Here is a 107,429-nt window from a genome sequence, read left to right as displayed (position 1 = left end):
GTAACCGGCGCGAGGGTTCAAATCCCTCCTTCTCCGCCATAAATTTTAGGCCCCTTGGTCAAGTGGTTAAGACACCTCCCTTTCACGGAGGTAACACGGGTTCGAATCCCGTAGGGGTCATATATAAAAAGAGCTGCAGACATAGTGTCGCAGCTCTTTTTATTTTTGTTTTGGCTCTGTTAAATTCCATTGTAGATATTATACAAATTAAAAGCTGGATGATGTCTTCATGTGGTTTCTAATAATGCTTCGGATAGGGTCATCGAAGTTCCTAATTGTTACCGCTATCTTGATTTTTTGCTGTTGAAGGTAACGAATAGAAGCTAATCGTTACTAAAATTGTCTGAAAAAAAGAGCGAAAACGGTAACGAATAGAAGCTAATCGTGACTGAAACCAGTAGATAAGAGCGAAAACGGTAGCGAATAGAAGCTAATCGTGACTGAAACCAGTAGAAAAGAGCGAAAACGGTAACGAATAGAAGCTAATCGTGACCGAAACCAGTAGAAAAGAGCGAAAACGGTAACGAATAGAAGCTAATCGTGACTGAAACCGTAGATAAAAGCGAAAGCGGTAACAATTAGAAGCTATTAGCCTCTAATTGTTACCGCTTTCTTACTATCAAGTCCAAATCTCCGGGCTTACATCAAACTAATCAATCATACTTCTCTTCCCTCGGTGCAAGTTTATTCCCTGGATTATTGAGATCAAACTCAGAGGAAACCCCAGTTGAAGGCCCGCGAAACATATCTCCAGTAGCTAGTATTTTCCCATCTGCTGCTTCAAATAAAGGAACTTTAGTATCTTCACCAGCTTGTCTCAATAGAAATTCTTCTTCTTTATTAGCCATTTCCAATTCCACCCTTCATTTCTTTCTGACTTATATTGTTTTATTTTGTCTATAAACCTTTGTATTTATGTCGAAGAAGAGAGAATCCACTCTTTTTTACTCATAATTTCAATAATGAACGCATCTTTTGTCTGAAAGTATTACTAGGAATTTCTGACAAAAACAAGAATAATACATGGAAGATGAATATATTTTTTCACTAAGGATGGGGAAGTAGAATGGTCGTGAGCACTTTGTATCCCACGGACTTTCAAATGCACTTGTTTCATGAAGGGACCTTTTATCATAGCTACCAATTATTTGGTGCACACGTTTTTAGTGAGAATGGTCGTGGTGTAACAAGATTTTGCGTATGGGCACCGTCTGCCCGAATTGTCAGACTTGTCGGTGATTTTAATAATTGGAATGGAACAGATTATACCTTTCATAGAGTTAATAAAGAAGGAATTTGGATGTTAATACTTCCTGAAAATTTAGAGGGGAGCCTATATAAGTACGAAATAGTAACCAATGATGGCATGAGCCTTCTAAAATCAGACCCTTATGCCTTTTATTCGGAATTAAGACCTAATACTGCTTCAAGGGTTTATCGCCTTGATAGCTATCAATGGAGCGATTTTAAATGGCAGGTGAAAAAAGAAAAGAAGTTAAGCTTTTCTGAACCTGTCATTATCTATGAACTTCATTTTGGTTCCTGGAAGAAACATGCTAATGGTGAATTTCTTACCTATTTAGAAATGGCGGATGAGTTAATTCCGTACATTTTAGACCACGGTTTCACTCATGTTGAATTATTACCACTTGTCGAGCATCCGCTCGACGATTCGTGGGGGTATCAAGGAACAGGTTATTTTTCTCCTACAAGTCGATATGGTGCACCCCATGAATTGAAGTACTTTATTGATCAATGCCATCAAAATGGTATTGGCGTGATTTTAGACTGGGTACCTGGCCATTTTTGCAAGGATGCTCACGGATTATATCAGTTTGATGGCAGTCATCTTTATAGCTATGAACATCCCAATGATCGTGAAAATGATATATGGGGAACTGCTAATTTTGATTTAGGTAAACCAGAGGTTCAAAGCTTTTTAATTTCAAATGCATTGTATTGGATGGAAAACTTTCATATTGATGGCTTTCGGCTAGATGCCGTTGCCAATATTATTTTTTGGCCTAATTCTAACGAAGAAAAACCTAATTTATTTGGCCTAGATTTTTTAAAAAAGCTAAATAAGGTGTTAATCGATAATGACCCTACAGTCATCATCATTGCTGAGGATTCAACAGATTGGCCACAGGTGACTACTCCAGTAGACTATGACGGCTTAGGATTTCAATATAAGTGGAATATGGGTTGGATGAATGACATTTTGGAATATATGGAAACACCGTCTCAAAATAGGAATGAAGTTCATCAGAAGATTACATTTTCATTGCTATATGCTTTCTCAGAAAATTTTGTCTTGCCTTTTTCTCATGATGAAGTCGTACATGGTAAAAAGTCGCTTCTCAATAAAATGCCAGGTGATTATTGGCAAAAATTTGCTCAGTTACGATTGCTTTTAGGATTTATGATGGCTCATCCTGGGAAAAAACTTCTGTTTATGGGCTTTGAATTTGGTCAATTTGTTGAGTGGAAGGATAAGGAGCAACTGGATTGGCCATTATTTGATTTTGAAATGCATGAAAAGGTAAATGTATACGTCAAAGAGTTAATTAAGGTATATAAACGATCTAAGCCGCTTTATGAGCTAGACCATTTGCAAACGGGATTTGAATGGATTGACGTAAATAATAGTGATCAATCTATTTTTTCCTTTTTAAGAATAGGGTGCGATGCGGATGATTTTTTGTTGATTGTTTGTAATTTCACTGAAAAAAAGTATTCAAATTATAAAGTAGGAGTACCAAATGAATGTAAATATCGAGAGGTTTTTAATAGCGATCAAGAGCAGTTTGGTGGTAGTGGCCATACCAATAAGAAGATATTAAAGGTTGAAAAAAGGGTGTTTCATGGTAAACCATACACCATTGAAATAAATATTCCGCCTTTTGGGATATCCATTTTACGACCTGTTAAATCACGAAAGGAGAGAAAAGGTAGTGGTAAAGAAAAAGTGCGTAGCCATGCTTCTAGCAGGGGGGAAAGGTAGTAGACTGAATTCCCTCACGAAAACAGTTGCAAAACCAGCAGTTCCATTCGGTGGTAAGTACCGAATTATTGATTTTACCTTAAGTAATTGTACCAATTCTGGTATTGACACAGTTGGGGTCTTAACGCAGTATCAGCCATTACTTTTAAACTCCTATATAGGAATCGGTAGTGCATGGGATTTAGATCGTATGGATGGAGGGGTAACCGTTCTTCCGCCATACAGTGAGTCATCGGATGTGAAATGGTACACAGGTACTGCTAGTGCTATCTATCAAAATATGAATTATCTTCAGCAATATGAACCTGAGCATGTGTTAATTTTATCAGGGGATCACATTTATAAAATGAATTATGAACTAATGTTGGAATACCACATTGAAAAAGGCGCAGATGTTTCGATATCCGTTATTGAGGTTCCTTGGGATGAGGCTAGTCGATTTGGCATAATGAATACGGATAGTGAATATAGAATTACTGAATTTGAAGAAAAGCCAGAGGATCCTAAAAATAATCTTGCTTCAATGGGAATTTATATATTCAGTTGGAATGTTTTAAAAGAGTATTTGATAAGAGACGACAAAAATCCAAATTCCAGCCATGATTTTGGAAAAGATGTTATTCCCCTTTTATTAAAAGAAAAGAAGAATTTGTTTGCCTATCCATTTAAAGGCTACTGGAAGGATGTTGGAACTGTTAAAAGTCTTTGGGAAGCCAATATGGACTTATTAGATGAAAATTGTGAATTGAACTTATTTGATAATACTTGGAGAATCTATTCCGTTAATCCTAATCAACCTCCACAATATCTAGCACCAAGTGCAGAAGTATTTGATTCCCTCATAAATGAGGGATGTACAATTGAAGGAGAGATTGAGAGATCGGTATTGTTTCAAGGGGTAAAAGTAGAAAAAGGAGCAGTTGTTCGTGAGTCTGTCATTATGCCTGATGCGGTCATTGGTAAAAATGCTTATATAGAAAAGGCTATCGTACCAGAAGAGGTTCATATACCGGAGGGTGCTGTTATTTGCGGAGACCCTTCCAGCAATGAAATTTTATTAGTGACGGAAGAATTAATCAATGAGCTATTAACAAATAAGCTTTGATTTAGCTAATAAACGATTCAATAAATAGAATGATAGAAAAAAGGGTGGGGAATACAAATATGAATAAACAATTGCTGGGAGTTATAGATGCAACAACATTTCATGAGGGATTAGAGGATCTAACAATTCACCGCTCCCTAGCTGCCGTTCCTTTTGCAGGGAGATATCGATTAATCGATTTTATTTTGTCTAGTATGGTGAATTCGGGAATTCGAAGTGTCGCTATTTTTCCTAAATTCCAATATCGTTCCTTGATGGATCATTTAGGTTCTGGGAAGAATTGGGATTTGAATCGAAAAAGGGATGGTTTGTTCTTTTTCCCTTCCTCCGATATTAATGGAAATAACGATGGCTTTGGGTGTTTTCAGCATTTTGCTGAAAATATGGATTTTTTCGATAGAAGCTTACAGAAATATTCGCTTATTACCAATTGTTACACTGTATTTAATATGGATTACAAAATGGTTTTGAAAACACATATCGAATCTGGCTGTGATATTACTGAGATTTCAAAACATGGTCAATCATTAGGAATGTTTATTTTAAAAACATCACTTTTAGTTGAGTTAATCAAAAATCGTGAGGAAACTGGATACACAACTATGAAAGATGTTGTATTGGATATCAATCATAATTTGAAAATTTGTCGATATGAGTATAACGGCTATGCAGTTATGATAAATTCGATTGAAAAATATTATTCTACTAATTTAAATATGTTGGAACCGAATGTTTGGAAGCAAGTATTTTTAAAAGATAATCCTATTTATACAAAAGTAAAAGATGAACCTCCAACCCGATATTTAAAGGGCTCCTCAGTTCAAAACGCAATGATTGCAAATGGTTGCCAAATCGAAGGTGTAGTTGAAAATAGCATCATTGCTCGAGGTGTGAAAATAGGTAAGGGTACTACGGTGAAGAACTGTATAATTCTTCAAAAATCACAAATTGGCGAAAATTGTGTGTTAGATTCTGTTATTTTAGATAAAGATGTAAAGATAGAAGATGATACGGTTATTACGGGGTCTATAACTAAACCAAATGTCATTCGTAAAGGCACGGTACAAGGAGCGTTGATTAAATCGTGAAGGTGTTATTTACTGTTTCGGAATGTGTCCCATTTATTAAATCTGGAGGGTTAGCCGATGTGGCGGGTTCTTTACCAAAGGAACTATTTAGCCTAGGTACAGATGTAAGAGTCATGCTGCCTAAATACGGAAAAATTTCGGCCACTTACCGAAATAAGATGAAGAAAATAAAAGAGTTTTCAGTAAAGATTGGCTGGAGGAATCAATATTGTGGTATAGAAGAATTGGTTCTAAATGGAATCACCTTCTATTTTATTGATAACGAGTATTATTTTAATCGTGATGGTCTTTATGGTTATTATGATGATGGAGAGCGATTCTCCTTTTTTAATAAAGCCGTTTTGGAAAGCTTGGTTCATTTAGATTTCTTTCCAGATGTAATTCATTGTCATGATTGGCATACAGCGATGATACCTTTCCTTTTAAGAGTTAATTATGATCAGAAGGAAGGGTATGAATTCATAAGAACTGTATTTACCATTCATAATTTACAATTTCAAGGAATATTCCCTAAGGAAATAATGACAGACCTATTAGGGCTAAATGAGCGTTTTTATCATCCTGATCAGTTAGAGTTTTTTGGTAATATCAATTTTATGAAAGCAGGTATTTTGGCCGCTGATAAAATTACAACCGTTAGTCCTACTTATCGCTCTGAAATCCAAACAGCATACTTCGGTGAAAAGCTGGATGGCCTTTTAAAAATGAGAGATGAGGACCTGATAGGCATTTTAAATGGGATTGATGAAGAGTTTTACAACCCTGTAAAGGATCCTCATTTAAAGTATCCGTTTGGAATGAATAACTTAAAAAATAAAGTGAAAAGCAAACAGGAAATTCAAGGCTATTTCGGTTTATCTATAAAAGAGGATACTCCTCTAATGGTCATGATAACTAGGTTAACGGCCCAAAAAGGTCTTGATTTGGTAAAATGTGTATTACATGAAGTATTACAAGAAGATATTCAAATGATTGTGCTAGGAACAGGAGATTGGGAATTCGAGCAATTTTTCCAACGAATGGGTTCCGAATTTCCTGATAAACTCAAGGTTCATATAGGATTTGACGAAGGATTAGCCCATAGACTTTATGCAGGGGCGGATTTATTTTTAATGCCTTCCTTGTTTGAACCATGTGGATTAGGCCAGCTCATCGCAATGAAATATGGGGCAATTCCTATCGTTCGGGAAACGGGAGGCTTAAATGATACTGTTCATGCCTATAACGAACAAAACGGTATAGGGAATGGATTTTCATTTCAAAATTTTAATGCGCATGACATGCTCTTTACGATAAGGAGAGCTATGCACTTCTACCAGCATAGGAAAGTATGGGAGCATATTGTTCATGCTGCAATGTCTAAAGATTATAGCTGGGCACAATCGGCATTTAAATATAATCAACTTTATGCGGAGCTCATTACGAGGAGTGAGAGTCATGTTTTCTAGCAATGAGCAATTTAAGCAAGAATTTATTGACCGCGTAGAGAGAATGTCAGGAAAATCTTTTGCAGATAGCTCAGAGAGGGACCAGTATCAAGCTCTGGGCAATATGGTTCGAGAGTTTGCTAGTCAGAATTGGATATCAACGAATGAACAATATCGTTATAGTGGGACAAAACAGGTGTACTATTTATCGATTGAATTCCTATTAGGACGATTGTTAAAACATAATTTACTTAATTTAGGTATTGAGAAAATTGTCGAGGAAAGCTTCACAGAGCTTGGAATTTCTTTAGATGCTATTGAGGAGCTTGAGGCGGATGCAGCCTTAGGGAATGGCGGACTAGGTCGATTGGCCGCTTGTTTTCTTGATTCATTAGCTTCTCTTGGATTACCCGGCCATGGATGTGGGATCAGGTATAAACATGGTCTATTCGAACAAAAAATTGTTAACGGATATCAAGTGGAACTACCGGAGCATTGGTTACGAAATGGCCATGTTTGGGAGGTTCGTAAATTAGACCATGCAGTTGAAATTCCATTTTGGGGACATATTGAAAGCACGATGGAAAATGGCAGATTGGTGTTTCATCATGTAAATGCAGAACGAATTACTGCGGTTCCTTATGATATGCCAGTGGTAGGGTATAAAAATAAAACAGTAAACACTCTTAGATTATGGAATGCCGAGCCTTCCGCTTATCCTATCCATAAAGATATTTTGAAATATAAGCGTGAAACTGAGTCTGTTTCAGAATTTTTGTATCCAGACGATACTCATGATGAAGGCAAAATTTTACGATTAAAACAACAATATTTTTTAGTATCTGCAAGCATTCGCTCCATTGTCCGCTCCTATCGTAAGCAGCACATAAGTCTTCAACATTTTCACGAGCACGTTAGTATTCATATCAATGATACCCACCCTGTATTAGCTATTCCTGAATTACTGCGGTTCCTCATCGACGAAGAGGGGTATGGATGGGACGAAGCTTGGGAGATAACAACAAAAACGATTTCCTATACAAATCATACAACGTTATCAGAAGCTCTAGAACGATGGCCAATTCGAATCTTTCAGCCATTGTTACCAAGAATATACTTAATCGTTGAGGAAATTAACAGACGTTTTTGCAATGAACTCTGGGAACGTTATCCTGGTGATTGGAAACGAATTGAAAATATGGCCATCATTGCAAATGAGGAAGTAAAAATGGCTCATCTCGCTTTAGTGGGATCACACAGTGTTAACGGTGTTGCCCAAATTCATACAGAAATTTTGAAGCAGAGGGAGATGCCATTATTTTATGAAGTTTTTCCAAATAAGTTTAATAATAAAACAAATGGAATTACTCATCGGCGTTGGTTGTTGAAATCGAATCCACAGCTTGCAAGTCTAATTTCTGAGGCTATTAGTGATGAATGGATTGCTAAGCCAGAAAAGCTGGAGCTGCTTATGGAATACCAGGATGATTCCTTGTTTTTAGAGCAGTTGTCCAAGGTGAAAGAGAGAAATAAACATAAACTAGTGGAAACGATCACTGCAAAAACAGGTATAGCTTTAGACCCAACTTCTATATTTGATATTCAAGTAAAAAGACTGCACGCTTATAAAAGGCAGCTACTAAATGTGTTACACATCATGCACTTATATAATCGAATAAAGGAAGATTCGAGCTTTAGTATTACTCCACGTACATTTATTTTTGGTGCAAAGGCTTCTCCAGGCTATTACTTTGCGAAAAAAGTAATTAAATTAATTAATACCGTCGCTAAAAAGGTAAATGAGGATAGTGAGGTATCTAAGTATATTAGAGTTATTTTCCTAGAGAACTATCGAGTATCCTTGGCAGAAGAGATTTTCCCAGCAGCAGATGTGAGTGAACAGATCTCCACTGCCAGTAAGGAAGCATCAGGCACTGGAAACATGAAATTTATGATGAATGGTGCAATTACGCTTGGAACGATGGATGGAGCGAATGTGGAGATTTTTGAAAGGGTCGGTAATGAAAATATCTTTACCTTCGGATTGAGTGCCGATGATGTATTACGCCTACAAAAACAAGGCGGTTACAGAGCGATGGAATATTACCAGCATGACAGACGAATTCGTAAAGTGCTAGATCAGCTTGTGAATGGGTTCTTTTCGGAAGAGCAGAATGAATTTGAAGCCATTTTTGACTCTTTGGTCGCTCATAATGATCAATATTTCGTTTTAAGAGATTTTTCATCGTATGTAGATGTTCAAAGTAAAGTAAACGAAGCCTACAGGAATCAAAATGAATGGTGGAAAAAAAGCCTAGTAAATATCGCCAAATCTGGACACTTCTCAAGCGATCGAACTATCCAGCAATATGCAAACGAAATTTGGCGTATACGTTCCAACTCAAACGTCTTATAACAATTAGAGCATAAACAAACTAAAAGCACCGGAGAACAAACTCCGGTGCTTTTATGCTTTAAAGTGGAGCGGGACTGTCCCCGAATCCTTTACAGTGTTAAAGAATGTAGCCTAAGAATAACCCGATAGATAGTAATAATCCAAATATGGTGTTGGTTTGGGCTGTTGCTTTCATGGCTGGCATCATTTCAATTGGCATCTTTTTACCAATAAATCCTTTGGTTGCGTTAATAGGCTTAGGTAAGCTGATTAAAATGATTGCTAACCAAGGTGAAACCAGTTGCAGAGCCATTAAAATAAATACCCAAATGTAGGAAACAATAAACATGCCTGCTAATAAAGTAACAGCATTTTTTCTACCAATTAAGATTGCTAATGTTTTTCTGCCGTTTTCTTTATCACCATCTAAATCACGAATATTATTGGAAAGCATGATGGCACCAACTAGGATGAAGCTAGGAATAGAAACTAAAATACTATAGCCATCCACTGCCCCTGTTTGGATATAATAAGAAATAAGAATGATCAGCATGCCCATGAAAAATCCTGATACAAGTTCACCAAATGGTGTATATGCGATTGGAACCGGTCCGCCAGTATATAAATAACCAACTGCCATACAAACCAATCCAACAGCAGCTAGCCACCAGCTAGTGAGCATACAAATATAAATTCCTAATAATAAAGCAATACCATAAAAACTGAGCGCTAACTGCATTACAGTTTTCGGTTTAACACCATCTCTTACAATAGTGCCTCCAATTCCAACCGAATTCTCATTATCAAGTCCACGTTTGAAATCATAATATTCATTAAACATATTCGTTGCTGCTTGAATAAGTAAGCTTGCGACTAGCATTGCTACAAACAGTCCAATATGAATGGTATGATTTTGATTGGCTAATACAGTTCCTAATAAGACTGGAGCAAAGGCAGCTGTCAAAGTATGGGGACGAGTAAGCTGCCACCATTTGCGAAATCCTTGATTCGAATGAACAATGGTAGAAGAGTTATTTGAGTTTAATTGTGGTTGCATAATCTTCTCTCCCTTTTTTAAAAATCTATATATAAAAAAAATCATTTTGATAAACAATACAATCACTAGTTTAGAAAAAGTTCATTAAAGTGTCAATGCTTTATTATATGTAATACTGGAAGGGCATTCCAAGCCATACATAAACATATATATAAGGAAAAAACAAGGTATGATGTAATCACTAATATTGACATCTTATAAGAATGAGTAGTATCTTAAAGTAAACTTAACAGGTATGGATTGCAGTCTTTTCGACTGTGTTGGAGGGATTCAATTGGTTACCATCCAAGAAACAGAGCTAAAAGATGGAATTCGATCAGCTATTGATCGATCCAAAAATTTCAATAGACCGATTTTAGTAAGCGAAGTCCACAAAATTGATATTATTAATCCTCTTTCTTTTTTTTATGCAGGAAGAAAGTTATTTCGGGGGGAACGGTTTTATTGGAAAGACCCATCCGATAAGACGATAATTATTGGACTTGGAAAAATGATGCAAATTCAGTCGGATCAGTCAACTGACCGCTTTTTTCATGTTGAGAGAGAGTGGGAGCAATTCCTTGAAGATGCGATTATTCCAGATAATCATAACATTCATGGAGTAGGTCCAACTATTTTTGGCGGCTTCTCATTTGACCCATTAAAGCCAAGAACGAAGCTGTGGTCTAAATTCTCCCATTCCTTATTCCACCTTCCAAAATATATGTTATCCATAATGGAGGGGCAAGCTTATTTAACAACAAATATTGTCTGTACGAAAAATGATGATGAATCCTTGGCTGATAAAATTATGAATGAACGAACTGAGCTATTAACTCAAGTCGTGAAGCCAACGTTTGAAAAATGGAATTTACCATTTAAAATAGAAGAAATAAATCCAGAACCTTGGAAACATTCGGTTGAAAAATTAGTAAAAGACCTTCAAGAAGGTTCTTTAAAGAAAGTCGTATTAGCACGCGAGCTACGACTTATTTTCAATCAATCAATTAAAGTAGAACAAGTGCTTCATCATTTGCTTAATGAGCAGAAGGAAAGCTTTGTTTTCGCTTTTGAATCAAACGGGGATTGCTTTATTGGTGCTTCACCTGAAAGATTAGTAAAAAAAGACGGTGAAAAGTTGTTTTCGACCTGTCTTGCAGGGTCAATTGCCAGAGGAGCATCTAAGGAAGAGGATCAACATCTTGGAGCACAACTCCTTACAGATCAAAAGAATTTAAATGAACATCAGTTTGTTGTCGACATGATAAAATCTGAAATGGATGCATTTTGTAGTGAAATCAATATTCCTAAAGAACCAAAGCTTATGAAAATGCGGTATATTCAGCATCTATATACCCCTGTTTCGGGAATAAGTAAAGCGGATACATCATTGTTAAAAGTGGTGGAACATTTACATCCCACTCCTGCTTTAGGTGGAATGCCTAAAAACGAAGCTATTGAAAAAATAAGAGAAGTTGAAGAGCTAGATCGCGGGTTTTACGCTGCTCCTATAGGCTGGTTAGATAAATTTGGAAGTGGTGAATTCGCTGTTGCGATTCGCTCAGGTCTAATACAAGGAAATGAAGCCTCATTATTTGCGGGATGTGGCATTGTCGAAAACTCAGATGCTGAAAGTGAGTTTTTAGAAACAAGAATAAAATTCCGACCGATGTTAAACGCTCTTGGAGGAAACATAAATGAATAATCAAGAAGCATTAACAGCTTATACTGCCGCTTTTGTTAATGAACTTGTGTTGACAGGTGTTTGTGATGTAGTCGTTAGCCCAGGTTCACGTTCCACTCCGATGGCAATGATGATGGCAGAACATCCAAATATGAAAGTTCATATCCTAGTTGATGAGCGCTCTGCCGGATTCTTTGCATTAGGAATGGCTAAGTCGATAAAAAGACCGGTTGCGCTTCTTTGCACCTCAGGTACAGCAGGAGCCAATTATTATCCTGCTGTCATCGAGGCAAGTTACTCACGAATACCACTAATCGTCTTAACTGCAGATCGACCTCATGAACTGAGGGAGGTAGGTGCACCACAAGCGATAGACCAGCTGCATTTATATGGTCATCATGTGAAGGCTTTTTATGAAATGCCTATACCGGAAAAAGAAAAATCAGTCATTAGACATGCCCGAATGACATGTGCACGTGCAGTAAGTACTGCATGTACTCATCCTTTAGGACCAGTGCATTTGAATTTTCCATTCCGTGAGCCGCTCATTCCTCAACTAGACAATGAGGACTTATTCAAGAATGAAGAACGAAACGAAAAATATGTTCAAATTGAAACAGGTAACTGGACATTAAACCATTCACAATTCGAAGCCTTGGCAACTAAATTAGTTGAAAATCGTAACGGAATTATCATTTGTGGCCTTATGGATGAAGAAGGTTTTGAAGAAGGGATAATAGATTTAGCAGCTAAGTTGAATTTTCCGATTCTCGCAGACCCACTTTCCCAATTAAGAAGTGGGGAGCACGATGGTCAGTTAATTGTCGATTGTTATGATAATTTTCTACGAAATGAATATGCAAGGAATTACTTGAAACCTGAGATTGTCCTACGTTTTGGTGCTATGCCAGTTTCAAAAGCTCTATCTAACTTCCTAAAAGAGAACCATAATGCTATCCATATCGTTGTGGATGGTGGTAGCGGCTGGCGTGATCCATCCGCTTTAGCAACTGAAATGGTTTTCTGTGATGAACGATTATTTTGCGAATCTGTGTCAAATCTTGTTCCTGATGAACTTGTAAATAGTAACTGCTCAAAATGGACCGCTATTAACGAAATAGCAAAAGAGCGTATGTTAGCAGTGAAAGATCTTAAAGATATGGATGAAGGAAAACTTTTTTCCCTATTAGCTGATATTATCCCTTCAAATTCCACACTTTTTGTTGGAAATAGCATGCCTATCCGGGACCTAGACTCATTTTTCTATTTTAATAACAAATCAATAAAAGTAATGGCCAATCGAGGGGCAAATGGGATTGACGGAATCGTTTCCTCCGCTTTAGGAGCTGCAGTTTATTCGAAACCCTTGTATTTAATTCTCGGTGATTTAACTTTTTATCATGATTTAAATGGACTACTAGCCTCAAAAATATTAAATATCGATATTACCATTATCATTATTAACAATAATGGTGGAGGAATTTTTTCCTTCTTACCTCAAGTAAACCATCCTAAGAATTTTGAATTGCTGTTTGGAACTCCGTTAGATATCGATTTTCAGCATGTTGTGAAAATGTATGGTGGTACATATGCAAAAACCGAAAATTGGGACGAGTTTCATTCTTATTGGTCACACATCAAAAGGGAAAAAGGGTTAAAGGTAATTGAGGTTCCGACAAATCGAGAAAAAAATGTTATAGAACATCGGAATTTGTGGAATTCTGTTTCCCGGGAAATCGAAAATTATATTGCAGGTCAAGAGTAATGAAGATAGAGGTAGATGAAGTTACTTACCATATAGAGGTTTGTGGAGAAGGTTTTCCGCTTATTATGTTGCATGGTTTTACTGGAAGTGGAGCAAGCTGGAAGCCATTTTGTTCTATTTTAGGAGAAAAGTCAAAGTTAATTATGACTGATCTTCCAGGGCATGGAACGACCAAAACGGATTCGCTTGATGGGGCTAAATACTATTTTATACCCGTAGTTGATCAAATTATTGAGATAATCGATAAGCTTGGATTTGATAAAGTTGATATTCTAGGTTATTCAATGGGTGGTAGACTGGCCATAGCATTATCCATTCTGTACCCTAATCGAGTACGTAAATTAATATTAGAAAGTGCGTCACCAGGATTAAATACAGAACAGGAACAAAAAGATAGACTTGTATCTGATGCTAAAATCTGTGCTTTAATAACTGAACAAGGATTAGAAAATTTTGTTGATTTTTGGGAGAATATTCCTTTATTTGAATCTCAAAAAACTTTATCACCAGAAAAAAGAGCAAGCCTAAGAAAACAACGTTTATCGAATGACCCTACATCGTTAGCAAATGCTTTATGGGGCATGTCAACAGGAATGCAACCTTCATGTTGGGAAGCTCTAGATAGAATAACGGCAGACGTCCTTATGCTTGTCGGTGAGCTTGACCATAAATTTTGCCAAATAGCAGAAGAAATGCAAAAACTTATGAAAAATGGGCAAATTTATAAAGTAGAACAATGTGGACATGCAATTCATGTGGAACAACCAGAAAAATTTGGTACAATAGTAAGTGAGTTTTTGCTTAATACATAATTTGAGGAGGAATCCGTTATGGCAGTAGAATGGATTGCCGGACACCAGTACGAAGATATCATATATGAAACATATCATGGTATCGCTAAAATTACGATTAATCGACCACATGTACACAATGCCTTCCGTCCGAAAACAGTGATGGAATTAATTGATGCATTTGCTTATGCACGTGATGATGAAAGTGTTGGAGTAATTGTCCTTACTGGGGCAGGAGAAAAAGCATTTTGCTCAGGTGGAGATCAATCCGTTAGAGGACATGGAGGATATGTAGGTGAGGATAAAATCCCTCGTTTAAATGTTCTAGATCTTCAACGCTTAATTCGTGTTATTCCTAAGCCAGTAATAGCAATGGTAAAAGGCTATGCAATTGGTGGAGGCCATGTTCTTCATGTGGTTTGTGATTTAACCATCGCTGCAGATAATGCTGTATTTGGACAAACAGGCCCTAATGTTGGTAGCTTTGATGCTGGTTATGGTTCTGGCTATTTAGCTAGAATTATTGGACATAAAAAGGCAAGAGAAATTTGGTTCTTATGTCGTCAATATAATGCACAAGAGGCACTTGATATGGGACTAGTTAACACTGTTGTTCCACTTGACCAGGTCGAGGATGAGACGCTTAAATGGTGTGGAGAAATTCTTGAAAAGAGTCCAACTGCTCTTCGTTTCTTAAAAGCAGCGATGAATGCTGATACAGACGGCTTAGCTGGTTTACAGCAATTAGCTGGAGATGCAACACTTTTATATTACACAACTGATGAAGCTAAAGAAGGTAGAGATGCCTTTAAGGAAAAACGCAAGCCTGATTTTGGACAATTCCCACGTTTCCCTTGATTTTCACTCGTTAGCTAAATCATTTTTGGTCAGTATTGAAACAGCTTGATGGTAACCCATCAGGCTGTTTTCTTATCGTTTTTTAGGAGGATTAGAATAGATGACGGCCATGGAGACAATTCCAAATTTACTTGCACAAAGAGCTTATCTTACTCCCAATCGAGTTGCCTTTATTTTTGAAGATCAAGAAGTGACCTTTTTAGAACTTTATGAACAAGCGCAAATAGTTGCCGAACAGTTAACAACACTAGGGGTAAAGAAAGAGGATCATGTTGGAGTACTATTAAGAAATCATATTGATATGGTTTTTATCCTTTTTGGTATCCAATTACTTGGAAGTATCGCTGTCTTCTTAAATAATCGGCTTACAACCTCTGAAATTGAATGGCAAATAAAAGATTCAAATACAATCTTACTAGTGACAGAGGAGAAATATGAGCCAATATTTTCAGGGTTAACAGGTCCAATAATGCTTAAACATGAGCTATTTAAACAAAAACGAACTGCTATCATCGTACCGGAAGAGATTAGTCTAAATAGCATCTGTTCCATCATGTATACTTCTGGAACAACAGGAACCCCAAAAGGCGTTCTTCAAACGTATGGTAACCATTGGTGGAGCGCAACGGGTGCAGCACTTAATTTAGGGATTTATGATACTGATAGATGGATATGTGCAGTGCCTCTATTTCACATTAGCGGTTTTTCTATTCTTATGAGGTCAATCATATACGGGATGACAGTCATTTTGCACGAGGGTTTTGATGAAGAAAAGGTACTAAAAGAAATTATTCATAATCGTGCTTCCATCATTTCAGTCGTTAGCACCATGTTAATAAGATTATTAGATAAAATGAATGCACCTTTACCTAGTACATTCCGCTGTGCGCTTGCTGGAGGTGGGCCATTATCTAAACACTTACTTGAGGAGTGCGTCAAAAAAAATGTGCCTGTTTACCAAACCTATGGAATGACTGAAACGGCTTCACAAGTAGTCACTTTATCGCCTGAAGATAGTTTAGCAAAGCTAGGTTCTGCTGGAAAACCATTATTTCCAGTGCAACTTAAAATAAAAAACGGCCAAGATACAGAAGCTAAACCTCTAGAGTCTGGCGAAATCTTTATTAAAGGTCCAAATGTCACAATCGGTTATTTAAATCGCCCATCTGTAACAAATGAAAAAATTCAAAGCGGCTGGCTCTCAACAGGGGATATCGGTTATTTAGATAAGGATGGTTTTTTATTTGTTCAAGACCGAAGGAGTGATTTAATCATTTCAGGTGGTGAAAATATTTATCCTGCTGAAATAGAAGGAATCTTACAGTCTCATGAACAGGTGTTAGAAGCGGGAGTTATCGGTATTGAAGATCTTGAATGGGGACAAGTTCCAGTAGCTATAGTAGTGAAAAAAGCGGGAACTTCTTTAACTAGGGAACAATTAATAGACTTTAGTCTAGGTAAATTAGCAAAATATAAGGTACCAAAAAAGATTGTATTTATAGATGAGCTTCCAAGAAATGCAGCCAAAAAGTTAGTCCGCCATAAGCTAAAGAGTTGGTGGAAAGAAACACAGACTTTAGGATGACTATATAAAAAATAAACACCCTAATCGTGAGGGTGTTTATTTTTTCTCATTTAATGCAATCTTAAGGGATTCGATATTTTTGTTCATCAAACTAAAATACGTTTCTTTATCCTGAACATTTTTTTCTGTTAATGTCGCTAAATTGTGTAAGGATAATGCCTTTGCTCCTAATTCACCTTGAATAATTTCTCCAAGCTTTGAACTCACATTTTGTTCAAACAAGATGTATTTAAGATCTTTTTCTTTCGCAAGCTTTACAATTTTTTCTAAGTCCTTTTGAGAAGGTTCAGATGCGGAAGATATACCAGATATACTTAATTGCTTTAATCCGTATCGTTTTTCCCAATAACCAAAGGCTGCATGAGAAACGATTACTTCTTTATGGTTAGCACCTTCTATTGTTGATTGAAAAGCTGTATGAAGTGTTTCAAGCTCACTAACAAGCTGTTGTAAGTTATTCTCAAGCAATTCTTTTTCAGCCGGTAATTTTGTAACTAATTCATCTTTAATAGCAATGGCAAGTTCTTTTGCATAAATGGGATCTAGCCAAACATGAGGATCGATGTCGCCATGTTCATGGTGATGCCCCTCCTCATCATGTTCTTCTTCAGATTCATGAGAGCTTTCTGGAAGGATTAGTTTATCACCAACTGAAATAAAGTCTACATCTTCATTTTTAAGTGTTGTTTTTGTTTTTTCAACAAATCCTTCTAATCCTAATCCGATATAGAAAAACATTTCCGCATCTGCTATATTCATCATATCCCTTTGTGAAGGTTCAAATGTATGTTCATCTGCCCCAGGCGGATAAATGGATTCTACTGACACTAAATTACCAGCAATTCTTTCCGTGAAATATTGAAGGGGATAAACGGTAGTATAAACAGTAATCGTACCATCTTCGTTAGTAGATTCCTTAGTAGATTCCTTTTTTTCTGAACATCCTACAAGAATAGAGCCTAATAATAAGAATAAAATAGGGAGTATAAATGCTTTTTTCAAAGGTGAAAACCTCCTTTATGTTAAATCGTATTTATTCCGATTTATGTAACAAAAAAATATTATTTAAATTTGTACATTACTGTATTTTTTAATAAAATAAGAGTAATACGGAATCATTCCGATTTCCTCTAGTATCATACATAAATTTATTTAACTTGGCAAGAGGAAAATATTCCATTTTGTATAAAGGAGAAAAAGTATGCAAACACAAACTTTATTGAGTGAAATATTAGCTTACAATGAATCGTTCGTTAAAGAGAAAAAGTATGAGGAATTCGAGACAACAAAGTTTCCAAATAAAAGAATGGTCATTCTTACTTGTATGGATACTCGTTTACTAGAACTTTTACCAAAAGCGATAAATGTTTCGAACGGTGATGTAAAAACAATTAAAAATGCAGGAGCTCTAATCATGCACCCATTTGGGAGTATTATGCGCAGTATATTAGTGGCCGTATACGAATTACAAGCACAAGAGGTGTTAATTATTGGTCACTATGATTGTGGGATGAGTGGGATGAAGGCTGATTCAATCATCGAAAAAATGAAACATAAAGGGATTTCAGAAGAAACATTGCAGACACTTTCTTATTCAGGTATAAATGTTTCTGATTGGTTACATGGATTTACATCTGTAAATGAAAGTGTTGAGCATAGTGTTGATGTTGTTAAGAAACATCCTTTAATGCCAAAAGATATCCCTGTTCATGGCTTAGTCATTGATCCAAAAACAGGGAAGTTAGATTTAGTTGTAAATGGGTATGAAAAATAGCGCATAAAATAAGAAAGCGCCTAGTAAATCTATACTAAGGCGCTTTCTTAAGTTTTCCTGGTAATTCTTCAGGTACAGGGTCTATCCCACCTGGATGTAATGGATGACATTTACCGATTCTTTTTATTGTTAACCAACCACCCTTAATGGGACCAAACCGCTTAATTGCCTCTAATCCGTAATGAGAGCAGGTCGGATAAAAGCGGCAAGTAGGTGGTTTTAACGGTGAAACGACGGTTTGATAAAAACGAATGATAGCAATAAAGACTTTTTGCAGCATTGAATTCACCATCCTATTTAAAACACAATACCATAATTATGATTCCTCGTCTAAAAAAGAATAGAAAAAAGAAAATCTTTGTAAGTTGATGAATTTACTCGGGATTTAATGTATAATAGATTTGTAGTATTTTTAGTTCATAGAGGAGTGAAATTGATGCCTTCAGTAGAAAGCTTTGAATTAGATCATAATGCTGTTAAAGCGCCTTATGTTAGACATTGTGGAGTTCATAATGTAGGTAGCGATGGTGTGGTAAATAAATTTGATATACGTTTTTGTCAACCAAATAAACAAGCAATGAAGCCAGATGTCATTCATACGTTAGAGCATTTATTAGCTTTTACACTTCGAACTCATTCTGAGAAGTATGACCATTTTGATATTATTGATATTTCACCTATGGGTTGTCAAACAGGCTATTATTTAGTAGTGAGTGGCAATCCATCTGTCGAAGAAATCATTGATTTATTACATGATACGATGACAGATGCTATCGAAACGGTTGAAATTCCAGCTGCAAACGAAACGCAATGTGGTCAAGCAAAATTACATGACCTTGATGGCGCTAAGCGTTTAATGCGTTTTTGGTTAGATCAAAGTAAAGAAGATTTAAAGCAAGTTTTTGCATAAGGCTCTTTTCGTAAACTTTGATTGTATTATTTCTAAAATAACAATAAAAATAATGGAATAGCACATAAATATTTAAAACAATGACGAAAAGATGCCCCGAAGCCTTAATAAATACGGGTTTAAACTTAGTTCGAAAAGCAACAATCTTTGCGAAAACAGCCTTGCATAAAAGAAAAGGACTCACTTTTAAGACATCTAGTCTTGTGAGTCCTTTTTGTTTCTATCAGTTTCTTTAACTGAAGTAGTTTCTTCAGGTGCTTCTGGATCAATCGTATGATTATACGTATAGGCCCTTGAAGTAGTGACAACCGCAAGTAATAAAACGACTAACACGATAATGACGGAAATAATCATAATAGTTGTGAACATCATTTTCCCCCCTCTTATTTCATTTTAACATAAATAGTAACAATTTTGGTTCAAAAAAAGCCTCCCCTAATTAGAGTAGGGAAGGCTATTTTGTATATGTAATGAAGTCTTAATGAATGTTTCTTTGAGGGTAAATTGGTGCTCGTCTCTGCCCATATTCCTGTTGGGCAAATTTCCCCTTTAAACTTTCAATCAGATAAACGCCCATTAAATTATATAACTCTTGTTTATCCATTTCTTTAATAATATGCAATAAATCTTCATACTCCATTTCTTCTAAAAAGGCGAAAGCCAACATATCAATATCTTCTTCGTCACCTGTAAGTTTATCTCGATAAAGCTCAAATAGTTCATCAACTAGTTTCATTTTTCACCCTCCTTAATTAAAATCCTCTTATATATGGAATACCCTTAAAAATGAAAATTATTCCTTTTGTACTTTGAGAGAAATTCCTTTGCATAATTTAAACTTGCATAAATTATATACTAATGTGGGAAACGAATAATAGTATTTAATTAAAATTTGTAGCAGAAAAGTCTCGACTTAAAATGTCGAAAAATGACTGTACCACTTATAAAAATAAATAAAAAGGAAGATGCCGATAATGGGTAAAAAAAAGACATACTATGTTGCAGTTGGAACAGGTGAGATTTCCCAAAGTGCAACAAGCTCCTCGTGGAACTATAAAATTGAAGCGAACGACGATGAAATTATTAAACTTCGAGAGTATTTTGACCAAAATTATTCAACTGAGTGGCAAAACTTTTTCCGAGCCCACATTCCTTTTGTTGAATACCATCATGACCGTGAGAACGATGCTTACGATCGCACAATGAAAGAAGTATATTCCATGATTCATGAATTAGGAGATGAAGAGGCTAGGAGTCATATTGAAAGTATGGGGATTCTGAACTAACACCTGAACCTATGGGTTATTCACTCATAGGTTTTTCATTCTTTTTCCATGAAAGCACGGTTCGGTATATAATTAAGTAAAATGATACAAGGGGACAAAGGAATGAGAGAGTTTTTGGATGTAAATGGACATAAGGTGCAATTAATTTTTGAGCCAAGCACTTTTTCAGAGAAAGTGGACCATGTTTTGTTATTTGTAATTATGGAGAAAACTGGCTCTTAACAAACCATAAAACAAGAGGCTGGGAATTTCCAGGTGGAAAGGCCGAAAAGGGAGAATCCCTTGAAGATGCAGCACATCGTGAGGTATGGGAAGAAACCGGTGCGTCCATAGAAAAACTTACTCCTATAGGTTCCTATAAGGTTACAGATTCTTCCGGTTTCTTTATTAAAAAGGTATTTTTGGGTATAATAAATGGATTGGAAAAAAAGGCGAATTACCTCGAAACGGATGGTCCAGTGTTGATTAAGAAGGAAGAATTGTTAAAAGAAAGATTTGACTGCCAGTATAGTTTTATTATGCAAGATCAGATGATAGAACTTTTTCTAGGAAATATTATTGAAAAAGATAAAGGGTGCTTATCATTCTGAAAACACCCTTTACTTGTCTTTTATCAATTTTCGTTCAACAAAATCAACAAATTGATACATAATCGTAGCGAATACCGCAATAACCAATAAGGACAGTAGAACTAATGTAAAGTTAAATACTTGAAAGCCATAAATAATCATATATCCTAAGCCTTTTGAGGCGACAAGAAATTCTCCGACAATGACCCCAACCCATGAAAGACCAACGTTTACTTTTAAAGTTGAGATAATTGTAGGAAAGGACGCAGGGAGAACAGCTTCCTTAAAGCTTTGGGCACGTGTGGCACCAAAGGTTTGAAGCACCTTTAAATAATTTGGGTCCACTTCTTTAAAAGCCGTATAGACAACAATGGTGGTAATAATGATTGAAATAATGGCCCCCATTGCAATGATAGAAGAAAAGCCTGGGCCTAACGCCACAATGAGAATAGGACCTAAAGCTACCTTAGGCATGGAGTTTAAGATAACTAAATAAGGATCTAACACTCTAGATACAAATGGTGACCACCAGAGTATCGCAGCTAATAACGTTCCTAAAAAGGTACCAAGGATAAAACCAAATACCGTTTCGGTTAAGGTAATTCCAATATTGGCAATCAGTGTACCATCTTGGATTTTGTCTATTAAGAGACCCCATATTTTAGTTGGTGAACTGAACAAAAGGGGATCAATCCAATTTCTTTGGCTAGCTATTTCCCATGTTGAAAAAAAGAGAAGAAAGATTAATAACTGGTAAAATCGTACCCACTTTTTTTCCCTTTTTAACGAATCAATATATTTCTGATGGAGAAGCTGAGTGTTATTCTCTGAATTCAAGTGACTCCAGCTCCTTCCAAATGGATTGAAAGACTTTCGTGTATTGCTCATGACCCCGTGCTTGAAACGGTGTTAAATTCCTTAACTCCTCTGGAATTATAAATGTTTTATGAACTCGACCTGGATTAGCAGCAAATAAATAAATCTTATCACTCATGGCAATAGCCTCACCAATATCGTGGGTAACGAGTATTGCTGTTTTTCCAAATGCTTTAAGGGTAGTAGAAACTAAATCTTCTAGCTTTAGTTTCGTTTGATAATCTAATGCAGAAAATGGTTCATCTAACATAAGAATTTTAGGTTCGGTCGCTAACGTTCGAACTAAAGCTACACGCTGTCTCATCCCTCCAGATAGCTGTTTTGGAGAGAGCTTTTCGACAGGTCCGAGGCCCATTTTTTGTAAAAGTTCAAGAGTGTATTTACGTGTATCGTCATTTAAACGATTTGATAATTTAAGTCCTAAAAATATATTTTCTTCTATTGTTTTCCAAGGAAAAAGATAATCCTGCTGCAGCATATAGCCAATTTTGTGACTAGATTGCTTCACCGGTTTTTTCTCAAGAAAGATAGTACCAGATGTAGGTGCTATTAACCCAGCAATGATGGAGAGAAGAGTAGTTTTTCCACAGCCACTAGGGCCAAGGAAAGAGATAAATTCTCCTTCCTCAATTTGAATCGAAACATCGGAGAGGGCCGTATTAGCCGATGTTTTGGTGAAATACGTGTGATGAATGTTTGTTATTTCTAAAAAACTCATAGTCCGGCCTCCCTTGAAAAAATTTTTTCGTTATTATTTCATAACACCTTCTGCGATTTTTGTATTAACAAGCGTTGAGTGGTCGATTTGAGATGGTAGTTCGCCAGCTTCATCCATGATATTTTGTAGATTATTCCATTCTTCTTCATCAAGAATTGGATCTGTTGCAAAAGAACCTTGACTCTTATAACGTTCTACCACAGTAGCAATTAATTCTACATCTGTATCAGGAAACTGTGGCTTAATTGCTTTTGCAATATCTTGAGCGGAATTTTCTTCAACCCATTGTTGAGCTTTATAGATTGCTTTAGTAAACTTTTCAACCATCTCACTGTTGTCTTTCATCGTGCTTTGTTTTGTCATAAAAGTAGTATATGGGACATGCCCAGACTCCTTACCGAATGATGCAACGATATACCCTTTACCTTCTTGTTCAAAAACACTTGCAGTTGGTTCAAATAATTGAACATAATCACCGGTTCCTGAGGAAAAAGCTGGAGCAATATTAGCAAAATCCACATTTTGAATTAACTCTAAATCTTGGTGTGGATCAATGCCGTGTTTTTTCAAAACGAATTCACCAACCATTTGGGGCATTCCGCCTTTACGTTGACCGAGGAAGGTGCTACCCTTTAGTTGGTCCCAAGAAAAATTATCCACTTTCTCACGTGAGACAAGGAAAGTGCCATCAGTTTGTGTGAGCTGAGCAAAATTGATCGCAGGGTCATTCGCTTCTTGGGCATAGACATAGATGGAGGTTTCCGAGCCAACTAGTGCAATATCGACGCCACCTGAAATTAAGGCTGTCATCGTTTTATCTCCACCTGGTACAGTGGTTACTTCAACATCAAGACCTTCATCTTCAAAAAATCCTTTTTCGAGGGCAACGTATTGTGGGGTATAAAAGATCGAATGTGTTACTTCCGCTACTTTAACCTTTAGTACTTTGTCCTTACTACTACAAGCTGCCATTGAGAACATTAAAATTAAAATGAAAAATACTGAAAAACTGCCTTTGAGCCATCTCTTCTTCATCCTGGTGCCTCCCTTTACATTAAAAATTGGGCGATTTTTTAATCTAAGTTATCGTATGAGTAATCAAAAAATGTGTGAATGCCTAGATATAAATTTTACAAAAGGATGTGTTTGAACTTCATGGTTAATCAACAGGAGGGAAGAATAGTTCATATACAAAGATTTCCTTCCCCAAATCCCAATGTCGAGCTTTCAATAATTACTTATCTTTCAGAAGGATTAAAGGTGAAAGGTTTATTAGCGGAACCAATAACAGGTGAGGTACTGGACGGGTTTCTTTATTTACGTGGGGGAATTAAGAATGTAGGGAAGGTACGTCCATCTAGAATTGCTCAATTTGCCGCAGAAGGCTTTATCGTCTTTGCTCCATTTTATCGAGGAAATCAAGGAGGAGAAGGGAACGAAGATTTTGGAGGTGATGACAGAGCCGATGCATTTGCTGCCTATTTACTTTTAATTTCACATCCTAGGGTAAAAAAAGTACATATATTTGGTTTCTCTCGTGGAGGAGTAATGGCATTGTTAACAGCTATTCAGTTTCCAGATGCTGCCTCCCTAGTAACCTGGGGCGGAGTTTCTGACATGTTCTTAACCTATGAAGAGCGGCTAGATATGAGAAAAATGATGAAACGCGTAATTGGTGGTACCCCAACTAAATATCCGGAAAGATATGAATGGCGTACACCATTAGGGCAAATTGAAAAATTGTTTTCACCAGTTCTCATCATTCATGGAGTTAAAGATACGAATGTTTCAGTAGAACATGCCTATGCTTTGGAGACATCATTAAAGGCTCATAATAAGCTTGTAGAAAGTTGGTATTTTGAAGAAGTGAATCATTACTTTCCTCCAGCTATCAACCGAAAAGTCGTGTCAGATTTATGTAAATGGATGAAAAGACAAATTGATTAATGATATTATAGTGGTAAGTAAACACAAGATTAAGGAGCGATGAAAATGGGGATGCCATTAGAATTAAATACACTCGTTGTAACGAAGGGACGCGAGGTACGAATTGAAGATAATTGGTTCGAGTTAACAAAAGACGATTATCGTTTATATCCAATTGATATTCCATTAGACGTCCGTAAAACATTAGAAAGCGATTCAAGCGGGACCTGTGTCATCAAAAAAGTCGAGTGGGAAAATAAACAAACCAAAATTACATATCAGCTTGTTTCTTTGAATTCTACTAATTAAGCGGGTGCCTTGTGGGTGCTCGTTTTTTTAGTTTAGTTCTTGGAGCCCGGTAACTAGGAAATAGAGGTGTAGCGGTCGCTGAGAAGGGTTCTAGGAGCTCGGAAACCAATAGAAAGAGGTGTAGCGGTCGCCAAGAAAGGATCTTGGAGCCCGTGCACCCAAAAAAGGATGTGTACCAGTCGCTAAGAAAGGATCTTGGAGCCCGTGCACCCAAAAAAGGATGTGTACCGGTCGCCAAGAAAGGATCTTGGAGCCCGGGAACTCCAAAAAGGGTGTGTACCGGTCGCCAAGAAAGGATCTTGGAGCCCAGGAACCCAAAAAAAGGTGTGTACCGGTCGCCAAGAAAGGATCTTGGAGCCCGTGCACCCAAAAAAAGGTGTGTACCAGTCGCCAAGAAAGGATCTTGGAGCCTACAAACCCAAAAAAAGAGTTGTTTTGGTCACCAAGAAAGGTTCATGGTGACCAAAAACAACAGAATTTACTTAATATAGTAAGAATGCATTCCATGGCTCATCTGTCTAAAATTTTTCATTAGCACCCTCCGTATCGTTTTCTTAGAACCAATAACCCCACACCATTCCTGAACAACATTGGTTGTAATTTTTTGATCCTTAAATAGAATCGTAATTTCTTCCACGATGCGTAAGATCGCAGCTTCTACATCTTCATGGCAGTAACATTTATTACACACTATCTTATTTCCCAGTAACTCCACATCAAAGGAGTGGCAGCTATAACAAAAAGTTCCTTTTTTTAGTTGATCATAATTATAAAACGGTATCCTCGAGTAAGGGTTGTCTTTTAGATGCAAGGACATCAACTTTTCTGCAATTTTTAATTGTTCCCTTTCCAAAAAAGGTGGCTCCTCATTTAATCTTTTGAAAAAGCGATTGAGCTGTGTTGGATATATGATTGGTAAGTTCATAGAGGCTTGATACAAATGAAAGTCTGGATTGACAAAGATGAGATAAGGTTTAATGGATGCGGAAATTCCTAGCTCTTGGAGTAGTTGTCTTAATAAAGATTCGTTTTTATCTAATTGATCTAAAGGATTTTTTATTTCTTTTCCCGCTAATGTATACCACCGTTCATTTTCGATATAAAAATCTCCTTCGAAATTTTTTACCTCGATAAGATAAATTGACCTTTCAGAAAATAACAATGAATCAATTTGAAATATAGTATTGTTAATTTCAAGCAGTAAATCATTTAGTATAATCCAACCATTCGAGAGGCTTTCAAGCCAAACATCAAACTTTTGCTCTCCAATATATCCCTTCACTAAGTTAAAATATCGATTTACTTCCTTCGAAGACAACCTCATTCTTAAATATAAATATCGCATTATTCTTAATTCTAACGGTTCTGACCGATGTTTTAAAAACATTCCTCCACTCCACCTCCACCAAAGATACTTATCTAAAAATAATTTTATCTGTAAAAAAGAATGTAGTGTTAAATAAACATTGTCAGATTAATGACAAAACAAAAAAGACCACTCTGAAACGTAAAGAGTGGTCTTTCATTTAAAATTAAGCAGTCGGTCCGCCTTTTTCTTCGATATCAACAGGAACATTTGTGAATTTCTTGAAATTCTCACGGAATTTTGTCGCGAGTTCTTTTGCTTTTAATTCATAAGCAGCCTGATCTGCCCAAGTTTTATTTGGTTGAAGCACTTCATCAGGAACTCCCGCAACATGTAGAGGAATCTCTAAGCCGAAAATCGGATCGGTCACTGATTCCACATTCATTAATTCACCTTCTAAGGCGGCTTGCACCATTGCACGTGTATAGGCTAATTTCATACGGCTACCAACGCCATATTCGCCACCTGTCCAGCCTGTGTTCACAAGGAAAACTTGAGAATTGTGCTCATCAATCTTTTTACCTAGCATTTCCGCATAAACTGTTGCTGGAAGTGGAAGGAATGGAGAACCGAAGCATGTTGAGAAAGTCGCTTCTGGTGATGTAATACCACGCTCTGTTCCTGCCAGTTTAGATGTGAATCCGCTTAAGAAGTGATACATCGCTTGTTCCTTTGTTAATTTAGAGATTGGAGGTAACACTCCAAACGCGTCAGCTGTTAAAAAGACAACTGTGTTCGGATGACCAGCAACACTTGGGTCAACAATATTTGATATTGATTGTAAAGGATACGCTGCACGTGTATTTTCAGTCAGAGAGTTGTCGTCATAGTCAGCTACTCTTGATTCATGGTTTAACACGACATTCTCAAGAACTGCTCCAAAAGAAATGGCATCGTAAATTTGTGGTTCCTTTTCACGAGTAAGATTAATACATTTCGCGTAGCAACCGCCCTCGATATTAAAGACACCGTTTGGTGACCAGCCATGTTCATCATCACCAATTAAGCGACGGTTTGCATCAGCTGAAAGCGTCGTTTTACCAGTTCCAGATAAACCGAAGAATAACGCAACGTCACCTTCACGGCCGACGTTAGCTGAACAGTGCATAGAGAAGATATTCTGCTCTGGAAGCAAATAGTTCATAATAGAGAAAATAGATTTTTTCATTTCACCAGCATATTCAGTACCACCAATTAGAACAACACGCTTTTCAAAAGAAATGATGATAAAGGTTTCTGATTTCGTTCCATCCACAGCAGGGTTTGCTTTGAAATTCGGTGCAGAAATCACTGTAAATTGCGATTGGTGATCCAGTAATTCTTCATCATTAGGGCGAATAAATAATTGATGGGCAAACAGATTATGCCAAGCGAATTCATTAATAACTTGAATCGGTAGGCGATATTTTTTATCCGCACCAGCAAAGCCTTTAAAAACAAATACTTCTTCTTGAACTTTTAAGTATTCTAACACCTTGGTATATAAATTGGAGAAGATTTCCTCTGATATAGGCTGATTTGAAACCCAATCAATTTTGCTTTTCACTGAATCTTCTTCTACAATATATTTATCTTTAGGCGATCGTCCTGTATACTTACCAGTAGTCGCTCGAACAGCACCAGTGGATGTAAGTGAGCCTTCTTCTCTTGTAAGAACCTTCTCCACTAATTGTGGAACTGATAATTGAACTTGAACATTTTCACCTTTTAATAATGCATTTAATTCATTAGGTATACTTGTAGAATTCATTAATAATTACCTTCCTTTACTGATTTGTAAATAATTTACGAATAAATTCTTAATTAGTAGATAATTCTCGATAATTAGTATAACACATTTGCTTAATTAGTCTATACTATTCAGAAAGATTAGATAAAGTTTTTAAGAAAAAAATTTCAAAAAAACATTGACAGTGTTCAATAATTTAAGGTAATATTCTACTTTGAACGGATACTCTCTTATCCCGAGCTGGTGGAGGGACAGGCCCTATGAAACCCAGCAACCTGCCAATTATTATAATAGATCAAACTTGGTCTGTTCATTGGAAAAGGTGCTAAACCTGCGCAAGGTATAGACCTTGAACGATAAGAGTGAAAGGCGCGGATTAAACAACCAACAACCTTTGCTCAAGAATTCTTGGGAAGGTTTTTTTATTTGTTTGGAAAGTTGCCTTTTAATTAATCACAGCCGAGTTTCAGTTTGAATATCATTTCATAAAAACTCGTTGTTTTATTCATACTATTAGGGAATGAGTACCGTATCATTAAAGGTTCATATATAGGAGGAATTCGGATGTCAACAAAACGTCGCTTGTTTACTTCTGAATCAGTAACTGAAGGTCATCCAGATAAAATTTGTGACCAAATTTCTGATTCAATTTTAGATGCTATTTTAGCAAAAGATGCTAATGCTCGTGTCGCTGCAGAAACATCTGTTACGACAGGTTTAGTATTAGTTGCTGGAGAAATCACTACTTCTACATACGTCGATATTCCAAAAATCGTTCGTCAAACGATTAAAGATATCGGTTATGATCGTGCAAAGTATGGCTTTGACTCTGAAACTTGTGCTGTTTTAACCGCTATCCAAGAGCAATCTGCTGATATCGCAATGGGTGTTGACCAAGCATTAGAAGCACGTGAAGGCTTAATGTCTGAAGAAGAGCTTGATGCAATTGGTGCAGGAGACCAAGGATTAATGTTTGGTTTTGCATGTAATGAAACAAAAGAGCTAATGCCTCTTCCGATTTCATTAGCACATAATTTAGCACGTCGTTTAACTTATGTACGTAAAGAAGATATCCTTCCTTACTTGCGTCCAGACGGTAAAACTCAAGTAACAGTTGAATATGATGAAAACGATAAGCCAGTTCGTATCGACACCATTGTTATCTCAACTCAACACCATCCAGAAATTACTTTAGAGCAAATTCAACGTAATCTTAAAGAACATGTTATCAATCCAGTAGTTCCAACAGAACTTATCGATGAAAACACTAAATACTTCATTAACCCAACTGGTCGTTTCGTTATCGGTGGACCACAAGGGGATGCAGGGCTTACTGGCCGTAAAATTATCGTTGATACGTATGGCGGCTACGCACGTCACGGCGGAGGTGCATTCTCTGGTAAGGATCCTACAAAAGTTGACCGTTCAGCTGCTTATGCTGCACGTTACGTAGCTAAAAACATCGTTGCAGCTGGTTTAGCTGATAGAGTTGAAGTTCAACTTGCTTATGCAATTGGGGTAGCACATCCAGTATCCATCTCAGTTGATACGTTCGGAACATCTTCTGTTTCTGAAGACGTTTTAGTAGATTTGGTACGTGCAAACTTCGACCTTCGTCCAGCTGGAATTATTAAAATGTTAGACCTACGTCGTCCTATCTACAAGCAAACTGCTGCTTACGGACATTTTGGCCGTACAGATGTTGATCTTCCTTGGGAAAGAACAGACAAAGCAGAAACACTTAAAGCGCAAGCTGGTAAATAATAAAAACGAGAGTTACATTTTTTGTAACTCTCGTTTTTATTTTGTCGTCAATAATATTACAAATGAGTTAAATCATTAAAAACAGGGAATAAATGTGATAGTATAAAAAGTGTTGTTTTTTTTATAATACTATCAAGATTATACTAGACAAAGTGAGAAACGGAGTAGGTGACATACATAATGTGTGGATTTATAGGTTGCATACACGATCAGGCACAAGAGTATCGTGATGTTGATAAAGAATTGTTTAAGAATATGAATGATGTTATTACCCATCGTGGACCAGATGATGATGGTTATTTTTATGATGATTTTATTCAATTTGGTTTTCGCCGCTTAAGTATTATTGATATTGAAAGTGGACATCAGCCATTAACATATGAGAATGAACGCTATTGGATCATATTTAATGGTGAAATTTATAATTATTTGGAGCTAAGACAAGAGTTGCTTGACGCAGGTCTTACGTTTGCTACTCATTCCGATACCGAGGTAATTATCGCCTTGTATAGCCACTATAAAGAAAAGGCCGTTGAAAAGCTTCGTGGAATGTTTGCTTTTTTAATATACGATAAAGAGGAACAATCCTTATACGGAGCTCGTGACCCTTTTGGTATCAAGCCATTATTTTATTATTATGATGGTCAGCGTACGTATTTTGGCTCTGAAAAGAAGAGTATTTTGTTAGCTTTGGAAAAACAAGAGCTAAATAGGGTGGCCTTACAGCATTATTTGACGTATCAATTCGTTCCAGAGCCATATTCGATGACAGAAGGCATTCAAAAGCTTGAGCCGGGTCATTATTTCACCAAAAAAGTGAATGCTCAAATGGAAATTAAGCAATACTGGCGCGCTTCCTTCCATCCTGTTCAAAAATCAGAATCTGATTTCATAACTGAAATTAAAGATGTTCTTTTTGATAGTGTAAAAATGCATATGCGTTCAGACGTTCCTGTTGGCTCGTTTTTATCAGGTGGAATTGATTCTTCAATTATCGCATCGATTGCGAAGGAGTTTCATCCTGGTATTAAGACGTTTTCTGTTGGTTTCGAGCACAATGGATTTAGTGAAATTGATGTGGCGAAGGAAACAGCAGAAAAGTTGGGTGTTGAAAATATTAGTTATGTGATTACACCAGAGGAATATATGAATGAGATTCCAAAAATAATGTGGCATATGGATGATCCGCTTGCAGACCCTGCTTGTGTGCCGCTTTATTTTGTTGCTCGAGAAGCGAGAAAGCATGTGACAGTTGTACTTTCTGGTGAAGGGGCAGACGAATTATTCGGAGGCTATAATATTTATCGTGAACCTCAATCATTAGAGGTATTTAATAAAATTCCTCGTGTAGGTAAAGCCTTGCTGAAAGGGATTGCCAATTGCTTACCTGAAGGTACTAAGGGGAAAAGCTTTATTGAGCGTGGTGTAACTCCGATGGAGCAACGTTATATCGGAAATGCGAAAATGTTTACCGAAGAAGAAAAGCGTTATATTTTAAAGGGTTATAATGAAAATCTTGATTACACTGACATTACTAAGTCTTTATATGAAGAAAGTAAAGGCTATGACCCGGTAGATCGGATGCAGTTCATCGATATTCATACATGGATGCGTGGAGACATTCTTTTAAAAGCGGACAAAATGACGATGGCTCATTCTTTAGAGCTTCGTGTGCCATTCTTAGACAAGGCTGTGTTTGACATTGCATCTAAAATCCCAACAAGTCTTAAGACTGCAAATGGGACAACGAAGTACATTTTAAGAAAAGCGGCTGAGGGGATTGTCCCTGCTCATGTTTTAAATCGAAAAAAACTAGGCTTCCCTGTACCTATTCGTCATTGGCTGAAAGCTGAAATGAACGATTGGGCGAAAAAAATAATCCGCGAAAGCAACACGGATCATTTAATCAATAAAGCCTATTTACTAAAACTACTAGAAGACCATTGTCAAAATAAAGCGGATAATAGTCGTAAAATCTGGACAGTCTTGATGTTTATGGTTTGGCATCAAATATATGTAGAAAAAGTGTATGATTTTGAGTCAGCTACGATGGGAACATTGCAACCAATGTAATCTAATATAAAAATGGCACCCAAGTATATACTATGGGTGCTTTTTAAATGAGTTTTCAAACGTTTATAATATAAGATAGGTTCATCCTTGCTGAAGTGATTTATAGTATTGAGCCTTTTCAGCATATTCCCTTGAAATACGTTGCATATCAATGATATCTTCATCTGTTAGTTGGCGTATTACTTTTGCAGGTCGTCCAAAGGCAAGTGAGTTTGGTGGAATTTTTTTACCTTGAGGCACAAGACTCCCAGCACCAATGAATGCACCTTCACCAATCTCAGCTCCATCGAGAATAATGGAACCCATTCCGATCAAGGCTCGAGTACGAATAATGGCACTATGTAGAATAACTTGATGTCCAACAGACACCTCATCCTCAATAATAAGCGGATTGTTAGGACTTTGATGCAACACACAATTATCTTGAATATTTACTTTGTTGCCAATAATCGTAGGAGCTACATCTCCACGAATAGACGTATTGAACCAAATACCTGATTCTTCTCCGATTGTGACATCTCCAGTAATGGTAACATAATCGGCAATAAAGGCTGATGGGGCTATTTTTGGGTATTTTCCATTGTAAGGGTAGATCATAGTAAGCTCTCCTTAAATTTATTGTCATCCATTATTGTATCGAAAATGATATAGATAAATAAAGATGTTTTCGCATATAATGTTACCTTTCGAAATAATGTTAGCTACGATTGAAATTTTACTTCGGGGCATCTTTTCGTAACCACTCATGCAATGAAACGGTTTAGGGGTATCAGTGTGGCTCTTTGATAATATGTCTCCTAACAAAATAATTTACGAAAAGAGCCATTAATAAAGGATTAATTTAATCCTAGGATAAGCAGCATCAAGAATAAACTGTATAAAGGGGGAAGAGTTATGTGGAAATGGGAAACAGAGGGAGAGGCTAAAGCTGTTATTGTTATCGTTCACGGTGCTTCAGAGCATCATGGCAGGTATGGCTGGTTAATTGAAATGTGGCGCTCATCAGGGTATCATGTCATTATGGGAGACCTTCCAGGACAAGGTTTGACGACAAGATCAAATAGAGGGCATATTGACTCATTTAGTCAATATATTAATGAAGTAAAAGATTGGATTCAAGCAGCGTATCAATTTGAATTGCCTGTGTTTCTCATTGGACATAGTATGGGTGGGCTTATTACGATACGTTTACTTCAAGAAGAGCGACTTAATCTTGCTGGAGTCATATTATCCTCACCATGTGTTGGATTAACTCATACACCTTCAAAGTTTCTAGATATTCTGTCTCATGGTATAAATATCATTTTTCCTAGCTTAAGAATGGATTCTGGCTTATCAGTTGAAATGGCAACAAGGAATTTAGCAGTTAGAGAAATTGACTTAAATGATACATTATATGTGACAAAGATGTCCGTTCGTTGGTATCGCGAACTAGTTGCTGCCATGAAAATAGCATTTGGTCAAATTTCAAAAATCCAAGACGTTCCGATGCTAGTAATGCAAGCTGGTGATGATAAAATAGTGAATAAACAGTCGGTAAAAGAATGGTTTAATCTTGCTCCTTTAACAGAAAAACGATTTAAAGAATGGCCAGATTGTTATCATGAAATTTTTAATGAACCTGAAAGAGAAACAGTATTCGAGTATTCTAAAGATTTCATAGACGGACAATTAAGAGCACTAGGCTATTTTGTGTAGAAAGGGTTTGACAAATTGAAGATTCCGACTTCCCCTGTTAGCTTAATGTGGCAGGTTTATGTGAGAATTTTGCCTGCAGTTCATGAAGAGTTGGCATATTGGAAAAAACGAGCCAGTGAAATTCCGAATGTAGAATTAAGAAAACAGGCACTAGCTAGTATCAATCATAAAACGTTCCATTGTGAAGGTGGATCCATACTCGCACTTTTAGCCAAACATGATTATAAAAAGTCGATTCGATTTATAGTAGCTTATCAAACGATAAGCGATTATTTAGATAATCTTTGCGATCGCAGTACTTCACTTGACCCAGAGGATTTTTCGGCACTTCATGAATCAATGCGTGATGCACTTTCTCCTATTAATAATCGAGGAAACTATTACCGTAAACGTAATGATCAAGATGACGGGGGCTACTTGTCTGATTTAGTAACCACTTGCCAAACCGTACTAGGTCAGATTCCTGCCTACAAAGAGATACAATCAGATCTACAAATTTTGTGTAACTACTATAGCAATCTTCAAGTTCATAAGCATGTAGTCGTTCATGAAAGGGTAGATAGGTTGCAAAATTGGTTTAATCAATATGAATCTAGTCTCCCATCCATGAAATGGTATGAGTTTTCTGCCTGTTCAGGTTCGACCCTAGGGATTTTTTGCTTAGTTTCTTATTGCATGAGGGATGATTTTAAAAAGGAAGATGCAATTAAGCTTTATAATGGCTATTTTCCCTATATTCAAGGTTTACATATCCTTTTAGATTATTTTATTGATCAAGAAGAGGACAGGCTTGGTGGCGATTTGAATTTTTGCTTTTATTACGAAAGTCACGAAGAGTTATTCCAGCGATTAACCCATTTTTTATCAGAAGCAGATCGATATACTGAAGGTCTACCAAATCGAAAATTTCATCAATTAATAAACCGAGGGCTAATTGGAATTTATTTATCAGATGAAAAAGTAAAGCAGCAACCGCAAGTGAAAAAATTAGCGCGAGAACTTATCAAAAAGGGTGGACCAATTAGTTCGTTTTTCTATTGGAATGGACGAGCTTATCGCCGGTTTCAAAAAAGAATTAATAAAACAACACCATCCATCGTTCAAAATAAAGAAGCCTGACAACTATTGATGTCAGGCTAATTTTTTTCTATCGCTATTATAAACGGCGGATGATTTTTTTGATTTAGAAATTGATAAAGTAAAACACGAGCTTGTTTTTGATCGATATTTTGAACATAGGTCATTAATTCATCCCGCTCAACTGCTCCCTCAGGATGGCCGTGATAAATGACTAGGACAATGACTCCTTGAGGTGAAAGGATTTTCAGTAACTGATCTATTGCAGAAATGGTTGTTCCAGGCATGGTTACAATCGATTTATCACTTCCTGGCAAATAGCCAAGGTTAAAGATTGCCGCTTTTACATGACCGTGATGGATACTTGGAATTAATTCAAGTAGATGTTCATGTCCTTTATGAAATAATGTTGTTCGCTTCTCAAGACCGTGTTCAAGAAGAAGTGATTGACTGTTCTTGATGGCTTGCTCTTGAACATCAAATCCATATACTTTACCTGATTCCCCGACAAGTCTAGCTAGAAACAGGGTGTCATGACCGTTCCCAAGCGTGGCATCCACAACAAAGTCCCCATCACATACTGACTTTTCCATCAATGTTTTTGCAAATTGTAGCACTCGTTCAAGTTTCATACTTATACCTTCACCTTATTTTGAAAATATTTACCTTGCCAGCTATCTCTACGCTTTAGCTCAGCATCAATTGCATTTAAAACTTCCCACTTATTAACACTCCACATTGGCCCAATCATTAAATCAATCGGTCCATCACCTGTAATACGATGAACAATCATTTCAGGTGGTAAAATTTCTAATTGGTCACAAACTAAGCTAACGTAGTTGTCAAAGCTTAAAAATTCAAGTAAACCCTTTTCATATTGTTTAACCATTGGAGTGCCTTTTAATAAATGCAATAAATGAATTTTAATTCCTTGAACATCTAGCTTAGCCACTTCTTCAGCTGTTTTTATCATCATTTCAGGTGTTTCAAGCGGGAGACCGTTAATAATATGGGAACAAATTCGAATACCATGCTGCCTTAATTTATTGACACCGTCCACATAGCATTGAAAATCATGAGCGCGGTTAATTAATAATGCCGTTCGTTCATGCACGGTTTGTAAGCCTAATTCTACCCATAAATATGTTCTTTCGTTTAATTCAGCTAAATACTCAATAACATCATCTGGAAGGCAGTCAGGTCTTGTGGCAATAGAGAGACCAACAACACCTTCTTGTTTTAAGACGGCCTCGAATTTTTCACGCAACACTTCAACAGGTGCATGCGTATTCGTAAATGCTTGGAAATAGGCCATGTATTTACCGTCTTTCCATTTATAATGCATTTTCTCTTTAATTTCACTAAATTGACTATCTAAATCATCGATACGATTCCCAGCAAAATCACCAGAGCCAGAAACACTACAGAATGTACAGCCTCCATGGGCAACTGTACCATCACGATTGGGGCAGTCAAATCCCCCATCTAAGGCAACTTTAAAAACCTTATGTCCAAAAGTATTGCGTAAATGATAATTCCAAGTATGGTACCTTTTATTATCTGATGCGTATGAAAAAGGGTGCGTCTGATTCAAATCAGTGCCCTCCTAACTTAGAGTAATATCATATTTTAGCATGAAACAGCTGCTTGTCCAATTGCATTTTATCACACTGGAAACAACTTACTTTAAAGATAAGTGATAGGAAAGACAGAGATGAACAAAATAGATATGAGGCATTTTGCTTCAATGAGACCTTACAATCAATTGATATTATAAGGGAGGGTTATCCATGGCAACCCGTCAATCTGTTGATGATTTAATGCAAAAATGTGAAGATGTCATTCGAAGTGCACAGGAGCAGTATCTTGAGGCTAGTCATCAAGAGCATTATAATGATGACCAATATACAACTGCCCTTCAAAGTTTAGAAGAAGCATTTAATGATTTAGCTGTTATGGCAAACAGTGCAAATTCGCAGCAAAGAGAGCAACTGCACCGCATGCGTCTTCAGCTACAACAAGCGCAAAATAATATGATTTTACTAAGACATTAATAGGGAGGAAAACACTTTGAAAAAACGATCAAAGAAAAATAATCCCGAACAAAAGACACGTGACGGTCAAAACAACCAAGACCTTGAGCTTGGAACAGATTTCGATCCAGTAAAAAAAGCAAAACTAGCCTATGAACAATCTGGCGGACAGCCAGTAAAATCTAAAATGCACCAGGAACAAAATCAAGTAGGAAAAACAAGACATTAATAGCAGGAAGAATGGGTGGTGCTTTACACTACCCATTCTTTTTGTTTTCCAATTCGTTCACAAAGTAGTAAAGAAGTAATTTTTTATTGTGATTTCAGTCACAGAATGCCCTCCTAAAAAAATGGTTTAAATAAAGTATAGAAATTTGGTGCGTCAATTAGCATCATTTTTTTTACATCTAATTTGTGAAGGTGTTCACAAAAAATTCACAAACAAAAAAACTTACTAGGGGAGAAAAGTAATGAAAAGGATTTTAATCATTTCAATAATATTATGGTTCGTGATACCTCTAGATTCTTTTACTGCAAATTCAGAATCTCCCTTAAAATTTGAAGAACTTTCGATTCAGGTTATGCCGGAGTACTCCTATCATCCAAAGGATACAAAGAAAAATCACCCACCATTACTTATTGGTTATCAAGGTACCTTTCTAAACACATCTAATGAAGCACAACAAGGGATGATGAAAATTCCAATCCCAACAGGCTTAAAAGATATTCAGATTGGATTTGTTGCGGATTATTCGAGTGATCTTTCAGAAATGTATGAAATCGAATATGAGTTAGATCAAGATAAAGGAATAATTTCTTGGAAAACAACAAACGACATCCTACCAGGTGATTTTTATAAATTTGTGATTGAATTTTATAGCAATGAAATCCAGGAGCACTCTAATACGAAAAGTTTTGACTATACGTTTAAGAGCTTCGCTAATATTGGTTTAGTTAACATCACATTTCTAGAGCCATTAAAAACAGAAAGTACAGTAATCAAACCCGCCCCTGAAACCCATCAGGAAAATCCTTACGGTATGAACATGTTCATGTATCAAATCCCAGGTATGAAAGCAGGAGAAGAACAATCATATCAACTTTCATATAAGCGGTCATTGTCAAATACAACGGTAGAATTAATGAATCAAATTGATCCAAATAAAGCAGAAAAATCAGCAGAGCCGAAAAAAGTAGAATCGACTGAGCTGTACATGGTTATTGGTGGTGTAAGTGTTTTCTGTTTGCTTTCAGCTTTCATCATAATCGTTTTTTTTAAAAATAGGATTCCTAAAAAGCCAATAAAAAAAGGAAAGGTCCAACCAACCCAGCAGGATGAAAATCTGATACTAAGAAACAAGCTCATTCAAGGTGAGATTTCAAAAGAAGCCTATGAACAGCAAGTTAGAAAAATGAATTAATTATTTAGCCCCACGAAATTAGAGCTAATTGCTTTAATGATAAATGGTTAAAGTCAATTAAATGAGGAGGTGAAATCATGCTGAAAAAACTTATGCGAATCGATAAAAAAATACTTATTTTTGGAGCTTTGTTTGCTGGGATTGTTTTATCGGTTTTAACCGCTAAAACGATGGCATACACAGATTCAGCGGGATTTTGTAAAAATTGTCATATTATGACACCTGTTTACGAGTCATTCGTGGATTCTACACATACAAAACTATCCTGTAATGACTGTCACTTACCACATGAGAGTGTGGCGAAAAAGTTAGTGTTCAAAGGGAAAGCTGGAATGGGACATGTATACTATAATACGCTTGGTTCTTCTAAAATACCAAATGTCTTCCATGCCACAGAAAATTCTAAAGAAGTGATCAATGGCAACTGTATATCTTGTCATGAAAAGACACTCGAAAATGTCTCCCATGAAGCGAAGGATAGTTGTTCATCCTGCCATCGCCAAGTGCCACACGGGAAAGGCTTCAAAGATGAAAATTATAAAAAGCCACCTGTTACAGGAGATCTACTAGAAAATAAAGGAGGATATTAAAATGACCAGGCTAAAAATGAGTGCCTACTTGTTGATGCTGGCGTTAGTGTTGATTATCTCTGGTTGTAGTACAGGAGATAAGGCCGCAACAGCCGATGCAACAAAGACGACCGGCCTCTCAAAAGATGAAATTAGCAATGAAGCGTTTAAGGATTTATTTCCGCTTCAATACAATAGCTACCAAAAAAACAAACAGGATACAGAAGACACTAAATATAGTGGTTCAGTAAAACGTAGTAAGTATGATGCAGATAAGGAGCCGTACTTACCCATCCTGTTTAATGGATACGGATTTGCAACAGAGTACAATGAAGATCGTGGTCATATCTATGCAAATGAGGATATAAGATCAGTAAAACGAATTAACGATAAATCTATTGGTTCATGTTTAACTTGTAAATCGACTGCAGTTCCGCAGATGATAGCTGAAATGGGAGATGGATATTGGGGTGGAAACTTCAATACAGATATTTGGCCAAAAGCGGAAAGCATGGGGCATTCTCCAATCGGTTGCTCAGATTGCCATGACCCTGAAACAATGGATTTACGCATTACAAGACCTAGCTTTACAAAAGCAATGGAAGCTAAAGGCGTTGATATGTCTAATCCAACAAGAAATGAAATGCGTAGCTATGTTTGCGCCCAATGTCATGTTGAATACCATTTTGCTGCTTCAAACAGTGAAGTAACATTCCCATGGAATAATGGCTTCAAACCGGAAGAAATTTATGAATACTATGAAAAGACTGCTAAAGAAAAAGGATTTGAAAAAGACTTTGTTCATAATGTTTCAGGAACACCAATAATTAAAGCGCAGCATCCAGATTTTGAAACACATATGGAAGGTCCGCATGGAAAAGCGGGTGTTAGTTGTGCAGATTGCCATATGCCATATGAAAGATCCGACGATAAGAAAAAAATCAGCTCTCACTGGTGGAAATCACCACTTAAATCAATGGACACTTCTTGTGGACAATGTCATAGAGACCGTGAACTTGACAAACTAAAAGAACGCGTAATTGATATTCAAGATACTCATATGGAAGCTTTACACAAAGCAGAGGATATTTCGATTGAAGCTCACTATTACGTAAATAAGATGATTGTATCGAAGATTAGCGAAGTGAAAATTAAAAAGGCGCAAGAACATGTTCGCAAGGGCCAATGGTTCTGGGACTTCGTAGCGGCTGAAAGCGCTGCAGGATTCCACAATCCACAAGGTGCAATGAGTTCCTTAAAGACATCTGTTGAAGAGTCAAACGCGGCTATCCGTTTAGCAACAGAAGAACTAGTGAAAAAAGGCATTAACCTTGATGAATTAAAGGGTGAGATAGAAAAAGCGAAGAAGGCTGTTTATGAAGAAAAAGACAACTTCAAAAAGAAAGAGCATGCGATAAACAGCTACTTCCCAGCCCAACAGCCTCCTCCAAAAAAATAAAGAAACCTTTAGAAAACACTGTGCAATTGCGACTTGCACAGTGTTTTTCCTATTTTGGCAAAAAAATAACAAATCGTCAATCAAAAAACTAAATAAACAATTAAATTGCGCCATATTGCGAAAAGGAATAAAATTTAGATTGAGTTTTAAATAGTATTATTAAAAGGAGCGTTTTTCATGCCTCGTGCCTTATGGCTTTTAATCATTGGGATGGCAGTGAATGTTACCGGAAATTCGTTTTTATGGCCATTAAATGCCATTTATATTCATGACCATTTAGGTAAGTCATTAACTGTTGCTGGTTTTGTTTTAATGTTAAATTCCGGTGCAAGTGTCATCGGAAATTTATTTGGTGGAAGCTTATTTGATAAGATTGGCGGTTATAGGTCAATCTTGTTAGGAATCGTTATTACTTTGCTTTCACTAGTTGGCCTGACCATCTGGCATGGTTGGCCACAATATGTGATTTTCCTTACTATCAGTGGCTTCGGGTCAGGAATCGTTTTTCCATCGATGTACGCCATGGCTGGATCAGTTTGGAAAGAAGGCGGTCGCAAAGCATTTAACGCAATATATGTTGCACAAAATGCAGGTGTTGCGGCTGGCGCTGCTCTCGGTGGTTATGTTGCCTCTTATTCCTTTGAGTTGATTTTTCTTGGAAATACGCTATTATATTTAGTCTTCTTCTTAATCGCCTTATTTGGTTACAAAGGGATTACTCCAATAATTAGAAAAACCACAAGCGTTATAAAAGGAGCTCAATCAGCAAAAAATCAATCTAGACTTATTGCATTACTTATTCTTTGTGTGGGGTACTTATTATGTTGGGTTGCCTATGTACAATGGCAGACAACGATTGCTGCTTATACGCAGGAAATTAACATTTCGATTGAACAATATAGTATTCTCTGGACCATTAATGGGGCAATTATTGTTTTAGGACAGCCAATCATGAACCAATTAATCAAAGGAGTCAAATCGATAAAGACCCAAATCATTATTGGTACAATCATTTTCATCCTATCATTTGCCGTTGCAGCAAGTGCTGAAAAGTTCATCTGGTTTATCGCGTCCATGACCATCTTAACAATAGGAGAAATGCTCATCTGGCCAGCTGTCCCAACGATAGCAGATCAATTAGCTCCTCCTGGTAGGGAAGGCTTTTATCAAGGCATTGTTAATAGTACCGCAACAGGTGGGAGAATGATTGGACCTGTGCTTGGTGGTTTACTTGTTGATATATACGGAATGTCTATGCTATTTACCGTCCTAACTGCATTATTAGTCATAACAATCTTTACAACCATCATATATGATCGAAAGATAAAAACAACAAAAGAGTTTTCAACAAGCATTTCATAGTACATTTGATAAATTTTTTTATTGCTTACAAATGTTGTATGAAACAACTTTTCTACGGACATAATAATCAAGCAAGTTAATATTGCAATTTTGTTTATAAACATGCTAGGAGGCAACAAAAAATGGAACAAGGTAAAGTAAAATGGTTTAACGCAGAAAAAGGTTTTGGATTCATCGAGCGCGATGGTGGAGAGGACGTATTCGTTCATTTCTCAGCCATTCAAGGCGAAGGGTTCAAATCACTTGATGAAGGTCAAGAAGTGACTTTCGACATCGAAAATGGCCAACGTGGCCCTCAAGCAACAAACGTACGTAAGGCATAATAGACGATACGATAAACAGACTCAAAAAAATGGGTCTGTTTTTATTTTTTTCCTAAAGAAACTATCTTTTTAAAAAGCTAAAATATAAATATAATAATATTTGGAGGATTATTATATTAGGGAGATATTAACAATGAAAATTAAACTTGAAATATTGCAAAACAAAGATGCTGAGCCATTATTTCAGTTTGAAACTGAAAATAGAGCATTTTTTGAAACGATGGTACCAAGTCGAGGGGACAACTATTATCTATTTGAGCAGTTTCTTGAAATCATGGAGGAACTACTTTGTGAGCAATCAGATAGAAAATCGCTCTTTTATTTAATTAAGGACGAATCTTCAAAAATTATTGGACGAATAAATTTAGTAGATTTAGACTGGAACAACAAGGCAGGGGAAATTGGTTATCGAATAGGTGAACCTTTTTTAAAGATGGGATTAGCAACAAAAGCCTTAAAACTTATGTTAGAAGAAGCAGAAAAAATGAATATTCGTACAATATATGCCAAAACGACCCATAACAATATAGGTTCTCAAAAGGTGTTAGAAAATAATGGCTTCTTAAGGGAAATGAAGACAGAGGACACTGAATTCGTACACTATATTAGCAGAATATAATAAAGATATTTTTTATCATAAACGGTATCCATTAGGAGATTCGTGAATATACTGGATATTAAACTTTTTAACAACAAAGTTCCTTGCATTAACAATGAAAATCGTCTACAATATGGTAAAAATAATCATAATAACATTGATGAGGAATAGTAGTGGTGCTTCTAGCTTGTTTTAGAGAGTTGACGGTAGGTGCAAGTCAATCAAGCACATCATGAACTCACCTTCTGAGTTGCAAGTGTGAAATCAAAGTAATACTTGCCGTTTGCCGCGTTAAGGATGAATGAAGCGAGTGCGTTTGCACTAATGTGGGTGGTACCGCGGGAAGATACATATATCCTCTCGTCCCTTTTTATAGGGATGAGAGGTTTTTTATTTGGGAAAAATTAAGTAGCAAAGAAAGAGTAGGAGGAACAAATATGAGTTTCGATCATCAACAAGTTGAAAAGAAATGGCAACAGTATTGGGAAGAAAATAAAACATTTAAAACAAGTGAAGATAAGGGCAAGCGTAAATTCTACGCATTAGATATGTTTCCGTACCCATCTGGTGCAGGCTTACACGTAGGTCACCCTGAGGGATATACTGCAACTGATATCCTTTCTCGAATGAAAAGAATGCAAGGTTATAATGTCCTACATCCAATAGGATGGGACGCTTTTGGACTTCCTGCAGAGCAATACGCCATTGATACAGGTAATGACCCAGCAGAATTTACTGCGTTAAATATTGCAACATTTAAGCGTCAAATTAAAGCTTTAGGTTTCTCCTATGATTGGGATCGAGAAATCAATACAACGGATCCAGGCTATTATAAGTGGACACAATGGATATTCCTTCAGCTTTATAAAAAGGGTTTAGCTTACATTGATGAAGTAGCTGTAAACTGGTGTCCTGCTTTAGGTACAGTATTAGCGAACGAAGAAGTAATCGATGGTAAAAGTGAACGCGGTGGCCACCCCGTTGAGCGTCGTCCAATGAAGCAATGGATGTTAAAAATTACAGCCTATGCAGAGCGTCTAATTGAAGACCTTGAAGATTTGGATTGGCCAGAAAGTTTGAAAGACATGCAACGTAATTGGATTGGACGTTCTGAAGGGGCGGAAGTAACTTTTAATATCGAAAGTCATGATGAAAGCTTTACAGTATTCACAACTCGTCCTGATACTTTATTTGGGGCCACTTATGCAGTGCTAGCTCCTGAACATCCGTTTGTTAAAAAAATTACTACAGAAGCTCAACAAGAGGCTGTTGCAGCCTACCTTGATCAGATTAAAACCAAAAGTGACCTTGAAAGAACTGACTTAGCAAAAGATAAGACAGGTGTTTTCACAGGAGCTTATGCGATAAATCCTACTAACGGTGAAAAAATGCCAATCTGGATTGCCGATTATGTATTAATGAGCTACGGTACAGGCGCAATTATGGCTGTTCCAGCACATGATGAGCGCGATTACGAGTTTGCTAAGAAATTTGAATTAGCTATTAAAGCCGTTGTTGCTGGTGGGGATATTGAAAAAGAAGCCTACACAGGTGATGGAGAACATATTAATTCTGAATTCTTAAATGGTTTAAATAAAGAAGATGCCATTTCTCAAATGATTTCATGGTTAGAGGAAAAAGAGATTGGCACGAAAAAGATTACGTACCGTCTTCGTGATTGGTTATTTAGTCGTCAACGTTACTGGGGTGAGCCAATTCCAATTATCCATTGGGAAGATGGCACAATGACTGCTGTTCCTGATGAGGAGCTACCTTTAGTACTACCAATAACAAAAGAAATTAAGCCATCTGGAACTGGTGAATCACCATTAGCAAATATTTCAGATTGGTTAAATGTCGTGGATCCAGTTACAGGTAAAAAGGGTCGCCGTGAAACGAATACTATGCCACAGTGGGCAGGTAGTTCTTGGTATTATATCCGGTATATTGACCCGCAAAATACCGAAGTGATTGCGGATCCTGAAAAATTAAAAGAATGGCTTCCAGTTGATATTTATATCGGTGGAGCAGAGCATGCGGTTCTTCACTTACTATATGCTCGTTTCTGGCATAAAGTTTTATATGATATCGGGATTGTCTCTACAAAAGAGCCATTCCAAAAGCTTTTCAACCAAGGGATGATCCTAGGTGAAGGTAATGAAAAAATGAGTAAATCAAAAGGGAATGTTGTAAATCCTGATGATATCGTAGAGAGCCATGGAGCAGATACACTTCGTCTTTACGAAATGTTTATGGGACCACTTGAGGCTTCCATTGCTTGGTCAACTACTGGATTAGACGGATCAAGACGATTCTTAGATCGTATTTGGCGTTTATTTGTAGAGGAAAATGGACAATTAAATCCCAAAATTCAAGATGGTGAAGAAGCTTCAAATTTAGAAAAAGTCTACCATCAAACAGTGAAAAAAGTAACTGAGGATTACGAGGGAATTCGTTTCAATACTGCGATTTCGCAATTAATGGTCTTCATTAATGAGTCATACAAAGCAACTGTTCTGCCTAAAGAATATATGGAAGGCTTTGTGAAGTTAATTTCACCAATTGCTCCCCATCTAGCTGAAGAGCTTTGGGAAAAGTTAGGCCATGAAGGAACCGTTTCCTATGAAGCTTGGCCAGCCTTTAATGAAGCAAAACTTGTCGATGATGAAGTTGAAATTGTAGTACAAGTAAACGGCAAGGTAAAAGCCAAATTAATGGTTGCTAACGACGCAACTAAAGAAGCATTAGAACAAATTGCTATGGAAGAAATAAAGGATCAAATTGAAGGGAAAACCGTTCGTAAAGTGATCGCTGTTCCTGGAAAATTGGTTAACATTGTGGCAAACTAATAAAAAGGTAAAGGGCTGGCTCAATGAGTTCAGACCCTTTTTTTAGAAAAGGAAGTGTCCGAAATGGAAGATATTGAAATCATTACACCGGAAGAATTGAATAAGAAGCTTGAAGCGGGTGAAAAGCTAGAGCTTATTGACGTTAGAGAAGATGAAGAAGTAGCGCAGGGGATGATTCCAGGTGCGAAGCATATTCGTATGGGCACAATTCCAGAAAATCTCCACCAATTTGATAAGGATACAGAATACATCTTTATTTGCCGCTCAGGTGGACGTAGTCATAATGTGTGCTATTACTTACAGGACAAAGGGTTTAAAGTTCGCAACATGATTGGCGGAATGTTGGAATGGACTGGGGAAAAGCAGTTCTAAAGATATACTTTGTATAAATTAAGGAAAAAACTATCCAAACCGATTCTAAACTGGATCGGTTTTTTCATTTTCTCAATGAAATCCTCGACAAAATCAAGTAAACTAATAATGCAATTATTAATTAAGGAGGCAATCTGCCTTGACTTTAGGTCCACGAATATTAAAAACGGGAATAGCCGTTGCACTCGCTCTATTTATTTGTACCATCTTTGAATTAGAGCCTGCAGTATTTGCAGGGGTGGCAGCGATATTTACGATACAGCCCTCCATTTATCGCTCATGGAAACAGGTTCTTGATCAATTGAAAACCAATACACTTGGGGCAGCTATTGCTCTATTCACAATCCATTTTATTGGGAGAGACCCATTAATAATTGGGCTAGTAATGATTATTGTCATCATGATCTGTATGAGAATGAAAATGGAAAACGCGATTTCTTTGACTTTAGTTACAGTACTAGCGATTATGGGAGCTCCTGAACAGGAAGATTTCCTTTTTACAGCCAATCGGTTTGGAATCATTTTAGTGGGGATGGCATCAGCCTTTCTAGTGAATCTGTTCATTTTACCTCCAAAATACAAGCATATATATCGAGAGAGGATTCATAACGTTTTTCAAAATTTGTCCCTTCTTATGCGAACAGCCATATCAAATGAGATGAAGGAGAAATCCTTCCAAGAGGAGGCAGAAAAGTTAAAAGAAGACATTAAGAAGCTAGAAGAAATCTTTAAGATTTTAGATGAAGAACGGGAGAATATGTATAAATTAAACCCTCAGGACATCCGAGAACTCGTTGTATTTAAGCAAATGCTAAAAACAACACAGCACGGCTCAGAGGTATTGCATGTGATTGAAGAACATTATTTTCAAAGCGCAAAGGATGATTTAGAGAACGAGCTGTTCGATAAACAGCTAGAGGCGCTTATCAAATACCATGAACTCATCCTCCTAAAATATGACCAAAAGCTTAAAAATGAAGATGTACTCACCGAAAATATCATTAGTGAATGTGGAGTATTTTTAGAAAATATTATTGATCTATACCGTGAGGACAGAGGACAGAAGCTAAGATTAGTGGTCATAGGGTCATCCATTTTCGAATATGCCTTTCAGTTAAAACGATTAGATCAATTAATTGAACAACATTTAAAGAAGATTGCAAAAAGCGGGTAAGCTAGGAACTATAGGCTTATCCCTTTTTATGCGTAAATTAATTTTCAAATAATATGAATCTTCTATTATAAATAATTCTGAAAATGGTCATACTAGGTACAAAAAGGTGAGAGGAAGAGGCGCTTTGATCCAAGTCAAAGTTTTTGACCATGAGCATGAAAAAGATTTAGAAAAGGATATGAATCTTTTTCTGAAAAAAATCGATGAAACGAAACTAGTTGATATAAAGTATAATGTCGCAGCGATTCAAGAAGAAGAGGATGAACAAATCTATTGTTTTTCGGCAATGGTTATCTATCGTAAATAAAAAGGGCTTTAGAAGCCCTTTTTATTATTTTGCTGCATTCATCCCTGCCAATCGACCAGTGACAAGAGCAGAGGTAATATTATAGCCACCTGTATATCCGTGAATATCAAGTATTTCACCGCAGAAGTACAAACCTTCCATCAATTTGGACCCCAATGTTTTCGGATCAATTTCTTTAACTGATACTCCACCGCCAGTTACGAAAGCTTTTTCTATTGGCAATGTTCCATTTACTTGAAAGGTGAAGCCCTTACAGCTTTTAGCCAATGAACGGATTTTTTCATGAGAAAGACTTGCTCCCTGAACGGTAGAATCAATTCCATTTATATCGAACAAAAACGTTAAGTAGCGTTCAGGTAAAAAGCCCTTCAAGCTATTTTTTATTGCTTTTTTGGCATCTTCCTTTAATAACCTATGTATCTCTTGGAAAATAGCTTCCTCTGACCAATCAGGAAATACATCGAGGCTCATGGTAACTTCTTTTAAATCCCACTTCTTCATTGCTTTCACAACAAATTGACTACAGCGAAGTACAGCCGGACCACTGACACCGAAATGAGTAAAAATCATATCCATCCGATGGGTAATTAGTGGTTTACCTTTTGGATTTAATACACTTAGTGCCACACTTTGCAGGGAAAGCCCTTGCAATGTTTTTTCTTTAATAAATGACTCATTAGAGGTTACAGGTACCTCTGTTGGAAATAAATCCGTTATCGTATGCCCTGCTTTTTTAGCCCAAGCATAACCATCTCCAGTTGACCCCGTATGAGGAACTGATTTTCCACCGACTGCAAGAACAACGGAATTGGCAAAAAAACGTTCCCCATTTCTTAAGAGAACCGATTGAACACGACCATTTTCATAATCAATTGTAGCTACTGGCGTGTTCGTTTTAATTTGAACTTTCAACTCAGAAAGCCTAGATAATAACGCATCCACAACCGATTGTGCTTTATCCGTCACTGGAAACATTCGACCATGATCTTCTTCTTTTAATTGAATACCAAGACCCTCAAAAAAACGGATAATATCTTCATTACTAAATAACGAAAATGCGCTATATAAAAATCGGCCATTACCTGGGATGTGTTTAATAATTTCCTCAATAGGTAGACGATTTGTGACGTTACAACGACCACCACCAGAAATCGCAAGCTTCCGACCTAGCTTATCACCTTTATCAATTAATAGAACCTTTGAACCTTTTTCACCAGCAGCAATCGCTGCCATCAATCCCGATGGGCCGCCACCAATGACAATTACATCAAAATCCATTTCTTCACCAACTTTATCCATTCTTATTTAGAAAGGTTATTTACGAAAAGATTATTGTTTTTTGAACGAAGTCTAAACCCGTATTAATTTAGGCTTCGGGGCATCTTTTCTCCTATTATTCAAGTTATTATGAGCTATACCTTTATATGGTTTGTTAATTTATGAAGTGATAGCAACCAAGTTTACGAAAAGAGCCTCTAGTTATTATAACGATTTATGACAAACAATAAAAGAACACGGAAAAAAGTAGCACAAGACATAAAGAAAAGGTAAACTACTAATAGTGTTAAAAAGTAGCCTTTAAGTAAGAAGGGATTATATGTCATCAAAGCTTTTAAGAGGAACGTTTATTTTATCTTTAGGGACTCTCATATCCAAGGTACTTGGATTATTTTACGTTATCCCGTTTTACGATATAGTTGGGGCAAAGGGGACAGCACTTTATCAATACAGCTATGTACCTTATACCATTTTTATTAGTATTGCTACAGCGGGGGTCCCACTTGCGGTATCTAAGTTTATTTCTAAATACAATGCTTTAGAGGAATACGCTGTGGGGCGAAGATTATTTAAATCGGGCTTGCTCATCATGATGATGAGTGGGATCGTGGCATTCCTTGTCTTATATTTATCCGCTCCTATGATTGCTAAAATGAGTTTAGCAGGTGAGGTAGATTCAGGGGTAAGTGTAAATGATGTTACAGCCGTAACACGTGCCGTCAGTTTCGCATTAATTGTTGTTCCGTTTATGAGTATGATTAGGGGATTCTTTCAAGGCCATCAATCCATGGGGCCATCCGCAGTTTCACAAGTTATCGAACAAATTGCACGGATTGCTTTTTTATTAGTGGGGGCCTTTATTGTTTTAAAAGTAATGAAGGGAAGTTTAGTTTCAGCAGTAAGTATAGCGACCTTTGCAGCATTCATTGGAGCTATAGGTGGGCTAGCGGTACTTATCTGGTACTGGTATAAAAGAAAACCTCATCTTGATGAATTACTCCAATATGACAAAGGAACTGTACAGATTTCCTTGAAGGATATGTATAAGGAAATTCTAATTTATGCCGCTCCATTTGTGTTTGTAGGAATAGCGAATCCGTTATTTCAATTAATCGATCAATTTACCTTTGAAATGGCAATGAAATCAATCGGAATGGAAGAAATAGCAACGGATGCCTTTTCCATTTTGAATTTTCAATCACATAAGCTAGTAATTATCCCAGTTTCACTTGCAACAGCATTCTCGTTAACTCTTGTTCCAAGTGTAACAGCTTCATTTGTAGAAAATAACGTAAAAAATTTAAACCATCAACTAAATCAAACCTTTCAAGTATTATTGTTTTTAACATTACCGGCGGTTTTAGGGTTATCGCTATTAGCGGAACCGTTTTATACGGTCTTTTATGAGCATGTACCTCTTGGAACAGAAGTTTTAAGAACGTATGCACCGGTAGCGATTCTATTTGCTTTATTTTCAGTTACAGCTGCTATTTTACAAGGAATTAATGAACAGAAGTTTACGATATTAAGCTTGCTTGTTGGACTTCTAATCAAGTTGAGTTTAAATATTCCTTTAATTAAATTGATGGAAACCCAAGGGGCTATTGTGGCAACTGCCCTTGGATATTTAACAGCCATATTAATTAATTTATATGTGATTCGCAAGTTTGCTGGTTATCCATTTCGGTTTGTCTGGAGAAGAAGTTTACTAATTATTATCTTCTCCATAGCAATGATTCTTGCAGCGTCAATTTCTTATTGGCTGTTAACATTATTCCTATCACCAGAATCTAAATTCCAAGCCATTATCATCATCGGTGTTTGTGCCCTAGTTGGTGCTGTTATTTATGCATATCTTGGATTCAAGTCGAACCTAGTTTACTTTTTATTCGGGGACAAAGCGAATCGGGTTAAAGAGAAATTGAGATTACGTATTTAAAATGGGTGACTCTAATAGCGAGTCACCCATTGTTTCAATTAGTAGATTGTTTAATACTCATCTCTAATATTAAGACGTCTTTCAATTCTGGCAACTCGTCTTTCTAATTGGTCCAAACGTTGATCTAAGCGTTGGACCTCTCTTTCTAAACGATCTAAGCGTCGATCTGTTTGACCGCCTCCGCCACCAGGGAATCCTCCTCCGCCGTGGTATCCTCCACCAGGAAATTGACGTGGGTCTTGTTGCGTTGGTAATTCCTGATTAGGGATAAAATAACCTTGATTATGTGGGTGGTAATACATTGCATTCGCTCCTCTTTATATAATGAATTAGCTGACTAACGATAACAGTCTATGTTGTAGTAATAAATATGTATGGGCCTTTGCCTAAAAACAAGAAAACCTATTTGGAGGATAACAATGAGAATTGATAAAATGCTAGCCAATCTTGGCTATGGAAGTCGAAAAGAAGTAAAAGGTCTTTTAAAAAAAGGTGCTGTTAAAATAAATGGAAAATTGGTGAAGGATGCAAAGGAGCATATTGATCCAAACGAAGATGTTGTGACCATTAACGGGCAAGAAGTAGTTTATAAGGAATTCATCTATTTAATGATGAATAAGCCTGGAGGGGTCATATCTGCAACCGAGGATAATCGGGATGAGACTGTGATTGACTTGTTAGAAATGGAGGATCAAGTTTATGAACCCTTTCCAGTTGGGCGATTAGATAAGGACACAGAGGGCCTGCTGTTAATCACCAATGATGGACAGCTTTCACACCGTTTACTCTCACCCAAAAAGCATGTTCCGAAAACATATTTTGCCGTCATTGAAGGAGAAGTAACGGAAGAGGATATCCATGCCTTTCGTAAAGGTGTTACTTTAGATGATGGCTATGAAACGAAGCCGGGAGAATTAGTGATATTAAAATCTGGAATCATGTCGGATATTGAACTAACGATAACAGAAGGTAAATTTCATCAAGTTAAAAGAATGTTCCAAGCAGTCGGGAAACGTGTAGTCTATTTAAAACGGATTTCTATGGGATCATTAAAACTGGATGAAACATTGGAACTCGGGGAATATCGTGAGTTGACGGTTGAAGAGCTTGAGGAATTAATGAATTATCAACCATAAAAAAGAAATCGCCATCAAGGCGATTCCTTTTTTTTATTAAGACGATATTTTTACCTTTTTCTCAGTTGTTGTCCACATACCTCGACTTGGGCTTTCAACTAAATCATTGTAGGCCAAGACGTTTAAATCTCGTTGAATGGTGCGAGGAGTAATAGCAAATTCCTCTACAAGCTCCTGTGTGGTTACAAGCCCTTTATTATTGATAAACATGTAGATGGATTTGATGCGGTTTAACATTCGGTTAGTTGAAGGCTTCAAAAAAACACTCCCTATCCTTTATTAAAACCATTGGCAAATTCCTTCGACCGGATTTTCAACAAATATGTAGTTTTCTTTTTTCCAGACAACCCCTTTACCAGTTTTACTTAATAAGAAGTTATACCTTATCTACTATTGTACCCACATTGTCAGAACATTTCCACTAAACCATCGAAATTTAATAATTTTTTAACATTAATAAACTATTTTTCTCCTCCCTTCATCAGTCTTGTAGTTATACATATGGCAGTGGACAAGGGGGATATGATGATTTGTGTGAATTTTTAGAAAAATAATCAATAAAAATGTTCCAATATCAACAATTATGTTTAAACCACCTTAGTAATTAGAAGTCAAAAATCAGAGCGCTTGCACTAATCTATATAAAAATGGGAAAATGATTAATATGATATAAAATATTGGAGGATTTCACACGATGATAAATTGGATGGATGAAGTCGAAAAACGTAAAGAGGAGCTTATTAAAGATACTCAGCAGCTCTTACATATTAAAAGTCTTTTAGATGAGGAAAATGCGACAGAGGATGCTCCGCTTGGTGAAGGAGTAAAGGAAGCATTACAATTTATGCTTCGAATTGGGGAAAAAGATGGCTTTGCTAGTAAGAATGTCGGAAATCTTGCTGGTCATTTAGAATTCGGACAAGGTGATGATTTAGTAGGGATTCTATGTCATGTTGATGTTGTACCAGAGGGTGATGGGTGGACTAGCGACCCATTTGGAGCAGATATTCGCGACGGTAAAATTTATGCCCGCGGTGCGTTAGATGACAAAGGTCCGACAATGGCTGCCTACTATGCAATGAAAATCGTTAAGGAGCTTGACTTGCCACTTTCAAAACGTGTGCGCATGATTATCGGTACAGATGAGGAAAGTAATTGGCGATGTGTTGAACATTATTTTGAACATGAAGAAATGCCCACAATGGGATTTGCGCCGGATGCAGATTTTCCAATTATCTTTGCGGAAAAAGGAATTTCTGATTTTGATATAGTCATGAAAATTGAAAGTAATACACGAGTAAAATCGCCAGTTCAAGTTTTGAACTTCCAATCTGGCAGAAGGTACAATATGGTTCCTGATTTTGCAAAATCATCGCTACTACTTAAAGAGGAACAAACGAAAATAGTTCAAAATTTTGATAGTTATTTAAATGAAAACCAGCTAAAAGGGAAGTACTACGTCGAAAATGGCGTGTTCTTTTTAGAAGTAGAAGGGGTTTCCGCACATGGAATGGAGCCGAATAATGGTAAGAATGCTGGACTCCATTTAGCAGCCTTCTTAGCAAAACAAGAACTAGACGAGGAATCCAAATCTTATTTTGAATTTGTATCTGAATATCTATTTAATGATTCAAGAGGAATTCGTTTAGGAGTCAATTACCGGGATGATATTACAGGAGATTTAACCATTAATATCGGAAAACTTTCCTATAATCTTGAAGAAGGAGGGAGGATTGGTGCAAATCTTCGTTATCCAGTTACAAATGACATGACGAAGACAAAGGAGAAGCTTGAAAAGGTACTAGATGAAAAAGGATTTAGAATAGAAAATTTCTCCGATTCCAAACCACACCATGTTGATGAAAATGATGTCCTCATTCAAACTTTGAAGAAGGTGTATGAAGAACAAACTGGTGAAAAAGCGGAGCTAATTTCTATTGGAGGAGGCACATATGCCCGCTCTCTCAAATCAGGTGTAGCTTTTGGACCTCTATTTCCAGGAAGAGAGGACATTGCCCATCAAAAGGATGAGTATATATTTATTGAGGACTTGTTAAAAGCAACCGCTATTTATGCACAGGCTATTTATGAATTAGCGAAGGAATAATATTAAAAAGTTGGGTAGGCTGTCTTAAAGACAGCCTATCTAACTTTTATTCAAAAATAATGTTTGTCCCACGCATCACGAGCAATACAATATCTTATTTAAGCTTTGAAAAATAGGCAAACTAAAAAGAATTTATAAAAATAAATAAGGTGGGAAACTTATGTCAGAAAACACTCATTACTTTTTAGCCGTAAAGTTACCTGATCCAATTAATCGGTCACTATTTGAAGCAACGGAAGAATTTCAAAAAGATTTCCATTTTAAAAGGTGGGTTCATAAAGAGGACTATCATATTACTCTTGCATTTTTAGGCTATGCCAACGAGAGTCAACTTAAGGATGTAAGGGAGCTGATTCCGCAATATATAAAAACGGAAAAATCGATTCCTTTAACTATTTCCCAAATCGGTACTTTCGGAATGAAGAGTGCTCCAAGAATTTTCTGGACTGGGCTAAATGACAGCCAAGAGCTTCAAGTGCTCCGAAACCAAGTATACAATGCTTGCACGAAAGCGGGCTTTCAGTTAGAGAAACGTGCCTTTCATCCACACATTACATTGGCAAGAAAGTGGTCTAGAGAGGAAGAGTTCGATCAAAACGAATTGGTTGTAAAAAATATATTTGAGCAACAACCACTCACTTTTTTAGCAACTGAAGTCGTTTTATACAAAACCAATCTTTTACAAACACCAAAATATGAAAATTTGATTACCTTTTCACTACAATCTTAATAAATTATATATACATAGTAGCTAGAGAGAAAGACGATGAGGGGAATAGAGAACATAAAGATGACAAAACTATATTTTATTGTGAACCCTAAAGCAGGAAATGGAAAGGCAAAGTTGATTTGGTCTTCAGTTGAAAAACAGTTAGCACAACAGGAAATCAATTATGAGAGATATTTTACAGAACGAAGCGGACATGGAAAGATAATAGCAAAACAAATTATGGAAAGCAATGATAAAAACAAGGTGACTATCATCATTGTTGGTGGAGATGGAACAATTAACGAGGTGATAAATGGAATCGGAAACCATTCTTCAAAGGCTCGAATAGGAGTAATACCAGGTGGTTCTGGCAATGATTTTACGAGAGGATATGGGATACCTAGGAATCCAGAAATGGCCCTTGCCTTTTTACTATCTGAAGTGAACAATGTTTCACCTACTTTTGATTTGGGTAAAATCGATTTAGAAGGCGACCGAGAGCATTTTTTTATCAATAGTACAGGTGCTGGCTTCGACGCATTAATTTCATATGAAGCAAACCAGTCAAAATGGAAAGGTTTAATGAACCGCTTTTCCCTGGGACAATTAGTTTATGTCATTATTTTACTCAAACATTTATTTTCCTATAAATGCACAACTATAGAGCTAACAATAGATGGAAAAAAATATACTTTTCCTGATACTTGGTTTGTTACCGTTTCTAATCAACCGTTTTATGGTGGAGGTATGAAGATTTCTCCACATGCTACTACAAAAGATGGAAAGCTTAATATAACAATTGTCCATCAATTATCAAGACTTAAGCTATTATTAGTATTTTTAAGCGTGTTTTGGGGTAAGCATTTGATGTTTAAAGAAGTAAACACCTTTTTAGCCCAGAAAATATCTATTTACTCCACAGAGCCTATCTATGTCCATTCAGATGGTGAACATATTGGTTTAACTCCACTACAAGTCACTGTACATCACGAACCTATTTCAATTTTGACACGCGGGGGCTAAACGGAAATATTGCAAGAAAAGGAGTGAACTATAGTGATTTCTATTAAGCGGGATTTTTATGCTTACCTAGATGAAATGAGTGTAATCACGATTCTTCTTCCTTTTTCCTATCATGAGGGGCTCTCTAGTTTGTTTTTTATTATGATTGGAGATCAAAATAAACCGCTCTTCATAAAAGAAAAAATGGTTCTTGAAGAGTCGATAAAGTATATTTGTGTACTACCACATACAGTAGATTTTGGTCAAACCTATTGGATAATAGACGAACATCATAATCAAACTGACTTACAAATCGGTGCCGTTATAAGAACCTCAGAGTTTGATACGCTTTTCTTTTATAATGGACAGGATTTAGGGGTGACATATCAACCGCATTATTCGATGGTAAAACTTTGGGCACCAACGGCAACTGGTGTAAAGTTGAAGCTAACCTCACCAAATGGACAGCAAGAAATCATTGAGATGCTTCGAGAAGAAAAAGGTATCTGGAAGGTGACAGAGGATAAAGATTTGGAAGGCTACAAGTATACATTTCTAGTTTGTGTAAATTTAAGATGGAGAGAGGCTGTTGACCCTTATGCAGTAGCAGTGACTGCAAATGGGGCCGAGGGGGTGATTGTTAATCTGGAGAAAACAAGGACACCTAAACCGGTCCTCCCCCCTTTTGAACATCCAGTTGACGCCATCATTTATGAAACTCATATTCGTGATTTAACGATTCATCCTAAAAGTGGTGTCAAACATAAAGGGAAGTATATCGGTGCTTGCGAATTAAAAACCTTTAGTGACGAAACTGGTAAAACTGGATTAGATTATTTAAAGGAATTAGGCATTACACATATTGAATTTCTTCCTGTAAATGACTTTGAAGGTGTAAATGAACTAGGAGATTACAGCGATTATAATTGGGGATACAATCCACTTCACTTTAATGCACCAGAAGGGAGCTACGCTACTAATCCTTCAGACCCCTACTCTCGAATAATGGAATTAAAGCAGCTCATTCATTCAGTCCAACAACAGGGAATACGTGTCATATTGGATGTTGTATATAATCACGTTTACAATCGTGAAGCTTCCTCTTTTGAAAAAATAGTACCGGGATATTATTTTAGACATGATGAATTCGGAATGCCTTCAAACGGAACAGGAGTTGGGAATGATATTGCCTCAGAGCGTTTAATGGTTAGAAAATTCATCCTTGATTCGGTACATTTCTGGACTCAAGAGTACGATATCGATGGATTACGCTTTGATTTAATGGGGATTTTAGATGTCGAAACGATGAATTCAATTCGGAAACTAACTGATCAAATTGACCCAACCTTTTTACTCATCGGTGAAGGGTGGGAATTAAATACTCCTCTATTAGCAGAGAAAAAAGCGACGATAAAAAATCAAGCTCAGCTACCTAGAATTGCTCAATTTAACGACCAGTTTCGTGATGTTATTAAAGGAAGCACCTTTAGTCTAAGTGTTAAAGGGTATGCAATGGGTGGTAATGGGAATTTAGCCCAAACAAAAATGGTTATAGCTGGTAGTATTTCTTTAAATGAAAAAGAGAAAGGCATTTTTCTTGAACCAGGTCAATCTGTTAATTATCTGGAATCGCATGATAACCATACAATGTGGGATAAATTTAATAAGATTGTCAATGGCGATAGTGAAGAAGTTCTTCGAAAGTACCATCGTTTAGCAACGACGATTTTATTACTGTCGCAAGGTATCCCCTTTTTGCATAGTGGCCAGGAATTTTTTCGAACAAAAAGTGGAATAGGAAATAGTTACAATTCTCCAGATGGAATCAATCAATTAGATTGGGAACGTAAACAAAAATTTATCCAAGATGTAGAGTTTATTAAAGGGGTTATTGAGCTTAGAAAGTCACACCAAGCGTTTCGCTTAAGAACGACAAGTCAAATTCGTTCCCATTTGGAATGGTTACCCCTTAAGGAGCCTCTTTTAGGTTATCGGTTAAAAGGAGTAAAGGGTTATGGTGAATGGTCGGAAATAATTGTTATTTTCAATCCGTTAAATAGCTGTGAAACGGTTCAGTTAGCTCCTGATGGTCTATGGCAAATGCTCTTAAATCACGAAAAAGTGGGACGCACAGCATTTAAACAGCTTGAAAAAAATTCTATTACAATTGAACCAATAAGTGCAATTGTAATAGGAAAATTGAGATGAATCAGTCACTTCTTCTTTTTAGGTCTTGACGAAAAATGTCAATTAGAGATAAAATCTATAGGATGGCTATTGTCGAAAATTGTATCAATAGCTGTCTTTTTGTTTTTTATGCCTCAACAAAATTGTAAATTGCACACATTGAAGGTGAACCATCTTGGATTATTTACTGGGGACAGAGTGGGAAATTGTTCCTGCTGGCGGCGCAACTGGTGAAGCATTTTTTGCTCAATTTGAAGAGCAAAAGCTGTTTCTAAAACGTAACTCTTCACCATTTTTAGCTGTTCTATCAGCAGAAGGAATTGTCCCAAAACTTGTTTGGACGAAAAGATTAGAAAATGGTGACGTCATTTCTGCGCAGCAGTGGATGGACGGAAGAGAATTAAAACCGTCTGAAATGAATGCGGATCAGGTGGCGAAGCTTCTGAAAAAAATCCATCGTTCCAAGCCGTTACTTGGGATGCTGAGGCGTCTTGGTAAATCACCTTTACAACCAGAAACCCTCCTTCGTACGATGGAAGAAGGGCTTGATATTGATTTATTAACGATTCCATCTGTAATTCGTTCTTTGGAATTTTTAAATAGTGAACTTGAAAATATCCCGTCTGAAGAAACTACTGTTTGTCATAGCGATGTAAATCATAATAATTGGCTTTTAACGGAGCAAAGTGAGCTCTATTTAATTGATTGGGACGAAGCTATGATAGCTGATCCTGCCATTGATTTAGGTCAACTATTGTACTGGTATATCCCTAAAGAAGACTGGGTAAATTGGCTTGATTTATATGGGATTAAGTTAACTGAGCATTTAAAACTTCGGATGCGTTGGTATGTTTATGCGCAAACTTTAAATTCGATTCAATGGTATAAAAGCAAAAACCGTTTTGATGAGATGAATAAATGGATTAACTACTTAGACGTTATTTTCTAAGAGAACTGATCAATGTCATTGACCCAATTAGCCAACTGTTCTTGATTAGTGGTTATATGATCATCTAGGTTGCCAGTATTTACTCCATCTTGACTATAGGTGTAAATTTCTTGAAGAACATTTTTTACATTATCATGTATCTCGTTATTAACCATTAAGGACTTAATCAATCTTTCAAGCTGCTCGCATTCGGCAACAGACCCGCAGCAATCGGTTTGATGATTGTTTAAAATATCCTTTAGTAGGTTTACTTGATCGTTGTAATTTAAGGGCATGATTATTGTCACCTTTCTGCAAAAAAGAATTCACACTTAGGTTGTGAGTTCTTTTTCTTGTTTATACGGTAAAACGATAATAATAAATTGTATCCATTTTGCACTTGCAACATGTTTTTATGCATGATAGGATTTGACTCGAAAACGTTTGACAAGGAGTGTCTAAATGAGACAGAGAAATAAGCCTTGGGCTAAAGATAGAATGAACGAATACCCTCAATATTTAATTGCTAACCCTGAGCAACATAAAGGAAAATGGTTTGAGGTTTTTGAGAAAAATCAACCTCTTCATATAGAAATTGGGACTGGTAAAGGTCGTTTTATTACTGGAATGGCAAAAGCAAATCCAGATATTAATTATATTGGTATTGAACTTATAGAGAGCATCATTGTCTGTGCATTAGATAAATTAATCGAAGAAGAGCTACCTAATTTAAAGTTATTGAATGTGAATGCAGCTGAATTAGAAAAATATTTCGCTAAAGGCGATGTTGATCGAGTTTATTTGAACTTTTCTGATCCATGGCCAAAAGTACGCCATGAAAAAAGACGTTTAACCTTTGATAGTTTCTTACGTGTTTATGAAAATATTCTCGTAGATGAAGGGGAAATTCATTTTAAAACAGATAACCAAGGGCTGTTTGAATATTCGTTAACAAGCTTTTCGAAATATGGTCTATTATTAACATATGTAAGCTTGGATCTTCACCAAAGTGATTTTATAGGAAATATTATGACTGAGTATGAAGAGAAGTTTTCTAATAAAGGTAGTCGAATTTATCGTAGTGAAGTTAAATACCGTAAAAAATAAAATTTGTGAGGCCAATTCCACTTGTGGGGTTGGTCTTTTTTGTAAAAAATTCGAAATATTTTTTAAAAAATATTGAAAATGTTAAAATTAAAGTACGAAGGGGGAAGAATAGATGGATACACTTCAATTTGGACAGATAAGGTTAACCTGGCTTTCGGGTGGGGTTACGAATCTAGATGGGGGAGCAATGTTTGGAGTTGTTCCTAAACCCTTATGGGAAAGAAAATACGAATGTAATGAAAAAAATCAAATTGAACTTAGAACCGATCCAATCCTCATTCAATGGGATGGTAAAAACATTCTGATCGAATCAGGAATCGGGAAGGGGAAACTAACAGACAAACAAAAACGAAACTTTGGTGTTGTCGAGGAATCTCATTTAGAAGAGGATTTGCTAGCATTGGGATTAAAGCCAGAGGATATTGATATCGTATTAATGACACATCTCCATTTTGATCATGCATGTGGGCTTACAAAGCTTGTGAACGGGAAATATGTATCCGTTTTTCCAAAGGCAAGAATTATTGCTTCAAGTATTGAGTGGAACGAAATGAAAAATCCAAATATCCGTTCCATAAATACATACTGGAAAGAAAATTGGCAAGCGATTGAGACACAAGTTGAAACGTTCGAAAATGATTGGGAGCTTGGACCGATAAAGTTAATTCATACTGGTGGCCATAGTGATGGTCATTCCATTTTACTATTAGAAGACGGACAAGAAACAATCATTCACATGGCAGATTTAATGCCAACTCATGCTCATAAACCTGCACTTTGGGTGATGGCCTATGACGATTATCCGATGAATTCAATTAAAGCAAAGCAAGATTGGATTCCTTATGGGCTCAGCAAAAATGCCTGGTTTATTTTTTATCATGATGCGATTTATCGAGCGGTTAAGTGGGATGAACAGGGAACTATAACTGATAGCATTATTCGACACAAATAAAGGCTCTTTTCGTAAACTTTGTTGCTATTGCTACTAACATAAGCAACAAAACAAAAGACTAGCACACGAAAATTTTAAAAAGATACGAAAAGATGCCACGAAGCCATAAATAATACGGGTTTAAACTCGGTTCGAAAAGCAACAATCTTTGTGAAAACAGCCTAAATAAAAAAAGAAGGGGTATTTTCCCTTCTTTTAAATGGGGTAAACTTCCAATAATGTCCCTGTTTTAGCATCAGCAATAAATTCAAATTGCTCACGTTTACCACTAGTAGAAGGGTTTCTCGAGATTCCTCCCTTGTACACTTGGTAAGTTAAATTATTTTTATGAAAAGGTTCGACCTTCATATGAATCCATGAACCACTAATTGGACCTTGTTCTTTAAAGCGATTTTTGGCAACTTCAAGAACCTTTTCAGCAGAAATGAAGGACTGTGTAGAAATATATTTATTTGTGGCATATCCACTTATGGCACCAACAGCAACACCTAGGATAAAAGATTTCCAGCGCATACTTTGATTCCTCCTTAATGTAAGGAATTTGTTGTAATTATTATAGCCTACTGACAAGCCTGTTGCGAATCCACAACTGAAATTTTAATAAATGTATTGAAATTTTCAGTTTATAGTAGTTATATGTACAAAGTTTTTGTAAAATTAACTTATACATATGTTTCGAGTTACAAAAGAATACAAAAGGAGCCAAAAAAATGAATGAGCAAACGTTAGAGCTTTTTAAGACATTAACTGAATTACAGGGAGCACCAGGTAATGAACATCTTGTTCGTAAGTTTATGAAGGAACAATTAACACAGTACTCTGATGAGATCGTTCAAGATAAGATTGGAAGTATTTTTGGAGTGAAAAAAGGTGATGTAAACGGACCAACGATAATGGTGGCTGGACATATGGATGAAGTTGGTTTTATGGTTACAGGTATCACCGAAAATGGAATGATTCGCTTCCAAACGTTAGGCGGATGGTGGAGCCAGGTTTTATTAGCTCAAAGAGTACAGATTATGACTAATAGTGGACCAGTTGTAGGTGTTATTGGTTCCATCCCTCCACATCTTTTAGATGAAGCTAAACGTAGTAAACCAATGGAGATTTCAAATATGTTAATTGATATCGGTGCGGATGATCGTGAAGACGCTGAAAAAATTGGCATTCGCCCTGGTCAACAAATTGTCCCAATCTGTCCATTTACACCGATGGCAAACTCGAAGAAAATTTTAGCGAAGGCATGGGATAACCGTTATGGTTGTGGATTGGCAGTGGAGCTTTTAAAAGAAATAAAGGATGAAAAGCTGCCAAACCTATTATATTCTGGTGCAACCGTTCAAGAAGAAGTAGGCTTACGTGGAGCGCAAACAGCAGCGAATATGATTAATCCAGATATCTTCTTCGCTCTAGATGCTAGCCCTGCAAATGATATGTCTGGGGATAAGAAGGAATTTGGTCAATTAGGAAAAGGGACTTTACTTCGAATCTTAGACCGTTCAATGGTCACTCATCGCGGAATGAGGGAATTTGTTTTAGATACAGCAGAAACGCATAAAATTCCATATCAATATTTCATTTCTCAAGGTGGAACAGACGCTGGTCGGGTTCACACCTCCAACGAAGGAGTACCAAGTGCCGTTATTGGTATTTGTTCACGTTATATTCATACAGCAGCTTCCATCGTTCATGTAGACGACTACGCAGCTGCAAAGGAATTGCTAGTTAAGCTAGTAAAAGCATGTGATAAAACGACTGTAGAGAGTATTAAACAAAATAGTTAACAAAGCATAAAGGGCATAGAACAATCTATGCCTTTTATCTTGTTATTGGATAGATGTGCATATTCACTGAATACCAAAAATAAATTGGAGAGTAATTTATGAAAATAATTATTGGTTCAAACAATCCAGCGAAAATTGAAGCAGTCAAACATGCATTTAAGGGCAACTACGATTTTTTTTCTGTTAATGCATTTTCAGGTGTAAGTGAAATGCCATTTAGCGATGAGGAAACAATTAAAGGGGCGCTTAATCGGGCTGAAAGTGCTATAAAAATAGGGCATGGTGATATCGGCATTGGGCTTGAAGGGGGGGTTCAAGAAACCACTTATGGGCTGTTGCTATGTAATTGGGGCGCAATTGCTTCTAATGAGCATTCCTCTATCATAGCAGGAGGAGCCAGAATTCTTTTACCAGAAGAAATAGCGATACGTCTTCGGAATGGAGAAGAACTTGGGCCAGTAATGGATGATTACACGAATAAACAAAACATTCGTAAAAAGGAAGGAGCGGTTGGAATTTTCACAAATGGAAAAATTGATCGTGCCGAAATGTTTACCCACTTAACTAAATTGTTAGTAGGTCAATATGAATATCATCGCTCATTAATAAAGTGAAAAAATTCCGACTAATTCACTATGAAACTGGGTAAAATAGGCGAAAAGTCCATTTTAGGGTTGATTGTCCACTTATAAGCACGGTATCATAGAAATAGTGGATAATTTCCTTTAAGGGGGAAAATGGATGAGACTCGCGGTATTATTAATTTTATCAATATTTCTTTTATTAGGTTGCCAAGCATCCTTTGATGATCAAAAAGAAGAATCAATCAAGGCTGTCCAAAAACAAATGAATGAAAAACCAAAAGAAGCGAATAAAGAAGCACAAGATATTGACTTTTACCTGCCTTTTGGATATGAAATTGACGAGGAATCTCCAAATAATGTCATCTTAAAAAATGGCTCAAAGACATATATATTATTTTATAATCAATTTGAAAATGGGCAAAGTGATGTTGTATATAAATCAACTTTAAACCAACATGAAGAATTTGAAGTTGATCAAAAATGGGAAGATAAAGAAAACTTTGGCTTCTTTTTAGTAGAAAAACTAAATGATGACATAAACGAGTTAACTGTAGGAATTGGTGGGGTTAAATTGACTTCAGAAGTCAAAACGAGCAGTCTTGCAACCGAAGCAGCCCAAATGATGGAAATCGTCAATTCTGTATCGGTAAAATCAGATGAAAAATAAATTATTTTAAAAAGGATGCGAGTAAATATGAAGAAATTAGAATCAATCGAACAATTTGAAGAGCTTCGTGACAACGGTAGCCATGTCTTTCTTTTTTCAGCAGATTGGTGCCCAGATTGTCGAGTGATAGAGCCAGTTTTACCGGAGATTGAGGCTAAGTTCTCTGAGTATCAGTGGATATACGTCGACCGTGACCAATTTATCGATCTTTGTATTCAGCTTGATGTATTTGGTATTCCAAGTTTTATCGCCTATGAAAATGGTATAGAGTTAGGTCGTTTTGTTAGTAAGGATCGCAAAACGCAGGAAGAAATTGAACAATTTATCCAAGGCTTAAAATAAAAAAGACCTTCAACTCCTTCGTCTTTCTTTCAGACGAAGGTTTTTTCATGTAGAATGGTAAGAATAAAAGCGTAATAAAGGAGTCATAGTGATGAAAATGGATAGTATTAAAATGAAAAAGGAATTAGAAAATCGTTTAAAGGGGCCAAATCGGTCTTTCACATATAATCGTGAAAAAGATGAATTAAGGATTGTTAATGCTAGAACAGGTAAGGGAATAACTGTGGCAATTTCTGGTATCGTTGCAAAATGGCATCAACAAAAAGACCAAGCTATCGACGAAGTAGTTTATTACGTAGAAGAAGGTTTAAAAGTAATGGGAACTGAAAATAACTTGTCTGGAAATGACAAAAGAATATTTCCGGTTATTCGTTCAACTTCTTTTCCACTTGAAACGGGTGAGGGTGTTCCCTTAGTAACAGAAGAGCACACGGCAGAAACTCGAATCTATTATGCCCTTGATTTAGGTCAGTCATATCGGTTAATTGATGAAAAGATGCTTGAACAAGAGGGGATTCTTTCAAAGCATATAAAAGAAACAGCCTTGTTTAACATGAGATCATTATCTACAGAAGTAAAAAAAGATAGTGTAGCAGGGAATACTTTTTATTTCCTTTCTACAAATGATGGGTATGACGCAAGTAGAATTCTAAATGATTCCTTTTTAAAACATATGCAAAGTCAAATTAGCGGCAATATGGTATTAGCAGTTCCACATCAAGATGTATTAATTATCGCAGATATACAAAACAATACCGGGTATGATGTGTTAGCACAAATGGCAATGTCTTTCTTTGCAAGTGGAAAGGTTCCGATTACTGCATTATCCTTTGCTTATGAAAATGGCGATTTGGAACCAATGTTTATTTTGGGGAAAAATCGAAGAATGTAAGAAAAGCGGAAGCGCCCGTTTAGCGGCGTATGGACTGGAGCTCCCCTGACTGAGATAAAGGAAACACGAATCGCGTTGTTTGCGATTTGATGTTGACTTATCGTAGGGAAGGGGAGTGAAGTCCACTAGACGCTGGGCGCTGGAGCTGGACAATTCTCGAAGTCAAAAAAAGTTAAACTTTCTTACTTTGTAAAAAGATCATCTCATGGTGATCTTTTTTTCCTTTTTCTTAAAAATTCATGGTCATATTTAGCTAATTTTAATGTTTTTTGTCGAAATTACTAGAATAACTGTTAAAATAGGATGATAGAAGCAAAAGAGTAGAAAGAGTGATACCTTTGAGTTGGTTAAATAAGTTTTTAAAAATGTTTCAAGAAAAAGATGAAATCTATGACCATGAAAGGTCAATTGTGGAATATAACCAAGAAATTAAGAACGATAAAAAAGAACTAGAAACAAGGGTTACATATTATTATCCTAAGGGGCAAGAAACTACACCAATCTTATCAAATAAAGAGAACAAGCCAAAACAAACTAATCGAGTTCGACCAAAAAGAGAGCTAAGAAACCAGAATTCTGATAAGGAAGAAGTCTTGCCACTAAAACCTTTTGCTAATGAAAGAAGCGAACGAAAGAATGCAAGATTACATGAAAAAAAGATTAATCAACAAGAACAAATCCAGCCTGAAATGAAACTACAAGAGAAAATCATTCCTGTTAAATATGTGGAACAGCAAGACCAAAAAACTCAAAGTGAACCTAAAAAACTAGAGCAAAAGATAGAAACACGAACAAAAGTGACTAAGAAGAGCAGTAGACCATTCCGCCCAACGGAAATTCCGTCTCCTATTTATGGATTTTCAAAACGCCCACATCAGACTGAGGTAGTGGAGTTTGAATTAACAAGTGACGAAAAACTACTTGAAATCGAACAGAGGATTTTTTCAGTTAGTAACACAGAACAAGTGGCTACCATAAACCATGAAGAGCAGCCAGCTACCATCAAGCATGGAGAACAAGCGGCTACCATCAACCATGGAGAGCAACCGGCTACCATAAACCATGGAGAACAAGCGGCTACCATCAACCATGGAGAGCAACCGGCTACCATAAACCATGAAGAGCAGCCGGCTACCATAAACCATGAAGAGCAGCTGACTACCATCATCCATGGAGAACAAGTGTCTACCATTAATCATGAAGAGGAGCCGGCTACCATTTACCATGAAGAACTAGCAGCTACTCTTATCCATGAAGAAGATGCTTCATCAACTGAATACATGGAAGAAGTGTTCGAGGATAACGTAATCGAAATAGAAGAAAGTGATTACTTACAAGAAGAACTTAATGAGGATTTGGAAAAAGAATTAGACATAACATCTGAATCCGATGGTGAATTAGAAGAAAATCTTCCAATAGAAAATGAAATGGAATCGCGTAATGAAGATTTAGAAAAAAAACCAACTCAACGATCTCATCTCCCATTTAATGTTTTAATGCTTAATCAAGACAAACGTAAATGGGAACAAAAAAGAATCGAACGAGCGGTCCAACAGGAAATGCTTTCTCCAATTTCACAGGAAAAAGTCGTTAGTACGACTGAAATAGAGATTACCGAATCAAATCAATTATCAAACGGATATATCTTTCCTAATATGGAACTATTAAATCCACCGATGACACGTTTTGCTCAAGAGAATATCGATTGGATTGAAAATCAAGAGCATCTACTAAATGAAGCGTTAAAGAATTTTGGTGTAAGAGCCAATGTCGTTAATGTTACACAAGGTCCATCGGTTACTCGATTTGAAGTTCAACCGGAGCCAGGTGTAAAGGTAAATAAAATTACGAATCTATCAGATGATATTAAACTAAGTCTTGCGGCAAAGGATATACGAATTGAAGCTCCAATTCCGGGAAAGCACACTATCGGAATTGAAGTTCCTAACAAGAAGAGCCGCCCTGTGTTAATTTCTGAGATTATTAGAACTGAAAGCTTCCAAAAAAGTTCATCTCCGCTAACGGCTGTATTAGGGCTAGATATTTCAGGAGCTCCTGTTGTAACGGATTTAAAAAAGATGCCCCATGGACTGATTGCTGGAGCAACGGGGTCAGGAAAAAGTGTTTGTATCAATTCGATTCTAATTTCTTTACTTTACAAAGCAAGTCCACATGAGTTAAAACTATTATTAATTGATCCTAAAATGGTTGAGTTAGCCCCATATAATCATATTCCTCATTTGGTTAGTCCTGTCATCACCGATGTGAAGGCAGCGACTGCAGCACTAAAATGGGCAGTTGATGAAATGGAAAGACGATATGAGCTATTTGCACATACTGGAGTAAGGGATATTAATCGCTTTAATGAAATTGCAGAACAGCATAAGCGATATTCAGATAAGCTACCCTTTATTGTTATTATTATTGATGAGCTGGCAGATTTAATGATGATGTCACCTGCAGATGTCGAGGAGTCCATCTGTCGAATTGCACAGAAGGCAAGAGCCTGTGGAATTCATTTAATTATCGCTACACAGCGGCCTTCAGTTGATGTCATTACTGGATTAATAAAGGCAAATGTACCAACTAGAACTGCTTTTTCTGTTTCTTCTCAAATAGATTCTCGTACCATTATTGATATAAGTGGAGCAGAAAAGTTACTTGGAAGAGGAGATATGTTATTTTTAGAAAACGGATCCTCTAAACCAGTTCGTTTACAAGGAACATTTGTATCGGATGCAGAAATTGATTTGGTTGTTGAGCATGTTCGAAAACAGCAGGAGCCAGAGTACTTGTTCCAACAAGAGGAGCTTTTGAAAAGAGCTCAAGTCATTGAAGATGAGGATGAGCTTTTCTATGAAGCTTGTGAATTTGTCATTGAGCAAGGTGGAGCGTCAACATCTAGCGTCCAACGAAGATTTAAAATTGGCTACAATCGAGCGGCGCGATTAATTGATATGATGGAGCAGCAAGGATTTATCTCTGAACCAAAAGGAAGTAAACCGCGCGATGTCTTAATTACCGAAGAAGCGCTTGAACAAATCCAAGAAAACACTAGTAGTTCATTCATATAAATGATAGTATTCTTTATGTTCATCTTTACAATAATATAAGTATCAAATAAGTAAAAATTTCCGAGTTGCTATTAAACAATTTTAGCAACTAATAAATAGTGTTTGGAATTAAATGGTGTTATACTGTGTAAATATAATAGGGGTATATACAACGAGTTACCCTGCCTTTTTTAGAAAATAACAAATTTAGTCTAATATCATATACTGTTTTACGACAAGATGTTGGTTGGAGGTTCTTTATATGACTATTTACCATTTCGTAGGTATAAAGGGTTCTGGAATGAGTGCATTAGCACAAGTTCTTCATGATATGAAATATGAAGTACAGGGCTCCGATGTTGAGAAGCGTTTTTTTACTCAAGTTGCCCTCGAACAATCTGGAATAAAGATCCTTCCCTTTCAAAAGGAAAATATCCAGCCTGGAATGACAATCATTGCTGGAAATGCATACCCTGATTCTCATGAAGAAATTCAAGAAGCGATGAAGCTTGGTTTGCCAATTGTTCGATATCATCGTTTTCTTGGCGATTTTATGCAAAACTTCATAAGTGTTGCGGTAACAGGGGCTCACGGTAAAACCTCTACTACTGGACTTTTGGCTCATGTAATGGAAGGTGGAAAGCCTACTTCCTTTTTAATCGGAGATGGAACTGGGAAGGGCGAAGAAGCAGCTGAATATTTTGTATTTGAGGCTTGTGAATATCGACGCCATTTCCTTTCTTATTTTCCGGATTACGCCATCATGACAAATATTGATTTTGATCATCCAGATTATTTTGCAAATGTTGAAGATGTTTTTTCAGCCTTTCAAGAGATGGCATTACAGGTTAAAAAAGGGATTATTGCATGTGGGGATGATGAACAACTGCAAAAGGTTCAGGCGAAGGTTCCTGTTCTTTTTTATGGATTTGGCGAGGAAAATGATTTTCAAGCAAGAAATATTATAAAGTCTACAGAAGGAACGACTTTTGATGTTTTTGTCAGACATACATTTTTTGAGACATTTACCATTCCTACGTTTGGAAATCACAATATTTTAAACTCTTTAGCAGTTATTGCTATTTGTCATTATGAAAGTATAGATCCACAAATTGTTAAGGATCACCTTTTGACATTTCAAGGTGTTAAAAGAAGATTTACTGAAAAGCAAGTGGGCTCTCAAGTGATTATTGATGACTATGCCCATCATCCAACTGAAATTAAAGCAACAGTAGAAGCAGCTAGACAAAAATACCCTAATCGGGAAATTGTTGCCGTTTTTCAGCCACACACGTTTACTAGAACTCAAACGTTTTTAGATGATTTCGCAGAAAGTTTAAATCTCGCTGATCAAGTATATCTATGTGAAATTTTCGGATCAGCTCGAGAAAATCGCGGAAAGCTTTCGATTGAGGATTTGAAAAATAAAGTTACTGGAGCTGAAATTCTTAAAGAAGAAAATACCAGCGACTTAAAAAAACATGAAACTAGCGTTATTATTTTCATGGGGGCTGGAGATATTCAAAAGTTCCAAGAAGCCTATGAAAAGCAGCTTTAAAAAAAAACGGGATCTGACAATAATGTCAGACCCGTATTTTTTTACTTTAAATTTTCTGGATTTAATACTTCTAATTCAGGTAAAACAAATCGGCCATCTTTACGAATTAATACATCATCGAAGTAGATTTCTCCTCCACCATAATCAGGACGTTGGATATTGACCATATCCCAGTGGATATTAGGTGTATCCCCATTAGGTGCCACATCGTAGAAAACACCAGGCGTAAAATGGAAGCTTCCGTCAATCTTTTCATCAAACAGAATGTCCTGCATTGGGTGAAGGATATAAGGGTTCACTCCAATTGCAAATTCCCCAATATAACGTGCGCCTTCATCTGTGTCAAAAATCTTGTTAATTCTTTCAGAATCATTCGAAGATGCTTCTACAATTTTTCCATCCTTAAATGTAAGTTTTACATTTTCAAATGTAAAGCCTTGGTATGGCGACGGAGTATTATAGGTTATAACACCATTAACGGAATTTCGAACTGGTGCTGTATACACTTCTCCATCCGGGATATTAAGCTGGCCAGCACATTTAATTGCAGGGATATCTTTAATCGAAAATGTTAAATCAGTACCAGGTCCAGTAATATGAACCTTATCCGTACGATTCATTAATTCAACCAGGCTTTCCATCGCGTCGCCCATTTTGCCATAGTCTAAATTACATACATTGAAATAAAAATCTTCAAAGCCTTCCGTGCTCATCTTAGCTAGCTGAGCCATTGAAGAGGTTGGGTAGCGAAGAACAACCCATTTCGTTTTTGGAACGCGAATTTCACTATGGACCTTCCTGCCAATTGTACGACCAGAGATTTTCATTTTCTCATCTGGGACATCTGCCAGCTCATTTATATTATTGCCTGAACGTAGACCGATATAGGCGTCCATTTGGCTCATGACATTCGCTTCAAATTGAGCCATCATATTATACTGTTCTTCCTCGGCTCCAAATAAAAGCGCTCGGTCTACTTGATGATCCTTTAAAGAAACGAAAGGATAGCCACCAGCTGCGTATGCCTCTTTTACTAAAGCAGTCACAAGCTCGCGTTGTAATCCAAAGTTTTCAATTAATACCTTTTCTCCTTTTTGTAGACGAACAGAATAATTGATTAAGTTTTTAGCTAGCTTTTCAATACGAGTATCTTTCATTTTTTCCTCCATATGTATGCGAATTATGTGTACAGTTCTATTTTAACCTAAAAAGTATATAATTGTGGAATTGAATGCATGACTGATTTTCACTATACTGTTAAAATATACTAAGAGCTTATCATTTATAATGAAAAATAAAAAAAGAGGTGTACAGGCAGATGATTATTTCATTTAGTGTTGCAATTATTGCGATTGCATTCTTTATTTTGGTCATTTATTTAGTAAAAACATTAAAAGCAGTCCAAGGAACTTTAGAAGGTGTATCCAAAACGCTTTCCGGAATCGAAGACCAGTTAGAGGGAGTTACAAAAGAGACAACACTTCTCCTTCAAAAAACAAATACACTTGCTGACGATCTACAATCTAAATCCAATAGTTTAAATACAGTTGTTGATGCTGTTAAGGATGTTGGAACCACTATACAAAAATTAAATCATTCATTTAAAACTATTACCTCTAGCTTTGATCATCAAGTTGAACAAAACAAAGATAAAATTTCTCAAGTAGTTCAATGGAGTAATGTTTTCATCGATATAAAGGAAAAATGGAATTCCAAAAAACAAAAAAAAGAACAGGAATTAAATGAAGAAAAAAGAGATATAGAGCTACAAAGATTGCGTTCAAGATAAAATTTTAAGGAGGATAAAAAAATGAGTAACCTAGATCTGCGCTCGGAAGCACAGGAAGAAAGAAGTAAGGAAAATCAACAATCAGGTACAAAGGATTTTTTGCTTGGTGCTCTAATTGGAGGAGTCGTTGGTGCAGCTACTGCTCTATTACTAGCGCCAAAGTCTGGTAAGGACATTCGCAGTACTTTCCATGATATTAAAGATGTGACGTTAAGCAAAGGTAGTGAACTTGTAGCAGTAGCAAAGGATAGTAAACTATTCTCAAACACAACTAGTCATGCAAAACAGATGATGAATAAAGAAATGGATTTTAGTGAAAAAGAAGAACATACTACGGAAGTTAAATATGTTCCGATTGAACCTTATCAAACATCTCATGAAGAGCTTCAAAGAAAACTTGAGGAAGCTCAAAGGGCTTTAGATGCAGAAGAGCAAAAAATAAAAGGGTAATCGTTCTGGAGCAAATTTTTCGAAACGATAGGAGAGAGGATATATGAAACAAATTAATAATCAATCAGAATTACTTGAAGCAATTAATGGGGTTGGGTTAGTATTTGTTTTAAAACACAGCATAACATGTCCAATAAGCCAAGCAGCCTATGGTGAGTATGAAAAATTCTCTAATGAACACCCAGAACAAAATTGTTATTTTTTAACAGTGCAAGATGCACGATCAGTATCAGAGTATATTGCTGAGCATTACCATATTAAACATGAATCTCCTCAAGTAATCATCTTTAATAATGGAGATGTTAATTGGCATGCCTCACACTGGAAAATAACTAATTCTGCATTAAATTCAGTTTTAAAAGAGAATGCCTAATATTTTATGCGTGTCAAAAGGTTTATGAATACTTCCTTTGACACGCTTTTTTTTGAATAAATAATGCACGCGCTAAATGTGATTGCATATTTCACTTTAATACTTAAAAGCGTTTAATTATTAAAGCGAAAATAACGTGACAAAGGTTTATTAATCTATTATAATTAAGCCTAATTATGAGATTATTTCAACATAATTTCTAATTAGTCTAGAAAGGACGGGATGTAAAGTGAGCAAAGTTGAATTGGATCAGCTTCGTGGAAGAGTAGATGAGTTAAATTTAGAGCTATTAAAGCTTATTAATGAGAGAGCACAGCTTGTTCAAGAAATAGGACGGGCAAAGGAAACTCAAGGCGTCTACCGATACGATCCTGTTCGAGAAAGAAGTATGTTGGATTTAATTAAAGAACACAATGACGGACCATTTGAAAATTCTACAATAGATCATATTTTTAAAGAAATATTTAAAGCAGGACTTGACTTACAAAAAGATGACCACAGCAAAGCATTGCTTGTTTCTCGTAAGAAAAAAGCAGAAGATACGATTGTAAATGTAAAAGGTGAGTTAATTGGGAATGGAATTCCACATTTCGTATTCGGTCCATGCGCGGTCGAGTCCTATGAACAAACAGCTACTGTTGCAAAAGCTGTTAAAGAAAAAGGCTTAAGATTATTACGTGGTGGCGCCTATAAGCCAAGGACATCACCTTATGATTTCCAAGGTCTTGGGCTAGAAGGCCTTAAGATTTTAAAAAGAGTAGCGGATGAATTTGATATGGCGGTTATTAGTGAAATCGTGAATCCTGCCGATATTGAAACAGCATGTCAATATATTGATGTTATACAAATTGGTGCACGTAATATGCAAAACTTCGAATTATTAAAAGCAGCAGGTGCTGTAAATAAACCAGTATTATTAAAGCGTGGAATTGCAGCTACGATTGAAGAATTTATAAATGCTGCTGAATATATTATGGCCCAAGGTAATGGACAAATCATCCTTTGTGAGCGAGGAATCCGTACTTACGAGAGAGCTACAAGAAATACGTTGGATATTTCAGCTGTACCAATTTTGAAGAAGGAAACACACTTACCTGTGCTAGTGGATGTAACACACTCTACAGGGCGAAGAGACCTTCTTTTACCAGCAGCAAAAGCGGCATTAGCAATTGGGGCAGACGGTGTAATGGCAGAAGTGCATCCGGATCCAGCAGTTGCATTATCAGATGCAGCTCAACAAATGAATTTAGATCAATTTGATGAGTTCTATAATGAGCTTAAGGCATTCGCTTACGCTCGTGTATAAAAAGCTTTGAACCTCTTGCCAATGGTGAGAGGTTTTCTCTTTTTACGTCTTTTTATAATATTTTTTCAAAAAAGATTGAATTTCATTGCGACCTGTCCTTGCTTGTCGTATGATAAATTAAATAATGACTTTGTTTAATACATCACAAACCATAAATCATGATTAGTTATACATAATTTGCTATAAACTAAAGAATAAGAAAAGTGTTTGAAGGAGTGGCGGAAATGAATATTACAATATATGATGTAGCACGAGAAGCAAACGTTTCGATGGCAACGGTTTCACGTGTAGTGAACGGAAATCCAAATGTGAAGCCAGTAACACGAAAAAAGGTATTAGATGTCATTGAACGCCTTGGCTATCGACCAAATGCAGTTGCAAGAGGATTAGCAAGTAAGAAAACAACGACTGTTGGGGTTATTATTCCTGACATTTCAAGCATGTTTTTTGCAGAATTAGCACGAGGAATCGAAGACATTGCAACAATGTATAAATATAATATTATCCTAAGTAATTCGGATCAGAACAAGGATAAAGAATTACATCTCTTAAACACGATGCTTGGAAAACAAGTAGATGGCATTGTTTTTATGGGAGGTAATATTACCCAAGAGCATGTTGAAGAATTCAAAAAATCTCCTGTCCCAATCGTATTGGCTGGATCTATTGAAGAATCGGGCACAATGCCGTCTGTTAATATTGATTATGAAGAATCAACGTATGATGCGGTTTTAGAATTTGTTGAAAAGGGACATACAGATATTGCCTTTGCAACTGGACCATTACAAGAACCTATTAATGGTGAAAAGAAATTAAAAGGCTATAAGCGTGCTTTAGAGCAAGCTGAGATCCCATATCGAGAGGACTTTGTTGTAGAAGGTGACTACACGTATGATTCTGGAATTGAAGCATTTGAAAAGCTTTTAGAAGGTCCGGTTAAACCGACAGCCATATTTGTTGGAACGGATGAAATGGCATTAGGAGTTATCCATGGAGCAGAAGATAGAGGATTTAATATTCCAAATGATTTTGAAATAATTAGTTCAGATAATACCCGTTTAGCATTAATGGTTAGACCACAATTAACAACTGTTGTTCAACCGCTGTATGACATTGGTGCTGTGGCGATGAGACTTTTAACAAAATATATGAATAAAGAATCAGTAGAAGAGCAGATTGTTGTTCTTCCACATCGGATTGAACATCGTCAATCGACTAAATAATATATTTGGTTTTTCCCTAAGAAGAGCACTTATAAAGTGCTCTTCTTAACTAGTTTTTGAATGATTTCGAATAGGATACAATGCTCGTTCAACAGTTTGAAAGTTTTTCTCTGTTATTTCTGATTTTCTTGGGATTGGAGGATAAAGATTATCTGGGTCTTCCCATGTTGTCGGTAAAGATACAGGTGCTTTTTGTTGCCATTCTTTCACCCAACTTATAGGTAAACTACCTGAACAATTTAAGTTTTCAGTCATTTCTAACCAAATATATGACCATGCCCTAGGTACGACACGCCAAATATCATAGCCACCACCACCAACTGCTATCCATCTTCCATCACAATAGGTATGTGCAATTTCATGTGCAATCTTCGGTATTTCTCGATATATTTTCATCGACGTAGATAAATGGGTTAAAGGATCATGATAATGAGCATCAACCCCATTTTGAGTAAGAATGACATCCGGTTTAAAAAACGCAGCGACCTCTCTTAAAGATGTTTCATAGGAATAGAGCCAGGATTCATCTTCTGTAAAAGCATCTAATGGTACATTAAAAGAATACCCGTAACCTTTTCCTTGACCACGTTCCGTGATATTTCCAGTACCGGGGAATAAATAGCGACCAGTTTCGTGTATCGATAATGTACAAACACTTGGATCATCATAAAAAGACCACTGTACTCCATCTCCATGATGAGCGTCTGTATCCACATAAAGAACACGTGCTTGATATTTTTCCTGTAAATATTTGATTGCTACAGAACTATCATTGTAGACGCAAAATCCAGAGGCTTTACCTCTAAAACCGTGGTGAAGCCCACCTCCAAGATGAAGTGCATGCTTTGCTTTTCCTGTCATGACTTGATCAACTGCAGTTAAGGTTCCACCAACTAAAAAGGAACTCGCCTCATGCATTCCAGGAAAAATAGGAGTATCTTCTGTTCCTAATCCATAGTTTTCAGCTATTTCTTGTGCAAGGTTGCCATTGCCAGCTTGTTTAACTGCTTGGATATAGCTTACATCGTGAATAAGTGCAAGCTGCTCATCTGTAGCTATTTTCGGAGGAATAATGAAACGATCCTCGATAGCCCCATGTTTTTTTAATAAGTCTAATGTTAGCTTAAGTCTAAATTGATTAAAAGGATGATGACTATTAAACTTGTAATTTAGTAAATCATCCGAATAAATAAAAATGGAATCGGATGTCATGATGAAACACCGGGAAGATTTGGCCACAACACGGTATGACCAGCTAATTTCAAGTCTTTAATCACAGCAACAGGATTCATCGTTTGCACTCTAATCACAATAATTTTAAAGTTAATATCTTTTTTGTCAGGATAAACCAGTACACTTTGAATATTAGCTTTATGATTTTTGATAATTGCCGTTATATCTAAAAGCATTCCAGCCTTATTCGGGACTTTTACTTCTATTTGTGAACCTGGCTGATGGGCGCCTGTTAACTCAACTAATGTGTGTAGTAAATCAGTTTCAGTTACAATTCCGACAAGGCATTGGTCTTTAATAATAGGCATACAGCTTATTTTATGTTCATAAAATAACGCTGCGATTTCTTCAACAAAATCAAGAGGATGCCCAGTAATTACATTTACTTTCATAATGGAAGAAAGGGGTTTTTCCAAGTCCTCTTTATTGTCATTAGCCCTGAAAATGGATGGTGCAGCATCTTTAATATCTCGATCGGTAATTAGTCCGACTACATGTTTTTGATGATCAATAATAGGAATATGGCGAATCTTTTTACTTGCCATTAATAAAATCGCTTGTGATATTGAATCTGTAGGAGTTAAATAGGCAACATCCGAATTCATAATTTCTTCTACTATCATTTCGAATTCCTCCCTATGGAATTAATACATGAAACGATTTTTAAATCGTAATTGATCAAATTTTTGAATGGAATCTGTATCCACTCTTTTTCCAATCCGCGCCATCAGACAGTTAGCTGGATGTGAGCTTATTTCAGGATCATCGGTTGCATACCATTCAAGACCACCTGAATTCATCATTTTTTCCATTACCTTACGATATTCCCACACATTTAAGCCTGTCCCTTTTAAGTCCCAATGCCAATAATATTCGGTCGTAATGATAAGAAAATCTTCCATCGCATCGTCCATCATTGCTACGTTTATTAGATTTTTTCCTACGGAATAACCTCTATATTCAGGAATAACCTCAATAGCTCCAAGTTCAATTAAATTATCCATTTTTCCTTCTGACCATCTTTCTAATGGGTCTGGATAAAGGAAAGTAACATAACCTACAATCGTGTGACGGTTTCTTGCCACAATTATTCTTCCTTCTGGAAGACCTGCGATCTCAACAAGTGCTTTATGCTGCTGAGCAGGTGGTCTAAAGGCAACAAGATGTTCATGAAACTCATATCCTGCTAATTTTTCAGCTGTAATAGGTCCTTCGATAAATAGATTCCCATGTGGAGTTTTTAGTTCTTTCGCGTTGTAAATCTTTTTGTGTTCCATTTGTTCACCCCTACGTTCAATCATAATTATATTATACATAAAATCTATTATTTTTAAGCGCTTTCACAAAATTTTCTGCAAAATACACATATATTTGGTGATTGTTTTACATAAATATCAAATTAAATATTTTAAAAATTGAGAATACAGTAAAAGTATACTATAATAGTTTTATTGTTTGGAATTAGTGTTAAAGGGGATGAAGAATAGTGAAAGTGGAAGCGCTGCCAGTAATCCAAGGGGAACATAATTTACAAAATTATGCTGATTTGTACGAGCAATTTGATTGGAAAGAGACGGAGAAAGAATTTTCCTGGTATGAAACTGGAAGAGTTAATATGGCTTATGAAGCGATTGACCGCCATGCCTTGTCATATCGCAAAAATAAAGTTGCTTTATATTACCGGGACGGAATACGAAATGAGAAATACACCTATAAGGAAATGAAGGAATATTCAAATCAAGCGGGTAATCTTTTGAAATCCTTTGGTGATGTAGAAAAAGGGGATCGTGTATTTATTTTCATGCCTCGTTCACCTGAATTGTATTTTGCTGTATTAGGTGCAATAAAATTAGGAGCGATTGTTGGTCCACTTTTTGAAGCTTTCATGGAGGGAGCAGTTCGTGACCGTTTAGAAGATAGTGGAGCAAAGGTCCTTATCACGACACCCGAATTATTAGAGCGGGTTCCAGTTGCCGAATTATCTGAATTGAAAACGATTTTCCTAGTTGGAGATGGAGTAGAAGAACAAGGTAAATATATAGATTTTAATAAGAGATTAAAAGAATCTAGTAAGGATTTGAAAATTGAATGGGTGAATCGCACAGATGGATTAATTCTTCATTACACTTCTGGTTCAACTGGAAAACCTAAAGGTGTATTACATGTCCATAATGCAATGATTCAGCATTATCAAACAGCAAAATGGGTATTGGATTTAAAGGATGACGATGTTTATTGGTGCACAGCTGACCCTGGTTGGGTTACTGGGACATCATATGGAATTTTTGGACCATGGTTAACAGGATCCTCTAATGTAGTCGTAGGGGGGCGTTTCAAGCCAGAAACATGGTATAAAGTAATTGAAGATTATGGTGTGACGGTTTGGTATAGTGCACCAACAGCGTTTCGTATGTTGATGGGAGCTGGAGATGAAGTAATTAAGAAGTTCAATTTATCCACCCTCCGCCATATTTTAAGTGTTGGTGAACCGCTTAACCCAGAAGTAGTTCGTTGGGGAATGAAGGTATTCCATTTGCGAATCCATGATAATTGGTGGATGACAGAAACGGGTGCACAGCTTATTTCTAACTATCCTTCTATGGAAATAAAGCCTGGATCAATGGGTAAACCAATTCCAGGTGTTACAGCTGCGATTGTTGATGATCAAGGAAATGAGCTTCCACCTTACCGTATGGGTAACTTAGCCATTAAAAAGGGCTGGCCATCCATGATGCAGACAATCTGGAATAATCCGCAAAAATACGAGTCATACTTTATGCCAGGTGATTGGTATGTTTCTGGTGATTCTGCTTATATGGATGAAGATGGATATTTCTGGTTCCAGGGCCGGGTAGATGATGTTATTATGACATCTGGAGAACGTGTTGGCCCATTTGAAGTAGAAAGTAAATTAGTAGAGCATCCAGCTATTGCAGAAGCAGGAGTAATCGGAAAGCCAGATCCAGTTCGAGGAGAGATCATTAAGGCATTTATATCCTTGCGCGATGGTTATGAGGCAACAGATGAACTGAAGGAAGAAATTCGCCAGTTTGTGAAGAAGGGCTTAGCAGCACATGCTGCACCTCGCGAGATTGACTTCCGTGATAAATTACCAAAAACAAGAAGTGGTAAAATTATGCGTCGTGTACTTAAAGCATGGGAATTGGATTTACCAACTGGAGACCTTTCTACAATGGAAGACTAAAAAAAATCAAAAAGCCGCATCTTTATAGATGCGGCTTTTTAGTCTGTTTATGGTCGATTTAGTATGGGATCTAGGATATCTATAACATCCTCTGGATCATCTATAGGGTTGTCCTCATTAGTAGGAGTAGTAATTTGACCTAGAACTACCATATTGGATGCAGAGGATTCTTGACCATCGATATCAACAGCTACAACAAAATAGGTGCCATTTCCAACACTCACATTTAAAGGTGAACCGGCTTTTACTATACCTACAACCTCCCAATTAGAATTATAAATTCTATAGCCAATAACATCCCTTTCAGGGTGCTGTGTCCATGAAATGATATTACCATTTGCGGTTATGGTTGGTGGGTCTGGTACTTGCCCATTTTCAACAATCTTGTCATGAGGTGCTAAAATCCTTGACCAACGATCTCGCTTCGGAATTAGCTGTCCTGGGTCTGGAAAATCTTTTCCAATAATATTTTTAATAAAATCCGGATTTAATATTAAACCATATTCAGCAAACTCATCTGGTGTTGACTCCATCGCTAAATATTTTTTATCTCCAACTCGAACAAATTTCCCTTCAATTAAACTGGAATCTGTTTCAGTCGGGGCGTATTTCATATTAAAAATATCCGTTTCGACTAATCCGGCTCTTTCACATACAGCAGAAGGTAGTAGACCAGAAATAGCACAGTATGAACGCTTAACAATCCCACCTGGCATTTTGAATGGCTCATCAGGATCAATCAACTCAGGATTTTGGTCATAAGCAGCATTGATTAAATCAACCCATAAGTAATTTGTACGTAAGCTGTAGGTTAATTCACCTGTACTCGCTTTTAAAGATTTAGGTGTATCATAACCAGTCCAAATTCCAAATGTTACATTTGGATTCGTTGCAACAAACCAAGAATCAATAAATTCATTACCTGTTCCTGTTTTTCCTGCCCAATCTGTTTGAAACTTAAGGCGGTTCTTTATGGATGCTGCGGTTCCACTCTTGATGACATCACGCATCATATCAATGGTGAGATAAGCTGTTTGTGGAGTGAACACATCTACTTCTTTTGTTTCATGCTCGAAAATAATTTCTCCATTACTATCGACAATTTTATCGATTAAATAAGCGTCAACAAACTTACCGTTATTTGCGAATGTCGCAAATGCATTTGTATTTTCTTCAACAGTTACTCCCTCAACCAACGAACCAATTGAAGTAGAAAGGTTCGTGTAATCATGCTTATGCAAAGAGGTAAAACCCATTTTCTCTAAATATGCTGCTGGCCTATAATCAATAATATCTTTATATAGCTTAACTGTAGGTACGTTATAGGACTTAGTCAAAGCATAACGAGCAGAAACCATTCCGCTGTATTTTAAATCATAATTGCTTGGCCATGGTTCAGGATTTGTCGGATCAAGCTTTAAAGCTACATCCGGTAGCACAGTTCCAGGAGATGCTTTCCCTAACTCAATAGCAGGGGCATAGACTAGTAGTGGCTTCATCGTTGATCCATTTTGCCTGAATGAATTTGTAGCGTGATTTAGTTGCTCACGACTATGATCACGTCCACCGACAAAGCTGAGTATTTTTCCAGTATGATTTTCAATTAATATTGCTCCAACCTCTACTGGTTCGGAAACGGTGATATTTTCGTCTGTTTCAGGATCCTTTTTAAGTTGTGGTTTATCAGGACCATAATACGGGTATTCATCCTTTGCTTTTTGCATGGCATCATAAATATTTTTATCAATCGTTGAATGAATTTTATAACCATTTTGACGAAGATTTCGATTAGCTAATGTTAAGTATTCTTCCTTCAATTCTTTGTTTTCATTTAAATCGTTTTCCTCATATCCATCTTTCTCTGCTAAAACCTTTGCTAAAATATCAACTGCCCGATCTTCAATTTCATATGTAAGCCATGGATACTTCTCAATACTACTAGATTTAGCTGGAATGAAATCTTTGGTCACATCGTAGGCAATGGCAGTTTCATATTCATCTTTAGTAATTGCACCTTTATCATGCATGCGTTGTAATACAGTTTTCATTCTTGTTAAACCAGGCTCAAGGGTTTCCTTTAGCTCTCCTTTCCTTGTAAAAGGAGTATAGCCGAAGGGGCTCTGAGGAAGACCAGCTATAAAAGCGGCTTGAGGAAGACTAAGGTCTTTTGCATTGACCCCAAATATCCCTTTGGCAGCTGTTTGAACTCCAGCGATATTTCTTCCTGAAGAGTTTCGCCCAAAGGTAGAAACATTTAAGTACGCCTCTAAAATTTCTTCTTTTTCAAAAAACTTCTCTAATCTTAATGCAAGCAATATTTCCTTTGCTTTTCGTTCAAAGGATACTTCATTCGTTAAAATTTGGTTTTTGATTAACTGCTGAGTTAGAGTGCTCCCACCAGTTTGAACTGACGCGTTAGTGAATTCTTGGAATAAAGCACGCATTATCGCCTTCGGTACAACTCCATTGTGGTCGTAGAAGTATTCGTCCTCAGTTGCCACGACAGCATCAATAAGAAATTGTGAAACGTCCTTTAGTTGGACCTCTTCACGTTCTAAATCGGTACGAAGTGTTCCCAAATATTCATCGTTTGCGAAATAAAGCTCCGACGTTTCTTCATAATTGTAAATATCCTTTTTCATATTCTCATATGGCCTAATAGGTTCATTTTTTACAAGAGAAGCAAAATACCCTGCTCCGACACCACTAGCAAATGCGCCACCAATGAATAAAACAATTAAAAATAATAGCGATAAATTCCAGACAACCTGGTACGTAATTCTGGCGCTTTTGACGGTTCTTTTATGTGTGAATAGAGTAGTAAGGCTTCTTAACCGACCTAGCCAATTATTCGACTCATTTTTCATAAATCATCCCCCTAAAATCACCTACAATTATAGCATAATCAACTAATGAAAGATGACAAGCTACGACATTTTTCTATTTTTACCAGTATATGTTGTCATTTTTTTATAAAAAAAGTAATTGACAATCTAAAAGGTTTTATGGTAAAAATGGAATAATTATAGAATAAACTCCGAAGCGCAATTTATTTCGGGTATATATTATTTCGAAAAAGAAATAATATATACGAAACAATAAAATTTTAATATTTTCATCGCTATGATGGGAATAAGTAGTACTTCTATCCCTGTTTTAGAGAGTCGGTGGTTGCTGCAAACCGATACAAATAGAAGAATGAATTACCTCCCTGAGCTTTTACCGTGAAAAATCTTTAGTAATGGTAAACGGATCATGCCGTTAGCATGTTAAGTTGGAGGAATTCCTCAAGCTAGGTGGTACCGCGCGTGTTAGCGTCCTTGCATTTTGCAAGGGCGTTTTTTATTTTCCAAAAAACAGAATTAGCTAAGAACATTTAACAAATGGAGGCATTAAAAATGGATTTATTACAGGATTTGCAATGGCGTGGGATTATATACCAACAGACAGATGAAGATGGTCTGAAGGATACAATTAGTAATGAAAAAATTTCATTATACTGTGGGATGGATCCAACTGGTGACAGTATGCATATTGGGCATTTGCTTCCATTCTTGACACTAAGAAGATTTCAAAATCATGGTCATCGTCCAATTGTACTTGTAGGTGGAGCTACTGGATTAATTGGTGATCCTAAGACAACAGAAGAAAGATCACTGCAAACAATTGAAATGGTTGAACATAATGTTAGAGCATTAACTGGCCAACTAAAGTCAATCTTTGATTTTGAAGGAGAAAATGGTGCTCTCATGGTGAATAACTATGATTGGACTAAATCTTTGGATGTAATCACATTCCTAAGAGACTACGGTAAACATATTGGCATTAACTACATGCTTGCAAAGGATACAATTGCTACACGTTTAGAAACAGGTATCTCATTTACAGAATTTACTTACACTATTTTACAAGGGATGGATTTTAAGCATTTATTTGAAAATCATCAATGTAGATTGCAAATTGGTGGAAGTGACCAATGGGGTAATATCACAACAGGTTTAGAGCTTATTCGAAAAATGTTGCCAGATGAATCAAAAGCATTTGGAATGACCATTCCACTTGTAACGAAAGCAGATGGAACGAAATTTGGTAAAACAGAAAGTGGCGCAGTTTGGTTAGACCCTGAGAAAACAACACCTTATGAATTCTACCAGTTCTGGATTAATTCTGCTGATGCTGATGTAGTGAAATACCTTAAGTTCTTTACATTCTTAACTCGTGAGGAAATTGAAGCATTAGAAGCATCTGTTCAGGAAGAGCCTCATTTAAGAAAAGCGCAAAAGGCTCTAGCGGAAGAAATGACTCGTCTAATCCATGGCGAGGCTTCATTAGAGCAGGCAATAAAAATTACCGAAGCACTATTTAGTGGGGATGTTAAGAATTTGTCTGCTGCTGAAATTAAACAAGGATTCAAGGATGTTCCAACATTTGAACATACAAGCGGAGAAGAAATTGGACTAGTGGATTTATTAGTTTCAGCTGGAATCAGCCCTTCAAAACGTCAAGCTAGAGAAGATGTAACGAACGGTGCTGTTAGCTTAAATGGTGATAAAGTAACTGGGACTGATTACGTTGTAAGTGAAAAGGATCGAATTGAAGGTCAATTCACCATCATTCGTAGAGGAAAGAAGAAATATCATTTAATTAAATTTGGAAGTTAACCTAATTTATAAACACAATCAATGCGCCGGGGATATATACCTTCGGCGCATTGTGATTTAAAAGTTTGTGGTGATTGTTCTTTGAAGTTACTAGGAGCGGGATAGGCGGAATACGCCCGGATAAGCAGAAAATACGCCCGGATAAGTAGGGATACGTCCGGATAAGCAGAAAATACGCCCGGATAAGCAGAAATACGCCCGGATAAGCAGAAATACGCCCGGGTAAAACACAACTTACATGTCCAAAATCAGCAAAATGCTGGGGAACGGTAACGCAAGACGCATCAAGAGGTAATAAACTACAAAAAAACCCACATTTCAAGGATGAAATGTGGGTTTTTAAGATTAACGTGAGTAGAACTCAACGATAAGTGATTCGTTAATTTCAGCAGCAAGTTCAGAACGCTCAGGTAAACGAGTGAAAGTACCTTCTAATTTGTCTGCATCAAATGTTAAGTAATCAGGTACGAAGTTGTTTACTTCGATTGATTCTTTTACAACATCAAGATTGCGAGACTTTTCACGAAGGCTGATTGTTTGACCAGCAGCAACGCGGTAAGAAGGGATATCAACGCGAGAACCATTTACAAGAATATGACCATGGTTAACTAATTGACGAGCTGCACGACGAGTACGTGCTAAGCCTAAACGGTAAACTACGTTATCAAGGCGAGCTTCAAGTAAAATCATGAAGTTTTCACCGTGTTTACCAGGCATTTTGCCAGCTTTGTCAAATAAGTTACGGAATTGACGCTCAGTTACTCCGTACATATGACGAAGCTTTTGCTTTTCTTGTAATTGCAATCCGTATTCAGAAAGCTTCTTACGTTGGTTTGGACCATGTGGACCAGGAGCGTAAGGACGCTTTTCGATTTCTTTACCAGTGCCGCTTAGAGAGATTCCAAGACGACGAGACAGTTTCCAAGATGGACCTGTATAACGAGCCATAATATGACTCCTCCTTTAGTGTTTTTATTTTGGTAAAATAAAAACGTATATGAAGCAACAATCATATTCATTCTGTTTTCATGCACCCTCGCCTTAGCAGCACAAGGTTACAAGATGCACCATCATAAAGGGTTAAATCCCTTTCGAGGAACAAAATGAGAATATAAATCTGTTCATATAGGCTGCGATATTTTACACAAAAGCTATTATATAATTTATTTCATTAAAAAGTCAAGGTATTTTGGAATAATCAATTCAACAGCCAACAAAACTATACCTATTTTTTAAAAATAGAAGATTTTTCTTCTCATTTAGGTAGATTTATCATATTCTGGAATTATGAAAGCGTTTTCAGGTTAATGAGGAGGGTTTTTTATGGGGAAAAAATTTGAAACAGAAGTCATCCATAATGGCTATGAAAGCTCACAATTTGAAGGGAGTTTGGTTCCACCGTTATTTCAAACTTCGACATTTACATTTGCTACGGCTGAGCAAGGTGAAAAACGATTTGCCGGTGAGGAAAACGGGTATATTTATTCTCGTTTAGGTAACCCGACAGTGAAAGTGTTAGAGGAAAGAATAGCAGTATTGGAAAAAGGAGAGGCTGGTCTTGCCTTTGGATCAGGAATGGCAGCAGTATCGGCAATCCTATTAGCGTTAACAAAAACAGGTGATCATGTACTGTGTTCACAAGGTGTTTATGGCTGTACATTTGGTCTTCTTCAATTAATGAAAGAAAAATACCATATTGATCACGATTTTTCTACGATGGAAAATAAAGAAATTATTGAAAATGCCATTCGTACAAATACATCAGTCATTTATATTGAAACACCCATTAATCCGACCATGCAAATTGTTGATTTGCAATTGATTGCTGAGATTGCAAAGGAAAGGGGAATTCCTGTAGTAGTTGATAATACCTTTTGTTCTCCATATCTCCAAAATCCACTTGAGCTAGGTTGCGATGTAGTCATTCATAGTGCCACCAAATATATTTGCGGTCATGGGGATGTTATTGCTGGACTTGCTGTTGGAAAAAGTGAATTTATAAACACTGTTTCCAAAACTACTTTGAAGGATATTGGTGGCATTATTTCTCCTTTTGATGCATGGCTCCTTTTAAGAGGAATCAAAACGCTTCCTGTCAGAATGGACCGACATTGTGATAATGCTGAAAAGGTCTATCAATTTTTAAATGAACATGAGATGGTCGATACTATCTATTATCCTGGAGATGAAACTCACCCGCAGAAAGATATTATTCAAAAGCAAATGAAAAAACCGGGTGGAATTTTTTCGTTTACTATAAAAGGATCAAAGGAAACGGCACAGCATTTTATGAATCAGTTAAAGTTAATAAAAATTGCTGTTAGTCTAGGTGATGCTGAAACGTTAATTCAACATCCAGCAACGATGACTCACGCTGTCATCCCAAGAGACATACGCCTTCAAATGGGTATAGACGATACGCTATTAAGACTTTCTGTTGGCCTAGAGTCGTGGGAGGATATAGTTGAAGATCTGAAGCAAGCCTTTGTAGCAATAAGTTATTAAAGGCTGTTTTCGCAGAGATTGTTGCTTTTCGAACACAGACTAATTCCCGTATCAAATATGGGTTTCGTGCTCTTTTCCTTACTCAAAAGGAACTAACACTTAAGAAATTGGTAGATAAAACCGTAAAAATCCAAATGCCGATTTTTACTTTTTTATCTATAGCAACAAAGTTTACGAAAAGAGCCTAATCAAAAAGGAGCAGAGTTAAAATTCTGCTCCTTCCCTATTAGATATAAGGCATTAAAACCTCAACAAACTCTTCTAACTTTTGTTTATCAACCACATCAAAACGAGCCTTTTCAGGAGAATCGATGTCTAAAACACCAATAACTTCACCATTTTTTATAAGCGGTACAACGATTTCGGATTGAGATGCTGCGTCACAGGCGATATGACCTGGAAATTGATGTACATCTTCCACTAATATCGTTTCCCTTCTTTGAACAGCTGTCCCACATACCCCTCTTCCGATTGGAATACGTACACAGGCGGGTAATCCTTGAAAAGGACCTAATACTAATTCTTTTTCATCCATTAAATAAAATCCGACCCAGTTTATACGATCTAGAAATTGGTTTAATAAAGCAGAAGCATTACTCAAATTGGCAACTTGATTTTTTTCATCTTCCACTAATGCTTTTAACTGTTTTTTCACTAGTTCGTAATTATCTTCCTTATTTCCTCGGTAATTTTCGACGTGAAACATCCTTTTTCCCCCTTTTATTTAAAAATTTACTTTCTATTGTATCAAAACTGCTAGAAAAAGAGGAGACTTTGTCGATATCTTCTTAGAGGAAAGTGAACAGATAAACAGAATGTAGTATATATAGAATAATTTTATTTATGAAATTAAAGCGAGGGAAGCCCAGTGAAGAAAAATTCCAAAGAAGCAATTGTTGAAGCTGCGATTATTTTATTTAATACAAATGGATTTCACGGAACTTCCATTCGTGATATCGCTACGAAAGCGAACGTGAATGTAGCCAATATCGCTTATTACTTTGAAAATAAGCATGGGCTCCTAGAGTACTGTTTAACTACTTATTTTGAACAATATTTAATGAAAATAGAAGAAGCATTGCCATTGCTAGAGGATCATCCAGCCAACTGTTTGAAACAGGTAGCAGAAAATATTTTGGCGTTTCAATGTAATAACATTCAGTTTACAAGGTTTATCCTTCGTGAGATGTCCATTGATTCACAGATGGTACGCGAAATCATGTCCACTTATTATGTAAAGGAAAAGTACTACTTTAGAAAAATATTGGAAAAAGGAATGCAAACAAAAGTATTCCGTTCTCAATCCCTGCCTTACATGATTATCCAATTTAAAGGTCTTCTGACCATGCCATTTTTAAATACACAGTATGTGACAGAGGTACTGCATGTATTTCCACAGGAGCGATTCTTTCAAGAGAAATACTTACAAGAAATCTGTTATTGGATTGATGGAGTAATAGAGGCAAGCTCATTTTTTCAATCGAAAAAGGCTGTTAGCCAATAAAATATAAGAGGATATGAACTGATTATTTTCGCAATCGTCTCGATGCGCTTATATCAAGTTTGTATCCTTTTTTGTATAACTATATTTGCTATTTCAAACTATTAATAGATTAATAGTAGATTTTGTCGACAAATTCTTTAAAAAATATGAAAATAATAGTCAAAAAATGTCGTTTACATGGTATCATAATAGCATTGAAAAGATACTATGATGAAAATTACTTTAAACTTAGAGGATGCTTACTAGAAGCGCTGCCAAACAGGGGGCTTATTATGGAATATATAATTGGAATAATCGTTTTTATCATTGTCTTAATTTTAGTGGGAGTCTTATCAAAAAAGAAATCATTTAAAGAAATTGACCGTTTAGAACAATGGAAAATAGATATTATGAATCGACCAGTCTTAGATGAAATGTCAAAAGTGAAGCAATTAAATATGACGGGTCAAACGGAAGTATTATTTGAACGTTGGAGAAATGAATGGGATGAAGTCGTTACAATTGAATTACCGGATGTTGAAGAATATCTTTTTGACGCAGAGGAGTACATTGATAAGTATCGATTTAAAAGAGCTAAAGAAGTACAACGTAAAATTGATCAAAAACTTTCTAAAACGGAAAGCAAAATAAATAAAATATTAGCTGAACTAAATGAGCTCATCGGTAGTGAAGAAAAAAATCGACAGGAAATCGAACAGTTGAAAGAGGCTTATCGTGAAGCAAGGAAAAATTTATTAGCACATCGATATAGTTTTGGAAAATCCGAAACACAGTTAGAGCTTTTATTAGATTTAGTAGTGAATCAATTTGATATATATGAGGATAAAACGGTAAATGGAAATTACTTAGAAGCACGCGAAGAAGTTCTCTCGATTAAAGAAAGTCTCGAGAATATAACGATGATTATGGATGCTATTCCACAGCTATTAACAGAATGTCAATCAGTGCTACCTGCTCAAATAACAGAGTTAAGGGAAGGCTACCGAGAAATGGTTGAACAAGGGTATTATCTTGAACATATTTCTTTACAAGAAGAGACTGAGCGTTTAGAAATTGAACTTAACAGTTATATTAGTCTAATTGAGAAAACAGAAATTATCGAAGTTCAAGCTGGTATTCAAGTAATAAACGAAACAATTGAGGTTTTATATGATCTTCTTGAGAAAGAAGCTCATGCCAAAGGCTTTATTTTTAAAAATGAAAGTCATACTGGTAGCATGCTAGATTCAGCTCATCAAGCTAGTGAAATTCTAAAAGCTGAAACGATAGTGGTTCAGCAAACGTACCATTTAAAAGAGCACGAACTCGAACAATCACGACAGCTTGATAAGAGATTAACAGATCTCTCAAATCGATATTTGGTTATTAAATATAAAATTGAACAAAATGAAACGGCTCATACTTTATTAGGTGAGGAACTACTAGAAATTAAAGATGAAATTGAAACTGTACAAACCGAGCAAGCCGCTTATAAAGAAAAGCTTCAAATGCTCAGAAAAGATGAAATGGTAGCTCGTGAAAAAATCACGTATATCAAAAAGCGAATGAATGAGTGTCTTCGTCAGGTAGCAAAAGGTAATATACCGGGATTACCGGAGGATTATAAGTATTTATTTGAGGATGCTAAAGAAGCAATCCAAAACGTCATTTTGCAACTTGAACAAAAGCCACTTGACATGCAATCTGTTCAACAATATTTGGAACTTGCTGTTTTAACCGTTGATAAATTAACGCAACGAACAAATGATTTAATTGAAAATGTTGCATTAGCTGAAAAAGTTATTCAATATGGAAATCGGTACAAAAGTAGGTACCCATCTGTTGCGAATGGTTTGATAAAGGCAGAACAAGAGTTTAGAGGTTTCAATTATCAAGAAGCTTTAGAACAAGCTGCTGCAGCTATTGAGGAAATCGAGCCAGGGGCTTTGAAAAAAATTGAAGCAATGTTGAAGAATTAAATATAGAAAAAAACGGAAGCTCCTTGTCTTAGGGGCTTCCGTTTTTTATCTACATTTAAATCTAATTTAAAATGCTTTTCTTTGCTTCACCAAAAATAAGGGAGATCACATAACCTACTAATGCTCCTATTAAGGCGGGTATAACCCAAGCAACACCTTCACTATAAAAAGGTAGCTTGGATAATACGATTACTAGGGGAGTAAGATCTAAGCCTGACATTTTCAGTCCATCAATAAAACTAATAACTCCTGTTGGAATTAAAGCGAAAATATAAACGAAAGAATATCCATTAAAGAAATTATGAAAATAGGATAAAAGGATTAACACAATCGCAATTGGATAAATCATCATAAGGATAGGTAAAGAAACATTTATTAATTGCGTTAAACCTGCATTGGCAACCACTAAACTAAAAAGACTTAAAACAAACACTAAGGTACGATAAGACCACATAGGGAATATAGTTGAAAAATATTGAGCACAAGAGGAGACTAATCCAATGGATGTCGTTAAACATGCAAGTGTGATTGCTAATCCAAGAATTACTAACCCTGTCGAACCAAATAAATGTGTTGCTGCATCCGATAGTAGGACAGCACCGTTTTCTTTGGTGCCGATAGTATCAATGCTTGATGCGCCAATATAGGTGAGAGATAAATATACGGCTGCCAATCCGATTGCAGCAATTGCACCAGCAGTCATACAAGCCTTAGTTACCGTTGATCGATTTGTTATACCTTTATCACGTATAGAGTTGATAACGACAATTCCAAATACTAATGATGCTAATGCATCTAGTGTTAAATAGCCTTCGATAAAACCTGTAAAAAATGGTGTTTTCAAATAATCTCCTGTTGGCTGGGAAAAATCCCCCATGGGAGTAATAAAGCTTTTCGTAACTAAAATGGCAATAATAATTAATAATGCAGGTGTTAAAATTTTACCAATTCGATTGACTAACTTGGTAGGATTCAGTGAAAGCCAAGCGGTGATACCAAAAAAGATAATACTATATAAAATTAATGGTATTGGGCTATTGGCCATGCCCGCTGATAAAAACGGTGTAACACTTATTTCGTACGATACTGTCCCTGTTCTAGGTATTCCGAAGAAAGGTCCAATTGCTAAATATAGTATAAAGGGAAAAATGATTGCAAATAGCGGGTGAACACGTTTAGAGAGTGTTTGCAAATCCCCAGTCCTTGCAATAGCCATAACACCTAATAAAGGTAAGCCTACACCGGTAATAAGGAATCCGATAACGGCTGGCCAAACATTAGTACCAGCTTGTTGACCTAGAAATGGAGGGAATATCATATTTCCAGCTCCAAAGAATAGGGCAAAAAGCATTAAGCCTATAGCGGTTACCTCCCGTAGAGCAATAGAATTTTTTTTCATATATATATCCCCCTAAGGTTGTATCAAAATTTAGAACATTTAACATATTAGCATAGCGGATGAAAAAAATGTCGAAAATTATTTAAGTCTTAAAATTTAGTATTTTAAAATAATTCCTTAACAAGTGAATTCATAAACTACATGTTCATTTTTTACTAATTATGCTAAGATTATTTGTTGGCACAATGCACCACAAAAGGAGAAAGCTGATGATTTATTTTGATAATAGTGCAACAACAAAACCATATAAAGAAGTAATCGAGTCTTTCGTAAAGGTATCTAATGACTATTTTGCCAATCCTTCATCGCTTCACAAGCTAGGTGGACAAGCAGAAGGTTTAATCAATCAAGCGAGAAATCAATTGGCACAATTACTTAATATAAAGCCACGTGAAATTTATTTTACCTCGGGTGGTACAGAAAGTAATAATTTAGCAATAAAAGGTTCTGCAATGATGTACAAAAATAGAGGAAACCACATCATTTCAACAACCATTGAGCATCCTTCCATCAGAGAGTCATTGGAGCAATTAAAGGGACAAGGGTTTGAAATTACGTATCTTCCTGTTACTTCAGAAGGAAGAATAAACATAAAGGAATTAAAAGAATCTATTCGCGAAGAAACGATCTTAGTGTCAATGATTCATGTAAATAATGAAGTTGGCTCAATCCAACCGATTAGAGAAGTTGGAGAAATATTAAAAAAGTATCCGAAAATTCTTTTTCATGTAGATCATGTTCAAGGTGTGACAAAAGTACCGCTTGATTTTCATGAATGTGGAATTGATTTATGTTCGATTTCTGCTCATAAATTTCATGGATTAAAAGGGAATGGTTTATTGTTTATCCGTGAGGGATTACGAATCTCTCCCCTCTTAACTGGAGGTAATCAAGAATGGACAATAAGAAGTGGCACCGAAAACGTCGCGGGTATTGTGGCAATGGCAAAAGCGCTTCGACTTTCCACAGAAAAAATGGAAAAAGAGCTGCCAAATGTTGTTAATGTCAAAAAAATTATTATTGAAGAGTTGAAAAAGGAGAACGAAATAATCATTCACACTCCTTTTGAAAATAGTGCTCCTCATATCCTTAATTTTTCAATAAAAGGCTTTAAGTCAGAAGTAGTCGTACATGCTCTTGAGGAATCTAATATCTTTGTTTCGACAACAAGTGCATGTTCCTCTAAAATTAAAACGGTTAGCCACACCCTTTTAGGGATGGGGGTAGATGAAGAAATCGCCAAAAGTGCTATTAGGATAAGCTTATCCTTTGAAAATACAGATGTAGAAGCAAGAAAAGTGATAAAAGCCTTACAACAAACGATACAAAAATTAGGAAGGACAATGATAAACAATGAAGTATGATCGCATTCTCGTTCGTTATGGTGAGCTCTCTACTAAAGGGCGAAACCGTAATAAATTCGTTGATAAATTAAAAAGAAGTATTAATAGAGTGATTCGTAATTTTCCTACCGCCACTATTGAGGCAGACCGTGAAAGAATGTACATCCTTTTAGGAGAAGAGAAAGTCGAAGATATTGCCAAAGCTCTAAAAAATATCTTTGGTATCCAATCGTTTAGTCCTGCTGTTAAAGTAGAAAAAAACGTCGAGTTAATGAAGCAAATCGCTTTGTCACTCGTTCAAAAATTATATCAGCCTGGATTGTGTTTTAAAGTCTCGGCAAAAAGAATTGATAAAACGTTCGAGCTAGGTACGGATGAAATGAATCGTGAATTTGGGGCCCATCTCCTCATTAACATTCCTGGATTAAAGGTTAATGTAAAACAGCCTGATATTAATCTTCGAATAGAAGTTCGGGCGGAAGCGGCCTATCTATACTGTGAAAATATTCTAGGGGCTGGAGGGTATCCTGTTGGTTCAAATGGAAAAGCCATGCTCATGTTATCCGGAGGAATTGATAGTCCAGTTGCTGGCTATTTATCACTAAAAAGAGGTGTGGAAATTGAAGGAGTTCATTTCTATAGTCCACCTTTTACAAGTGAACGAGCAAAGCAAAAGGTAATTGATCTCACCGAAAAGCTTGCCAATATTAGTGGGACCATTGCTCTTCATATTGTGCCATTTACTGAAATTCAACAAATGATTCAAGATCAAGTACCAAGCAACTATACGATGACAACGACTAGAAGATTAATGCTTCGAATTACTGATGAAATTCGTAGAAGACAAAATGGGCTAGCGATAATAACTGGTGAAAGTTTAGGACAAGTTGCCAGTCAAACGTTAGAAAGTATGTATACAATTAATCAAGTAACAAATACTCCTATACTGAGACCTTTAGTAATGATGGATAAAACTGAAATTATTTCGCTTGCTCAACAAATTGATACGTATGATATTTCCATTCGTCCTTTTGAGGATTGCTGCACTATTTTTGTTCCATCCTCACCTAAAACAAAACCAAAGCTTGATAAAGTGGAGCATTTCGAAAGTTTTGTTGATTTTGAACCATTTATTCAAAAGGCAGTGGATAATACAGAATTAATGATTATTCGACCAGGTGAGTCATTGAAGCAAAATGTAATTGAAGATTTATTTTAATGAGAGAATAGACTTTATGAATAAATTGTGAACAATTACCAATTAAACTTGTGAATGAAGGTAAAGGATTCTACACAATCTATACTCACAAGGAGGTGATATCACATGGCAAACAACAACAACTCAAATCAACTTTTAGTTCCAGGTGTACAACAAGCTCTAGACCAAATGAAGTATGAAATTGCAAATGAGTTCGGAGTTAACCTTGGGGCAGACACTACATCTCGCGCTAACGGTTCAGTTGGTGGTGAGATCACAAAACGCTTAGTTCAAATGGCTGAGCAACAATTAGGCGGAGGATTCTCTCGCTAATAACTAAATAGAAATGGCTACAAGGAGTGGGATAAAACCCACTCCTTTTTAACGTCAAATAAAATATTTTAAATTTTATAATAATTTTGTATAATAATAATTAGGCAATATAAGCATTTTCGTAGAGGGGGAAGAGATTTTGGAACGTAAAGATTTAATTGCTCCAGAAAAGTATAATCTTGTAAGTGAAATGGATAGATTTGCGCAAGATTCATCGAAAATCGCTTTGAAATGGGAAAATGAAGAAGGTCATACAAAGGAAGTTACATACGCAAGCTTGATGAAGAATGTGAATAAAATTGGTAATGTTTTTATTAATAAGGGATTAACACAAGGAGATACGGTACTCGTCATCATCCCTAGATTAATCGAAGCCTATCAAGTCTATCTTGCGGCACTTAAAGTAGGGTTAGTGGTTATACCAAGCTCAGAATTATTACGTACAAAGGACTTACAGTATCGCATTAATCATGGCGATGTAAAGGGTGTTATTAGCTTTCATGAGTATGTGGAGCAATTCAATGGTATCGACGAGATGAAGAATATTCAAAAGTTTGTGATCGGCAATGATGCGGAAGGTTGGTGTCTTTTAGATCAAGAACTGGAAAACGCATCTGAGGAATTAAACTTAGCTAATACACATCGTGATGACATGGCGTTTTTATCCTATACTTCTGGAACGACAGGAAATCCTAAGGGTGTCGTCCATACTCATGGTTGGGCATTTGCACATCTACAAACTGCAGCGAAAAACTGGTTATGTATCGAAGAAGGTGATACCGTTTGGGCAACAGCAGGACCTGGATGGCAAAAATGGATTTGGAGTCCGTTTCTTTCCGTATTAGGATCTGGGGGAACTGGTCTTGTGTATCACGGGAAGTTCGAACCAGTAAAATATTTGCAGCTTTTAGAAAAATATCAGGTGAATGTATTATGCTGTACACCAACAGAATATCGATTAATGGCCAAGGTAGATTCTTTATCGGAATTTAAGTTAAGTAATCTGCACAGTGCTGTATCTGCAGGAGAACCATTAAATCGTGAAGTGATTGATACCTTTAGAAAGTATTTCCAGGTTGATGTCCGTGATGGTTATGGGCAAACCGAAAATACATTACTTGTCGGAATCACGAAAGAGATGTCTTTAAAGTCTGGTTCTATGGGTAAGCCAACTCCAGGAAACCGTGTTGAGATTATTGATGAGGAAGGTAAACGATGTAGAGTTGGTGAAGTAGGGGATATAGCTGTACATATTGAAACACCTGCACTATTTAAAAATTATTATAAAGACCCTGAACGAACAGCAATGCAGTTCAGAGGAGATTATTATATAACAGGCGATAAAGCCAAAATGGATGAGGATGGTTATTTTTGGTTTGAAGGACGTGGAGACGATATCATTATTTCTTCTGGCTATACAATTGGACCCTTTGAAGTCGAAGATGCTCTAGTTAAACACCCACTTGTTAAAGAGTGTGCTGTTGTGGCTAGTCCAGATGAGCTTCGTGGAAATATTGTAAAAGCATTTGTAGTGTTAAGAGATGGGGTGGATGCCAATACCCCAGACATCGTGAAAACACTGCAAGACCATGTGAAGGAACTAACAGCTCCATACAAGTATCCTAGAAAAATTGAATTCCTATCTGAGCTGCCAAAAACTACTTCAGGGAAAATTCGCCGTATTGAGCTTCGCCAAAAAGAATTACAGGCTATAAAGCAAAATTAATATTTAGTAAAATAAAATGCAGAGGAGACTACTTTTCTGCATTTTAATTTTTAAAAAGGGGAGTAAATATGGGGAAATTATGGTTTGGTGGAAATATATATACATTAAGTGCTGAAGGACAACAAGTGGAAGCTGTTTTAACAAAGGATAATCACATTATTGCTATTGGCACAAAACAAGATTTAGAAGGAAATTTTGATATTACGGAGTCTATTGATTTACAAGGTGCGACGATGCTACCTGGCTTTGTGGATAGTCATTTACACTTGATTGGTCATGGAGAAACATTAATTAGATTGGATTTGTCTAAATATTTATCGAAAGCAGAAGCATTAGCTGCAGTAAAGGAGTATGCAGCTTCCTTTTCTAAAGGTGAGTGGATTATCGGTGAAGGTTGGAATGAGAATTTATGGGAGTCGGCTGAACCCATAACCTTACAAGAGCTAGATGAAATTGTCGCGGATTCACCTGTTATGTTAAAAAGAGTTTGTAGACACGCATTGGTTGTGAATTCTATAGCGCTTGAATTGGCGGGCATTACTAAAAATACAAATACACCTCCAGGTGGGGTTCTAGAAAAGAATGATCAAGGAGAACTAACTGGACTGCTCAAGGATCAAGCACAAGAGCTTATCTATGAGGTACTACCAAAAGTATCGAAGGAATATTTAGAACGTGCTATGACAGCGGCAATTAATGACGCCTATAAATTAGGTTTAACTGGTGGACATACAGAAGATTTATACTATTACAGTGGGTTTCAAGATACATATGAAACGTTTGAAAAAGTTATTAAAGAAAACGGATTAACGTTTCGAGCACATTTATTAGTCCATCATGAAGTGGTTTCTGAAATGAAGCAAGCTGGATTTGAGCCTTATTCTGGTGATTTAGGAATTGAGTTTGGTGCGATGAAGATTTTTGCTGATGGTGCATTGGGTGGAAGAACAGCATTATTGAGTTATCCATATGCTGATGATCCTTCAACAAATGGGGTTGCGATTTTTTCCCAAGAGGAACTCAATGAGCTTTTCGACAAGGCAAGAAAATTGGGGTTGCCTGTTGCGATTCATACAATCGGGGATTTAGCGTTTGAGTATGCTTTAAATGCGATGGAGGCATATCCAGTTAAGAATGGGAGAGACCGTATCATCCATGCTCAAATTTTGAGAGAAGAATTAATTGAACGTGCAAAAAAATTGCCTTCACTGATTTTAGATTTGCAGCCTAGATTTCTTGCCGCTGATTTCCCATGGGTTATAGATAGAATCGGACCTGAGCGTATGGACTATTGCTATGCTTGGAAAACTTTGTTGGATTCAGGGATACCTTGTGCTGGAGGATCAGATGCTCCGATTGAGCCACTTAATCCATTATGGGGAATTCATGCTGCTGTCACACGAACTAATCTAAATGACCCGACACGAACTGTTTATGGAGAAAAAGAGAAACTGTCTGTTTATGAGGCTGTTTCACTCTTTACAAAGGGTAGTGCATACGCGATTTGCCATGAGAATGATCGAGGGATGATAAAAGAAGGGCACTTAGCGGACTTCACTGTGCTAGAAAAAGATATCTTTACTATTTCAGAAGATAAAATTTCTGATTTGAAAGTGAAAATGACTGTTATTGGTGGAGAGATTGTTTATCAGGATTAAATCTCAAAAAAACAATCATACTATGCACATACTTTACTCATGAGAACTACCAATCTGGAATAAACAACCATTTTTATTTCAATAAAGCTATTGCGCTTTTTTCATTTCGACTTATAATTAATTAATATTATTTCGAATCTCTAATGAATCGAGGCGCGTTGAATGAAACGTAGTGAATACCAGGTAGGTGTTATATCGGCAGCATGGTCGTATTTGATTTGGGGGCTATTACCAATATATTGGAAGTTGGTAGATGTAGTTAGTTCAGAAGAGATTTTGGCTAATCGAGTTGTGTGGTCGTTTGTTTTTATGGTCATGCTGTTAGCAATAACAAAAAAGATTAGTAGATTAAAAGAAACGCTACAACAATTGTGGGCACATAAAAAGCAATTAGTAGCGTTGATGCTCGCATCTGTACTTATATCTTGTAATTGGTTTATTTATATTTGGGCGGTAAATAGTAATCATATGATTGAGGCAAGTCTTGGATATTATATTAACCCATTAGTGAGTGTCTTATTGGGGTTAATTATTTTAAAAGAAAAGTTAAGTATTCCTCAGATTGCATCACTAATTCTAGCGGCGATAGGGGTATTAGTGTTAACTTTAAACTATGGTAGCTTCCCTTGGATATCAGTAACCTTAGCCTTATCTTTTGGGTTATACGGATTAGCAAAAAAGATGATTAAGGTGGATTCGGCGATTGGTTTAACACTCGAAACGATGATAGTTACTCCTCTTGGAGTCATTTATATGGTCTATTTATTTGTACAAGGAAACAGTTCCTTTTTTGCGATTTCACCAACAATTGATATTCTATTAATCGGTGCGGGTGCGGCTACGGCAACACCATTGCTCTTTTTTGCGATTGGTGCACAAAAGATACCATTGTCAACACTTGGATTTCTCCAATACATTGCGCCAACAATCTCGCTCATGTTAGGAATATTTGTATATGGTGAACATTTCTCAAAATCACATTTACTTGCATTTGTATTTATCTGGTCAGCGTTGACGATTTATTCATTGTCAAAAACAAAGCTTTTCGTCAGCATCACCAAACGGAAAAAGGACTTACCTGCATAACACGAAAGAGCCTGACAAAAGTCAGGCCCTTTTCATTACAATTATAAGTAAGTTCTTTTCACTTTTTCCCAGAAGGAATTATCCTTTAATTTGACCGTCTTAATTTTACTGTCACTTAATTTAATATGAATACTCTCAACATGTTGAACACTTAATGCTTCATTGTCCATGCCCATAGTTGGATGGTCATTTCCGTCCTGTACAACTTTCAAAGTTAATTGACGATCACCACTTAGGATAAACGATGAACCAAGTGTACGATATTGATTAGTATTAACAGAGGCAAGCTCCGTTACCTGCAAACAAGGAAGCATCGGATCGACGACAGCTCCATTGACCGATTTATTATATGCGGTACTTCCAGTTGGAGTGGCAACAATCATTCCGTCCCCGCGGAAAGTTTCGAAATGCAGAGTATCGATAAATACATCCATAACAAAAGGCCTTATGATAGCAGAACGAATGCTAAATTCATTCAAGCACTTGAATGAGAATTGATTGTCAACCGTTACATCAATTGTTGGATAACGGCGAACTTCAATTTGCTCATTTGTAATGGCTTCGATCATTTTAGAAGTATCATCAATTTGGAAATCACAATACATACTTAATTTCCGTGAGGTAGTTATCCCAGCGTATAAACAATCTTCTCGGAAACCTGTTTTTCTTACAGCTTGTAAAAACGTTCCATCTCCACCTATACTAATAACAATATTAGCATCTTTATAATCCTTAACAATATTAAATCCATAACGTTGGGCTAAATCATATAACGGTTCTACCTTTTCCTTCATAGATGTATCCATAGGATGGTAAAAATAAACATTGCGGCGTTCTGGCATGATGAATTCCTCCAAAAGTATGTATATATTTCCATATTCTATCCCAATTTCAATTGCTTTACAAAAAAATAAATGTTAAATAAAGTTTAGCATGTTTTTAAAACTTTTTAAAAGTGTAAACGTACATAATAAAGTGAACATTATTTGAACTGGAGGTACAATGCATGAATGGTAAACGATGGGCTGCTTTAGGAATTGCGATCGGATTATTTATTTTTTCCACAATAATAAATCTTTTATCGACCTTTGCTTTTAACGATATTGAAACTAGCTTCGGTGACATGTTTGCATCAAGTGAAGAAGCATTTACAGAGGAGATTATCGATGAAGGAAATGAGAGTAATAAAATTGCCGTTCTAGAGGTGAATGGAGTTATTCAGGATACAGGTGGGAATGTTGGCTCATTTTTTGAAAGTCCTGGTTACAATCACCGTGCCTTTTTAGAGAAATTAGATCATGTAAAGAAGGATGATTCGGTAAAAGGAATTATCCTTCGGGTGAACTCTCCAGGAGGTGGGGTAGTCGAGAGTGCCGAAGTTCATAACAAGATTGTGGATATCCAAAAGGAGACTAAAAAGCCCGTTTATATTTCCATGGGATCAATGGCTGCTTCAGGTGGCTACTATATATCTGCTCCAGCTACTAAAATTTTTGCTAGCCCAGAAACGCTCACAGGCTCTCTAGGCGTTATTATGCAAGGCATCAATTATGAAGGTCTTGCTGATAAATATGGAGTGGACTTCGTAACCATTAAAAGCGGCCCATACAAAGATATTATGAGTCCAACTAGAGAGATGACTGAAGCAGAAAGAACCATTCTTCAGTCCATGATTAATAATTCCTATGAGGGCTTTGTAAAGGTTATTTCTGAAGGAAGGGAAATTTCTCCCACAAAAGTAAAAGAATTAGCGGATGGTCGGATTTACGATGGAAGACAAGCAAAAGAGTTAAATTTAATTGATGAATTTGGCTATTTTGATGATGTTGTTGAATTTATGAAAAAGGATATAAAGATAAAGGATGCCCAAGTTATTCGTTATACTGAAAACTTCGGATTCGGTTCCCTTTTTAGCATGAGTGCTAATAAAATTATGGGTAAAGAACTTGAAATGACAGGACTAATGAAAATACTTTCGCAGCCTAATTCACCTAGACTTATGTACTTGTATGCTGAATAGGGAGAGTGGGAATAGGATGGACAATAATCAAACAGACGAGGAAGTTCTTCGTGACCACGAAATTGAAACAGAAAAAGAGCCCGAGTATATAAAAGAGAAAAGTCTAGATTATACACAAGGGCTAAGGTATGCAGGATTTTGGATGAGATTTTGGGCTTATTTGCTTGATTTAATCGTAATAGGAAGTATAGATCGTATTCTTGTAAAGCCCATCTTCCGACTTTTAAATATGCCCTTAGTAGAAAGCGATTTGTTTGCGCCGATATCGATTGCAACAGCCATTACCTTTTATGCCTATTTTGTCTTAATGACAAGGTATTTTCAGCAAACATTGGGGAAAATGGTGTTTGGACTAAGAGTAGTTGGACTTGTGGAAGAAAGACTTTCATGGAAAACGATTCTTTTTCGGGAATGGATTGGCCGTTTTATTTCTACGACAATCGTCATTGGCTATATCATTACAGCCTTTTTACCAAAAAAACAAGGATTGCATGATCTTTTTTCAGATACAAGCGTCGTGCACGAATATTGAAAAAAAACCTATCAGCCATGTGTTGATAGGTTTATTTTTTTCCAAAAAGTAGATAATAAAAGCTTGAAAGGTTGTGATCGAAATGAAGTGGCTAATTATAGCTCTTATTATCATTATTATCCTGCTAGTCACCTTTATTTTGACTAAATTAACCGTTATTCTAGATTACTATCATGGTAACGATAATGATCATTTAAAGCTAGAATTTAAAATATGGTTTGGAATTATTAAGTATAAAAAAGAAATACCGATGATTAAAATAGATGACAATTCACCAACAATAGTAGTAAAAGAAAAAACAAAGAAAGGAAGAGATGAAAAAACATCAAAAGAGGAAGAGAAACAAATTGATAAAAAGGATATTTTAAATTATTTACACAATACAAAAGAGTTGCTTAATCACGTCGTAAAATTACATAACATTAGTAAAAGTTTTTTTAGCAAAGTAAGTGTAAGGCGGCTGGAGTGGCATACTGTAATTGGTGTTGGTGATGCAGCTTATACAGCAGTTGCTACAGGAGGAATTTGGGCTGTTAAAGGCAGTATTTTAGGAATCATTAGTCATAATATGAAACTGAAAGAGATGCCGAGGATGACGGTTACACCTTACTTTCAGTATAAGGTCTCCCAAACTAGAATTAGATGTATGATTCAATTTCGTATCGGGCAAGCTATGTTAGCAGGTTTAAAACTGATTAAATTTTGGAAGGGTGGACGCCCTGATTTTAAATCAAAGTCAAAGTCAGTTCTGTCACAAAAAAAGCCTAAGTCCGTTTAATGAAGGAGGAAGCAGATATGTCTGACCATCCAATTCAAGGATTAATGACAACCGCAATGGAAAGTTTAAAGGAAATGATTGATGTTAATACCATTATTGGCGATCCAGTAGAGACGCCAGATGGGAGCGTCATCTTAACAGTATCAAAGGTTGGCTTCGGGTTTGCGGCAGGTGGAAGTGAGTTTGTTCTCGATGGCGGTGGTGGAGGCTCCTCACAAGGCCAAAGCCAAGGCCAAGGCCAAGCAGGGGGCCAAAAACAACATCCTTTCGGAGGAGGTAGTGGTGGTGGGGTATCAATTACACCAATCGCTTTCCTCATTGTTAATTCTCAAGGAGTAAAAATGCTCCATCTAGATGAAAGCACTCATTTATTAGAAAAAATTCTTGATTTGGCGCCACAAGCGGTAGAAAAGGTTCAACAAATGTTTGCTAAGAAGAACAATGAACAGAATAAGCAATCAGAGAATCACAATCAACAAAACCATCAAGCATCAAAACAAGATCTCGACTTCTAACCTATTAAGGTTAACCAACTTAACAATGTTGGTTAACTTTTTTCATGATGATAAGTTTTAATTTTTGCAAAAAAGTAAGTGAAACGATATGATTTAGATTGTACATATGAATACTAGGAGGATTTTATAAATGGCAAATGTAACGTTTAAAGGCAATCCAATAACACTACCTGCTACTGAAGTAAAGGTAGGAGATAAAGCTCCCAATTTTAGCGTACTAGCTAATGATTTATCAGCAGTAACTCTTGAAAGCTCACAAGGCCAAGTTCGTTTAATTGCTTCTGTTCCATCTATCGATACTGGTGTTTGTGATGCAGAGGTTCGTAGATTTAATGAAGCGGCTGCTCAGCTTGATAACGTTAAACTTTTAACAGTTAGTGTAGATTTACCATTTGCACAAAAGCGCTGGTGTGGAGCTGCAGGAATTGAAAATGTTCAAACGGTTTCTGATCACCGCGACCTTTCATTTGGTGAAGCTTATGGTGTAGCAATTAAAGAACTTCGCTTACTTGCACGTGCTGTATTTGTTATTGACTCTACAGATACTGTTACGTATGTGGAGTATGTGCCTGAAGCAACAGATCATCCTAATTATGAAGCAGCGATTGAAGCAGCAAAGCAAGCAAGATAAAGCTCGCTAAGGCCTCGATATTTTCGAGGTCTTTTTTCTTTTTAATACTTGTAGAAGCGATGAATCATGGCTAAAATGAGAATAAAAATAGTTTGGGAGGATGAAGTTTTGAAAATTTCTCCAGTAGAAAAGTTATTTACCACCTTTAATGAAACAGCCATAATTCTTCAGGAGGAGTTATCCTGTACCTATTTAGAGGCTTTAGCTGAAACAGGTGAAAATATTTTTGAAGGTAACGTTCTTCAAGAGGGATTAAGTGAACTTTCGATAAAGCGACTAGAAAAAAAGTATGATGAATTGAAACTAGAAGATTTTTCAAATGAAGAAATTCGTAAGGCGTATCAGCTTGTTATTTTAAAAGGGATGAAAGAAAGTGCTCAACCGAACCACCAAATGACACCTGATTCAGTAGGAATCCTCATCGGATACCTAGTATATAAATTTAATAAAAATGAATCCATACATATTCTAGACCCTGCAGTCGGGACAGGAAATCTTCTAACAGCCGTTCTCAACAACCAAATGAATAAACAATCCTCAGCAATCGGTGTCGATGTAGATGATTTATTGATTAAATTAGCTTATGTAAATGCTAATCTACAACAGCACCCTGTACAGTTTTATAACCAGGACAGCTTAGAACCATTATTAGTGGACCCAGTGGATGTAGTTATTAGTGATCTTCCAGTAGGATATTACCCGGATGATTTGAGAGCACAAGATTATAAGTTAAAAGCAAATGAGGGGCACTCCTATGCACACCATCTTTTGATGGAACAAAGTGTAAACCACGTGAAACCAGGTGGATACTTATTTTTTGTAGTACCAAACGGACTATTTGAAAGTAAAGAGGCCTCTAAGCTAGGGGAGTATTTAAAAGAAAATGTTATTATTCAGGGCTTCCTCCAGCTTCCGTTGAATATGTTTAATAATAAATCTTCAGCCAAAAGTATTCTTATCCTTCAGAAAAAAGGAGAGAATGTACAACCTCCTAAGGAAGCGCTCTTAGTAGAATTGCCTAGTCTGTCGAGTATAAAGGCAATGGAAAAAATATTAAGTCAAATTGGGCAATGGATTGCCGACAATAAATAAAAGCTAACAACCAGACTGTAAAGAGGTCTGGTTTTTTATGTATTTTAGTAAAATTCTGAAAATACCAAGAATCTGAATATAACAACATTTACTGTAAGCGTTATTATTGAGAAGAATCATTTGAAATGTGTTATACAATGCTTTAATGTTGAATTGAGAGTGTATGAAGCGGGAAAGAATACAAAGGGGTATTGTTACATAAAAGGAGCGAAATATATGGCTAAGGTTATTGCAATTAATGCAGGAAGTTCGTCATTAAAATTCCAGCTTTTCGAAATGCCAAATGAAGAGGTTATTACAACTGGAATTGTTGAGCGAATTGGATTAAAGGATTCTATTTTTACAATATCAGTAAACGGTGAGAAAATTAAAGAAACTTCAGATATTCCTAATCATGATATAGCTGTTAAAATGCTATTAGATAAACTTACAACTTTAGGTATTATCAAATCATTAGATGAAATCGAAGGAATTGGTCATCGGGTTGTTCACGGTGGAGAAATCTTTACAGACTCCATGGTAATTACAGATGAAGTTCTAGCTAAAATTGAGGAATTATCGGAGCTAGCACCCCTTCACAATCCTGCGAATATCACAGGAATTAAATCATTCAAGCAAGTGTTGCCTAATATACCAGCTGTTGCTGTTTTTGATACTGCATTTCATCAAACAATGCCTGAGAAATCCTTCTTATATAGTCTTCCTTATGAATACTATAAAAATTTTGGAATTAGAAAATATGGATTCCATGGTACATCCCATAAATACGTTTCCCAGCGAGCTGCTGAAATGTTAGGAAGACCTCTAGAACAAATCAGATTAATTTCCTGCCATTTAGGAAATGGTGCGAGTATTGCTGCTATCGAGGGTGGGAAATCAATTGATACCTCAATGGGCTTTACACCACTAGCAGGCGTAACAATGGGAACTAGATCAGGGAATATTGATCCTGCCTTAATTCCATATATTATGGAAAAAACCGGATTATCTGCTGACGAGGTATTAGATGTATTGAACAAGAAAAGCGGGATGCTTGGAGTGTCTGGGCTTTCTAGTGATTTAAGGGACATTGAAGAGCTAGCATCCCAAGGAAATGAACGAGCAGAATTAGCTTTAGAAGTATTCGCGAGCCGTATTCATAAATATATTGGATCTTATGCAGCAAGAATGTACGGTGTAGACGCCATTATATTCACAGCCGGAATTGGTGAGAATAGTGATGTTATTCGCGCAAGAGTTCTTAAAGGACTTGAGTTTATGGGTGTATATTGGGACCCAGCACTTAATAAAACTCGTGGAAATGAGAGATTTATCAATTATCCACATTCTCCGGTTAAAGTAATGGTGATTCCGACAAACGAAGAAGTCATGATTGCTCGAGATGTTGTAAGACTATCTAAATAATTCAGCAAACAAAGGCTCTATGGGCCTTTGTTTTTTTTATGGACAGCCCTTTTGCATTTAAGATAATTAGCTTACGTGTGGTATACTATGGGAAAATGTGAAATTTCTAGGAAGGTGGTCAACAATGACTTGGACAGAACGAGATCAAAAGGTTAAGGAAGAATTGGCGGAATGGGAAAATAAACTGCTTAGCTACCAACCAAATGATTTTGAATTAACCTATGAAAAATACATAGAAAAAGCGTTCTCTTTACTTCCTGAAGATATACAAACACAATTCTTTAGTTTACTCGATGCGTGGTTATTCCATCTGCATGCTTTAATTCAAGGAACTCAATTTCAAATGGACGCTAAAGACCGTGTCCTTTCTGCAGGTAGAGTCTTTGATCCTCAAATTGAAGGTATTACAGATTTCAGAAATTTAGAGATCGATCAATTAAATTATATCGTCCAGCAACAAATTTCACGTCACCGATTTTATTCATTCGCGCAAGGTGGTCTTGCTGGAACAGGCGGAACTCTGTTATTAAGCTCAGATTTACCAGCCATGGCTGTCATTAACCTCCGAGCAGTGCAGTTAATTGCTATGTCCTATGGGTTTGAGGTGAATACTCCGTTTGAAATGATGACAAGTTTAAAAGTTTTTCATATTGCCACATTGCCAGCTAGATTGCAAATAGAAGGCTGGGAAGAATTAAAATCAGAACTTTATAATGCACATGATTATCTTTTCGAAGGTAATGAAAAGTTAACTGATGTATCCTGGATTGAACAACCAATCAAACAACTTTTAAAAGCAATGGCAATAATTGCCTTTAGGAAAAAATATCTTCAAGGAATTCCACTAGTTAGTATGGCAATAGGTGCTGGTTCAAACTACTCTTTAACACGAAAAGTGACAGACTTTGCAAAAAAATATTATCAATGGAGATACTTATTGAATAAAAGTGATCAATTTTAGTAAATACGAAAAGAAAAAAAATATAAAAGAGGATCAATAAATGAGTCTACAAGAGCATAAAAAAACTGCCGTTTTACAAACGAAATGTAAAGTCATTACAGTAAGTGATACTAGAAATGTAGAGACAGATAAAAGTGGGCAATTAATGAAGGAATTGCTTGAAAATAGTGGTCATCAAGTGGTTGATTATGTCATTGTCAAAGACGAAGGAGAAGCTATTCGCGCTGAGGTCATAAAGGGCTGCACCGATGAGAGGATTGACGTGGTATTAACGAATGGTGGTACCGGTATTGCGAAAAGAGATGTGACTATCGAAACAGTTAAGCAGCTGTTTGAAAAAGAAATCAGTGGTTTTGGTGAGCTATTCAGACTGTTAAGCTATCAAGAAGATATTGGCTCAGCAGCTATTTTATCGCGAGCAATTGCTGGGGTATACAATGACACAGCTGTATTTTCAACACCAGGCTCGACTGGTGCAGTTCGATTAGCGATGAATAAACTTATACTTCCTGAGCTAGGTCATGTGGTCAAGGAATTAAAAAAGGATTTATAAAAAGTCTGACATGATGTCAGACTTTTTTACAACCGCTTCCACTTTTTCTTACATATGTGCTTTTGAAGCAAGATCCTGATTAGTACGATACCATAACCAAAGCTCATTAATAACGGAAGCCAATTCGGCGATTTCCGTATTTAAATGACACGATTTTTTAAAATCACTTTCATTTGAAAGGGAGTTTTGCTTAAAGTTAATTTCTGCTTCTAATTCAGCAATTCGGTCAGGGATTGCGCCTCTAATTTTTTCCCACTGAAAAAGAATGACTTCTCTAGTTTCTTTATTATAAAAATCCCATTCGTCCAATAAGTGTGGGATTGGAATTCCTAATCTAGAATCAAAACGAAAAAAATCCATGAAATCTAATACCTCCAATAAGGTTCTAGTAACTATATTACTACAATTTTAAAAAAACGGTTATTTTGTTAGGCTCTTTTCGTAAAACTTTGTTGCTATTAATACTAAAAAAACGAACAAAACAAAAC

General features: G+C 36.5%; 102 protein-coding genes, 1 tRNA gene, 1 pseudogene, 1 riboswitch and 2 other annotated features. Of the genes and pseudogenes, 75 read left to right on the top strand and 29 right to left on the bottom strand.

All coding sequences use genetic code 11. The annotated features are described in order from the left end of the window. Window positions 1-48 precede the first annotated feature (48 nt). Window positions 49-120 (top strand) — tRNA-Glu (locus LRP83_RS13565). A gap of 533 nt (window positions 121-653) precedes the next feature. On the opposite strand, the gene LRP83_RS13560 is transcribed toward LRP83_RS13565, so the two are convergent. Then, window positions 654-848, bottom strand: a complete 195-nt coding sequence (locus LRP83_RS13560; protein WP_230497236.1) for a hypothetical protein — start codon at window positions 846-848, stop codon at window positions 654-656. Between the two features lie 218 nt (window positions 849-1,066). On the opposite strand from LRP83_RS13560, the gene glgB reads away from it, so the two are divergent. Genes glgB through LRP83_RS13535 form a run of 5 tightly spaced genes read left to right on the top strand, consistent with a single transcriptional unit; the run spans window position 1,067 to window position 9,040 of the window. Next, window positions 1,067-3,004, top strand: a complete 1,938-nt coding sequence (glgB, locus tag LRP83_RS13555; RefSeq protein WP_230497235.1) for a 1,4-alpha-glucan branching enzyme — start codon at window positions 1,067-1,069, stop codon at window positions 3,002-3,004. Then, window positions 2,955-4,109: a glucose-1-phosphate adenylyltransferase gene (locus LRP83_RS13550; RefSeq protein ID WP_290369555.1), complete on the top strand. Its 1,155-nt coding sequence runs from the start codon at window positions 2,955-2,957 to the stop codon at window positions 4,107-4,109. Before glgB ends, LRP83_RS13550 begins: the two co-directional genes overlap by 50 nt. A gap of 59 nt (window positions 4,110-4,168) precedes the next feature. Further along, window positions 4,169-5,197 (top strand): GlgC family sugar phosphate nucleotidyltransferase, encoded by a 1,029-nt coding sequence (locus LRP83_RS13545; protein ID WP_230497234.1) that lies wholly within the window; start codon window positions 4,169-4,171, stop codon window positions 5,195-5,197. Further along, the gene (gene glgA, locus LRP83_RS13540) at window positions 5,194-6,645 is read left to right on the top strand and encodes a glycogen synthase GlgA (RefSeq protein ID WP_230497233.1); all 1,452 of its coding nucleotides are present in this window, start codon (window positions 5,194-5,196) and stop codon (window positions 6,643-6,645) included. The genes LRP83_RS13545 and glgA overlap by 4 nt, the downstream gene beginning before the upstream one ends. After that, a complete protein-coding gene (locus LRP83_RS13535; protein ID WP_230497232.1) occupies window positions 6,635-9,040 on the top strand; it encodes a glycogen/starch/alpha-glucan phosphorylase in 2,406 nt (801 codons plus the stop codon). The genes glgA and LRP83_RS13535 overlap by 11 nt, the downstream gene beginning before the upstream one ends. 97 nt (window positions 9,041-9,137) lie before the next feature. On the opposite strand, the gene LRP83_RS13530 is transcribed toward LRP83_RS13535, so the two are convergent. Next, on the bottom strand, window positions 9,138-10,076 hold the full coding sequence (locus LRP83_RS13530) for a 1,4-dihydroxy-2-naphthoate polyprenyltransferase (protein WP_230497231.1): 939 nt from the start codon (window positions 10,074-10,076) through the stop codon (window positions 9,138-9,140). A gap of 274 nt (window positions 10,077-10,350) precedes the next feature. Here LRP83_RS13530 and LRP83_RS13525 point away from each other — a divergent pair, with 274 nt between their 5' ends. The 5 genes from LRP83_RS13525 to LRP83_RS13505 all read left to right on the top strand — a co-directional run bounded on the left by LRP83_RS13525 (window position 10,351) and on the right by LRP83_RS13505 (window position 16,738). Then, window positions 10,351-11,760, top strand: a complete 1,410-nt coding sequence (locus LRP83_RS13525) for an isochorismate synthase (protein WP_230497230.1) — start codon at window positions 10,351-10,353, stop codon at window positions 11,758-11,760. Further along, window positions 11,753-13,504 (top strand): 2-succinyl-5-enolpyruvyl-6-hydroxy-3-cyclohexene-1-carboxylic-acid synthase, encoded by a 1,752-nt coding sequence (gene menD / locus LRP83_RS13520; protein WP_230497229.1) that lies wholly within the window; start codon window positions 11,753-11,755, stop codon window positions 13,502-13,504. Before LRP83_RS13525 ends, menD begins: the two co-directional genes overlap by 8 nt. Beyond that, window positions 13,504-14,316, top strand: a complete 813-nt coding sequence (menH, locus tag LRP83_RS13515; protein ID WP_230497228.1) for a 2-succinyl-6-hydroxy-2,4-cyclohexadiene-1-carboxylate synthase — start codon at window positions 13,504-13,506, stop codon at window positions 14,314-14,316. Before menD ends, menH begins: the two co-directional genes overlap by 1 nt. A gap of 18 nt (window positions 14,317-14,334) precedes the next feature. Beyond that, the gene (menB, locus tag LRP83_RS13510; RefSeq protein WP_230497227.1) at window positions 14,335-15,153 is read left to right on the top strand and encodes a 1,4-dihydroxy-2-naphthoyl-CoA synthase; all 819 of its coding nucleotides are present in this window, start codon (window positions 14,335-14,337) and stop codon (window positions 15,151-15,153) included. A 100-nt stretch (window positions 15,154-15,253) separates the two neighbouring features. Next, window positions 15,254-16,738, top strand: coding sequence for an o-succinylbenzoate--CoA ligase (locus LRP83_RS13505; protein ID WP_230497226.1), 1,485 nt, complete (start codon window positions 15,254-15,256; stop codon window positions 16,736-16,738). 36 nt (window positions 16,739-16,774) lie between these two features. Here the strand turns inward: LRP83_RS13505 and LRP83_RS13500 are convergent, their stop codons facing one another. Then, window positions 16,775-17,740, bottom strand: a complete 966-nt coding sequence (locus LRP83_RS13500) for a metal ABC transporter solute-binding protein, Zn/Mn family (protein ID WP_230497225.1) — start codon at window positions 17,738-17,740, stop codon at window positions 16,775-16,777. Between the two features lie 199 nt (window positions 17,741-17,939). Here LRP83_RS13500 and LRP83_RS13495 point away from each other — a divergent pair, with 199 nt between their 5' ends. After that, complete coding sequence (locus LRP83_RS13495) at window positions 17,940-18,512, top strand: beta-class carbonic anhydrase (protein WP_230497224.1); 573 nt, start codon at window positions 17,940-17,942, stop codon at window positions 18,510-18,512. A 34-nt stretch (window positions 18,513-18,546) separates the two neighbouring features. Here LRP83_RS13495 and yidD read toward each other — a convergent pair whose 3' ends face one another. Further along, window positions 18,547-18,792, bottom strand: coding sequence for a membrane protein insertion efficiency factor YidD (gene yidD, locus LRP83_RS13490; RefSeq protein ID WP_230497223.1), 246 nt, complete (start codon window positions 18,790-18,792; stop codon window positions 18,547-18,549). A gap of 156 nt (window positions 18,793-18,948) precedes the next feature. On the opposite strand from yidD, the gene LRP83_RS13485 reads away from it, so the two are divergent. Continuing rightward, entirely contained in the window at window positions 18,949-19,422 is a 474-nt protein-coding gene (locus LRP83_RS13485; protein ID WP_230497222.1) for an S-ribosylhomocysteine lyase, read from the top strand. Between the two features lie 195 nt (window positions 19,423-19,617). Here the strand turns inward: LRP83_RS13485 and ytzI are convergent, their stop codons facing one another. Continuing rightward, complete coding sequence (gene ytzI, locus LRP83_RS13480; protein ID WP_230497221.1) at window positions 19,618-19,794, bottom strand: YtzI protein; 177 nt, start codon at window positions 19,792-19,794, stop codon at window positions 19,618-19,620. Window positions 19,795-19,900: 106 nt separating this feature from the next. Beyond that, the gene (locus LRP83_RS13475; RefSeq protein ID WP_230497220.1) at window positions 19,901-20,158 is read right to left on the bottom strand and encodes a DUF6154 family protein; all 258 of its coding nucleotides are present in this window, start codon (window positions 20,156-20,158) and stop codon (window positions 19,901-19,903) included. 229 nt (window positions 20,159-20,387) lie between these two features. On the opposite strand from LRP83_RS13475, the gene LRP83_RS13470 reads away from it, so the two are divergent. The 3 genes and pseudogenes from LRP83_RS13470 (at window position 20,388) to LRP83_RS23320 (ending at window position 21,298) form a co-directional block, all read left to right on the top strand. Next, window positions 20,388-20,708 carry a hydrolase gene (locus LRP83_RS13470; protein ID WP_230497219.1) on the top strand — a complete coding sequence of 107 codons (321 nt, stop codon included), beginning with the start codon at window positions 20,388-20,390 and terminating at the stop codon, window positions 20,706-20,708. A 191-nt stretch (window positions 20,709-20,899) separates the two neighbouring features. Next, a pseudogene (locus tag LRP83_RS23325) lies at window positions 20,900-21,025 on the top strand (NUDIX domain-containing protein); the annotation flags it as partial. A gap of 84 nt (window positions 21,026-21,109) precedes the next feature. Further along, on the top strand, window positions 21,110-21,298 hold the full coding sequence (locus LRP83_RS23320) for a hypothetical protein (RefSeq protein ID WP_354002345.1): 189 nt from the start codon (window positions 21,110-21,112) through the stop codon (window positions 21,296-21,298). A 9-nt stretch (window positions 21,299-21,307) separates the two neighbouring features. On the opposite strand, the gene LRP83_RS13460 is transcribed toward LRP83_RS23320, so the two are convergent. The 3 genes from LRP83_RS13460 to LRP83_RS13450 are packed head-to-tail and all read right to left on the bottom strand — an operon-like array spanning window position 21,308 to window position 23,906. After that, window positions 21,308-22,114, bottom strand: a complete 807-nt coding sequence (locus LRP83_RS13460; protein WP_230497218.1) for an ABC transporter permease — start codon at window positions 22,112-22,114, stop codon at window positions 21,308-21,310. Continuing rightward, window positions 22,098-22,871 carry an ABC transporter ATP-binding protein gene (locus LRP83_RS13455; protein WP_230497217.1) on the bottom strand — a complete coding sequence of 258 codons (774 nt, stop codon included), beginning with the start codon at window positions 22,869-22,871 and terminating at the stop codon, window positions 22,098-22,100. The genes LRP83_RS13460 and LRP83_RS13455 overlap by 17 nt, the downstream gene beginning before the upstream one ends. 33 nt (window positions 22,872-22,904) lie before the next feature. After that, window positions 22,905-23,906 carry an ABC transporter substrate-binding protein gene (locus tag LRP83_RS13450; protein ID WP_230497216.1) on the bottom strand — a complete coding sequence of 334 codons (1,002 nt, stop codon included), beginning with the start codon at window positions 23,904-23,906 and terminating at the stop codon, window positions 22,905-22,907. Between the two features lie 120 nt (window positions 23,907-24,026). Between LRP83_RS13450 and LRP83_RS13445 the strand changes: the two genes are divergently transcribed. Together LRP83_RS13445 and LRP83_RS13440 are read left to right on the top strand one after the other, a co-directional pair. Continuing rightward, complete coding sequence (locus LRP83_RS13445) at window positions 24,027-24,818, top strand: alpha/beta hydrolase family protein (RefSeq protein ID WP_230497215.1); 792 nt, start codon at window positions 24,027-24,029, stop codon at window positions 24,816-24,818. A gap of 45 nt (window positions 24,819-24,863) precedes the next feature. Beyond that, a complete protein-coding gene (locus LRP83_RS13440; RefSeq protein WP_230497214.1) occupies window positions 24,864-25,106 on the top strand; it encodes a DUF2584 domain-containing protein in 243 nt (80 codons plus the stop codon). A gap of 478 nt (window positions 25,107-25,584) precedes the next feature. Here LRP83_RS13440 and LRP83_RS13435 read toward each other — a convergent pair whose 3' ends face one another. After that, window positions 25,585-26,493 (bottom strand): nuclease-related domain-containing protein, encoded by a 909-nt coding sequence (locus LRP83_RS13435; protein WP_230497213.1) that lies wholly within the window; start codon window positions 26,491-26,493, stop codon window positions 25,585-25,587. 145 nt (window positions 26,494-26,638) lie between these two features. After that, a complete protein-coding gene (gene pckA, locus LRP83_RS13430) occupies window positions 26,639-28,222 on the bottom strand; it encodes a phosphoenolpyruvate carboxykinase (ATP) (RefSeq protein ID WP_230497212.1) in 1,584 nt (527 codons plus the stop codon). Window positions 28,223-28,428: 206 nt separating this feature from the next. After that, window positions 28,429-28,564, top strand: a riboswitch (SAM riboswitch). A 201-nt stretch (window positions 28,565-28,765) separates the two neighbouring features. On the opposite strand from pckA, the gene metK reads away from it, so the two are divergent. After that, the gene (gene metK / locus LRP83_RS13425) at window positions 28,766-29,965 is read left to right on the top strand and encodes a methionine adenosyltransferase (protein WP_230497211.1); all 1,200 of its coding nucleotides are present in this window, start codon (window positions 28,766-28,768) and stop codon (window positions 29,963-29,965) included. A gap of 180 nt (window positions 29,966-30,145) precedes the next feature. Next, on the top strand, window positions 30,146-32,038 hold the full coding sequence (asnB, locus tag LRP83_RS13420) for an asparagine synthase (glutamine-hydrolyzing) (protein ID WP_230497210.1): 1,893 nt from the start codon (window positions 30,146-30,148) through the stop codon (window positions 32,036-32,038). Window positions 32,039-32,119: 81 nt separating this feature from the next. Here the strand turns inward: asnB and LRP83_RS13415 are convergent, their stop codons facing one another. After that, the gene (locus LRP83_RS13415) at window positions 32,120-32,635 is read right to left on the bottom strand and encodes a gamma carbonic anhydrase (RefSeq protein ID WP_230497209.1); all 516 of its coding nucleotides are present in this window, start codon (window positions 32,633-32,635) and stop codon (window positions 32,120-32,122) included. A 297-nt stretch (window positions 32,636-32,932) separates the two neighbouring features. Between LRP83_RS13415 and LRP83_RS13410 the strand changes: the two genes are divergently transcribed. Then, entirely contained in the window at window positions 32,933-33,736 is an 804-nt protein-coding gene (locus tag LRP83_RS13410; protein ID WP_230497208.1) for an alpha/beta hydrolase, read from the top strand. A gap of 15 nt (window positions 33,737-33,751) precedes the next feature. After that, window positions 33,752-34,855, top strand: a complete 1,104-nt coding sequence (locus LRP83_RS13405; RefSeq protein ID WP_290369552.1) for a tetraprenyl-beta-curcumene synthase family protein — start codon at window positions 33,752-33,754, stop codon at window positions 34,853-34,855. Window positions 34,856-34,872: 17 nt separating this feature from the next. On the opposite strand, the gene mnmM is transcribed toward LRP83_RS13405, so the two are convergent. Continuing rightward, the gene (gene mnmM / locus LRP83_RS13400) at window positions 34,873-35,445 is read right to left on the bottom strand and encodes a tRNA 5-(aminomethyl)-2-thiouridylate-methyltransferase MnmM (protein ID WP_230497207.1); all 573 of its coding nucleotides are present in this window, start codon (window positions 35,443-35,445) and stop codon (window positions 34,873-34,875) included. 2 nt (window positions 35,446-35,447) lie between these two features. Further along, a complete protein-coding gene (gene mnmL, locus LRP83_RS13395) occupies window positions 35,448-36,407 on the bottom strand; it encodes a tRNA modification radical SAM protein MnmL/YtqA (RefSeq protein ID WP_230497206.1) in 960 nt (319 codons plus the stop codon). Window positions 36,408-36,603: 196 nt separating this feature from the next. On the opposite strand from mnmL, the gene LRP83_RS13390 reads away from it, so the two are divergent. The 12 genes from LRP83_RS13390 to LRP83_RS13335 all read left to right on the top strand — a co-directional run bounded on the left by LRP83_RS13390 (window position 36,604) and on the right by LRP83_RS13335 (window position 47,280). Continuing rightward, on the top strand, window positions 36,604-36,867 hold the full coding sequence (locus tag LRP83_RS13390) for a YtzC family protein (protein WP_230497205.1): 264 nt from the start codon (window positions 36,604-36,606) through the stop codon (window positions 36,865-36,867). Between the two features lie 16 nt (window positions 36,868-36,883). After that, a complete protein-coding gene (locus LRP83_RS13385) occupies window positions 36,884-37,075 on the top strand; it encodes a glycogen biosynthesis protein GlgD (RefSeq protein ID WP_230497204.1) in 192 nt (63 codons plus the stop codon). Between the two features lie 241 nt (window positions 37,076-37,316). Continuing rightward, on the top strand, window positions 37,317-38,267 hold the full coding sequence (locus tag LRP83_RS13380) for a hypothetical protein (RefSeq protein WP_230497203.1): 951 nt from the start codon (window positions 37,317-37,319) through the stop codon (window positions 38,265-38,267). 77 nt (window positions 38,268-38,344) lie between these two features. Continuing rightward, window positions 38,345-38,857: a NapC/NirT family cytochrome c gene (locus LRP83_RS13375; RefSeq protein ID WP_230497202.1), complete on the top strand. Its 513-nt coding sequence runs from the start codon at window positions 38,345-38,347 to the stop codon at window positions 38,855-38,857. A 1-nt stretch (window position 38,858) separates the two neighbouring features. After that, the gene (locus LRP83_RS13370; RefSeq protein ID WP_230497201.1) at window positions 38,859-40,295 is read left to right on the top strand and encodes an ammonia-forming cytochrome c nitrite reductase subunit c552; all 1,437 of its coding nucleotides are present in this window, start codon (window positions 38,859-38,861) and stop codon (window positions 40,293-40,295) included. Window positions 40,296-40,472: 177 nt separating this feature from the next. Continuing rightward, on the top strand, window positions 40,473-41,657 hold the full coding sequence (locus tag LRP83_RS13365) for an MDR family MFS transporter (RefSeq protein WP_230497200.1): 1,185 nt from the start codon (window positions 40,473-40,475) through the stop codon (window positions 41,655-41,657). A gap of 122 nt (window positions 41,658-41,779) precedes the next feature. After that, window positions 41,780-41,980: a cold-shock protein gene (locus LRP83_RS13360; protein ID WP_230497199.1), complete on the top strand. Its 201-nt coding sequence runs from the start codon at window positions 41,780-41,782 to the stop codon at window positions 41,978-41,980. A gap of 133 nt (window positions 41,981-42,113) precedes the next feature. Beyond that, window positions 42,114-42,599, top strand: coding sequence for a GNAT family N-acetyltransferase (locus LRP83_RS13355; RefSeq protein WP_230497198.1), 486 nt, complete (start codon window positions 42,114-42,116; stop codon window positions 42,597-42,599). Window positions 42,600-42,726: 127 nt separating this feature from the next. Next, window positions 42,727-42,949, top strand: a binding site (T-box leader). Between the two features lie 66 nt (window positions 42,950-43,015). Next, on the top strand, window positions 43,016-45,427 hold the full coding sequence (gene leuS / locus LRP83_RS13350) for a leucine--tRNA ligase (protein WP_230497197.1): 2,412 nt from the start codon (window positions 43,016-43,018) through the stop codon (window positions 45,425-45,427). Between the two features lie 63 nt (window positions 45,428-45,490). Next, window positions 45,491-45,799 carry a rhodanese-like domain-containing protein gene (locus tag LRP83_RS13345; protein WP_230497196.1) on the top strand — a complete coding sequence of 103 codons (309 nt, stop codon included), beginning with the start codon at window positions 45,491-45,493 and terminating at the stop codon, window positions 45,797-45,799. Between the two features lie 139 nt (window positions 45,800-45,938). Next, entirely contained in the window at window positions 45,939-46,973 is a 1,035-nt protein-coding gene (locus LRP83_RS13340; protein ID WP_230497195.1) for an FUSC family protein, read from the top strand. A 124-nt stretch (window positions 46,974-47,097) separates the two neighbouring features. Next, on the top strand, window positions 47,098-47,280 hold the full coding sequence (locus LRP83_RS13335; protein WP_230497194.1) for a sporulation protein Cse60: 183 nt from the start codon (window positions 47,098-47,100) through the stop codon (window positions 47,278-47,280). Window positions 47,281-47,304: 24 nt separating this feature from the next. Here LRP83_RS13335 and LRP83_RS13330 read toward each other — a convergent pair whose 3' ends face one another. Continuing rightward, window positions 47,305-48,558 (bottom strand): BaiN/RdsA family NAD(P)/FAD-dependent oxidoreductase, encoded by a 1,254-nt coding sequence (locus LRP83_RS13330; RefSeq protein WP_230497239.1) that lies wholly within the window; start codon window positions 48,556-48,558, stop codon window positions 47,305-47,307. Window positions 48,559-48,877: 319 nt separating this feature from the next. On the opposite strand from LRP83_RS13330, the gene LRP83_RS13325 reads away from it, so the two are divergent. Beyond that, a complete protein-coding gene (locus tag LRP83_RS13325; protein ID WP_230497193.1) occupies window positions 48,878-50,497 on the top strand; it encodes a putative polysaccharide biosynthesis protein in 1,620 nt (539 codons plus the stop codon). Window positions 50,498-50,547: 50 nt separating this feature from the next. Here the strand turns inward: LRP83_RS13325 and LRP83_RS13320 are convergent, their stop codons facing one another. Beyond that, on the bottom strand, window positions 50,548-50,799 hold the full coding sequence (locus LRP83_RS13320) for a hypothetical protein (RefSeq protein WP_230497192.1): 252 nt from the start codon (window positions 50,797-50,799) through the stop codon (window positions 50,548-50,550). 117 nt (window positions 50,800-50,916) lie between these two features. On the opposite strand from LRP83_RS13320, the gene LRP83_RS13315 reads away from it, so the two are divergent. Further along, the gene (locus LRP83_RS13315; protein WP_230497191.1) at window positions 50,917-51,633 is read left to right on the top strand and encodes a pseudouridine synthase; all 717 of its coding nucleotides are present in this window, start codon (window positions 50,917-50,919) and stop codon (window positions 51,631-51,633) included. Window positions 51,634-51,669: 36 nt separating this feature from the next. On the opposite strand, the gene LRP83_RS13310 is transcribed toward LRP83_RS13315, so the two are convergent. Further along, the gene (locus tag LRP83_RS13310; RefSeq protein ID WP_230497190.1) at window positions 51,670-51,891 is read right to left on the bottom strand and encodes a DeoR family transcriptional regulator; all 222 of its coding nucleotides are present in this window, start codon (window positions 51,889-51,891) and stop codon (window positions 51,670-51,672) included. A gap of 436 nt (window positions 51,892-52,327) precedes the next feature. Here LRP83_RS13310 and pepV point away from each other — a divergent pair, with 436 nt between their 5' ends. The 5 genes from pepV (at window position 52,328) to LRP83_RS13285 (ending at window position 58,587) form a co-directional block, all read left to right on the top strand. After that, a complete protein-coding gene (gene pepV / locus LRP83_RS13305) occupies window positions 52,328-53,740 on the top strand; it encodes a dipeptidase PepV (protein WP_230497189.1) in 1,413 nt (470 codons plus the stop codon). A gap of 160 nt (window positions 53,741-53,900) precedes the next feature. Continuing rightward, a complete protein-coding gene (gene thpR, locus LRP83_RS13300) occupies window positions 53,901-54,470 on the top strand; it encodes an RNA 2',3'-cyclic phosphodiesterase (RefSeq protein WP_230497188.1) in 570 nt (189 codons plus the stop codon). Window positions 54,471-54,530: 60 nt separating this feature from the next. After that, window positions 54,531-55,472, top strand: a complete 942-nt coding sequence (locus LRP83_RS13295; protein WP_230497187.1) for a diacylglycerol/lipid kinase family protein — start codon at window positions 54,531-54,533, stop codon at window positions 55,470-55,472. 33 nt (window positions 55,473-55,505) lie between these two features. Further along, the gene (gene pulA / locus LRP83_RS13290; protein WP_230497186.1) at window positions 55,506-57,659 is read left to right on the top strand and encodes a type I pullulanase; all 2,154 of its coding nucleotides are present in this window, start codon (window positions 55,506-55,508) and stop codon (window positions 57,657-57,659) included. 154 nt (window positions 57,660-57,813) lie between these two features. Continuing rightward, a complete protein-coding gene (locus LRP83_RS13285) occupies window positions 57,814-58,587 on the top strand; it encodes a phosphotransferase family protein (RefSeq protein WP_230497185.1) in 774 nt (257 codons plus the stop codon). Here the strand turns inward: LRP83_RS13285 and LRP83_RS13280 are convergent. After that, window positions 58,584-58,862: a YtzH-like family protein gene (locus tag LRP83_RS13280; RefSeq protein WP_230497184.1), complete on the bottom strand. Its 279-nt coding sequence runs from the start codon at window positions 58,860-58,862 to the stop codon at window positions 58,584-58,586. The two genes, LRP83_RS13285 and LRP83_RS13280, sit on opposite strands and share 4 nt — an antisense overlap. A 166-nt stretch (window positions 58,863-59,028) precedes the next feature. On the opposite strand from LRP83_RS13280, the gene trmB reads away from it, so the two are divergent. Continuing rightward, window positions 59,029-59,673, top strand: coding sequence for a tRNA (guanosine(46)-N7)-methyltransferase TrmB (gene trmB, locus LRP83_RS13275; protein ID WP_230497183.1), 645 nt, complete (start codon window positions 59,029-59,031; stop codon window positions 59,671-59,673). A gap of 112 nt (window positions 59,674-59,785) precedes the next feature. Continuing rightward, window positions 59,786-60,625, top strand: a complete 840-nt coding sequence (locus tag LRP83_RS13270) for a YtnP family quorum-quenching lactonase (RefSeq protein WP_230497182.1) — start codon at window positions 59,786-59,788, stop codon at window positions 60,623-60,625. A 195-nt stretch (window positions 60,626-60,820) separates the two neighbouring features. On the opposite strand, the gene LRP83_RS13265 is transcribed toward LRP83_RS13270, so the two are convergent. Further along, window positions 60,821-61,138, bottom strand: a complete 318-nt coding sequence (locus tag LRP83_RS13265) for a PepSY domain-containing protein (RefSeq protein WP_230497181.1) — start codon at window positions 61,136-61,138, stop codon at window positions 60,821-60,823. A gap of 197 nt (window positions 61,139-61,335) precedes the next feature. Here LRP83_RS13265 and LRP83_RS13260 point away from each other — a divergent pair, with 197 nt between their 5' ends. From LRP83_RS13260 to murC, 7 genes are all read left to right on the top strand, one after another. Next, window positions 61,336-62,409 carry a M42 family metallopeptidase gene (locus LRP83_RS13260; protein WP_230497180.1) on the top strand — a complete coding sequence of 358 codons (1,074 nt, stop codon included), beginning with the start codon at window positions 61,336-61,338 and terminating at the stop codon, window positions 62,407-62,409. A gap of 98 nt (window positions 62,410-62,507) precedes the next feature. After that, a complete protein-coding gene (locus LRP83_RS13255) occupies window positions 62,508-63,023 on the top strand; it encodes a DUF84 family protein (protein ID WP_230497179.1) in 516 nt (171 codons plus the stop codon). A 127-nt stretch (window positions 63,024-63,150) separates the two neighbouring features. Further along, entirely contained in the window at window positions 63,151-63,660 is a 510-nt protein-coding gene (locus LRP83_RS13250; protein WP_230497178.1) for a hypothetical protein, read from the top strand. A gap of 15 nt (window positions 63,661-63,675) precedes the next feature. After that, a complete protein-coding gene (locus tag LRP83_RS13245; RefSeq protein ID WP_494337129.1) occupies window positions 63,676-64,002 on the top strand; it encodes a thioredoxin family protein in 327 nt (108 codons plus the stop codon). Window positions 64,003-64,093: 91 nt separating this feature from the next. Further along, window positions 64,094-64,894, top strand: coding sequence for a DUF1444 domain-containing protein (locus LRP83_RS13240; RefSeq protein ID WP_230497176.1), 801 nt, complete (start codon window positions 64,094-64,096; stop codon window positions 64,892-64,894). 338 nt (window positions 64,895-65,232) lie between these two features. Then, complete coding sequence (locus tag LRP83_RS13235) at window positions 65,233-67,968, top strand: DNA translocase FtsK (protein WP_435531356.1); 2,736 nt, start codon at window positions 65,233-65,235, stop codon at window positions 67,966-67,968. Window positions 67,969-68,209: 241 nt separating this feature from the next. Then, window positions 68,210-69,505 carry a UDP-N-acetylmuramate--L-alanine ligase gene (murC, locus tag LRP83_RS13230; RefSeq protein WP_230497175.1) on the top strand — a complete coding sequence of 432 codons (1,296 nt, stop codon included), beginning with the start codon at window positions 68,210-68,212 and terminating at the stop codon, window positions 69,503-69,505. 41 nt (window positions 69,506-69,546) lie between these two features. Here murC and LRP83_RS13225 read toward each other — a convergent pair whose 3' ends face one another. Continuing rightward, window positions 69,547-70,662 carry an aminopeptidase gene (locus tag LRP83_RS13225; RefSeq protein ID WP_230497174.1) on the bottom strand — a complete coding sequence of 372 codons (1,116 nt, stop codon included), beginning with the start codon at window positions 70,660-70,662 and terminating at the stop codon, window positions 69,547-69,549. A 161-nt stretch (window positions 70,663-70,823) separates the two neighbouring features. Between LRP83_RS13225 and LRP83_RS13220 the strand changes: the two genes are divergently transcribed. The 5 genes from LRP83_RS13220 to ccpA all read left to right on the top strand — a co-directional run bounded on the left by LRP83_RS13220 (window position 70,824) and on the right by ccpA (window position 74,646). Then, window positions 70,824-71,294, top strand: a complete 471-nt coding sequence (locus LRP83_RS13220; protein WP_230497173.1) for a DUF948 domain-containing protein — start codon at window positions 70,824-70,826, stop codon at window positions 71,292-71,294. Between the two features lie 21 nt (window positions 71,295-71,315). Continuing rightward, window positions 71,316-71,744 (top strand): YtxH domain-containing protein, encoded by a 429-nt coding sequence (locus LRP83_RS13215; RefSeq protein WP_230497172.1) that lies wholly within the window; start codon window positions 71,316-71,318, stop codon window positions 71,742-71,744. 43 nt (window positions 71,745-71,787) lie between these two features. Beyond that, window positions 71,788-72,117, top strand: coding sequence for a bacillithiol system redox-active protein YtxJ (gene ytxJ / locus LRP83_RS13210; protein ID WP_230497171.1), 330 nt, complete (start codon window positions 71,788-71,790; stop codon window positions 72,115-72,117). 229 nt (window positions 72,118-72,346) lie between these two features. After that, window positions 72,347-73,423, top strand: coding sequence for a bifunctional 3-deoxy-7-phosphoheptulonate synthase/chorismate mutase (locus LRP83_RS13205; RefSeq protein ID WP_230497170.1), 1,077 nt, complete (start codon window positions 72,347-72,349; stop codon window positions 73,421-73,423). A gap of 224 nt (window positions 73,424-73,647) precedes the next feature. Continuing rightward, window positions 73,648-74,646, top strand: coding sequence for a catabolite control protein A (ccpA, locus tag LRP83_RS13200; RefSeq protein ID WP_230497169.1), 999 nt, complete (start codon window positions 73,648-73,650; stop codon window positions 74,644-74,646). Window positions 74,647-74,691: 45 nt separating this feature from the next. On the opposite strand, the gene LRP83_RS13195 is transcribed toward ccpA, so the two are convergent. From LRP83_RS13195 to LRP83_RS13185, 3 genes are read right to left on the bottom strand one after another with little or no spacing between them, the layout of a single operon-like run. Further along, entirely contained in the window at window positions 74,692-75,858 is a 1,167-nt protein-coding gene (locus LRP83_RS13195) for an acetoin utilization protein AcuC (RefSeq protein WP_230497168.1), read from the bottom strand. Continuing rightward, complete coding sequence (locus LRP83_RS13190; RefSeq protein WP_230497167.1) at window positions 75,855-76,502, bottom strand: acetoin utilization AcuB family protein; 648 nt, start codon at window positions 76,500-76,502, stop codon at window positions 75,855-75,857. Before LRP83_RS13190 ends, LRP83_RS13195 begins: the two co-directional genes overlap by 4 nt. A 21-nt stretch (window positions 76,503-76,523) precedes the next feature. Beyond that, on the bottom strand, window positions 76,524-77,156 hold the full coding sequence (locus LRP83_RS13185; protein ID WP_230497166.1) for a GNAT family N-acetyltransferase: 633 nt from the start codon (window positions 77,154-77,156) through the stop codon (window positions 76,524-76,526). 209 nt (window positions 77,157-77,365) lie between these two features. Between LRP83_RS13185 and acsA the strand changes: the two genes are divergently transcribed. Beyond that, entirely contained in the window at window positions 77,366-79,084 is a 1,719-nt protein-coding gene (gene acsA, locus LRP83_RS13180) for an acetate--CoA ligase (protein ID WP_230497165.1), read from the top strand. A gap of 47 nt (window positions 79,085-79,131) precedes the next feature. Here acsA and LRP83_RS13175 read toward each other — a convergent pair whose 3' ends face one another. Further along, window positions 79,132-81,951, bottom strand: a complete 2,820-nt coding sequence (locus tag LRP83_RS13175) for a transglycosylase domain-containing protein (protein ID WP_230497164.1) — start codon at window positions 81,949-81,951, stop codon at window positions 79,132-79,134. Window positions 81,952-82,198: 247 nt separating this feature from the next. After that, window positions 82,199-82,409: a binding site (T-box leader), on the top strand. Between the two features lie 73 nt (window positions 82,410-82,482). Between LRP83_RS13175 and tyrS the strand changes: the two genes are divergently transcribed. After that, window positions 82,483-83,745 (top strand): tyrosine--tRNA ligase, encoded by a 1,263-nt coding sequence (gene tyrS / locus LRP83_RS13170; protein ID WP_230497163.1) that lies wholly within the window; start codon window positions 82,483-82,485, stop codon window positions 83,743-83,745. Window positions 83,746-84,090: 345 nt separating this feature from the next. Here tyrS and rpsD read toward each other — a convergent pair whose 3' ends face one another. Next, window positions 84,091-84,693: a 30S ribosomal protein S4 gene (rpsD, locus tag LRP83_RS13165; protein ID WP_230497162.1), complete on the bottom strand. Its 603-nt coding sequence runs from the start codon at window positions 84,691-84,693 to the stop codon at window positions 84,091-84,093. Between the two features lie 375 nt (window positions 84,694-85,068). Between rpsD and megL the strand changes: the two genes are divergently transcribed. Beyond that, entirely contained in the window at window positions 85,069-86,250 is a 1,182-nt protein-coding gene (megL, locus tag LRP83_RS13160) for a methionine gamma-lyase (protein ID WP_230497161.1), read from the top strand. Between the two features lie 226 nt (window positions 86,251-86,476). Here the strand turns inward: megL and LRP83_RS13155 are convergent, their stop codons facing one another. Continuing rightward, window positions 86,477-86,956 carry a GAF domain-containing protein gene (locus LRP83_RS13155; RefSeq protein WP_230497160.1) on the bottom strand — a complete coding sequence of 160 codons (480 nt, stop codon included), beginning with the start codon at window positions 86,954-86,956 and terminating at the stop codon, window positions 86,477-86,479. 162 nt (window positions 86,957-87,118) lie between these two features. Between LRP83_RS13155 and refZ the strand changes: the two genes are divergently transcribed. Further along, complete coding sequence (gene refZ / locus LRP83_RS13150; RefSeq protein ID WP_230497159.1) at window positions 87,119-87,754, top strand: forespore capture DNA-binding protein RefZ; 636 nt, start codon at window positions 87,119-87,121, stop codon at window positions 87,752-87,754. Between the two features lie 272 nt (window positions 87,755-88,026). Further along, window positions 88,027-89,712: a septation ring formation regulator EzrA gene (ezrA, locus tag LRP83_RS13145; RefSeq protein WP_230497158.1), complete on the top strand. Its 1,686-nt coding sequence runs from the start codon at window positions 88,027-88,029 to the stop codon at window positions 89,710-89,712. A 61-nt stretch (window positions 89,713-89,773) separates the two neighbouring features. Here the strand turns inward: ezrA and brnQ are convergent, their stop codons facing one another. Then, window positions 89,774-91,111 (bottom strand): branched-chain amino acid transport system II carrier protein, encoded by a 1,338-nt coding sequence (brnQ, locus tag LRP83_RS13140; protein WP_230497157.1) that lies wholly within the window; start codon window positions 91,109-91,111, stop codon window positions 89,774-89,776. Between the two features lie 209 nt (window positions 91,112-91,320). Between brnQ and LRP83_RS13135 the strand changes: the two genes are divergently transcribed. The 6 genes from LRP83_RS13135 (at window position 91,321) to rarD (ending at window position 98,455) form a co-directional block, all read left to right on the top strand. After that, window positions 91,321-92,475 (top strand): cysteine desulfurase family protein, encoded by a 1,155-nt coding sequence (locus LRP83_RS13135; protein WP_230497156.1) that lies wholly within the window; start codon window positions 91,321-91,323, stop codon window positions 92,473-92,475. Then, window positions 92,465-93,673, top strand: coding sequence for a tRNA uracil 4-sulfurtransferase ThiI (gene thiI, locus LRP83_RS13130; RefSeq protein ID WP_230497155.1), 1,209 nt, complete (start codon window positions 92,465-92,467; stop codon window positions 93,671-93,673). The genes LRP83_RS13135 and thiI overlap by 11 nt, the downstream gene beginning before the upstream one ends. A 105-nt stretch (window positions 93,674-93,778) precedes the next feature. Continuing rightward, window positions 93,779-93,985 (top strand): alpha/beta-type small acid-soluble spore protein, encoded by a 207-nt coding sequence (locus tag LRP83_RS13125; RefSeq protein ID WP_230497154.1) that lies wholly within the window; start codon window positions 93,779-93,781, stop codon window positions 93,983-93,985. 139 nt (window positions 93,986-94,124) lie between these two features. Beyond that, window positions 94,125-95,711: an acyl-CoA synthetase MbcS gene (gene mbcS, locus LRP83_RS13120; protein ID WP_230497153.1), complete on the top strand. Its 1,587-nt coding sequence runs from the start codon at window positions 94,125-94,127 to the stop codon at window positions 95,709-95,711. Between the two features lie 68 nt (window positions 95,712-95,779). Further along, window positions 95,780-97,369, top strand: coding sequence for an amidohydrolase (locus tag LRP83_RS13115; protein WP_230497152.1), 1,590 nt, complete (start codon window positions 95,780-95,782; stop codon window positions 97,367-97,369). A gap of 162 nt (window positions 97,370-97,531) precedes the next feature. Beyond that, window positions 97,532-98,455 carry an EamA family transporter RarD gene (gene rarD / locus LRP83_RS13110; protein ID WP_230497151.1) on the top strand — a complete coding sequence of 308 codons (924 nt, stop codon included), beginning with the start codon at window positions 97,532-97,534 and terminating at the stop codon, window positions 98,453-98,455. Window positions 98,456-98,496: 41 nt separating this feature from the next. Here rarD and LRP83_RS13105 read toward each other — a convergent pair whose 3' ends face one another. Continuing rightward, window positions 98,497-99,297, bottom strand: coding sequence for an NAD kinase (locus tag LRP83_RS13105; protein WP_230497150.1), 801 nt, complete (start codon window positions 99,295-99,297; stop codon window positions 98,497-98,499). A 164-nt stretch (window positions 99,298-99,461) separates the two neighbouring features. On the opposite strand from LRP83_RS13105, the gene sppA reads away from it, so the two are divergent. From sppA to LRP83_RS13060, 9 genes are all read left to right on the top strand, one after another. Then, window positions 99,462-100,475 carry a signal peptide peptidase SppA gene (gene sppA, locus LRP83_RS13100; protein WP_230497149.1) on the top strand — a complete coding sequence of 338 codons (1,014 nt, stop codon included), beginning with the start codon at window positions 99,462-99,464 and terminating at the stop codon, window positions 100,473-100,475. 16 nt (window positions 100,476-100,491) lie between these two features. Continuing rightward, a complete protein-coding gene (locus LRP83_RS13095; protein WP_354002344.1) occupies window positions 100,492-101,007 on the top strand; it encodes an RDD family protein in 516 nt (171 codons plus the stop codon). Between the two features lie 82 nt (window positions 101,008-101,089). Continuing rightward, window positions 101,090-101,785, top strand: a complete 696-nt coding sequence (locus tag LRP83_RS13090; protein WP_230497148.1) for a DUF2953 domain-containing protein — start codon at window positions 101,090-101,092, stop codon at window positions 101,783-101,785. A gap of 17 nt (window positions 101,786-101,802) precedes the next feature. Continuing rightward, a complete protein-coding gene (ytfJ, locus tag LRP83_RS13085; RefSeq protein ID WP_230497147.1) occupies window positions 101,803-102,300 on the top strand; it encodes a GerW family sporulation protein in 498 nt (165 codons plus the stop codon). Window positions 102,301-102,430: 130 nt separating this feature from the next. After that, window positions 102,431-102,931, top strand: a complete 501-nt coding sequence (gene tpx, locus LRP83_RS13080) for a thiol peroxidase (protein ID WP_230497146.1) — start codon at window positions 102,431-102,433, stop codon at window positions 102,929-102,931. 108 nt (window positions 102,932-103,039) lie between these two features. After that, the gene (locus tag LRP83_RS13075; RefSeq protein ID WP_230497145.1) at window positions 103,040-104,023 is read left to right on the top strand and encodes a class I SAM-dependent methyltransferase; all 984 of its coding nucleotides are present in this window, start codon (window positions 103,040-103,042) and stop codon (window positions 104,021-104,023) included. A gap of 216 nt (window positions 104,024-104,239) precedes the next feature. Beyond that, window positions 104,240-105,427, top strand: coding sequence for an acetate kinase (locus LRP83_RS13070; protein ID WP_230497144.1), 1,188 nt, complete (start codon window positions 104,240-104,242; stop codon window positions 105,425-105,427). A gap of 124 nt (window positions 105,428-105,551) precedes the next feature. Then, window positions 105,552-106,388, top strand: coding sequence for an EcsC family protein (locus LRP83_RS13065; protein ID WP_230497143.1), 837 nt, complete (start codon window positions 105,552-105,554; stop codon window positions 106,386-106,388). A 40-nt stretch (window positions 106,389-106,428) separates the two neighbouring features. Beyond that, the gene (locus tag LRP83_RS13060; protein WP_230497142.1) at window positions 106,429-106,941 is read left to right on the top strand and encodes a MogA/MoaB family molybdenum cofactor biosynthesis protein; all 513 of its coding nucleotides are present in this window, start codon (window positions 106,429-106,431) and stop codon (window positions 106,939-106,941) included. Between the two features lie 48 nt (window positions 106,942-106,989). On the opposite strand, the gene LRP83_RS13055 is transcribed toward LRP83_RS13060, so the two are convergent. Further along, window positions 106,990-107,301: a hypothetical protein gene (locus tag LRP83_RS13055; protein ID WP_230497141.1), complete on the bottom strand. Its 312-nt coding sequence runs from the start codon at window positions 107,299-107,301 to the stop codon at window positions 106,990-106,992. Window positions 107,302-107,429: the final 128 nt, after the last annotated feature.

The organism is Pseudoneobacillus rhizosphaerae (assembly GCF_917563885.1).
Lineage (GTDB): Bacteria > Bacillota > Bacilli > Bacillales > Cytobacillaceae > Pseudoneobacillus > Pseudoneobacillus rhizosphaerae.
This window is presented reverse-complemented; position numbering and strand designations above follow the sequence as displayed.

What these genes read in the sequence shown, in the direction of transcription:
- LRP83_RS13560 (WP_230497236.1), bottom strand. Translation starts at nt 848, where the DNA reads ATGGCTAATAAAGAAGAAGAATTTCTATTGAGACAAGCTGGTGAAGAT.
- glgB (WP_230497235.1), top strand. Translation starts at nt 1,067, where the DNA reads ATGGTCGTGAGCACTTTGTATCCCACGGACTTTCAAATGCACTTGTTT.
- LRP83_RS13545 (WP_230497234.1), top strand. Translation starts at nt 4,169, where the DNA reads ATGAATAAACAATTGCTGGGAGTTATAGATGCAACAACATTTCATGAG.
- LRP83_RS13535 (WP_230497232.1), top strand. Translation starts at nt 6,635, where the DNA reads ATGTTTTCTAGCAATGAGCAATTTAAGCAAGAATTTATTGACCGCGTA.
- LRP83_RS13530 (WP_230497231.1), bottom strand. Translation starts at nt 10,076, where the DNA reads ATGCAACCACAATTAAACTCAAATAACTCTTCTACCATTGTTCATTCG.
- menD (WP_230497229.1), top strand. Translation starts at nt 11,753, where the DNA reads ATGAATAATCAAGAAGCATTAACAGCTTATACTGCCGCTTTTGTTAAT.
- menH (WP_230497228.1), top strand. Translation starts at nt 13,504, where the DNA reads ATGAAGATAGAGGTAGATGAAGTTACTTACCATATAGAGGTTTGTGGA.
- menB (WP_230497227.1), top strand. Translation starts at nt 14,335, where the DNA reads ATGGCAGTAGAATGGATTGCCGGACACCAGTACGAAGATATCATATAT.
- LRP83_RS13505 (WP_230497226.1), top strand. Translation starts at nt 15,254, where the DNA reads ATGACGGCCATGGAGACAATTCCAAATTTACTTGCACAAAGAGCTTAT.
- LRP83_RS13495 (WP_230497224.1), top strand. Translation starts at nt 17,940, where the DNA reads ATGCAAACACAAACTTTATTGAGTGAAATATTAGCTTACAATGAATCG.
- yidD (WP_230497223.1), bottom strand. Translation starts at nt 18,792, where the DNA reads ATGCTGCAAAAAGTCTTTATTGCTATCATTCGTTTTTATCAAACCGTC.
- LRP83_RS13485 (WP_230497222.1), top strand. Translation starts at nt 18,949, where the DNA reads ATGCCTTCAGTAGAAAGCTTTGAATTAGATCATAATGCTGTTAAAGCG.
- ytzI (WP_230497221.1), bottom strand. Translation starts at nt 19,794, where the DNA reads ATGATGTTCACAACTATTATGATTATTTCCGTCATTATCGTGTTAGTC.
- LRP83_RS13475 (WP_230497220.1), bottom strand. Translation starts at nt 20,158, where the DNA reads ATGAAACTAGTTGATGAACTATTTGAGCTTTATCGAGATAAACTTACA.
- LRP83_RS13470 (WP_230497219.1), top strand. Translation starts at nt 20,388, where the DNA reads ATGCCGATAATGGGTAAAAAAAAGACATACTATGTTGCAGTTGGAACA.
- LRP83_RS13455 (WP_230497217.1), bottom strand. Translation starts at nt 22,871, where the DNA reads ATGAGTTTTTTAGAAATAACAAACATTCATCACACGTATTTCACCAAA.
- LRP83_RS13450 (WP_230497216.1), bottom strand. Translation starts at nt 23,906, where the DNA reads ATGAAGAAGAGATGGCTCAAAGGCAGTTTTTCAGTATTTTTCATTTTA.
- LRP83_RS13445 (WP_230497215.1), top strand. Translation starts at nt 24,027, where the DNA reads ATGGTTAATCAACAGGAGGGAAGAATAGTTCATATACAAAGATTTCCT.
- LRP83_RS13440 (WP_230497214.1), top strand. Translation starts at nt 24,864, where the DNA reads ATGGGGATGCCATTAGAATTAAATACACTCGTTGTAACGAAGGGACGC.
- LRP83_RS13435 (WP_230497213.1), bottom strand. Translation starts at nt 26,493, where the DNA reads ATGTTTTTAAAACATCGGTCAGAACCGTTAGAATTAAGAATAATGCGA.
- pckA (WP_230497212.1), bottom strand. Translation starts at nt 28,222, where the DNA reads ATGAATTCTACAAGTATACCTAATGAATTAAATGCATTATTAAAAGGT.
- metK (WP_230497211.1), top strand. Translation starts at nt 28,766, where the DNA reads ATGTCAACAAAACGTCGCTTGTTTACTTCTGAATCAGTAACTGAAGGT.
- asnB (WP_230497210.1), top strand. Translation starts at nt 30,146, where the DNA reads ATGTGTGGATTTATAGGTTGCATACACGATCAGGCACAAGAGTATCGT.
- LRP83_RS13415 (WP_230497209.1), bottom strand. Translation starts at nt 32,635, where the DNA reads ATGATCTACCCTTACAATGGAAAATACCCAAAAATAGCCCCATCAGCC.
- LRP83_RS13410 (WP_230497208.1), top strand. Translation starts at nt 32,933, where the DNA reads ATGTGGAAATGGGAAACAGAGGGAGAGGCTAAAGCTGTTATTGTTATC.
- mnmM (WP_230497207.1), bottom strand. Translation starts at nt 35,445, where the DNA reads ATGAAACTTGAACGAGTGCTACAATTTGCAAAAACATTGATGGAAAAG.
- LRP83_RS13390 (WP_230497205.1), top strand. Translation starts at nt 36,604, where the DNA reads ATGGCAACCCGTCAATCTGTTGATGATTTAATGCAAAAATGTGAAGAT.
- LRP83_RS13380 (WP_230497203.1), top strand. Translation starts at nt 37,317, where the DNA reads ATGAAAAGGATTTTAATCATTTCAATAATATTATGGTTCGTGATACCT.
- LRP83_RS13375 (WP_230497202.1), top strand. Translation starts at nt 38,345, where the DNA reads ATGCTGAAAAAACTTATGCGAATCGATAAAAAAATACTTATTTTTGGA.
- LRP83_RS13370 (WP_230497201.1), top strand. Translation starts at nt 38,859, where the DNA reads ATGACCAGGCTAAAAATGAGTGCCTACTTGTTGATGCTGGCGTTAGTG.
- LRP83_RS13365 (WP_230497200.1), top strand. Translation starts at nt 40,473, where the DNA reads ATGCCTCGTGCCTTATGGCTTTTAATCATTGGGATGGCAGTGAATGTT.
- LRP83_RS13360 (WP_230497199.1), top strand. Translation starts at nt 41,780, where the DNA reads ATGGAACAAGGTAAAGTAAAATGGTTTAACGCAGAAAAAGGTTTTGGA.
- LRP83_RS13355 (WP_230497198.1), top strand. Translation starts at nt 42,114, where the DNA reads ATGAAAATTAAACTTGAAATATTGCAAAACAAAGATGCTGAGCCATTA.
- leuS (WP_230497197.1), top strand. Translation starts at nt 43,016, where the DNA reads ATGAGTTTCGATCATCAACAAGTTGAAAAGAAATGGCAACAGTATTGG.
- LRP83_RS13345 (WP_230497196.1), top strand. Translation starts at nt 45,491, where the DNA reads ATGGAAGATATTGAAATCATTACACCGGAAGAATTGAATAAGAAGCTT.
- LRP83_RS13330 (WP_230497239.1), bottom strand. Translation starts at nt 48,558, where the DNA reads ATGGATTTTGATGTAATTGTCATTGGTGGCGGCCCATCGGGATTGATG.
- LRP83_RS13325 (WP_230497193.1), top strand. Translation starts at nt 48,878, where the DNA reads ATGTCATCAAAGCTTTTAAGAGGAACGTTTATTTTATCTTTAGGGACT.
- LRP83_RS13320 (WP_230497192.1), bottom strand. Translation starts at nt 50,799, where the DNA reads ATGTATTACCACCCACATAATCAAGGTTATTTTATCCCTAATCAGGAA.
- LRP83_RS13315 (WP_230497191.1), top strand. Translation starts at nt 50,917, where the DNA reads ATGAGAATTGATAAAATGCTAGCCAATCTTGGCTATGGAAGTCGAAAA.
- pepV (WP_230497189.1), top strand. Translation starts at nt 52,328, where the DNA reads ATGATAAATTGGATGGATGAAGTCGAAAAACGTAAAGAGGAGCTTATT.
- thpR (WP_230497188.1), top strand. Translation starts at nt 53,901, where the DNA reads ATGTCAGAAAACACTCATTACTTTTTAGCCGTAAAGTTACCTGATCCA.
- LRP83_RS13295 (WP_230497187.1), top strand. Translation starts at nt 54,531, where the DNA reads ATGACAAAACTATATTTTATTGTGAACCCTAAAGCAGGAAATGGAAAG.
- LRP83_RS13280 (WP_230497184.1), bottom strand. Translation starts at nt 58,862, where the DNA reads ATGCCCTTAAATTACAACGATCAAGTAAACCTACTAAAGGATATTTTA.
- trmB (WP_230497183.1), top strand. Translation starts at nt 59,029, where the DNA reads ATGAGACAGAGAAATAAGCCTTGGGCTAAAGATAGAATGAACGAATAC.
- LRP83_RS13270 (WP_230497182.1), top strand. Translation starts at nt 59,786, where the DNA reads ATGGATACACTTCAATTTGGACAGATAAGGTTAACCTGGCTTTCGGGT.
- LRP83_RS13265 (WP_230497181.1), bottom strand. Translation starts at nt 61,138, where the DNA reads ATGCGCTGGAAATCTTTTATCCTAGGTGTTGCTGTTGGTGCCATAAGT.
- LRP83_RS13260 (WP_230497180.1), top strand. Translation starts at nt 61,336, where the DNA reads ATGAATGAGCAAACGTTAGAGCTTTTTAAGACATTAACTGAATTACAG.
- LRP83_RS13255 (WP_230497179.1), top strand. Translation starts at nt 62,508, where the DNA reads ATGAAAATAATTATTGGTTCAAACAATCCAGCGAAAATTGAAGCAGTC.
- LRP83_RS13250 (WP_230497178.1), top strand. Translation starts at nt 63,151, where the DNA reads ATGAGACTCGCGGTATTATTAATTTTATCAATATTTCTTTTATTAGGT.
- LRP83_RS13245 (WP_494337129.1), top strand. Translation starts at nt 63,676, where the DNA reads ATGCGAGTAAATATGAAGAAATTAGAATCAATCGAACAATTTGAAGAG.
- LRP83_RS13240 (WP_230497176.1), top strand. Translation starts at nt 64,094, where the DNA reads ATGAAAATGGATAGTATTAAAATGAAAAAGGAATTAGAAAATCGTTTA.
- murC (WP_230497175.1), top strand. Translation starts at nt 68,210, where the DNA reads ATGACTATTTACCATTTCGTAGGTATAAAGGGTTCTGGAATGAGTGCA.
- LRP83_RS13225 (WP_230497174.1), bottom strand. Translation starts at nt 70,662, where the DNA reads ATGAAAGATACTCGTATTGAAAAGCTAGCTAAAAACTTAATCAATTAT.
- LRP83_RS13220 (WP_230497173.1), top strand. Translation starts at nt 70,824, where the DNA reads ATGATTATTTCATTTAGTGTTGCAATTATTGCGATTGCATTCTTTATT.
- LRP83_RS13215 (WP_230497172.1), top strand. Translation starts at nt 71,316, where the DNA reads ATGAGTAACCTAGATCTGCGCTCGGAAGCACAGGAAGAAAGAAGTAAG.
- ytxJ (WP_230497171.1), top strand. Translation starts at nt 71,788, where the DNA reads ATGAAACAAATTAATAATCAATCAGAATTACTTGAAGCAATTAATGGG.
- ccpA (WP_230497169.1), top strand. Translation starts at nt 73,648, where the DNA reads ATGAATATTACAATATATGATGTAGCACGAGAAGCAAACGTTTCGATG.
- LRP83_RS13195 (WP_230497168.1), bottom strand. Translation starts at nt 75,858, where the DNA reads ATGACATCCGATTCCATTTTTATTTATTCGGATGATTTACTAAATTAC.
- LRP83_RS13190 (WP_230497167.1), bottom strand. Translation starts at nt 76,502, where the DNA reads ATGATAGTAGAAGAAATTATGAATTCGGATGTTGCCTATTTAACTCCT.
- LRP83_RS13185 (WP_230497166.1), bottom strand. Translation starts at nt 77,156, where the DNA reads ATGGAACACAAAAAGATTTACAACGCGAAAGAACTAAAAACTCCACAT.
- LRP83_RS13175 (WP_230497164.1), bottom strand. Translation starts at nt 81,951, where the DNA reads ATGAAAAATGAGTCGAATAATTGGCTAGGTCGGTTAAGAAGCCTTACT.
- tyrS (WP_230497163.1), top strand. Translation starts at nt 82,483, where the DNA reads ATGGATTTATTACAGGATTTGCAATGGCGTGGGATTATATACCAACAG.
- rpsD (WP_230497162.1), bottom strand. Translation starts at nt 84,693, where the DNA reads ATGGCTCGTTATACAGGTCCATCTTGGAAACTGTCTCGTCGTCTTGGA.
- megL (WP_230497161.1), top strand. Translation starts at nt 85,069, where the DNA reads ATGGGGAAAAAATTTGAAACAGAAGTCATCCATAATGGCTATGAAAGC.
- LRP83_RS13155 (WP_230497160.1), bottom strand. Translation starts at nt 86,956, where the DNA reads ATGTTTCACGTCGAAAATTACCGAGGAAATAAGGAAGATAATTACGAA.
- ezrA (WP_230497158.1), top strand. Translation starts at nt 88,027, where the DNA reads ATGGAATATATAATTGGAATAATCGTTTTTATCATTGTCTTAATTTTA.
- brnQ (WP_230497157.1), bottom strand. Translation starts at nt 91,111, where the DNA reads ATGAAAAAAAATTCTATTGCTCTACGGGAGGTAACCGCTATAGGCTTA.
- LRP83_RS13135 (WP_230497156.1), top strand. Translation starts at nt 91,321, where the DNA reads ATGATTTATTTTGATAATAGTGCAACAACAAAACCATATAAAGAAGTA.
- thiI (WP_230497155.1), top strand. Translation starts at nt 92,465, where the DNA reads ATGAAGTATGATCGCATTCTCGTTCGTTATGGTGAGCTCTCTACTAAA.
- LRP83_RS13125 (WP_230497154.1), top strand. Translation starts at nt 93,779, where the DNA reads ATGGCAAACAACAACAACTCAAATCAACTTTTAGTTCCAGGTGTACAA.
- LRP83_RS13115 (WP_230497152.1), top strand. Translation starts at nt 95,780, where the DNA reads ATGGGGAAATTATGGTTTGGTGGAAATATATATACATTAAGTGCTGAA.
- rarD (WP_230497151.1), top strand. Translation starts at nt 97,532, where the DNA reads ATGAAACGTAGTGAATACCAGGTAGGTGTTATATCGGCAGCATGGTCG.
- LRP83_RS13105 (WP_230497150.1), bottom strand. Translation starts at nt 99,297, where the DNA reads ATGCCAGAACGCCGCAATGTTTATTTTTACCATCCTATGGATACATCT.
- sppA (WP_230497149.1), top strand. Translation starts at nt 99,462, where the DNA reads ATGAATGGTAAACGATGGGCTGCTTTAGGAATTGCGATCGGATTATTT.
- LRP83_RS13095 (WP_354002344.1), top strand. Translation starts at nt 100,492, where the DNA reads ATGGACAATAATCAAACAGACGAGGAAGTTCTTCGTGACCACGAAATT.
- LRP83_RS13090 (WP_230497148.1), top strand. Translation starts at nt 101,090, where the DNA reads ATGAAGTGGCTAATTATAGCTCTTATTATCATTATTATCCTGCTAGTC.
- ytfJ (WP_230497147.1), top strand. Translation starts at nt 101,803, where the DNA reads ATGTCTGACCATCCAATTCAAGGATTAATGACAACCGCAATGGAAAGT.
- tpx (WP_230497146.1), top strand. Translation starts at nt 102,431, where the DNA reads ATGGCAAATGTAACGTTTAAAGGCAATCCAATAACACTACCTGCTACT.
- LRP83_RS13070 (WP_230497144.1), top strand. Translation starts at nt 104,240, where the DNA reads ATGGCTAAGGTTATTGCAATTAATGCAGGAAGTTCGTCATTAAAATTC.
- LRP83_RS13065 (WP_230497143.1), top strand. Translation starts at nt 105,552, where the DNA reads ATGACTTGGACAGAACGAGATCAAAAGGTTAAGGAAGAATTGGCGGAA.
- LRP83_RS13060 (WP_230497142.1), top strand. Translation starts at nt 106,429, where the DNA reads ATGAGTCTACAAGAGCATAAAAAAACTGCCGTTTTACAAACGAAATGT.
- LRP83_RS13055 (WP_230497141.1), bottom strand. Translation starts at nt 107,301, where the DNA reads ATGGATTTTTTTCGTTTTGATTCTAGATTAGGAATTCCAATCCCACAC.